The organism is Flavihumibacter sp. UBA7668 (genome assembly GCF_002483205.1).
Taxonomy (GTDB): Bacteria; Bacteroidota; Bacteroidia; order Chitinophagales; family Chitinophagaceae; genus Flavihumibacter.
In genome coordinates this window covers 342,962-458,304 of sequence record NZ_DLHM01000004.1, presented here as the reverse complement: position 1 = coordinate 458,304, position 115,343 = coordinate 342,962, and the positions used below count along the sequence as shown (strand labels likewise).

100 protein-coding genes and 1 tRNA gene (1 of these 101 cut by a window edge) are annotated in these 115,343 nt (G+C 41.7%); 43 read left to right on the top strand and 58 right to left on the bottom strand.

Features of this window, described 5'->3' with window-relative positions; all coding sequences use genetic code 11:
- The 4 genes from B2746_RS10060 to fusA form a co-directional block, all read right to left on the bottom strand.
- On the bottom strand, positions 1 to 1,508 hold the 5' portion of the coding sequence (locus B2746_RS10060) for a S9 family peptidase (RefSeq protein WP_290792960.1). The gene continues 673 nt to the left of window position 1, outside the view; only the first 1,508 of its 2,181 coding nucleotides appear in the window; its start codon is at positions 1,506 to 1,508; the stop codon falls past the left edge of the window.
- 25 nt (positions 1,509 to 1,533) lie between these two features.
- Positions 1,534 to 2,703, bottom strand: a complete 1,170-nt coding sequence (locus B2746_RS10055) for a hypothetical protein (protein ID WP_290792957.1) — start codon at positions 2,701 to 2,703, stop codon at positions 1,534 to 1,536.
- A gap of 256 nt (positions 2,704 to 2,959) precedes the next feature.
- On the bottom strand, positions 2,960 to 4,309 hold the full coding sequence (locus tag B2746_RS10050) for a T9SS type A sorting domain-containing protein (protein ID WP_290792954.1): 1,350 nt from the start codon (positions 4,307 to 4,309) through the stop codon (positions 2,960 to 2,962).
- A gap of 245 nt (positions 4,310 to 4,554) precedes the next feature.
- On the bottom strand, positions 4,555 to 6,699 hold the full coding sequence (gene fusA / locus B2746_RS10045; RefSeq protein WP_290792952.1) for an elongation factor G: 2,145 nt from the start codon (positions 6,697 to 6,699) through the stop codon (positions 4,555 to 4,557).
- Positions 6,700 to 6,959: 260 nt separating this feature from the next.
- Between fusA and B2746_RS10040 the strand changes: the two genes are divergently transcribed.
- On the top strand, positions 6,960 to 7,469 hold the full coding sequence (locus B2746_RS10040) for a hypothetical protein (RefSeq protein WP_290792947.1): 510 nt from the start codon (positions 6,960 to 6,962) through the stop codon (positions 7,467 to 7,469).
- Positions 7,470 to 7,549: 80 nt separating this feature from the next.
- On the opposite strand, the gene B2746_RS10035 is transcribed toward B2746_RS10040, so the two are convergent.
- Genes B2746_RS10035 through B2746_RS10020 form a run of 4 tightly spaced genes read right to left on the bottom strand, consistent with a single transcriptional unit; the run spans position 7,550 to position 12,015 of the window.
- Positions 7,550 to 8,119 carry a gluconate 2-dehydrogenase subunit 3 family protein gene (locus B2746_RS10035; RefSeq protein ID WP_290792944.1) on the bottom strand — a complete coding sequence of 190 codons (570 nt, stop codon included), beginning with the start codon at positions 8,117 to 8,119 and terminating at the stop codon, positions 7,550 to 7,552.
- Positions 8,120 to 8,136: 17 nt separating this feature from the next.
- Entirely contained in the window at positions 8,137 to 9,819 is a 1,683-nt protein-coding gene (locus B2746_RS10030; RefSeq protein WP_290792941.1) for a GMC oxidoreductase, read from the bottom strand.
- A 35-nt stretch (positions 9,820 to 9,854) separates the two neighbouring features.
- Positions 9,855 to 10,733, bottom strand: coding sequence for a hydroxypyruvate isomerase family protein (locus tag B2746_RS10025; protein ID WP_290792938.1), 879 nt, complete (start codon positions 10,731 to 10,733; stop codon positions 9,855 to 9,857).
- 7 nt (positions 10,734 to 10,740) lie between these two features.
- Positions 10,741 to 12,015 carry an MFS transporter gene (locus B2746_RS10020; RefSeq protein ID WP_290792935.1) on the bottom strand — a complete coding sequence of 425 codons (1,275 nt, stop codon included), beginning with the start codon at positions 12,013 to 12,015 and terminating at the stop codon, positions 10,741 to 10,743.
- Between the two features lie 234 nt (positions 12,016 to 12,249).
- On the opposite strand from B2746_RS10020, the gene B2746_RS10015 reads away from it, so the two are divergent.
- The 7 genes from B2746_RS10015 (at position 12,250) to B2746_RS09985 (ending at position 18,952) form a co-directional block, all read left to right on the top strand.
- Positions 12,250 to 13,989 carry a GMC family oxidoreductase gene (locus B2746_RS10015; RefSeq protein ID WP_290792932.1) on the top strand — a complete coding sequence of 580 codons (1,740 nt, stop codon included), beginning with the start codon at positions 12,250 to 12,252 and terminating at the stop codon, positions 13,987 to 13,989.
- 11 nt (positions 13,990 to 14,000) lie between these two features.
- Positions 14,001 to 14,663 carry a gluconate 2-dehydrogenase subunit 3 family protein gene (locus B2746_RS10010; protein ID WP_290792929.1) on the top strand — a complete coding sequence of 221 codons (663 nt, stop codon included), beginning with the start codon at positions 14,001 to 14,003 and terminating at the stop codon, positions 14,661 to 14,663.
- A 27-nt stretch (positions 14,664 to 14,690) separates the two neighbouring features.
- Complete coding sequence (locus B2746_RS10005) at positions 14,691 to 15,854, top strand: Gfo/Idh/MocA family protein (RefSeq protein ID WP_290792927.1); 1,164 nt, start codon at positions 14,691 to 14,693, stop codon at positions 15,852 to 15,854.
- 62 nt (positions 15,855 to 15,916) lie between these two features.
- Complete coding sequence (locus B2746_RS10000) at positions 15,917 to 16,972, top strand: sugar phosphate isomerase/epimerase family protein (protein WP_290792924.1); 1,056 nt, start codon at positions 15,917 to 15,919, stop codon at positions 16,970 to 16,972.
- A 10-nt stretch (positions 16,973 to 16,982) separates the two neighbouring features.
- Positions 16,983 to 17,372 carry a c-type cytochrome gene (locus B2746_RS09995; protein WP_290792921.1) on the top strand — a complete coding sequence of 130 codons (390 nt, stop codon included), beginning with the start codon at positions 16,983 to 16,985 and terminating at the stop codon, positions 17,370 to 17,372.
- Between the two features lies 1 nt (position 17,373).
- Positions 17,374 to 18,108, top strand: coding sequence for a 3-keto-disaccharide hydrolase (locus B2746_RS09990; RefSeq protein WP_290792918.1), 735 nt, complete (start codon positions 17,374 to 17,376; stop codon positions 18,106 to 18,108).
- A 76-nt stretch (positions 18,109 to 18,184) separates the two neighbouring features.
- Complete coding sequence (locus B2746_RS09985) at positions 18,185 to 18,952, top strand: ThuA domain-containing protein (RefSeq protein WP_290792915.1); 768 nt, start codon at positions 18,185 to 18,187, stop codon at positions 18,950 to 18,952.
- Positions 18,953 to 19,038: 86 nt separating this feature from the next.
- On the opposite strand, the gene B2746_RS09980 is transcribed toward B2746_RS09985, so the two are convergent.
- The 4 genes from B2746_RS09980 to B2746_RS09965 all read right to left on the bottom strand — a co-directional run bounded on the left by B2746_RS09980 (position 19,039) and on the right by B2746_RS09965 (position 22,037).
- Entirely contained in the window at positions 19,039 to 19,920 is an 882-nt protein-coding gene (locus tag B2746_RS09980; RefSeq protein ID WP_290792912.1) for a sugar phosphate isomerase/epimerase family protein, read from the bottom strand.
- Positions 19,921 to 20,037: 117 nt separating this feature from the next.
- Positions 20,038 to 20,505: a 30S ribosomal protein S7 gene (rpsG, locus tag B2746_RS09975; protein WP_290707772.1), complete on the bottom strand. Its 468-nt coding sequence runs from the start codon at positions 20,503 to 20,505 to the stop codon at positions 20,038 to 20,040.
- Between the two features lie 17 nt (positions 20,506 to 20,522).
- Entirely contained in the window at positions 20,523 to 20,909 is a 387-nt protein-coding gene (gene rpsL / locus B2746_RS09970) for a 30S ribosomal protein S12 (RefSeq protein ID WP_150846709.1), read from the bottom strand.
- A 63-nt stretch (positions 20,910 to 20,972) separates the two neighbouring features.
- Positions 20,973 to 22,037 carry a branched-chain amino acid aminotransferase gene (locus B2746_RS09965; RefSeq protein WP_290792909.1) on the bottom strand — a complete coding sequence of 355 codons (1,065 nt, stop codon included), beginning with the start codon at positions 22,035 to 22,037 and terminating at the stop codon, positions 20,973 to 20,975.
- Positions 22,038 to 22,139: 102 nt separating this feature from the next.
- Between B2746_RS09965 and B2746_RS09960 the strand changes: the two genes are divergently transcribed.
- The 5 genes from B2746_RS09960 to B2746_RS09940 are packed head-to-tail and all read left to right on the top strand — an operon-like array spanning position 22,140 to position 25,099.
- A complete protein-coding gene (locus B2746_RS09960; protein ID WP_290792906.1) occupies positions 22,140 to 22,646 on the top strand; it encodes a hypothetical protein in 507 nt (168 codons plus the stop codon).
- 2 nt (positions 22,647 to 22,648) lie between these two features.
- Positions 22,649 to 23,254 carry an RdgB/HAM1 family non-canonical purine NTP pyrophosphatase gene (gene rdgB / locus B2746_RS09955; RefSeq protein ID WP_290792903.1) on the top strand — a complete coding sequence of 202 codons (606 nt, stop codon included), beginning with the start codon at positions 22,649 to 22,651 and terminating at the stop codon, positions 23,252 to 23,254.
- Positions 23,251 to 23,802, top strand: coding sequence for an RNA polymerase sigma factor (locus tag B2746_RS09950; protein WP_290792900.1), 552 nt, complete (start codon positions 23,251 to 23,253; stop codon positions 23,800 to 23,802). The genes rdgB and B2746_RS09950 overlap by 4 nt, the downstream gene beginning before the upstream one ends.
- Positions 23,799 to 24,647 (top strand): hypothetical protein, encoded by an 849-nt coding sequence (locus B2746_RS09945; protein WP_290792897.1) that lies wholly within the window; start codon positions 23,799 to 23,801, stop codon positions 24,645 to 24,647. The genes B2746_RS09950 and B2746_RS09945 overlap by 4 nt, the downstream gene beginning before the upstream one ends.
- 11 nt (positions 24,648 to 24,658) lie before the next feature.
- Complete coding sequence (locus tag B2746_RS09940) at positions 24,659 to 25,099, top strand: acyl-CoA thioesterase (protein ID WP_290792895.1); 441 nt, start codon at positions 24,659 to 24,661, stop codon at positions 25,097 to 25,099.
- Here the strand turns inward: B2746_RS09940 and B2746_RS09935 are convergent.
- The 3 genes from B2746_RS09935 to B2746_RS09925 are packed head-to-tail and all read right to left on the bottom strand — an operon-like array spanning position 25,096 to position 28,077.
- Positions 25,096 to 25,833, bottom strand: coding sequence for a shikimate dehydrogenase family protein (locus tag B2746_RS09935; RefSeq protein WP_290792892.1), 738 nt, complete (start codon positions 25,831 to 25,833; stop codon positions 25,096 to 25,098). The genes B2746_RS09940 and B2746_RS09935 overlap by 4 nt on opposite strands.
- Positions 25,833 to 26,603 carry a phosphosulfolactate synthase gene (locus B2746_RS09930; RefSeq protein WP_290792889.1) on the bottom strand — a complete coding sequence of 257 codons (771 nt, stop codon included), beginning with the start codon at positions 26,601 to 26,603 and terminating at the stop codon, positions 25,833 to 25,835. The genes B2746_RS09935 and B2746_RS09930 overlap by 1 nt, the downstream gene beginning before the upstream one ends.
- Positions 26,604 to 26,655: 52 nt before the next feature.
- A complete protein-coding gene (locus B2746_RS09925; protein ID WP_290792886.1) occupies positions 26,656 to 28,077 on the bottom strand; it encodes a tetratricopeptide repeat protein in 1,422 nt (473 codons plus the stop codon).
- Between the two features lie 146 nt (positions 28,078 to 28,223).
- On the opposite strand from B2746_RS09925, the gene B2746_RS09920 reads away from it, so the two are divergent.
- Positions 28,224 to 28,616, top strand: a complete 393-nt coding sequence (locus B2746_RS09920; RefSeq protein ID WP_290792883.1) for a hypothetical protein — start codon at positions 28,224 to 28,226, stop codon at positions 28,614 to 28,616.
- A gap of 759 nt (positions 28,617 to 29,375) precedes the next feature.
- On the opposite strand, the gene B2746_RS09915 is transcribed toward B2746_RS09920, so the two are convergent.
- Both B2746_RS09915 and yidC read right to left on the bottom strand, forming a co-directional pair.
- Positions 29,376 to 30,035: a hypothetical protein gene (locus tag B2746_RS09915; protein WP_290792881.1), complete on the bottom strand. Its 660-nt coding sequence runs from the start codon at positions 30,033 to 30,035 to the stop codon at positions 29,376 to 29,378.
- 46 nt (positions 30,036 to 30,081) lie between these two features.
- Complete coding sequence (gene yidC / locus B2746_RS09910) at positions 30,082 to 31,929, bottom strand: membrane protein insertase YidC (protein WP_290792878.1); 1,848 nt, start codon at positions 31,927 to 31,929, stop codon at positions 30,082 to 30,084.
- Between yidC and B2746_RS09905 the strand changes: the two genes are divergently transcribed.
- Positions 31,924 to 32,082, top strand: a complete 159-nt coding sequence (locus tag B2746_RS09905; RefSeq protein ID WP_290792875.1) for a hypothetical protein — start codon at positions 31,924 to 31,926, stop codon at positions 32,080 to 32,082. The genes yidC and B2746_RS09905 overlap by 6 nt on opposite strands.
- Before the next feature lie 112 nt (positions 32,083 to 32,194).
- Here B2746_RS09905 and B2746_RS09900 read toward each other — a convergent pair whose 3' ends face one another.
- From B2746_RS09900 to purL, 6 genes are all read right to left on the bottom strand, one after another.
- Complete coding sequence (locus B2746_RS09900; RefSeq protein ID WP_290792872.1) at positions 32,195 to 33,841, bottom strand: CTP synthase; 1,647 nt, start codon at positions 33,839 to 33,841, stop codon at positions 32,195 to 32,197.
- Positions 33,842 to 34,078: 237 nt separating this feature from the next.
- Positions 34,079 to 34,258, bottom strand: coding sequence for a hypothetical protein (locus B2746_RS09895; protein WP_290792869.1), 180 nt, complete (start codon positions 34,256 to 34,258; stop codon positions 34,079 to 34,081).
- A gap of 117 nt (positions 34,259 to 34,375) precedes the next feature.
- Complete coding sequence (gene proC, locus B2746_RS09890; protein ID WP_290792867.1) at positions 34,376 to 35,179, bottom strand: pyrroline-5-carboxylate reductase; 804 nt, start codon at positions 35,177 to 35,179, stop codon at positions 34,376 to 34,378.
- Positions 35,180 to 35,197: 18 nt separating this feature from the next.
- Complete coding sequence (rfaD, locus tag B2746_RS09885) at positions 35,198 to 36,178, bottom strand: ADP-glyceromanno-heptose 6-epimerase (RefSeq protein WP_290792865.1); 981 nt, start codon at positions 36,176 to 36,178, stop codon at positions 35,198 to 35,200.
- A gap of 29 nt (positions 36,179 to 36,207) precedes the next feature.
- Entirely contained in the window at positions 36,208 to 37,221 is a 1,014-nt protein-coding gene (locus B2746_RS09880; RefSeq protein ID WP_290792863.1) for a PAS domain S-box protein, read from the bottom strand.
- Between the two features lie 15 nt (positions 37,222 to 37,236).
- On the bottom strand, positions 37,237 to 39,468 hold the full coding sequence (purL, locus tag B2746_RS09875) for a phosphoribosylformylglycinamidine synthase subunit PurL (RefSeq protein ID WP_290792860.1): 2,232 nt from the start codon (positions 39,466 to 39,468) through the stop codon (positions 37,237 to 37,239).
- 76 nt (positions 39,469 to 39,544) lie between these two features.
- Here purL and B2746_RS09870 point away from each other — a divergent pair, with 76 nt between their 5' ends.
- Complete coding sequence (locus B2746_RS09870; RefSeq protein ID WP_290792857.1) at positions 39,545 to 40,486, top strand: hypothetical protein; 942 nt, start codon at positions 39,545 to 39,547, stop codon at positions 40,484 to 40,486.
- Here the strand turns inward: B2746_RS09870 and B2746_RS09865 are convergent.
- The gene (locus B2746_RS09865; RefSeq protein WP_290792854.1) at positions 40,478 to 41,605 is read right to left on the bottom strand and encodes a glycosyltransferase family 4 protein; all 1,128 of its coding nucleotides are present in this window, start codon (positions 41,603 to 41,605) and stop codon (positions 40,478 to 40,480) included. The genes B2746_RS09870 and B2746_RS09865 overlap by 9 nt on opposite strands.
- Before the next feature lie 57 nt (positions 41,606 to 41,662).
- On the opposite strand from B2746_RS09865, the gene B2746_RS09860 reads away from it, so the two are divergent.
- Both B2746_RS09860 and B2746_RS09855 read left to right on the top strand, forming a co-directional pair.
- Positions 41,663 to 42,949, top strand: a complete 1,287-nt coding sequence (locus B2746_RS09860; RefSeq protein WP_290792851.1) for a hypothetical protein — start codon at positions 41,663 to 41,665, stop codon at positions 42,947 to 42,949.
- Between the two features lie 98 nt (positions 42,950 to 43,047).
- Positions 43,048 to 45,237 (top strand): glutamine synthetase III, encoded by a 2,190-nt coding sequence (locus B2746_RS09855; protein WP_290792848.1) that lies wholly within the window; start codon positions 43,048 to 43,050, stop codon positions 45,235 to 45,237.
- Positions 45,238 to 45,302: 65 nt separating this feature from the next.
- Here B2746_RS09855 and B2746_RS09850 read toward each other — a convergent pair whose 3' ends face one another.
- On the bottom strand, positions 45,303 to 45,764 hold the full coding sequence (locus B2746_RS09850; protein ID WP_290792846.1) for a DinB family protein: 462 nt from the start codon (positions 45,762 to 45,764) through the stop codon (positions 45,303 to 45,305).
- Between the two features lie 63 nt (positions 45,765 to 45,827).
- Complete coding sequence (locus B2746_RS09845; protein ID WP_290792843.1) at positions 45,828 to 46,385, bottom strand: sugar O-acetyltransferase; 558 nt, start codon at positions 46,383 to 46,385, stop codon at positions 45,828 to 45,830.
- A 158-nt stretch (positions 46,386 to 46,543) separates the two neighbouring features.
- On the opposite strand from B2746_RS09845, the gene B2746_RS09840 reads away from it, so the two are divergent.
- Complete coding sequence (locus B2746_RS09840) at positions 46,544 to 47,161, top strand: hypothetical protein (protein WP_290792841.1); 618 nt, start codon at positions 46,544 to 46,546, stop codon at positions 47,159 to 47,161.
- 108 nt (positions 47,162 to 47,269) lie between these two features.
- On the opposite strand, the gene B2746_RS09835 is transcribed toward B2746_RS09840, so the two are convergent.
- The 3 genes from B2746_RS09835 to B2746_RS09825 form a co-directional block, all read right to left on the bottom strand.
- Positions 47,270 to 48,502, bottom strand: coding sequence for a DUF3999 family protein (locus tag B2746_RS09835; RefSeq protein WP_290792838.1), 1,233 nt, complete (start codon positions 48,500 to 48,502; stop codon positions 47,270 to 47,272).
- The gene (locus tag B2746_RS09830; RefSeq protein ID WP_290792835.1) at positions 48,486 to 50,816 is read right to left on the bottom strand and encodes a DUF2339 domain-containing protein; all 2,331 of its coding nucleotides are present in this window, start codon (positions 50,814 to 50,816) and stop codon (positions 48,486 to 48,488) included. Before B2746_RS09830 ends, B2746_RS09835 begins: the two co-directional genes overlap by 17 nt.
- 130 nt (positions 50,817 to 50,946) lie before the next feature.
- The gene (locus tag B2746_RS09825; RefSeq protein WP_290792833.1) at positions 50,947 to 51,948 is read right to left on the bottom strand and encodes a hypothetical protein; all 1,002 of its coding nucleotides are present in this window, start codon (positions 51,946 to 51,948) and stop codon (positions 50,947 to 50,949) included.
- Positions 51,949 to 52,077: 129 nt separating this feature from the next.
- Here B2746_RS09825 and B2746_RS09820 point away from each other — a divergent pair, with 129 nt between their 5' ends.
- A complete protein-coding gene (locus B2746_RS09820) occupies positions 52,078 to 53,964 on the top strand; it encodes a tetratricopeptide repeat-containing sensor histidine kinase (protein ID WP_290792830.1) in 1,887 nt (628 codons plus the stop codon).
- Positions 53,961 to 54,617 carry a response regulator transcription factor gene (locus B2746_RS09815; protein WP_290792827.1) on the top strand — a complete coding sequence of 219 codons (657 nt, stop codon included), beginning with the start codon at positions 53,961 to 53,963 and terminating at the stop codon, positions 54,615 to 54,617. The genes B2746_RS09820 and B2746_RS09815 overlap by 4 nt, the downstream gene beginning before the upstream one ends.
- Here the strand turns inward: B2746_RS09815 and B2746_RS09810 are convergent.
- Entirely contained in the window at positions 54,614 to 55,726 is a 1,113-nt protein-coding gene (locus tag B2746_RS09810) for a hypothetical protein (RefSeq protein WP_290792825.1), read from the bottom strand. The genes B2746_RS09815 and B2746_RS09810 overlap by 4 nt on opposite strands.
- A 160-nt stretch (positions 55,727 to 55,886) precedes the next feature.
- Here B2746_RS09810 and B2746_RS09805 point away from each other — a divergent pair, with 160 nt between their 5' ends.
- The 3 genes from B2746_RS09805 (at position 55,887) to B2746_RS09795 (ending at position 59,187) form a co-directional block, all read left to right on the top strand.
- The gene (locus B2746_RS09805) at positions 55,887 to 58,067 is read left to right on the top strand and encodes a WG repeat-containing protein (protein ID WP_290792822.1); all 2,181 of its coding nucleotides are present in this window, start codon (positions 55,887 to 55,889) and stop codon (positions 58,065 to 58,067) included.
- 76 nt (positions 58,068 to 58,143) lie between these two features.
- The gene (locus B2746_RS09800) at positions 58,144 to 58,419 is read left to right on the top strand and encodes a hypothetical protein (RefSeq protein ID WP_290792819.1); all 276 of its coding nucleotides are present in this window, start codon (positions 58,144 to 58,146) and stop codon (positions 58,417 to 58,419) included.
- 6 nt (positions 58,420 to 58,425) lie between these two features.
- On the top strand, positions 58,426 to 59,187 hold the full coding sequence (locus tag B2746_RS09795; protein ID WP_290792817.1) for an endonuclease/exonuclease/phosphatase family protein: 762 nt from the start codon (positions 58,426 to 58,428) through the stop codon (positions 59,185 to 59,187).
- Here B2746_RS09795 and B2746_RS09790 read toward each other — a convergent pair.
- The 6 genes from B2746_RS09790 to B2746_RS09765 form a co-directional block, all read right to left on the bottom strand.
- Positions 59,178 to 59,639 (bottom strand): GyrI-like domain-containing protein, encoded by a 462-nt coding sequence (locus B2746_RS09790; RefSeq protein WP_290792814.1) that lies wholly within the window; start codon positions 59,637 to 59,639, stop codon positions 59,178 to 59,180. The genes B2746_RS09795 and B2746_RS09790 overlap by 10 nt on opposite strands.
- Before the next feature lie 57 nt (positions 59,640 to 59,696).
- On the bottom strand, positions 59,697 to 60,848 hold the full coding sequence (locus tag B2746_RS09785) for a PepSY-associated TM helix domain-containing protein (protein WP_290792812.1): 1,152 nt from the start codon (positions 60,846 to 60,848) through the stop codon (positions 59,697 to 59,699).
- Between the two features lie 20 nt (positions 60,849 to 60,868).
- Positions 60,869 to 63,217 (bottom strand): TonB-dependent receptor, encoded by a 2,349-nt coding sequence (locus B2746_RS09780; RefSeq protein WP_290792810.1) that lies wholly within the window; start codon positions 63,215 to 63,217, stop codon positions 60,869 to 60,871.
- A gap of 109 nt (positions 63,218 to 63,326) precedes the next feature.
- Positions 63,327 to 64,016: a (d)CMP kinase gene (gene cmk / locus B2746_RS09775; RefSeq protein WP_290792807.1), complete on the bottom strand. Its 690-nt coding sequence runs from the start codon at positions 64,014 to 64,016 to the stop codon at positions 63,327 to 63,329.
- Positions 64,017 to 64,091: 75 nt separating this feature from the next.
- Positions 64,092 to 64,541, bottom strand: a complete 450-nt coding sequence (locus B2746_RS09770; protein ID WP_290792803.1) for a DUF1648 domain-containing protein — start codon at positions 64,539 to 64,541, stop codon at positions 64,092 to 64,094.
- Between the two features lie 65 nt (positions 64,542 to 64,606).
- On the bottom strand, positions 64,607 to 67,138 hold the full coding sequence (locus tag B2746_RS09765; RefSeq protein ID WP_290792802.1) for an ATP-dependent Clp protease ATP-binding subunit: 2,532 nt from the start codon (positions 67,136 to 67,138) through the stop codon (positions 64,607 to 64,609).
- Positions 67,139 to 67,244: 106 nt separating this feature from the next.
- Here B2746_RS09765 and B2746_RS09760 point away from each other — a divergent pair, with 106 nt between their 5' ends.
- Positions 67,245 to 67,640, top strand: coding sequence for an STAS domain-containing protein (locus B2746_RS09760; protein ID WP_290792801.1), 396 nt, complete (start codon positions 67,245 to 67,247; stop codon positions 67,638 to 67,640).
- Positions 67,641 to 67,643: 3 nt separating this feature from the next.
- Positions 67,644 to 68,543 (top strand): ribonuclease Z, encoded by a 900-nt coding sequence (locus tag B2746_RS09755; RefSeq protein ID WP_290792799.1) that lies wholly within the window; start codon positions 67,644 to 67,646, stop codon positions 68,541 to 68,543.
- A 116-nt stretch (positions 68,544 to 68,659) separates the two neighbouring features.
- On the opposite strand, the gene B2746_RS09750 is transcribed toward B2746_RS09755, so the two are convergent.
- From B2746_RS09750 to B2746_RS09740, 3 genes are read right to left on the bottom strand one after another with little or no spacing between them, the layout of a single operon-like run.
- Positions 68,660 to 69,481 carry an alpha/beta hydrolase gene (locus B2746_RS09750; protein WP_290792797.1) on the bottom strand — a complete coding sequence of 274 codons (822 nt, stop codon included), beginning with the start codon at positions 69,479 to 69,481 and terminating at the stop codon, positions 68,660 to 68,662.
- A complete protein-coding gene (gene dapA / locus B2746_RS09745) occupies positions 69,481 to 70,368 on the bottom strand; it encodes a 4-hydroxy-tetrahydrodipicolinate synthase (protein ID WP_290792795.1) in 888 nt (295 codons plus the stop codon). Before dapA ends, B2746_RS09750 begins: the two co-directional genes overlap by 1 nt.
- A 36-nt stretch (positions 70,369 to 70,404) precedes the next feature.
- The gene (locus B2746_RS09740) at positions 70,405 to 71,382 is read right to left on the bottom strand and encodes an acetyl-CoA carboxylase carboxyltransferase subunit alpha (RefSeq protein ID WP_290792792.1); all 978 of its coding nucleotides are present in this window, start codon (positions 71,380 to 71,382) and stop codon (positions 70,405 to 70,407) included.
- A 137-nt stretch (positions 71,383 to 71,519) separates the two neighbouring features.
- On the opposite strand from B2746_RS09740, the gene B2746_RS09735 reads away from it, so the two are divergent.
- Positions 71,520 to 71,593 (top strand) — tRNA-Asp (locus tag B2746_RS09735).
- A 247-nt stretch (positions 71,594 to 71,840) separates the two neighbouring features.
- Here the strand turns inward: B2746_RS09735 and B2746_RS09730 are convergent.
- Complete coding sequence (locus B2746_RS09730) at positions 71,841 to 72,665, bottom strand: hypothetical protein (protein ID WP_290792790.1); 825 nt, start codon at positions 72,663 to 72,665, stop codon at positions 71,841 to 71,843.
- 384 nt (positions 72,666 to 73,049) lie between these two features.
- Here B2746_RS09730 and B2746_RS09725 point away from each other — a divergent pair, with 384 nt between their 5' ends.
- Both B2746_RS09725 and B2746_RS09720 read left to right on the top strand, forming a co-directional pair.
- On the top strand, positions 73,050 to 73,778 hold the full coding sequence (locus B2746_RS09725) for a DUF6088 family protein (protein WP_290792788.1): 729 nt from the start codon (positions 73,050 to 73,052) through the stop codon (positions 73,776 to 73,778).
- A complete protein-coding gene (locus B2746_RS09720; protein WP_290792786.1) occupies positions 73,775 to 74,425 on the top strand; it encodes a nucleotidyl transferase AbiEii/AbiGii toxin family protein in 651 nt (216 codons plus the stop codon). The genes B2746_RS09725 and B2746_RS09720 overlap by 4 nt, the downstream gene beginning before the upstream one ends.
- Before the next feature lie 114 nt (positions 74,426 to 74,539).
- Here B2746_RS09720 and B2746_RS09715 read toward each other — a convergent pair whose 3' ends face one another.
- Positions 74,540 to 75,472 carry a sterol desaturase family protein gene (locus B2746_RS09715; protein ID WP_290792784.1) on the bottom strand — a complete coding sequence of 311 codons (933 nt, stop codon included), beginning with the start codon at positions 75,470 to 75,472 and terminating at the stop codon, positions 74,540 to 74,542.
- A 670-nt stretch (positions 75,473 to 76,142) separates the two neighbouring features.
- Here B2746_RS09715 and B2746_RS09710 point away from each other — a divergent pair.
- Entirely contained in the window at positions 76,143 to 77,270 is a 1,128-nt protein-coding gene (locus B2746_RS09710) for a hypothetical protein (protein ID WP_290792781.1), read from the top strand.
- On the opposite strand, the gene B2746_RS09705 is transcribed toward B2746_RS09710, so the two are convergent.
- The 5 genes from B2746_RS09705 to B2746_RS09685 all read right to left on the bottom strand — a co-directional run bounded on the left by B2746_RS09705 (position 77,264) and on the right by B2746_RS09685 (position 82,040).
- Complete coding sequence (locus B2746_RS09705; RefSeq protein ID WP_290792779.1) at positions 77,264 to 78,073, bottom strand: hypothetical protein; 810 nt, start codon at positions 78,071 to 78,073, stop codon at positions 77,264 to 77,266. The two genes, B2746_RS09710 and B2746_RS09705, sit on opposite strands and share 7 nt — an antisense overlap.
- A gap of 12 nt (positions 78,074 to 78,085) precedes the next feature.
- Positions 78,086 to 79,372, bottom strand: coding sequence for a hypothetical protein (locus tag B2746_RS09700; protein ID WP_290792776.1), 1,287 nt, complete (start codon positions 79,370 to 79,372; stop codon positions 78,086 to 78,088).
- A 28-nt stretch (positions 79,373 to 79,400) separates the two neighbouring features.
- Complete coding sequence (locus B2746_RS09695) at positions 79,401 to 80,120, bottom strand: hypothetical protein (protein ID WP_290792774.1); 720 nt, start codon at positions 80,118 to 80,120, stop codon at positions 79,401 to 79,403.
- Positions 80,121 to 80,221: 101 nt separating this feature from the next.
- Entirely contained in the window at positions 80,222 to 80,947 is a 726-nt protein-coding gene (locus B2746_RS09690; RefSeq protein WP_290792772.1) for a LytR/AlgR family response regulator transcription factor, read from the bottom strand.
- Between the two features lie 4 nt (positions 80,948 to 80,951).
- On the bottom strand, positions 80,952 to 82,040 hold the full coding sequence (locus B2746_RS09685) for a sensor histidine kinase (RefSeq protein WP_290792770.1): 1,089 nt from the start codon (positions 82,038 to 82,040) through the stop codon (positions 80,952 to 80,954).
- Between the two features lie 121 nt (positions 82,041 to 82,161).
- Here B2746_RS09685 and B2746_RS09680 point away from each other — a divergent pair, with 121 nt between their 5' ends.
- Positions 82,162 to 83,226, top strand: coding sequence for an ATP-grasp domain-containing protein (locus tag B2746_RS09680; RefSeq protein ID WP_290792767.1), 1,065 nt, complete (start codon positions 82,162 to 82,164; stop codon positions 83,224 to 83,226).
- Here the strand turns inward: B2746_RS09680 and B2746_RS09675 are convergent.
- The 3 genes from B2746_RS09675 to B2746_RS09665 all read right to left on the bottom strand — a co-directional run bounded on the left by B2746_RS09675 (position 83,223) and on the right by B2746_RS09665 (position 85,069).
- The gene (locus tag B2746_RS09675) at positions 83,223 to 83,846 is read right to left on the bottom strand and encodes a nuclear transport factor 2 family protein (RefSeq protein ID WP_290792766.1); all 624 of its coding nucleotides are present in this window, start codon (positions 83,844 to 83,846) and stop codon (positions 83,223 to 83,225) included. The genes B2746_RS09680 and B2746_RS09675 overlap by 4 nt on opposite strands.
- Before the next feature lie 486 nt (positions 83,847 to 84,332).
- Positions 84,333 to 84,524 carry a CsbD family protein gene (locus B2746_RS09670; RefSeq protein ID WP_290792764.1) on the bottom strand — a complete coding sequence of 64 codons (192 nt, stop codon included), beginning with the start codon at positions 84,522 to 84,524 and terminating at the stop codon, positions 84,333 to 84,335.
- A gap of 110 nt (positions 84,525 to 84,634) precedes the next feature.
- A complete protein-coding gene (locus B2746_RS09665) occupies positions 84,635 to 85,069 on the bottom strand; it encodes a c-type cytochrome (RefSeq protein WP_290792762.1) in 435 nt (144 codons plus the stop codon).
- Between the two features lie 91 nt (positions 85,070 to 85,160).
- On the opposite strand from B2746_RS09665, the gene B2746_RS09660 reads away from it, so the two are divergent.
- On the top strand, positions 85,161 to 91,181 hold the full coding sequence (locus B2746_RS09660) for an MG2 domain-containing protein (protein WP_290792760.1): 6,021 nt from the start codon (positions 85,161 to 85,163) through the stop codon (positions 91,179 to 91,181).
- Here B2746_RS09660 and B2746_RS09655 read toward each other — a convergent pair.
- Genes B2746_RS09655 through B2746_RS09640 form a run of 4 tightly spaced genes read right to left on the bottom strand, consistent with a single transcriptional unit; the run spans position 91,154 to position 95,050 of the window.
- Positions 91,154 to 92,047, bottom strand: a complete 894-nt coding sequence (locus B2746_RS09655; RefSeq protein WP_290792758.1) for a glutamate--tRNA ligase family protein — start codon at positions 92,045 to 92,047, stop codon at positions 91,154 to 91,156. The genes B2746_RS09660 and B2746_RS09655 overlap by 28 nt on opposite strands.
- Complete coding sequence (gene mgrA / locus B2746_RS09650; RefSeq protein WP_290792755.1) at positions 92,037 to 93,032, bottom strand: L-glyceraldehyde 3-phosphate reductase; 996 nt, start codon at positions 93,030 to 93,032, stop codon at positions 92,037 to 92,039. Before mgrA ends, B2746_RS09655 begins: the two co-directional genes overlap by 11 nt.
- A gap of 5 nt (positions 93,033 to 93,037) precedes the next feature.
- Positions 93,038 to 94,444, bottom strand: a complete 1,407-nt coding sequence (locus tag B2746_RS09645; RefSeq protein ID WP_290792754.1) for a Gfo/Idh/MocA family oxidoreductase — start codon at positions 94,442 to 94,444, stop codon at positions 93,038 to 93,040.
- 12 nt (positions 94,445 to 94,456) lie between these two features.
- Positions 94,457 to 95,050 (bottom strand): Crp/Fnr family transcriptional regulator, encoded by a 594-nt coding sequence (locus B2746_RS09640; protein ID WP_290792753.1) that lies wholly within the window; start codon positions 95,048 to 95,050, stop codon positions 94,457 to 94,459.
- Between the two features lie 380 nt (positions 95,051 to 95,430).
- On the opposite strand from B2746_RS09640, the gene B2746_RS09635 reads away from it, so the two are divergent.
- From B2746_RS09635 to B2746_RS09600, 8 genes are all read left to right on the top strand, one after another.
- Positions 95,431 to 96,072: a Crp/Fnr family transcriptional regulator gene (locus tag B2746_RS09635; protein ID WP_290792752.1), complete on the top strand. Its 642-nt coding sequence runs from the start codon at positions 95,431 to 95,433 to the stop codon at positions 96,070 to 96,072.
- An 18-nt stretch (positions 96,073 to 96,090) separates the two neighbouring features.
- Positions 96,091 to 96,879, top strand: a complete 789-nt coding sequence (locus B2746_RS09630) for a hypothetical protein (protein ID WP_290792750.1) — start codon at positions 96,091 to 96,093, stop codon at positions 96,877 to 96,879.
- A gap of 242 nt (positions 96,880 to 97,121) precedes the next feature.
- On the top strand, positions 97,122 to 97,727 hold the full coding sequence (locus B2746_RS09625; RefSeq protein WP_290792748.1) for a hypothetical protein: 606 nt from the start codon (positions 97,122 to 97,124) through the stop codon (positions 97,725 to 97,727).
- Positions 97,728 to 97,884: 157 nt separating this feature from the next.
- On the top strand, positions 97,885 to 98,625 hold the full coding sequence (locus B2746_RS09620; RefSeq protein ID WP_290792746.1) for a murein L,D-transpeptidase catalytic domain family protein: 741 nt from the start codon (positions 97,885 to 97,887) through the stop codon (positions 98,623 to 98,625).
- Between the two features lie 51 nt (positions 98,626 to 98,676).
- Positions 98,677 to 99,651, top strand: coding sequence for a Gfo/Idh/MocA family protein (locus tag B2746_RS09615; protein ID WP_290792744.1), 975 nt, complete (start codon positions 98,677 to 98,679; stop codon positions 99,649 to 99,651).
- A complete protein-coding gene (locus tag B2746_RS09610) occupies positions 99,651 to 101,066 on the top strand; it encodes a sugar transferase (protein WP_290792742.1) in 1,416 nt (471 codons plus the stop codon). The genes B2746_RS09615 and B2746_RS09610 overlap by 1 nt, the downstream gene beginning before the upstream one ends.
- 6 nt (positions 101,067 to 101,072) lie before the next feature.
- Positions 101,073 to 103,802, top strand: a complete 2,730-nt coding sequence (locus B2746_RS09605; RefSeq protein ID WP_290792740.1) for a M1 family metallopeptidase — start codon at positions 101,073 to 101,075, stop codon at positions 103,800 to 103,802.
- 4 nt (positions 103,803 to 103,806) lie between these two features.
- Positions 103,807 to 104,718, top strand: a complete 912-nt coding sequence (locus tag B2746_RS09600) for a GNAT family N-acetyltransferase (protein WP_290792738.1) — start codon at positions 103,807 to 103,809, stop codon at positions 104,716 to 104,718.
- Here B2746_RS09600 and B2746_RS09595 read toward each other — a convergent pair.
- Positions 104,715 to 105,395 (bottom strand): 2-C-methyl-D-erythritol 4-phosphate cytidylyltransferase, encoded by a 681-nt coding sequence (locus B2746_RS09595; RefSeq protein WP_290792736.1) that lies wholly within the window; start codon positions 105,393 to 105,395, stop codon positions 104,715 to 104,717. The genes B2746_RS09600 and B2746_RS09595 overlap by 4 nt on opposite strands.
- A 33-nt stretch (positions 105,396 to 105,428) precedes the next feature.
- Here B2746_RS09595 and B2746_RS09590 point away from each other — a divergent pair, with 33 nt between their 5' ends.
- Together B2746_RS09590 and B2746_RS09585 are read left to right on the top strand one after the other, a co-directional pair.
- On the top strand, positions 105,429 to 106,001 hold the full coding sequence (locus B2746_RS09590) for a DUF4230 domain-containing protein (protein ID WP_290792734.1): 573 nt from the start codon (positions 105,429 to 105,431) through the stop codon (positions 105,999 to 106,001).
- Positions 105,998 to 106,630, top strand: a complete 633-nt coding sequence (locus B2746_RS09585; RefSeq protein ID WP_290792732.1) for a DUF4230 domain-containing protein — start codon at positions 105,998 to 106,000, stop codon at positions 106,628 to 106,630. The genes B2746_RS09590 and B2746_RS09585 overlap by 4 nt, the downstream gene beginning before the upstream one ends.
- On the opposite strand, the gene B2746_RS09580 is transcribed toward B2746_RS09585, so the two are convergent.
- The 4 genes from B2746_RS09580 to rpoC all read right to left on the bottom strand — a co-directional run bounded on the left by B2746_RS09580 (position 106,623) and on the right by rpoC (position 114,373).
- Positions 106,623 to 107,609, bottom strand: coding sequence for a bifunctional heptose 7-phosphate kinase/heptose 1-phosphate adenyltransferase (locus B2746_RS09580; RefSeq protein WP_290792730.1), 987 nt, complete (start codon positions 107,607 to 107,609; stop codon positions 106,623 to 106,625). The two genes, B2746_RS09585 and B2746_RS09580, sit on opposite strands and share 8 nt — an antisense overlap.
- 12 nt (positions 107,610 to 107,621) lie before the next feature.
- Positions 107,622 to 109,070, bottom strand: coding sequence for an APC family permease (locus B2746_RS09575; protein WP_290792727.1), 1,449 nt, complete (start codon positions 109,068 to 109,070; stop codon positions 107,622 to 107,624).
- A gap of 235 nt (positions 109,071 to 109,305) precedes the next feature.
- Positions 109,306 to 109,908 carry an OmpH family outer membrane protein gene (locus B2746_RS09570; protein WP_290792725.1) on the bottom strand — a complete coding sequence of 201 codons (603 nt, stop codon included), beginning with the start codon at positions 109,906 to 109,908 and terminating at the stop codon, positions 109,306 to 109,308.
- A gap of 172 nt (positions 109,909 to 110,080) precedes the next feature.
- Positions 110,081 to 114,373, bottom strand: coding sequence for a DNA-directed RNA polymerase subunit beta' (gene rpoC / locus B2746_RS09565; protein WP_290792723.1), 4,293 nt, complete (start codon positions 114,371 to 114,373; stop codon positions 110,081 to 110,083).
- 318 nt (positions 114,374 to 114,691) lie between these two features.
- Between rpoC and B2746_RS09560 the strand changes: the two genes are divergently transcribed.
- The gene (locus B2746_RS09560) at positions 114,692 to 115,138 is read left to right on the top strand and encodes a hypothetical protein (protein WP_290792721.1); all 447 of its coding nucleotides are present in this window, start codon (positions 114,692 to 114,694) and stop codon (positions 115,136 to 115,138) included.
- Positions 115,139 to 115,343 lie beyond the last annotated feature (205 nt).

Below are 115,343 nucleotides of genomic sequence, written 5' to 3'. Positions count from 1 at the left end.
TAAACATAAAAAACTACCGGATATTTTTTGGAGGAATCGAAATCGGAAGGTTTTGCAATCCAGCCATCCATTTCTATTCCATCACTGGTGCGTATCGTAAAAAACTCAACCGGCCCCGTCTTGGGATTTGTTTTATTTATAATCTCATTAATTGATTTGGTTCCGGCTACCGCTTCGTGATTTTTCAATTGAATAATTTCCTGAACAGGTTGAATATAATGATTGGAGAAACTGTGCTGGGCAAATCTCGCACCCGGTGAAATATCATAGTAATGTGTGCCTGTCTGATTCGCCGGACTAACCCGCTCTGCTTCCCCTTTTCCATCCAGGCGACTGCGGTAAAGATAGCGTTGGGTGGCATTGGCCGGACTTGCGATAAAATACAGATAATTGCCTTTTTCATCAATTGCTGCAATATCCATTACATCAAATGCTCCTTTTGTAATCAGCTGAATCGATTTGCCATCCCTGCTTATAGAATACAGATGACGCCATCCATCTTTTTCAGAAGCCCATAAAAAAGCCCCCCCCTTTTTTATCCAATCCCAGCCGCCATTGGTGTAGTCCTGGTCCCAGGAAGGAAGAATATCAATCCAGGCACTATCCTTTTCAACAAAAATGGGTGTTGCTGTTCCTGTTAGTGCGTTGGCAAGAAATAGTGTAGATACCTGTTGCTTCCGGTCGAGGTGTTGCATAACCAGTTCTGATGAATTGGCAGCCCATTCCATTCTTGGTAAATAAGATCCCCAGATCGGATCATCCTCCATCTTCATCCAGTTGATCTGATTATTTTCCAGTTCTATTACTCCGATTCTAAACGTTGAAGGTTTTTCACCTGCAACAGGATATTCTACAGGAATCACTTTTGGATAGATTGAATCGGTAGTATTGAGCATCAGATAGTCTCTGGTAATGCCTGCATTAATTTGCCAGAAAGCAATCTTCCTGCTATCCGGACTCCAGCGAAATCCATCTCTGCAAAAAAACTCTTCTTCATAAGCCCAGTCAAATGTTCCATTGATTCGTTTACGGTTGCCATCCTTTGTCAATGCCTGAATCTGCCCGGTTTGTAAGTCTTCTACATACAGGTTGTATGCACTGACATATGCCAGTTTTTTTCCATCCGGCGAAATTTTGGCGAATTGCTGACTGGAGGGAGGCAATCCATTACCGGTTTTTTTAAGTTGTTGCCTGCTTCGGTCATATACATAATAGTCTCCCCGGGTTTCATAGCGCCAAACTTTTTTTGCGTTGGTGAATAACAACACCTTATCCTGCAGTTCAGACAATGACCAGGATTTTAACGCGAGTGGTGCAGTTGCTCCGGCGGGAGTTAATTGAGCTGCAGAAAGAAAAACAGAGTCTTTTCCACCAGAAAGGGAATGATACCGGATCGCATCTTTCTCCCGGCTGAAATATCCGCTGCCATCAGGTGTCCAATGGATCCCACCCTGGGCAGTAACAAAATAGGAAACAAATAAAGCGGAGATAAGTAAAACTATTCGCATGGCTTTAATCTATTGGGCCCTGAAGTTAGGGAATCAGGCCCGAATAGGTTCGTCCATCAGCAGTAACTTTATACACAAGCCGTTCCGCATTTGCAGGATGCTTAACTTCAAAACGAAGGGTTTCGCCTTCCGCTAACTGGCTGTGATAATATTTTTCAATTCTGCTTCCTTTTTCGGAATATAATTCAACCAGAACCCGGGAATTTATGTTGGCAGTTATCTGTAAAAAAGTTCCATTTTTTTCCTGCAAAAGGCGGGCTCTGGTTGTATAATTTTTTTCATCTATCGGTAATTCAAGCCCGGGAGTAAGCATTTTCCAACGCATTATCCAGCTATTTGAACAGGTTATAAAATGCTGGCTCCATCCTATCATACATCTGCCTTTTTCAAATGCTTCGTTTATAATTCGCAATGCATCAACCAAATCGCTTAACTGGCTTTTTGTAACTATCTTATTACCCGCTAATACTTCTACAACAAGGTCATTCAAAGCTTGCACGGTGTTTTCCTCTCCAAGCAAATTCTTTAGTGAAACAGGAAATTTCCAGGAATAAACTACTCTTGAATCCACCCCAACACCACAGGGGGATAAAGAAGATGCAGATCCCGCCTCTGCAGGCTTCAACTGCTGTGTCACCAGCCAGTTTCCGAAATCCAGCCGAAAATCATTGAGTATAGCATTTCCTTTTATTGAACGATTTAGTTCAAGTGCCAGTAATTGCTTTACCAGAGAACGGTTCATCTCAATCATTCCGGCATCCGCAGACTCTTTCATTACCACATTGGTAAAGAAAGTCTGGTCATGAATTTTTCCTAATAATAGTGCTTGTAATGTTATCAATTGACCTGATTGCAATCGCAACAATTCAGTGCCTCTTCTGGAACGAAGAACGATCTCTTGCTGCGAATGCTGATTGCCTGCAATTGACCCTGCAGGCATGGCAGCATATTGATCAGGCAAATAAGTTTTCAATAAAATGGTTTCTCCATCACGAATTGCCAGGTCGTAGCTGTTCATGATAATTTCTGCCGTACTTCCGGTCATCGTCCAGGAAGCTTTATGACTGGAAGATCTGATACTATGAACAGAATAATCCTGATTGGTTTGGGAGAAGGTAAGATTGCCAAACAAAATGCTGGCTGAAGTCAGCAATACAAATAGAATGCTGCGTTTGGGGAATAGTTTAGGGGCCATGTCGGTACAATTGGTGTAACGGAATAAATACTCAACTGGCTTTACGGGGATCTTGGGTACGGGGATTAACCAGGAAGGTCAGATTGTAAACGTAGGAGTCTTTGAAAGGAAGATTGGAAGGATGCTGTAAAAGTAGTACTAAAGAAGGCATATTGTCAAGAGACAGGAACCTAAATATTTATGCAACTATATTGCATAAATATAAAACTGAAAAAGAAGTTGCCGGTGGCAACTTCTTTTCGCATATTGATATGCTTTAGTTCTGCCGTTTAATCAGTTTTCCGGAATAAGTAGAACCATTTGCAGTCACTTTGTAAATGATTGTTTCTGTTCCTCCCATTCTTGGCACATATACCAGGTTTTTCGTTTCTCCTTTGCGCAGGCTGCCATTATACAACATTTCCAGTCTTTGTCCGGCTACATTATATACTTCAACCAGTACCTGACCATCAGCCTTCGCTTTGATCTGGAAGTTAACACGATCAACAAACGGGTTGGGGAATGCTTTCACTTCTGTTGCTGTTATCTCAGGTAATGCTTTCGCTACAGCATCATCGGTATTGATACCTGAACCATATCCACCACCATACCACTGATAGAAGGCTGCCGTCCATTTATAGTACCAGTAATTGGCACAGTTAACATTTCTGTCTGACCAGCCAATAAAATAACGCCCCTCATGAAAGGCTTCATTTATTGCTTCAACTGCTTCTTCAATATCTTTCAGGCTAACTCCTTCTGGTATAGGACGACCAGTAAGGGTAAAACCTGCCAGGCAAAATAATCCCCATACAGTTTTGTCTTCACCCAATGCATTCACCACATTGGACGGAATACGCCAGGAATCAATGGCTTTCTTTGAATTTCCGTTCCATCCACAGTCGAGCATTCTGGGTTTGCTACAGGATGAGCGCGGGTCTCTTGCCTGTGTTACCAGATAACGTCCTGCTTCCAATGGGAAATCCTCCAAAACACGATCCGGCGTAAGGTTCATGTTAAGTGCCAGTGTAATAGTTTCAGCCAATAAGGAATTATTGATTTTACCATTTTTCACCGGTGTATTCCAATCAACACTGTAGATACCATCTACCAGCGCATTTTTTCCCTTTCCAGGTAACATCTTCTGCAGTTTGGCAGCTTCACTCTGGTAGGCATAGAAATATTTTTCTGTTTCCAGATAACCAAAAAACAGCGTCTGATAATACATGTTCCCCATACTCATATCCATGATTTCGAGTGAACTCATGTTTGAGCCATTGGGCGTACAGGAATTTTCTCTGGTATTACCATAAAACTCCTGTGTAAAACTATAATACAATTCAGGCTTACTGGGATTGTACACATTCCACTTAAACTTGTTTTTCTTTCTGTCTTTTTTGTATTTATGCCACTTCTTGTGCATACGGTCAAATCCCCACTCATAATCAGTATCCAGCTGATTACTGTTACCCTGTCCGTATTGGGCTGCAACAGGGCCAAGTCCAATAAAGAGGGCAAGCACCAGGAGAATAAAACTGCGGACTTTGTGAAGTGATAAACCGATTTTCGGTGATTGTTGACTGCCAGAATCAGCAGCCATTGACGGGCATGTAAAATTAATAGCCATATAGCCAGGTTTAGGTTAAAAAAATGCTATTCGATATGGCTTTGGAAGGATGCTTGGTACGGAACTGTTTAATAGATGCTTCTGGGATTCTTCCGGAAATGGATTCTGAGGATGATCTGGTAAGAGATCATAAAAGTAGACCAGAACTAACCACATTGTCAAGAGGGGAAGGTATGTTTATTTATGCAACTATGATGCATATTATAAAAAGATAATAAAAAAACCGGCCGAAGCCGGTTTCTGTATTAAGCGTTTACTTTTCCTTTTATCTTGGCAATCACTTCTTCTGCAATATTGTTAGGTGCAGGAGCATAGTGAGAGAATTCCATGGTTGAGGAAGCACGACCGGAAGAAAGGGAACGCAATTGCGTTACATATCCGAACATTTCACTCAATGGAACTTTTGCTTTAATTACCTGTGCATTGTTACGGCTGTCCATTCCTTCCATCATACCACGACGGCGGTTAAGGTCACCGGTAACATCCCCCATGTACTGATCAGGAGTTACCACTTCCACTTTCATGATTGGCTCCAACAATACTGGTTTCGCTTTACGGGCTGCCTCACGGAATCCCTGCTTTGCGCACAATTCAAAGGACATTGCATCCGAGTCAACTGCGTGGAAGCTACCATCGAAAATGCGCACTTTCATGCTCACAACAGGATAACCTGCCAAAACACCAGTTGACATGGCTGATTCAAAACCTTTTTGAATCGGAGTGATGAATTCTTTTGGAATTGATCCTCCAAAGATATCGTTCACAAACTGGAATCCTTTACCAGGATTAGCTGCAATGAATTCTTCATCAGCAGCACTCAGTTCAAAATAAATATCAGCGAACTTACCGCGACCACCCGTTTGTTTTTTCAGTGTTTCGCGATGCTCAACTTTACCGGAGAAGGCTTCTTTATATGCAACCTGAGGATTACCCTGATTCACTTCCACTTTAAATTCACGACGCATCCGGTCGATGATGATTTCAAGGTGTAATTCACCCATTCCACGAAGGATGGTCTGACCAGTTTCTTCATCGGTATTTACCCGCAGCGTTGGATCTTCTTCCACCAGTTTGGCAATTGCCATACCCATTTTATCAACATCAGCCTGCGTTTTAGGTTCAACTGCAACCGCAATAACCGGCTCTGGAATAAACATATTCTCCAGCGTTATCGGATGGTTTTCATCACACAGTGTATCACCGGTTTTAATTTCCTTGAAACCAACTGCTGCTCCAATATCACCTGCTTCAATAAAATCAATCGGATTCTGCTTGTTGGCAAACATTTTCATGATTCGGCTGATCCGCTCTTTCTTACCACTGCGTACGTTCAATACATAGGAACCTGCATCGAGGTGACCGGAATATGCCCGGAAGAAGGCCAGACGACCAACGAAAGGATCGGTCATGATTTTGAAAGCCAATGCAGCAAATGGTTCTTTTGCATCCGGTTTACGTGTAATGGTTTCGCCAGTTTCAGGATGAGTTCCCTGAATAGCATCGATATCAACCGGACTTGGCAGGTAACGACATACCGCATCCAGCGCCGTTTGTACCCCTTTGTTTTTGAAGGAAGAACCACACATCATCGGAACAATGCTCAGATCGATGGTTGCTTTCCGGATTGCTTCATGCATCTCCGCTTCAGTAATGGAATTGGGATCTTCAAAGAATTTTTCCATCAGCGTATCATCATATTCTGCAACCGCTTCAACCAGGCTGGCTCTCCACTCAATGGCATCCTCCATCATATCAGCAGGCACTTCAATTTCATCGAAGGTCATTCCTTCTGTTTCAGCATGCCAGATGATACCTTTCATTTTGATAAGATCCACCACGCCCTTGAAATTGTCTTCAGCTCCGATTGGAAGTTGCAGAGGAACCGCTTTGGCACCCAGCATTTCTTTAACCTGCTTAACAACATTCAGGAAGTCGGCACCGGAACGATCCATTTTATTTACAAAACCGATCCTTGGTACACGATAACGGTTCGCCTGACGCCAAACTGTTTCAGATTGTGGTTCAACACCATCAACTGCACTGAATAATGCGATCAAACCGTCCAGTACCCGCATGGAACGTTCAACTTCTACAGTAAAATCAACGTGCCCCGGAGTATCAATAATATTGAAAGAATATTTTTTGGAATCAGCAGTTTGCGTTCCTTTATCGGTCGGAAAATTCCACTGGCAGCTTACGGCAGCAGAAGTGATGGTAATACCTCTCTCCTTCTCCTGTTCCATCCAGTCGGTAGTAGCTGCACCATCGTGCACTTCACCGATTCTGTGAATCATACCTGTGTAGCGCAGAATACGCTCTGTTGTGGTGGTTTTACCGGCGTCGATGTGGGCCGCAATACCAAAGTTTCTTTGAAATCTTAAGTCTGCCATTGTTGTATGTTAAAAATGTTATGCGTCAAATGCCAAAAATCCCAATTTGGGACGCAAAGGTAAGTAATCTCCCGGAAATTCGAAACCTTGTTTAATAAGCCCTAAAAAATGTTGGATTTACCTGATTTCAACAGAAATATATCCACCTTTTAAAAAATATCCACATAAAAGTCACTGACATATTGGTAGATATGCTCAAGGGATGTAAATTTAGAAATCTTTCTTGTTAACCCATTATTCACTCAAAATTTCGAACTGATATGCCCACAAAAAAGAAGGCCGCAAAAAAATCGCCGGCCAAAAAGGCAGTAAAAAAACCGGTTGCAAAAAAAGCAGCCCCTAAAAAAGCAGCAAAAAAAGCCGCTCCTAAGAAAACAGCTAAAAAAGCGGCTCCAAAAAAAGCAGCCAAAAAAGCACTGAAAAAAGCAGTAGCCAAAAAAGCAGCCCCAAAAAAGGCAGCTAAAAAAGCAGCTAAAAAAGCCGTAAAAAAAGCAGCTCCAAAAAAAGCAGCCAAAAAGGCCGCACCTAAGAAAGCAGCAAAAAAAGCAGCTCCTAAAAAGGCAGCTAAGAAAGCCGCTCCTAAAAAGGCCGCCAAAAAAGCCGCTAAGAAAGCCGCACCAAAAAAAGCAGTAAAAAAGGCAGCTCCTAAAAAAGTAAGCCGCAAACCCCGTAAAAAGGAAGCTCCAGCTCCAGCACCGGCAGCTCCAGTAATGGAAGCACCAGCTCAAGAAAACAGTACCACCCCAATAGAAGGTGGTTCAGAAGCATAAATAAAAAAACCCGTCGGCTTTACCGACGGGTTTTTTTTCACTTCTCACCTTTCACCTTTCACCTTTCACCTTTCACTTCCCTATGTCGCCCAGGCTTTATCTCCTTTCTTATAAGGAACACATCCTTCATATTTCCCAGGCACCGCTTCATATCGTAATGCCTTTGTTGCCCCAATTTCAGACGTAAAATATCCCTGTAGGGTTAGATCTTTCATCATTTTGAAATAATGATTCGGTTCCCCCTCCTTTTTATTCTGCTGGTATTCCCGTTGTTCCTTATCCAGTTCAATCAATAACTCCTTCCTTTGTGCAGGCTCCAATGCCATAAATCCTTTTCCAAATTTTTTGTCACTGGCAGCTTCCAGACTGGCGATTCCATCCACAAATACTTTTTGAGCCGGAGCATCATAACAATCGGTTACCATAATTTTCATAAAGGCACCAATTTGTGCAGCTTTGGCACCAGGTGTATCTGTTGTAGGAATAATGGTTTCACCCACTTCATCCAGTAAAGCCAATTCCTCTGCAGTAAAATCAGTGGGACTCGCTTTTTTATCTGTCTGCTTACAACCCGTAAGAAATAACTGTGAACCAACCATGGATCCGCCAACAAGTACGGCCATCGTTGAAACGGCTTGTCTACGTTTCATATGCTTAATTTTTTCAATTATAAATTACCTTTTTTTAATTCATTTACAGCATGATCAGCCGCCCTTGCCGTCAATGCCATATAAGTAAGCGATGGATTCACACAAGCTCCGGATGTCATACAGGCACCATCCGTAACATACACATTCGGAGCATCCCAAACCTGATTCCATCCATTTAGTACGGAAGTTTTGGGATCGCGCCCCATACGTGCAGTTCCCATTTCATGAATGCCACGCCCCATGGTACCATCGCCATTTCTTTTGGAAACGTTTTTAACACCGGCTGCCTCCAGTATTTCTGCCGCATCATTGATCATGTCCTCCCTCATTTTCTTCTCGTTGTCTTTCAATTCACAATCTATTGCCAGCACATTCAATCCCCATTTATCCGTCTTCGTCTTATCCAGCGAAATCTTGTTTTCGTGATACGGCAGTATCTCACCAAAACCACCCATACCCATCGTCCAGGTTCCTGGTTCAGTTAATGCCTCTTTCAAATCCGCTCCAATATTCAGTTCGGCAATATCACGGCTCCATCCCTGCCTGCTGGCTGATCCCTGATAACCGAATCCACGCACATACCCCCTTCCTTCATCTGATTTAAGGTTTCTGTATCGGGGTATATAAAATCCATTCGGGCGACGACCATTGAAATACTTGTCATCGTATCCTTCCACAATTCCGCCAGCTCCCACTCCAAGGTGATGGTCCATCAGGTTATGTCCCAATTCTCCACTGCTGCTACCCAACCCATTGGGCCAGATATCCGTAGCGGAATTCATAAGAATCCAGGTACTGTTCAAGGCAGAGGCATTCAGGAATATGATCTTCGCAAAATATTCATAGGTCTGATTATTCTCCGCATCCAGAATCTCTACTCCCTTCGCCTTTTTTGTATCCTTATCATAAATGATTTTTGTAACAATCGACCAGGGTCTTAATGTAAGATTACCTGTTGCCATTGCAGCAGGAAGAGTTGCCGATTGTGTACTGAAATAGGCGCCAAACGGACAACCCAGCCAGCATTTATTGCGATACTGACAATTACTTCTATTATTATGAGGTGCCGTCAGATTCGCACTTCTTCCGATAATCAGACGACGTGCATCTTTATAATGCTGACGAATCCGCTCAGCAGCATCTTTTTCAACACAGTTCAATTCCATTGGTGGCAGAAAATCGCCATCCGGCAATTGCCATAGATCTTCTTTTGATCCGTTTACTCCGGCAAATTTTTCCGCATAACTATACCAGGGTGCAATGTCTTTATAACGGATGGGCCAGTCAACTCCATGTCCGTCTTTGCTATTCGCTTCAAAATCCAGATCACTGAATCGATAACTTTGACGACCCCATGTCAGGGAACGACCACCTACATGGTAACCACGAAACCAGTCGAATCGTTTTACTTCGGTATAAGGACATTCCTTTTCATTTACCCAAAAATCAAGATTGGTTTCATTCAGGGGATAATCCCTTTTTAATACAGGATAATCTTCAATCATTTGCTGTGTTCTGCCACCACGATGCGGAAATTCCCAGGGATGTTTATTTGCATTGACATAATCTTTCACATGCTTTACATCTCTTCCTCTTTCCAACATCAGGGTCTTCAGCCCTTTCTCGGTCAATTCTTTTGCGGCCCAGCCACCGCTGATTCCGGAGCCAATAACGATGGCATCGTAGGTATTTTCAGCCATAACAGTAGTTTGAAATGAGTGTAGCGTTTTGGTTATTAAATATCACAGATCGCAATCGCATTCTTTAGCGAAGCAATTTTATCGGCAGCAGCAGGAATAAATTCCTGTGCAACATATCCTTTAAATCCGGTTGCATGAATTGCTTTCATAATAGCAGGATAATAAAGCTCCTGACTTTCATCTATTTCATGCCTGCCCGGGTTTCCGCCCGTATGATAATGCCCGTAATAAGCATGATTTTTCTGGATGGAACGTATGATATCACCCTCATCAATCTGCATATGGTAAATATCAAAAAGCAATTTAAAATGCTCCGATCCCAGGCGTTTACATAATTCTATACCCCAAACAGAACGATCACACATATAATCTTTGTGATCTACACGGCTGTTCAGCAATTCCATGGTAAGCACCACTCCATGCTTCTCTGCAAGCCCGATTATCTTTTTTAAACCGATCACGGAATTCTGTAAACCCGTTTCATCATCCATACCATCCCGATTGCCACTAAAACATATCAGATTTTTATACCCTGCTTTTGCAACCAGCGGAATCATTTCTGTATAATTCTGAATCAGTTTGCTATGATAGGCTGTATTATTAAAGCCATGCACCAGATTAATTTCAGCACCATTACACATGGATGAATCCAGCCCATACTTTTTAAGCACATCCCACTCCTTAGGTCCAACGAGATCAATGGCTTTTATTCCAATTTCCTTCGCCACTTTACACAGCTCATCCAAACTTAAATGACCATAGGTCCAGCGGCATACCGCATGATTTATATTTCCTTTCATAATTGGCAACTCCTCTTTGCTTGAAGAAAATCCAGCCATTGGAGTCAGAGCTATACCAGCACCTGCTGCCAGGATATGTTTAACTGCTTTCCTTCTTGAATGTTGTTCTTTCATACCTGAATCAGGCACTTACTACCTGCACCTTTTTTCTGTTTCTCATATAAAATACCAGTCCGGCAAATGCTATAATCAATATCACCGGAATTACAGCTGTTGCCCGAAGTACATCAGGTCCTGCTGTTAATTGTGCTGCTGCATATTGCCCGGCTTCAGAACTACCTGCTGCTGCTGTACGATAAGCTTCCATAGAAGCACCCTCCGGTAATTGTTTTGCAATCAGGCGATCATAAAAACCACCCATTATCAATGTATAAATGGAAACTGCAAACATGCCTGCGCCTCCCATCAGGTTTAAGCCCAATGCCCCGGATTTCGGAATATTCTCCGCTACGAATCCAAGCATGGTAGGCCAGAAATAACAAACACCAATTCCGAATATCAGCGCAGCAAAATACAAACTGCTGCCGGTTACCGTACTCATCATATAGATACCAATGGCAGCCATAATAGCTGACATCAATAAAACACCCTGGGGCGAAAATCTATGTACGATTGGCTCCGCTAAACCACGGCCAACCACCATCACACCTGTTGTTATGGTCAAAATCAGAATCGGATTATCACTCACATTACCCAGCAATACACCAACCCACTGGCCGGTAAACAATTCTGTAATGGCAGTACCGAACATACAGATGAACATAAAAATAAACAGGGGACTAAGAACAGATTTGTACATTTCTCCGGTTGAAACGCCGGAAGCAACACGCTCCGTAACTGGAAAATCTAGCTTGGAAAAAAGATATCCATAAATAACAGTGGGAATCAGCATCATTCCTACCTGAATTTGCCAGCCAATTCCAAGTTTCTCAAATAGAAATACAATTAAAGTGCCGATAAATATTCCACCCGGAAACCACAAATGAAAATGGTTCAGCTTGGTTGTTTTATTATCCGGATAAAGGGTAGCAACCAACGGATTACAGGCTGCTTCCACAGTACCATTAGCAATACCAATTAATAAAGTGGACAAAAACAAGGTCCAGAATCCTCCGGCAAAAATGGTGAGAATAATTCCTGCCAGATGGAAAAGGAAGGCTATTACCAACAGCTTTTTCATACCGATGCTATCAACTACCATCCCACCAATCACCACTGCAAGCGGGAAACCCCAAAAGGCAGTTGCAGCGATGGAGGCCAGTTCAGAAGCACCTAAATTAAACTGTGTTCCCAATGTGCCCAATATACCGGCACGAATTCCAAATGATAAAGAGGTTACTAATAAAGAGAGACAACTGGCTACAAATAGTTTGTTTCGATTGATGTTGGCTTGCATATCATTAAGCTTATTAAATATTGAGCAGTCATAAATTTATGGCTTTCATGGATATTTCAATCAGAGAATCGCCCATTGGTTAAAAAAAAGGAAATAACAGTTGTTAGGTTAAACAAATTTATCATATCCGGCATAGTTTATTAAAGTATCCAAATCCCTCCGTATTTTCAGCCTTGCATTTGGTTTTATCCCCTAATTTTAACCCTCCTACTTAATACAAATAGCAAGCAAACTATGGGCGAATTACAGATCAAAAAACAAGCTGTCAAATATGATGTTGTTATTGTTGGTTCAGGCGCAGGTGGCGGTATGGCTGCCTATATGCTTGCCAATGCCGGACTGAAAGTTTGTTTACTGGAAGCAGGTCCTCTTTATGATCCTGCAAAAAATGTGACGCAGTTAAAGAACCCCTGGGAATCTCCCCGCCGTGGCGCTGCCACCCGTTTTCGCCCCTTCGGCGATTTCGATGCCTGCTACTGGGGCTGGGATATCGATGGTGAACCCTATACCAAAACAGCCGGAACACAATGGGATTGGTTCAGGGCAAGAATGCTCGGCGGACGAACCAATCACTGGGGTAGAATTTCACTTCGCTTTGGTCCAAAAGATTTCAAAAGAAGAAGTATTGACGGATTAGGTGATGACTGGCCAATCGGCTACGATGATATCAAACCTTACTATGATCGGGTGGACGAATTGATTGGTGTGTTTGGAACCAATGAAGGGTTAGAAAATGATCCGGATGGCAAATTCCTGCCGCCGCCAAAACCAAGATTGCATGAGCTATTTATCAAAAACGCTGCTACAAAAGCCGGTGTTCCGGTAATTCCTTCCCGCATGTCCATGCTTACCAAACCGATTAATGATAAAAGAGGCGCATGTTTTTATTGCGGTCAGTGTAGCAGAGGCTGTCAGGTATATGCTGATTTTTCTTCCTCCTCCGTACTTATAAAACCAGCACTTGAAACCGGGAATATTGATGTTATTCCAAATGCAATGGCACGTGAAGTACTTACTGATAAAGAAGGATTGGCCACAGGCATATCTTATGTAAATAAAGACGACCTGATGGAATATCAGGTAAGTGGCCGCGTTGTTGTACTGGCAGCCAGTGCCTGTGAAAGCGCCCGTCTAATGCTCAATTCCAAATCACAAAGACATCCGAACGGATTGGCAAACTCTTCCGATGTGGTTGGTCGCTACCTGCATGACTCAACAGGTGCTGATATAGGTGGTGTGCTGCCACAGCTTTTTGATCGCAAACGATACAATGAAGATGGCGTAGGTGGAATGCACGTTTATTCTCCCTGGTGGCTGGATAATAAAAAGCTTGATTTTCCAAGAGGATATCATATTGAATACTGGGGCGGACAAGGTCAGCCTGCTTATGGATTTGGTATGGGGATCCAGAGTATGAATGGAAAATTCCTGGTGAATGGAAAACAAAAAGAAGCTGGCGGATATGGCTCTTCCTTGAAAGAAGATCAACGATTCTTTTATGGAGCTTCCATTGGAATGGCCGGACGCGGTGAAGCAGTTGCTTTCCGTCATAACAACTGTGAAATTGATCCGAATGTGGTAGATAAATATGGTATTCCTGTACTGAAGTTTAATGTAAAATGGAGCGAACATGAAATCAACCAGGCCAAACACATGAAAGAAACCTTCAAGGAAATCCTGCATTCCATGGGTGCCATTGTTACCTGGGGCGGCGATGATGGTCCGGCTAATAATTACGGCCTGCATGCTCCCGGAAAAATCATTCATGAAGCAGGTACCGCAAGAATGGGGAACGATCCAAAAAATTCAGCACTCAATAAATTTAATCAGGCGCATGACTGCAAAAACCTTTTTGTAGTGGATGGCGCGCCCTTTGTATCGCAGGCTGATAAAAATATTACCTGGACGATCCTGGCCTTATCTATGCGCGCCAGTGAATATATTGTTGACCAGCTCAAAAAAAATAACCTGTAAAAATTCCCGCTATGGACAGAAGAAAATCACTCAAAGCTATTGCACTGGGAACACTCTCTACCGGACTCTTACTGGATGCCTGTAAAGAAACAGATAAAAAAGCCGACCCTGCAAAAACCGATGCATCCACTGCTGGTAAGATAGACAGGATGCCGGAAGAGACCGATCATTTCAATAAAATAAATGCGGAGAAATTTTTCAGCGAACATGAAATGGCTACCATTACCATTCTGGCTGATATTATTATTCCGAAAGATGATGTAAGCGGAAGCGCAACGGATGCAAAAGTGCCTGACTTTATTGAGTTCATTGTGAAGGATATGCCGGAGCACCAAACACCAATGCGAGGTGGATTGCGCTGGCTGGATTTACAATGCCTGCGTCAGTATGAAAAATCCTTTAAGGATTGCAATGAACAACAGCGAATAGCAATGGTGGATCAGATTGCTTACCCGGAAAAAGCAAAAGCAGAGATGAAACCCGGTGTTAATTTCTTCAACCTGATGCGTGATCTTACCTGTACTGGTTTTTATACATCTGAAATTGGCGTAAAAGATATCGGTTATGCAGGTAATAAACCCAATCAATGGAATGGAGTTCCGGATGAAGTGTTGAAACAATACAATCTGGCTTATACCGAAAAGGAAAATAAGGAATGCGTCAGCTATAAATAAGACGATTCGTTTACAAAATACTGATACATGGCGATTGCAAGAAAATTACGAATGGGCATGGTAGGCGGAAGCCTGGATGCATTTATAGGAGCCGTTCACCGGATGGCAGCCTGGCTGGATGGCGAAATTGAATTGGTTTGCGGAGCCTTCAGCAGCAGTGCGGAAAAATCAAAACAGACGGGTGCTGCCCTGCGCCTTAACCCTGAACGCAGTTATGCTTCTTATGAAGAAATGATACTGGCTGAAAAGGCATTACCAGATGGTGTACGTATGGACTTCATTTCCATTGTTACCCCCAATCACATGCATTTTGGTCCGGCTAAACTGGCTATGGAAAATGGATTTCATGTAGTATTGGATAAACCGGCCACTTTCACCTATGCAGAAGCACTTGAGTTAAAAAAGATTATCGATTCAACCGGAGCGTTGTTTTGTCTGACGCATACTTATACCGGCTATCCGATGATCAAGGAAGCCCGGCAATTACTGGCTTCCGGCAAAATTGGAAAAATCCGGAAAGTTTATGTGGAATACCCGCAGGGATGGTTAACAGAATTCCGGGAAGGAAGTAATTATAAGCAGGCGGCCTGGAGAACCGATCCCAAACGAAGTGGTATTTCAGGTTGCATGGGGGATATTGGAACCCATGCTTTCAATATGGCAGAATATGTAACCGGCTTAAAAGTGGAAGCCATTTGTGCTGATCTGCAGATTACCGTACCTGGGCGCTTGCTGGATGATGATGGGTCCGTTTTACTTCGGTTGGAAAACGGTGTTAGTGGAAATCTTTTTGCCACACAGGTTGCTGCGGGAGAAGAAAATAATCTGAAAATTCGCGTTTACGGAGAAAAAGGCGGTATTGAATGGAAACAGGAAGAAGCCATTACCCTGCTGGTAAAATGGCTGCATGAACCGACCCAGGTATATCGCGCAGGCTCTCCTTATCTCAGTAGTTTTGCACAGTTGGGCACCCGCACCCCACCCGGACATCCGGAAGGTTATCTGGAAGCATTCGCCAATATCTATCGCAATTTTGCTTTTACACTCCAGGCGCGCTTGCAGGGTACCGAAGCAAAACAGGAATGGCTCGATTTTCCCGGTATTGATGCCGGTATCCGTGGCATGCTTTTCATTGAAAAAGTTGTGGAAAGTAATACCAGCAATCTCAAATGGACCCCTTTCACCATTTAACCCATTTACCATTCACTATTCACCTCATTCACCTCATTCACCTCATTCACTAATTCACCATCATGACAACACTAAAAGGCCCCGGTATATTTCTCGCACAGTTTCTGGGCGATCAGGCACCTTTTAATAACCTGAAATCAATCTGCCTTTGGGCAGAATCTCTTGGATTTAAAGGTGTTCAGATTCCCACCTGGGATCCCAGATGCATTGACCTGCAAAAAGCGGCAGAAAGCAAAACTTATGCGGATGAAATCCGCGGAATCGTGGAAGAATGTGGATTATCCATAACAGAACTATCAACCCATTTACAGGGACAACTGGTTGCGGTACACCCTGCCTATAATGAACTCTTTGATGGTTTTGCACCGGAATCCGTTCGGGGTAATGCCACAGCCCGAACAGAATGGGCTGTTCAGCAATTAAAGTATGCAGCCAAAGCCTCACAAAACCTGGGCTTAAACGCACATGCCACCTTCAGTGGCTCATTGCTTTGGCATACTGTTTATCCCTGGCCACAACGTCCGGCCGGATTGGTGGAAACCGGATTTAAAGAACTGGCAAAACGATGGAAACCCATCCTGGATGTTTTCGATGAAAACGGAGTGGACCTATGTTATGAAATCCATCCGGGTGAGGATCTGCATGATGGCATCTCCTATGAATTATTTCTGAAAGAAGTCAATAACCACGCAAGAGCCTGCCTGTTATACGATCCATCCCATTTTGTATTGCAGTGCCTCGATTACCTCGAGTACATAGATATTTACCATGAACGAATCCGTATGTTCCATGTAAAAGATGCGGAATTCAATCCAACCGGAAGACAGGGTGTATATGGAGGATTTCAAAGTTGGATCAATCGTGCCGGACGATTCCGTTCATTGGGTGATGGCCAGGTAGATTTCAGCAGCATTTTCAGCAAGCTCGCCGCCTATGATTTTAAAGGCTGGGCTGTTATGGAATGGGAATGTTGTCTTAAACATCCGGAAGATGGAGCCAAAGAAGGTGCTATCTTTATCCAGGATCATATAATCCGGGTTACGGAGAAAGCTTTTGACGATTTTGCCGGAACCGGATCAGATGAAACATTCAATAAAAAGATTTTAGGTATTCAATAAACAAACAAACATGAAAAAGTATGTGATTTTGGCAGGCATCAGCGCCATCGCCTTTGCTTGTGGAAACCAGGCTACTGAAGAGACAAAAACTGAAACACCTGCTACAGAACAGGCAGCTCCTGCAGGTCCCTCCGCAGATGATGAAAAAGGTATTGAACTGATTGCAGGAAGTGATTGCCTTACCTGTCATAAAGTGAACGAGAAATCAATTGGTCCTTCCTATCAGGATGTGGCAAATAAATATACTGCCAATGATGCTACGATTGCAGAGCTGGCTGGGAAAATCATTAAAGGCGGAAGTGGTGTTTGGGGTGAAATTCCGATGACTCCGCACCCACAGGTTTCAGAAGATGATGCAAAAACAATGGTAAAATATATTCTTTCTTTAAAAACCAACTAATATGATTCGTACACTCCTGGTTGGTTTGGCGTTGATTGGTATTGGAGCCTGCTCCACGTCAAAAGAAATCACAGTGGATAATGCACTCTCCAAAAAAGAAAAAAAAGAAGGCTGGGTTTTACTGTTTGATGGCGCTACCACCAATGGCTGGCATACCTACGGAAAAACAGAAGTTGGTGCAGCATGGAAAGTTGCCAATGGCACGCTCTACCTGGATGCCAGCAATAAAGCAGGATGGCAAACATCCGGCGGTGGTGATATTGTGACCAATGAAACCTTTGAAAACTTTCATTTTAAAGTTGAATGGAAAATAGCTCCGAAAGGCAACAGCGGAATTATCTTTAATATTAAAGATGACCGCGCAAAATACGAGCATGTGTGGCATACCGGCATGGAAATGCAGGTGCTGGATAACGATGGTCACAATGATGGAAAAATCAAAAAGCATCGTTCTGGCGATCTTTATGATATCATCGAATCATCCGTTGAAACCGTTAAACCGGTAGGCGAATGGAACCTGGCTGAAATTATTCAAAACAATGGTCAGCTCGAACTGAAATTAAACGGAACCACAGTTGTTAAAACAACGCTGTGGGACGATAATTGGAGGAATTTACTGGCTAACAGTAAGTTCAGAAGAATGGCAGATTTCGGAACCTATCGTTCCGGAAATATCGCCCTTCAGGACCATGGCGATAATGTATGGTATAAAAACATCAAGATCCGCAAATTATAAAGTAAAGCTGCTTCGAGAGGAGCAGCTTTTTTCTTTACACTGATCTATCCAATTTGGTAACTCCAAAATTGATAAAATGAAACTTTTGCTCCTGCTATTTATGTCACCGTTGCTTGTAATTACTGCATTGCAAAACACAGATGGAAGTACAATCAACCAATCCTTAAGCTACATAAAAAACAGCACCCAGAATTCCAAAAAATCTGTCCTCGTATTTTCTGCAACTCGCGGATTTCGCCATGCTTCCATACCAGATGGAATCAAGGCACTTCAAAAAATTGCTGCACGCAATAATTGGGAACTAACTGCAACAGAAGACAGTTCAATTTTCAATAATGAAACGCTTAAAAAATTCCATGCGATTGTATTACTCAATACAACCGGCAATGTATTTGGTAAAAATGAAGAGGCTGCATTACAGCAATATATTCAACATGGAGGAGGCATTGCAGGCATCCATGCCGCGGCAGATTGTGAGTATGACTGGCCCTGGTACAATCAATTGATTGGTGGCTATTTTGAATCTCATCCTGCCATCCAATCGGCTACCATTCATATTAAGGAAAGACATCCGGCAACTGCTCATCTTGGCTCCAGCTGGATTCATAAAGATGAATGGTACAATTACAAATCATTATCACCAGCTATCAACGTTTTATTGGAACTGGATGAAAAATCCTATCAGGGAGGAAAAATGGGTCATTCACACCCGATCGCCTGGTATCAGGATTTTGACGGTGGGAAAATGTTCTATACCGGACTCGGACATACAAGTGAAGCTTATCAGGATGAGAAGTTTCTGATGCATGTGGAGAATGGAATTAGGGAAGTGATGAAGAAGTGATGAAGAAGTGAATGAGGTGAATGAGGTGAATGAGGTGAATATTCACTATTCACCTCATTCACTTTATTCACCTCATTCACTTTTCTTCAAATCAAATTGTTCTTTATGTACCTGATGCTGCTCTCCACACTCTTTAAATGATCCGGCACATAATTGTTTTCCTGCTCTACAAAGAAATGTTTCAATCCGGATGTTTTAGCGGCTTTAAAAATTCGTTTCCAGTCAATGGATCCATTTCCGATTTCGGTATTCTGTGCACGATTTGCCTTATTCATATCTTTCACATGCCACATGGGAATCCTTCCTTTTAAATTGGAGAAGATCTGAACAGGATCCAATCCTGCAAATACCACCCAATAAAGGTCCAATTCCCATTTAACCAGATCAGCATCAGTTGTGCTAGTCATCAGATCAAATCCGGTTTGTCCGCCATGATTGGCAAATTCAAAATCATGGTTGTGATATGCCAGTTGGATCCCAGCTTTTTTACAAGCTTCGCCGGCTATATTCAGTTTTGCTGCAATTTTTTTATAATCCTCCAGATTGGATCGTTTTTCAGGAGGTAACCAGGGAATGGTAAGATAACTGCTCTTCATGGTGATGGCAGCCTGAATATGCTCATCCAGTTCGGCTTTTCCAGCCTCTTCATCGGAAAAAAGAAACTTTGCAGGCATATAGTGACCACTTGGTACTGAAAGTCCCAATGAGGACATAAAAGAAGCAAACTCCGCCACCGGAATACCAAAAAACTTACCTCCGCCAAAACCATACAATTCCACTTCTTTATAACCTGCTGATGCTACCTGTTGGAGGGTGGCACGCGGATCTTTGGCTACCAGTTCTCTCAACGTATACAGCTGAATTCCAACTGAACGAATCTTCTTTTCCGCAAATAAAAAATCAGGTAAGAGCATCGCTGCAGGTGTAAGCAGGGATGCTTGTTTGATAAAGGCTCTCCTGGTAGACATATCGTTGTGTTTTGGGTATTTTTTTGACGATGAAAGTACGAAATAAGTGTATCTCCTACACACAAAAAAACCGGTCTGCCAAAAGACAGACCGGTAACGAAAAGGTATGTTAGAATGTTAGATGCGGAAATGTGAGAATGCCTTGTTGGCTTCAGCCATACGGTGCGTATCTTCTTTCTTTTTGAAAGCACCACCTTCACCCTTGCTTGCAGCAACGATTTCATTCGCCAGCTTATCAGCCATACTGCGACCGTTACGTTCCCGGCTAAAACGGATCAACCATTTGATGCTGAGAGAAATTTTTCTATCGGGACGAACTTCAGATGGAATCTGAAAAGTTGCACCACCGATACGACGGCTGCGTACTTCAACCGCTGGTGTTACGTTGGCAATCGCTCTTTTCCAGATTTCATAACCGTCTTCATTGGTGATTTTGCTCACCTTGTCAACCGCGTCATAGAAAATTTCGAAGGCTACGCTTTTTTTACCCTGCCACATGATATTGTTGACAAAACGGGTTACCAGTTTATCGTTATACCTGGCATCAGGCGCCAGAGGAAGTTTTTTGGCTTGTGCTTTACGCATCGGAGAACTATTTTAAATTATTTTTTACCAGTTTGTTTGTCTCTCTTGGTTCCGTATTTGGAACGGCTCTGCTTTCTGTCTTTCACACCGGCAGTATCCAGGCTACCACGTACAATATGGTAACGTACACCCGGCAAATCCTTCACACGACCCCCGCGGATCAATACGATGGAGTGCTCCTGCAGGTTATGCCCTTCACCCGGAATATATGCGATCACTTCTACTTTGTTTGTCAAACGAACTTTGGCTACCTTACGGAGAGCAGAGTTCGGTTTTTTCGGAGTAGTGGTGTACACACGGGTACAAACACCTCTGCGTTGAGGACAAGCATCCAGCGCTCTGGACTTGCTTTTTGCCTTGATGATTTCTCTACCTTTTCTTACTAATTGCTGAATTGTAGGCATTCTAACCTTATTTATTTGGGACGGCAAAGGTAGAACCCCTTGCCGAAAAAACAAAATTAAATTCTAAACTTTCCACATCCACTGATGCAAATCTTCCGTCTTACCCTCCCGAATAGCTGTGAGGCGGGCTTTTACTTCATTGGCAACCGGACTGTTATCTACATTGAACGTCATTTGAAACTCTTTGTATTTCAACTCCTTAACCATTGAAATTACAGCAGCCGTGCCAGTACCGAATACTTCCTGCAGTTGTCCTTTACCATAGGCAGAAAGCAATTCATCTATATTAATCCGGCGCTCTTCCACTTTCAATCCCATCTCTTTTAAAACGGTAATAACGCTGTCGCGGGTAATTCCATGAAGAATGGTACCCTCTTCAAGGGATGGTGTAACTGCCACACCATTGATGATGAAAAACACATTCATCATGCCCACTTCCTGCAACCATTTGTGCTCTACCGCATCTGTCCATAATACCTGATCATAGCCCTGTTTCTGTGCCTCTGTTACAGCCAGCATACTGCCGCCATAGTTACCGGCATTCTTCGCAAATCCAACTCCCCCGGGAGCAGCCCTGGTATAGTGCTCTTCTACCAGAATCTTCATAGGTGCAGCAAAATAGGGTCCGGTCGGACTCAGAATAATCAAAAACTTATACGTTGCAGAGGGGCGAACTCCCAGTAAGGTATCCGTTGAAAACATAAATGGTCGGATATAAAGGGAATGTTCCTTCATGGTAGGAATCCAGTTTTTATCCAGTGCAATGAGTTTACGCATCCCCTCCATGAAAATTTCTTCCGGCACTTCCGGCATATTCATCCTTGCTGCGGAGGTATTGAATCGTCTGAAATTATCATACGGACGGAAAATAAAGGCATTTCCAGCCTCATCCCGATAGGCTTTAATTCCTTCAAAAATCGCCTGCCCATAATGGAGCGCGGCCAGAGAGGGATCCAGGCTCAGCGGCTGGTAGGGCTTGATTTCAACCGACTTCCATTCTCCGTCAGCATATTCGGCCTCCAGCATATGATCCGTAAAATAGCGGCCAAAGGGAAGATTCTCCAAAGGCATGTCATTCAACCGGCTACGCTCAACTTTAGTTACCGGTATTTCAAATGCTGCAATCATATTTGGTACATTTGCTGCAAAGAAACAACGAATTTACTGGGTAACCAAACTACTCAGTCTAAATTACTAACAATTGTTAGCACTAAATTCCAACAAGTTTTCATGTCATTGAACACGATACAGCTAACCGGAGCACAGGTTGCCAATTTATATTCATCCAGCCTTGTGCTAACCGGAGAGGAAACCGCCGTATCCCCGGTTTCCACCCCCGCCCCTATTCAATTTTTGGGCAAAAACAGCCGTCGTTTTGTTGTGTTGGTGCAGTACCCTGATGCTGTGCATATTTCAGATTCTGCTTTTGAATTCCTGAGCTCTGTCCTGAAAGCCTGCCAGTTAAATGCCGCTGATATTGCGATTGTTAACCTGGCAAAACAAAACCCCGACCTGAACCAACTCTCCGATGAACTGGCTCCAGCAGTTTTATTGAACTTTACTACCATCGTTCCGGCAGGATGCCCGCTCGATCTTCAACAGCTGACTCCTACTCTTTTTAATAGGATTCATTATATGACGGCTCCTGGCCTGGATCAACTCAATCAGTCAACTGAGGCCGTTAAACCGTTGAAGCGACAATTATGGGAAGGACTGAAAACCATGCTGGGAATTTAATAATGAAACAGAAACCTACTATGGAATTGATTTTTGCTACCAATAACCGACATAAAATAGACGAAATACGCCCGCTTTTGCCTGCTGCCATAAAATTGAGGACATTAAGAGAAGCTGGCATTGAGCAGGATATTCCGGAACCCCATCCAAGCCTTGAGGAAAACGCCAGGGAGAAATCCATCGTTATCTATAACCTGGTTAAAACCAATTGCTTCAGTGAAGATACCGGTCTGGAAGTGCGCGCATTAAATGGAGCTCCGGGTGTCAAATCGGCCCGTTATGCCGGTGAAAACGCAGTACCAGAACAAAATATTCAGAAATTATTAGCGGCTCTTCAAAACGAAAAGGACCGCAGCGCCCGCTTCAGAACGGTCATTTCCTTAATTTTAAACGGAAAGGAATACCAGTTTGAAGGAATCTGCGAGGGGCGGATAAGTGAAACACCCAGTGGAATCAGCGGATTCGGTTACGACCCGGTATTTATCCCGGATGGAGCAACACAATGCTTCGCCGAAATGTCGCTGGAAGAGAAACAGGTATTCAGTCACCGGCGAAAAGCCACCGACCAATTGGTGGATTTTTTATTAGAAGAGGCAACCAAACTATGAACGATAGCGACTTAATCAGAGGTAGTATTGCAGGTGATCCTAAAATGCAGGAGGCACTTTACCAAAAGTATGCCTCCAAAATGTATGCGGTCTGCTTGCGTTATGCAGGGAATAATGATGATGCGCAGGACTTGTTACAGGAAGGATTTATCAAGGTTTTCCGAAACCTCGAAAAATTCAGGCATGAGGGATCATTTGAAGGTTGGATGAGAAGGGTGTTTGTAAATACCTCCATTGAACAGTATCGTAAGAAAGTTCATATGAACAGTATCTCGGACCAGGAAGAACGGGGCATTGAAGATGCGTCCGTTTCTGTTTTGGACCAATTGGCCGAGCGGGATATTATTCAGTTGGTGCAGGATTTATCACCTGGTTACCGGGCAGTCTTCAATCTCTATGTTATTGAAGGATATTCCCATAAAGAGATCGGTGAACTCCTGTCCATAAGCGAAGGAACAAGTAAATCGCAATTGGCGAGGGCAAAAGCCATATTGCAGAAAAAAGTTGCCGGATTTTTAGGTGAAAAACGCAAACAAGCCAACAAATGAGCGATCCACTGAGCAATCGATTAAACCAATGGGAAGCCAGTCCACCTCCGGGCGCCTGGGAATTTATTTCCCGGGAAATGAAGGAGTGGAATGCTGAAAAAAGAATGGCGAAACGAATGGATTCAGTTGAAATTGAACCACCTGCTGCTGCCTGGTCTGCTATTTCGAAAGAGCTTCCCACAGAACAGGCTTCACAGCCCTTTCAACGTGGAGATGTGCCAGTGCGTCCTCTTTATCCCTATCTTTTGCGCTATGGTGCTGCAGCTGCTATAATTGGACTTATTGCCTGGTTTGTAAGCAGCAATCCTTTTAACGGAGCCGGTGAATTAACAACTGCTGCAATCCCCATCCAAACAGAACCCCTTCTTCCTGCTGTACCTGCCCCCGGGAATCAATCACCTGGTCAAACTTCTTCCGGCAATACCGAAGTGCCTCAGGAAACGCAGGAAATCAATGGTGCATACCTTACCGGCAATAAAAATAAAAACAGAAAGGATCCGGGCCACTCTCCGGTAAAAAAAACAACGGATTATACCTACCGCCGCAGCAATAACTGGCAGCAGGAACTAAGCCGCCAGCTGAATTTTTCTGCTATGCAAAGCCTGCCGGTTCAACAAAGAGATCTCCGCTATATCCGAATTCCGGCAGAAAATGGAAACCCGGTTAGGCTATCCGCTAAATATGCTCCTGTTTACTATCAACTTACTAATAATACGGAGAAATATAACAGTGGCAACCATCCCTTTAACAGAATTGAACAACAGTTGCTTCGTGCGCAATATGTACCCGACCCGGGAAACCTGTTCGATCTGCTTCAATTAAAAGAATTACTGGAAGAACAATAAGCAGCATCTGTATGGCAAGAATTAAACTCACAATGCCTCCCCTTATCAATTTTGAAACCTCACTTCCGGTTCGGATTACAGATTTGAACTACGGAGGTCATGTGGGAAATGATACCATCCTTAGTATTATTCATGAAATCAGAATACAGTTTCTGAAGAAATCAGGCTATACAGAAATGAATCTGGAAGGTGTTGGTCTTATAATGAGCGATGTGGCCATTGAATTCAAACAGGAATTATTCTATGGCGATATCATTCTTGCAAGTGTGGCAGTCACTGAATTCAGCCGGGTGGGCTTTGAACTCTATTACCAATTAGAAAAACAAATGGCAGACAAAAAAACACCTGTTGCATTGGCTAAAACAGCCATGGTTTGCTATGATTATTCTGCAAAAAAAATTGCTGTTTTACCTGCTCCTGCAAAGGAAAAATTAAGTACTCCGCTACACTAAGCTGCATTCCATATTTTCCAGCCTTCTTCTGCCTGTATCTGAAGCATATCCTGGCCATTCTCAATGATTGCTCCTCTGTCTTTCCCCATTTTCAGAAACATCGTTTCAGCCGGATTATACACCAGATCATACAAATAATGCTGATTGGTAATGGATGAATACTCCATAGGCGGACAAGCATCTGTATTCGGATACATTCCCAATGGGGTGGTATTAATCCAGAGGGTGGCGTTTTGCTGATTGGAAAAACTGAGTTCCTCATAACTCAGTGTGCCGGTTGCCGGATCCGCTTTGCGACTTATAACAGTAAAGCCAATACCAAGTTTATCCAACACATATTGTACTGCTTTGGATGCACCGCCGGTTCCCAGTACAAGAGCTTTTTTATGATCCACCTTCAGTGATTTCAGTAAGGATTGTTCGAAACCGATCACATCCGTGTTAAATCCTTCCAACTGACCATTCCGGATGCGGATACAATTACAGGCACCCGTTTTTTTTACCACATCAGAAGAAGTATGTAAGAAGGGTATCACAACTTCCTTATACGGAATGGTAATATTGATGCCTTCAAGTGCCGGTTGTTCCGCCAGCAATTTTGGGAATTCATCAATGGATGCAATCGGATAGTTTTCATAAAAAGCATCCACTCCTTCATTTTCAAATTTCTGATTGAAATAAGCTTTTGAAAAAGAATGACTGAGTGGATACCCTATTAATCCGAATAAGCGCATCAGGCCATTTCTTTATTCAGGAAAAGATGGAAGGTATCGCCCCGTAATCCAACCCGCATTGCTTCCAGAGAAATCATTTCTGATGGTGCAATATTTCCCAGGTTTACATTACAGCCAATCAGTTCTATAAAATATAATTGCTGTGCTTTTTGAGGAGCTTCCCAAATGATTTTTTCTTCCGGAATCTGGGTAAGAATTTCCTGTACCAGACCTTCTCTTACTTCACCACTTCCGCGGTAGATCCCAACATTTCCGGCTTCTCTTGCTTCTGCAATTACATAAGTTGAACCTGCTTCCAGTTCTGCCCGCATCAGCTCAATCCACTTATAGGGGGGAATAATATGCGCGGCATCCTTGCTGCCGACTTCACTCAAAACCGTTCCGTGTTTGGTCAGTTTCTCGATATAGCCGCATTTTTCAGCATGTGGAATGGTAATGGAACCATCACTCACTTCCATATAATCGATTCCATAATCTTTACAAACAGCTATAAAATCTTCAAACTGATTGCGGATGAGGAAGGCTTCAAAGAGGGTTCCACCGAAGTACACCGGCAGGTCGTAAGATTTATAGACTTCAATTTTTTCTCGCAAATTGGGGGTAACAAAGGATGTTCCGAATCCCAACTTTACAATATCTACGTGAGGGTGGGCTACACTGAGGAAATTTTTTGCTTCTTCAATACTCAGACCCTTATCCATAACCATGGTAATTCCGCTCTTACGGGGTTTAGCCACCCGTTCCGGAATCTGCGATAAGTTAAAATTCATTTACACTATTTTTTGTAGAGAAACCGCGCAAAAATAGGAAACAGCCGCCACATTATGCTTTTCCTGATTTTCGATGACGTGCCAGCATGTCAACCACCAGTTGATTTTGAAGGATGGTGGGATGCAATGCCACAAATTCTTTTAATTGTTTGGGCGCCTTCTGCAACCCTCTTTCAAGGTATAACAGGGCTTCCTTGGATTTACCAAGGGCAAAAAGGATGGCACTTTTATAATATATGAACAAAGGCTTTCCATCGGTATGCTGCAAGGCAGCCATCACCTGTTCCATTGCTTCTTCATAAAACTTATTCAGATAAAGACAACGGATAAGCGCCTCCCAGCCCTGCACGCTTTTGGGCCGGGCTCTGACAACATTGGAAAAATAAAAGATAGCATCCCGTGTTTCCCCCAACTGAACCTTACATTCTCCCATAGCCAGATTGAATTCCGGAACCGCTTTATGGATCTGCATGGCAGTTTCCAGTTGTTTTACCGCCTGAGTCCATTGTTCTTCATTGATATAGGTACAGGCAATCTTATAATACAATTTACTGTCGTCCGGATTCAGATGAACCGCTTTCCGATAGTAAATTCTTGCCTGACCGTAGTTTTTAAGTTTGTCGTAACAATGGCCGATCGCTTCAAAAATTACATCTTCCGGCCTCGAAAGTTCCAACACCTTTTCCAGCACTTCAATGGCATCTTTAAATTTACGTAGTCGTATATATGCATCCCCCATATTCCGGTAGGCATAATCAAATTTTTCATCTATGGTGATGGCATACTTATAGGCATCAATCGCTTTTTCGTACAGCTTCAATCCCTGATAGGCGGCTGCCAGGTTGAACCATGCCAGCTCATTGTAGGGGTAATCATCCAGAATCTGCTGATGCAACCGGATACTTTCTTCATTTCTGCCGGTAAAATCTGTCCAGAAACAGATTTTATACAAGGCTTCTTCGTTTGTTGGCTCCTGTTCCAGAATTAACTTGAGACAGTCAAATATTTTTTCAAATTCTTCATAATCATCATAAACATCCGCCAACTCAAACAAAAGTTCAATCTTTTCTTCCCCTTCAAATTCATGAAGTGCTTCTTCCAGTAACCGGATGGCCTTTTCCTGCTCATCCAGTGCCAGATAAGCATCCGTCCTCAGAATATACAGGTCAATATCCCTACTGTCCAGCAATTCAGCCAAATCCAGCACATCCAGGGCATCCCGGTATTTCCGGGTGGCAATAAGTATGTCGGCTTTTCGGAAAAGAAGGGCAGATGAATAGGGGAATTGCTCCACGCCCATGTCACAGGCCTCCTGAGCCTGGGCCAAATCTTCCTTCTCATCAAAATAATTAATGATTTTCTCAAAGGATTCCTCATCGAGAAAGCTGCTGGAACGGCCGGATTTCCTGTCGTTATACAATCTCAATAATTCCTCCATGTCCTCTTTATCCTGTCGAAAGGGGTATTCTTTCATGAATGATGGGTTCTCCTAATTTACCTTAAAGAAAAAAAAGTTCCAAGTTTCTGTAACATTTTTTATTAACAAGCGTTAAATAGATATTAAAGTTTATGACAAACGGTTAGGAATTGTCCAAACTTTTTGTTTATTTTTGTACTAATATGTTGTTAAACCTCCATACACGAATCACTAAACACAGTAGAAAACTGCTGGCTGCTGCTCTTTTACTGAGCATTACCGGTTTGGCTGTGGCGAGTATGGGAGGCGAGAAAAAAGCAAAAAAAACGGCCAGTAAACCAACCGAACATTTTGTTCCAATCAAAACTACTGCCGGTTTTACCTTAAAAGCCGGACCATCCTACAAAGGCAGTCTGGGTTTTACCACTTCCAAAGTTAACCAAAATCAGTTGTCCATCAACACGCTGGTTACCTACCAAAAAGGCAATACAACTTATATTATGCCTTACAACAGCCGTATTACCATTGGTAAAACGACTGCCTGCAATGGGAATAGCACCCAGATGCTGAATTTGAAGGTGCGGATGCACAAGTAAAGTCAAAAGTTAAAAGTAGAAAGTTAAAAGTGGGCTCCAGAAAAGTGGAGCATTTTCATTTATAGCCAAATTCCAAGAGGCCTTAATTCAAAAACAAACATCCTGCTTACATTTGTTCTGCCTGTAATCTGGAGTACAATTTTTCTTTTTTTTCAATTTTCTTATACCCTAAAATCAACATTGGTTGCCTGGTGGCATCTTTACTGTTACCTATAGAAAAAGAAATTGTATAAATATTCGGTAGTATCTTATGTTCAAGCTGTAGCAATGTTTCTTAGATTTTTTAGCAAAAATCATCACTAAACTGCTAATTTGTTTTAAAAAGCAGGTTGGTTAATTGCCTCTTATACAAGGTTAAGGCCTTTATACAGAAAAGGAAGCTGGCGCGCAACTAACAGTTCTTCCTACCTCTCCAAAGGTGGGTTCCGGGAGCCCCAACATAAATTACAGACCGTATAGTTAAGGTGTTAGGCGGGTAATACATGGATGCAAACTTAAACGGCTTAAACGTCGTCCTTAGGAAGCGCTATACCTGTTTATTTTGCGCTTACGAACCCTGGAAGTCCTCCGATTTTTCTATTTTCCAGTTATTTTCTATCGTTTCTATACTGTTTCTCTATCGTTTGATTATCGATTCTCTATCGTTTCTATATTGTTTCTCCGTCGTTTCCTTATTGATTCCCAATTGTTCCTCCATCGTTTCCGGCTCTTAGGCGGCTCTTAGACGGCTCTTAGGCGGCTTTCCCCTCTCCCTTCTCCTTAATTCCCTCTTCTTCCTTTCTTACTTTCCTCATAGCTCATTTCGCGGAAACCGGACTTGGGGATATCAAATTTTGAAACCGGAACGGGATTCAGCGATACCTGAGATACGATGTATTTGATAGTTAGTTTTCCCTGTTGCAATTCATATTCGAGGGGTAATCCGCGAAGATTGGTAAACTGGGAATTATAATGGTTGTTCTCCGGCTGTAATTCTTCGGTATAGAAAACGGTAAAGGTGGAGCCATCTTTCAATGATGCTACTGCTTTTTTACAGGAATAGCCGGCTAACTGTTTGGTTTCATCCGTTGTGGTAAAGCTGATTCCTTCATAGCGACGGTTTTTATCCTTCCAGTCATCTGCTGTCATACGGATCAATACTTTTTGTCCGCCTACTTCCTGCAAAACTACTGCGGCGCCTGTCCTGGCATCGTGAATGGTTGTGAAACTTGCCAACGCACTTTGCATTTCTGAACGGCTCAATCCACCCTTCAGGTAAACGGTAGTGGTGGCTCCGTCAAATGCATCTGCCAGTTTAGGCTCTGCAGTACCGGTAGTAATTACCGCATCGTATACGATGGTAAGGTCAGATACTCTTTTTTGAGCCTGTATGCCGGTAAAGCATACCCAACTCAGGAGGGTAAGAAATGCTATTTTCATGTTGATCTTGCTGTAAATCAGACGGAAAATAACCATTTTTAGTTGGCTACTTACCTTTTTTCTGCATATCCTGTACGCGCTTCTGCGTTTCCTGCATCTGTTCCATCTTTTCCTGCCATTTCGATTTGGTCTTTGGCTTGGCTCTATTAGCGGCTAATTGCGCCACTATTTTATCGTGATCGATGATATAATTCTGAATTACCCATTGTAAGGCCAGTGTAATCAGATTCGATACGGTATAGTACCAGGTCAATGCCGAAGGCAGTCGGTTGAAGAAGAATAAAAGCAAAATTGGAAAGAAATAAGGCATGTATTTTAACATCGGATTATTCTGATCCGGTGTCATATTCATATTATAGATGGAGATCAGGAAGCTGGTTATTACTGCTGTTAGGGTAAATAAGCTGATATGATCACCAAACCAGGGAATATGAAAAGGAAGTTTTGTAATGATATCATAGGTAGAAAGATCAGCTGCCCACAGAAATGATTCGCCACGCAGATCTACGAATGAGTTAAAGAAACTATACAATGCAAAGAAAATAGGAATCTGTAACAGGGCTGGAATGCAACCTCCCAATGGATTAACACCCGCTTCGCGGAACAACTTCATCTGTTCCATACCAAATGCCTGCTGATCATCTCCAAACTTAGCTTTGAGGGCATCAATTTCAGGACGCAGGGCTTTCATTTTTGCACCACTCAGATAACTTGAATAAACCAATGGTGAAGTTATAAGGCGGATGAAAATAGTCAACAAGGCAATTACCAATCCAAATGAGGCGAAGTATTTTTTTATAAAATCAAATACCGGCATAACAATGTACTGGTTGATTGGACGTACAAATGCATAAGGTCCTTGTCCGAGGTTTACGATCTTATCCATTTTCTCCACGCCGATATTTCGCAGAATTTTGTAGTCATTCGGACCAAAATAAAACTGTAAGGGAAGGGTCGCCTGCGTTCCTGCGGGCAATTTTTTTTCGAAGCTTGCTTTTGTTGCAACAATCAAACGGGAACTATCTTCTGCAGGTGTTGTCCATTCAAATTTTGCTTTATCAAACTTATCCTTATTTATGATGGTGGCATTGAAAAAGCGCTGTTTGATACTAGCCCAATGAACGGTATTTTCAAAACTCTCCTGATCATTGGAAAAGAGATTGAAATAATCGTATTCACCATTTTCCACCAATATCAGTTGTGATTGCTCTCTTTCATATTTGGCATCGATCTCCTGTTGCTGAGCGGCAACATTCCATTGCAACTGTAAATTCTGTTGGGCAATCATGGAAGTAGTGCCATTCAAACGTAAATTAAAATCAATCAGATAGGTTCCTGGCTTGATAATATATTCCTGCTGTATAGATTCGCCGGCATTTCCATTTGCTTCGTAAACAACCACCTGGTTGCCGTTTGCATCCTGTTGTGCAGATTTCAAGTGAAAATACAGATCCGCAGACGGAGTGCTTTGATTGGGTGCAGTCAGCACGGGAAAGCTGAACTGATCACTTCCATCTTCAATGATGGAAACAAAACTGCTGTCGGCACGTGAAAATTTCTTTAATTCAACCTGAACAGGCTGTCCGCCTTTATTACTGAACCGAATTTTGAGCAAATCGGTTTCAACGGTATGAAAACTGGTAGTACCGGCCAAATACCTTGTCCATCCGGTAGCATTGGAGTCGAGCGCCTGCACAGTTGCAACGATACTATCCTTTGCCCGGGCCTGGGCCGCCTGCTGTTTAACCAATTCAATTTTTGCCAGAGAATCTTCCTGGCGGAGGCGTTGAGCTTCTAATTCCCTGCTATTTTTAGAAGAAATAAACAGATAAACAAACAAAAGTACCCCCAACAGCACAAAACCAATTATCGTGTTCCGATCCATGCTTTGCATCCAGTAGTATTTTTAAGAGCTGCGAAGATAAAGGAAAAGGGGAGAAAGAGGAGACAAAGGAGGAAAAGGGGGAAGAGGAGAAGGGAGGAGGGGAAAGAGGAGGAGGGAATTCCCGAATTAAAAAAGATAAAATCACAGGAGTTTCTCCATTAGAAAAAGCCACCCAAATCGGGTGGCTTACTGTTATTTGGAAGCTTTAAGTTGATTGACATACCATTTCCTTTCCCCTTCTCCATTTTCTCCCCTCTCCCATCCCCCTTCCTCCTTATATCATTTCACTTTGGAGTAAGGGATTTCTTACCCCGTCCTTTTTTTCAGCATATTCTTTGGCAGCTTTCACAAAATGAACAAAAATCGGCTGTGGATTTTCCACGGTGCTTTTTAGTTCAGGATGGTATTGAACTCCGAGAAAGAAGGGATGATTGGGCAATTCCACAATTTCCACCAAACCACTTTCAGGGTTTTTTCCACTGGCAACCAGTCCGGCTGCTTCAAAATCAGGAAGGTATTGGTTATTAAATTCCCAACGATGCCGATGGCGTTCTGAAATTTGCGTTGTACCATAAATCTGGTGCGCCAGGCTGCCTTCCACTATCTGGCAGGGATAAGATCCCAGCCGCATGGTTCCGCCTTTCGCCGTAACGGATTTCTGATTTTCCATCAAATCAATAACCGGACGCGGGGTATTGGGATCCATTTCTGTTGAATGTGCTTCCGGCCAGTTCAGTACATTTCTGGCAAATTCAATTACACTCATCTGCATACCCAGACAAATGCCGAAGAAGGGTAGTTTCTGCTCCCGCGCATATTTAACCGCCACAATTTTACCCTCAATTCCACGGTGACCAAAACCAGGTGCTACCAGTAAACCATCCAGATGTCCGAGTTTCTCTTCCACATTTTCTTCTGTGATAAACTCACTGTGCACATTCACAATATTTACCTTGCACTCATTCATGGCTCCTGCATGGATAAATGCTTCCAGGATTGATTTATAGGCATCCTGCAATTCAATATACTTACCAATAAGCCCGATCGTAACCTTGCTTTTTGGGTATTTTAATTTATCCAGAAACTCCTTCCATTTGGATAATTCCGGTTCAGAATACTTGGTAATATTCATCTTTTTCAAACAGATCAAATCCAGCTTTTCCCGCATCATAGCCAGGGGAACCTCATAAATCGTGGGCGCATCTGCCGCTTCAATAACTGCTTCTTTTTTCACATTACAGAAAAGCGCGATTTTCCGCTTGATTTCAGGACCCAGAGGTTCTTCAGTGCGACAAACAATCACATCCGGGTGAACACCTTCCTGACTCAACATCCGTACACTGTGCTGGGTTGGTTTGGTTTTCAGTTCCTTTGCTGCTTTTAGATAGGGAATCAGCGTAAGGTGAACCACCACACAATCCTCTTCCGGTAATTCCCACTGCAATTGACGTACTGCTTCAATAAAAGGCAGACTTTCAATATCACCAACCGTTCCGCCGATTTCCGTAATAACAATATCATAGCCGCCCTGTCCCAATAATAACATGCGACGTTTGATTTCATCGGTAATATGAGGAACCACCTGAACAGTTTTTCCCAGATAGGCACCATCTCTTTCCTTGTTTATAACGGTCTGGTAAATACGTCCGGTGGTAACATTATTGGCCTGACTGGTGAAAATACTCAGAAATCGTTCATAGTGCCCCAGATCGAGATCGGTTTCTGCTCCATCTTCCGTTACATAACACTCTCCATGTTCGTATGGATTCAGTGTACCCGGATCCACATTAATATAGGGATCAAATTTCTGAATCGTTACAGTTAACCCTCTTGCCTGCAACAATTTTCCGAGTGATGCAGCAATAATTCCTTTACCCAGGGAAGAAGTTACTCCGCCTGTAACAAAAATGTACTTGGCCATATCAATTAAGTTTCAATTTTTTCCAGTTTGGCCGGGTTCTAAAAAAATAATCACCTCTGGCCGGTTGGCCAGTTGCGACAAAAAACAAGCTAAATCAATTATTGTGAACCAGGCTGATGTGACCTTGCGGAAATTTGCAATATGTTCATCCGGGAGGTCATGCAAAGATAGGATAAAAAGACAATAGGCACCCGGAATCCCGGATGCCTATTTTTTCCTTTTGGTGATTATTGCTTATTATTTGATAGTCAGCTGAGAAACAGCGGACGGTTGGATCGGAGTTGCTTTTATAAAGGCAGAATGATTCCGCTTCATCAATATTTCCTTGATTTTTTCTGCCTGGTCTTTGTTTGCATGTATCACCACAATTGCCAAAATCTCTACAAAAAGGATCCACACACTTAAATTTCGCTTCATACAATTAGATTCTTAGTTGTTCACAGGTTTAGGAGCAGCGAAGGTAACAAAAAATTTTAATATCTAGGTGAAATCCCTTACGCCGTCTGATTTAAAAACGAACAACTGAATCAATTATTATTTGTCGGCCTGAATTTTCACATAACTCGCTGATATCCCTTTAATAAGCGAGGAACTAAAGCCCTGGTGTTCCATTTCATTTAAACCTGCAATGGTACAGCCTTTAGGAGTGGTTACCTTATCAATTTCGTACTCCGGATGGGTGCCCTTTTGCAATAGCAATTCTGCCGCTCCTTTTACTGTTTGGGCAGCAATCAGACTGGCAGTTTTGGCATCAAACCCTATTTCTATCCCTCCCTGAATATTAGCCCTGATATAACGCATGGCATAAGCAGTACCACAAGCCCCCAAAACGGTGGCAGCATCCATCAGCTTTTCATCAATAGCAACTACACGACCTACCTGATTGAACAATTCCAAAACCCAGTCCACCTGTTCCTGGCTGGCTCCGGAGTGACTGATACAGGTCATGCTTTCCCGTATGGCAACTGCGGTGTTTGGCATCGCCCTGAATATGGCAGGAGCCTGTGCAGCAGCAATCTCTGTCCTCATTTCCTGCATGCTAACACCCGTTACTACTGAGATAAGCAGCTTTCCCGCTGTTAAGGCAGGGGCAATTTCACGGATAACTTCTTTCACCTGGAAAGGCTTAACGGCTAATAATACAACTTCACTAGAAGCAGCTGCAGCAACATTATCACTGGTGATAAGCATGCCTTTTTGCTGAAGCGGCTGTAATAAGGTAGTGGTTCTTCGGGTAACGGTTATCTGGGCAGGAGATAAAAAGCCGCCTGCAGTTAATCCCTCTGCAATAGAAATACCCAGATTACCTCCGCCTATGATGGCTATGGTTTTGCTCATATAATTGTCTTGCTTGCTTTAGTAATAATGTCCTCCAACAAGGTAATTGCGAACATAGTCACCAACCCCCTGCTCCAGTGTATAAAATGACTCCTTATAACCTGCCTGCTGCAGTTTATTCATATTGGCTTCTGTAAAATACTGATACTTTTCCCGGATATCCTCCGGCATATCTATATATTCAATTACAGCTTCTTTATCGAGGCCGGCAAATGTCGCTTTCACCAGGTCTTCAAAACTTCTTGCAGTACCGGTTCCAAGATTATACAAACCCGATGCCGGCTGATTTTCCATTAGCCAGAAACAGACTTTGAGCACATCCATTACATACACAAAATCACGCAGCTGTTGCCCGTCTTTATAATCAGGCCGGTGCGACCGGAATAATTTCACCACGCCATGTTCCCGGATCTGATTAAAGGAATGCCAGATAACCGAAGCCATCCGGCCTTTGTGGTACTCATTCGGACCATATACATTGAAGAATTTCAATCCTGCCCAAAATGGCGGATGCATGGCTTCATGTAATACCCATTTATCAAATTCATTTTTTGAAACACCATATGGATTCAGCGGCTCCAAATCGAAAGGCAACTCATGCGTATCGTCGTACCCCAATTCACCATTGCCATAAGTAGCGGCTGAAGATGCATATACGAAAGGAATCGCATGTACCACACAATAATTCCATAATTTCTGGCTGTATTCCACATTCAGGCGCTGATGTATCGTATAATCAAATTCAGTGGTATCGGTTCTTGCACCAATATGAAATACAAAAGCAATATTCGGTTTATGTTGCTGCAGCCATTCAAAAAAAACTGTGCGCTCAACTTTCTCAATAAACAGTTTATTTGAAAGATTCGCCTCTTTGATACTGCTGGAAAAATCGTCTACAAGAATCAGGTTGGAATATCCCTTCAGATTTAAAAACCCTACCAGGCAGCTACCAATAAAACCTGCAGCCCCTGTTATTACGATGACCTTTTTGTTATCCATACAATAAAGGTACTAAGGGAAAATGGAACTTATTTATCAACAATGACCCGAATAATGGTAGAACCTGCCGGATCCATCTCTATTTCAGTAAGCCCATTGATATAACTTGCCCGGTCGCGGATACGATCAAGGCTTTCAGCAAACAATTCCCGGTTGATAATGACTTTGTATTCCACCTGAATGGTGAGATAGACTTTACCTCCTATGAGATCCAATGCGAGTCCAACCTGACGCACTTCCGTATTCATCATGGTAGATGTCAATACTTCCTGACTTATGCGAAGAAAATCCAACTCTACCTCACCTACGCCGGCACTATCTTCAATGCTGCTGACAAAGGTACAGGGCACACCGCATAAGAGGGAAAACTCCCTGCATTGCCAGTCCAGCGTGGCTTTGAGACCTACATGTCCCAACATGGTGGAACCTATACTGAAGGTGATTCTGCGAATGGTTGCAATCAATAATTCTGTAATACCGGCTGCATGTTCCATCCGGTTTCTGCTGGCGGGCGACAGGTTTTCTTCCCGCCTGGTTACCCAATCAATATCCATTTTGATAACGGAAGCCAATTGAGCCATCTCTTCATGTAATTCCGCAGCCAGAAATTTTCGGTCTGCTTCCATACTTGTTTTGAAATGGCCAGCCAGACTTTTAAACTTATGGTACTCTGCCTCAATATCTTTTTCTATTTTCTTCCGTTTGGTTATATCCTTGGCAATTGCAAACACCAGGTCTTTTCCCGAATGAAAAATTGAAGTCCATTCCAGCCAGACAACTCCGCCGTTTTTGGTAATATACCTGTTTTCAAAATTCAGGAGCTTCTTGCCTTCGATCAATTCAGCTCTTGTTCTCGCCGTTTCTGCCCGATCATCCGGATGAACAAAACTGGATATCAGTCGCGAAAAAAGTTCTTCTTCCGTATACCCCAATTTTTCAATAACGGCCTTATTGACTTTTCTGAAATAACCATCTCTACCCGCAATGCATACAAGGTCGGGTGTCATTTCAAACAACTGGAATAAATCACTTACAGAGGGCATTTCTGGGATTACAGATTAAAGTGCACTTAGGGCATGTTCAGATTCATGACCAGCCAGCAGTTTTTCAATTGCTGTGTCATATTGTTTTTTCCAATCTTCCACTGATCCCCAGGAAGCACCATCCAGTATCAGCTCTCCGCTGGTAACTGTACCAAGCAGCCGAAAATCACTTCCTTTCAAACCAGCTTCAAATTCGGACTTTTGGGAAGATTTTATTGAAACTACTACCCTGCTTTGTCCTTCTCCAAACAAATCAGCATCTTTCCTGATATCGGAAGCTGTTTTGATATCAAATCCCAATCCGTTTACAAAACCACTTTCCAATAAGGTGATAAATAGTCCGCCTTCACTTACATCATGCGCAGAAACAAGTTGTTTAGTCCGTATCAGTTGCAAAACAGTTGCCTGTACTGCAACCTCTTCTCCGAGTTCAAAATAAGGTGCCGGTGAAAATTCGACTCCAAGAATTTTATTCAGGTATTCTGAACTGTTGATATCGCTGGTTGCTTTACCAATCAGGTAGATCAGATCACCTGCTTCCCGGAAACCCAGTGTCATACGATCCTGGTAAGAATCCAGCAAACCCACCATACCAATAGTTGGAGTTGGATAAACCGGGCCATCCGGATTCTGGTTGTAAAAACTTACGTTGCCACCTGTAACCGGGGTATTGAACCGACGACAGGCATCGCCCATCCCTTTGATAGCATGTACAAATTGATAATACACCTGAGGATCATACGGGTTCCCAAAATTGAGGCAGTTGGTTACGCCCAGTGGTTCAGCTCCGGAACAAACAATATTGCGGGCAGCTTCCGCTACTGCAATCATTGCTCCTTTATATGGATCGGCATATACATAACGGCTATTGCAATCTGTAGTAACGGCCAACGCTTTGTCAGAAGGTTTAGCCAGTACAACCGCTGCATCACTCGGTGCATTGGTAGACGTATTACCCGCTCCTACCATACTGTCATATTGAACATACACCCAGCGTTTGGAAGCGATATTAGGAATGGTTACCAATTGTGCAGCTACTGCCTTATAATCGGCCGGTTGTGGAACAGTAGCCGGATCAAATGCTTTTATCTTTTCAAAATACACCGGGGTTTCATAGGCGCGGTCATATTGTGGTGCACCACCGCCCAGTACAAGCACTTCCGCCGGGATTGAGGCTTCCAGTTCGCCCTCCATATAAAAATTCAACAGTCCGTCATCGGTAACCTCACCAATAACAGAGCAGGGCAGATCCCATTTTTCAAAAATTGCTTCAACCAGTGCTTCCTTTCCTTTTTCCACCACCATCAACATTCTTTCCTGACTCTCACTTAAAAGAAGCTCCCAGGTTTTCATATTAGCCTGGCGGGTTGGAACTTTATCCAGGTCAATTCGCATACCCACTCCACCTTTTGCACTCATTTCAGCAGTGGAACAAATGATTCCGGCAGCGCCCATATCCTGCATTCCCACAACCGCTCCGGTGGTAATTACTTCCAGGCAGGCTTCCAGTAATTTCTTTTCCTGAAAAGGATCACCAACCTGTACGGCCGGCAGTTCCTCGGCACTTTCAGCCGTGATATCTGCCGAGGCAAAAGACGCTCCGCCAATACCATCCTTACCTGTTGCGGAACCAACAAACATAACCGGATTACCTTTCCCTTCTGCAGTTGCACTTACTGTTCCGCCTGCTTTTACAATCCCCACACTCATGGCATTCACAAGCGGGTTGGTATGATAACATTGTTCAAAATAGATTTCGCCGCCAACTGTAGGCACACCAAAACAGTTGCCGTAATGGCCTATTCCATGCACTACTCCGCCCAGCAGGTGTTGAGTTTTATTTTCCTGCAATTTTCCAAATCGCAGGGAATTCAAGGCCGCAATGGGGCGTGCGCCCATGGTAAAGATATCGCGATGAATTCCTCCAACTCCGGTTGCTGCACCCTGGAAGGGTTCAATTGCAGACGGGTGATTATGACTTTCAATTTTGAAAACCACCCCAAAACCATCGCCCATATCCATCAATCCGGCATTCTCTTCACCGGCAGCTACGAGCATTTTACCGCCTTCACGAGGCAGGGTTTTGAGCCATTTAATAGAATTCTTATAGCTGCAATGCTCACTCCACATGCCGGAGAAAGCACAGAGTTCATTAAAATTGGGAGTGCGGCCCAGCTTTTCTTTGATCAATTCAAATTCTTCAGCGGTTAAACGAAGTTGCTGGGCTGTTTTTACGGTTACTTCCATGTTTTTTTGGCAGATAATGTAAGAAAGCGCAAAGGTAAGGTACCGGACCGAGCCGGTAAAATAGGAAGGGATTTATTTGTTTGATGTAGATTTGTTTGGAATGATGACCATTGCCTTTGTTCAGAAAGCGAATGTAATCCTGCTTGAAATAGCTGCCTATCAACAGTATTTTGAACAATTAGGTTTTCAGACGCTGGTTTGCTCTCCGGCCGAACTTCGACAGATACAGCCTGATATTGAATGGCATTTTATGGGAATACATTCCCGCCGTTCCAATCCAACTGCTATACTGATACATGAATATGCTTCCCGATCTATCGGTCCATTTACCGGTTTTAAGGATCTGGTAAAAAAATGGCTCAATGTTCGTCCGAATTTCCGGGTTTTCCTGAATGAATACACCCGAAAAGGACTGAATTTCAAAGATAATGTGCCATGGGGTATCCGAACGACCATCTATTTCCCTGCTGAACAGCAATCAGTACTACCTGATAAAAAATATGATTTTGTTTATGCCGGTACAACAGAAGCCAGCCGTCATCCGGAAAAATGGCTTTCCTGGTTTGTTCCAGGCGGACCGCTGGAAGGACATTCAGTACTGGTATTGGGTCCACGCAGAAAAGAGCTGGAAAAAAAGTATGCATATTCCTGGATTCATTTCCACGATACGGTACCTGCAACGGAAGTGAATCATTTCCTTCAACTTTCAAGATTTGGGATCAATTATCAGCCGGATCGTACCCCTCTGAATCAGCAACCATCCGCCAAATTACTCGCCTATGCTGCAGCCGGACTGCCGATAATAACAACTGATTATGCCTGGATTCGGGACTTTCAGAAAAAATATGGAGGTGCTTATTTTTTTTTAGGACGATCGGGGATTTTGAACTGGGAAGAATTGAATCGCTTTACCTATTCATCCCCGGATTTATCAGAATGGACCATCGATTACCAGCTTAAAAATTCAGGTATTCCTGAATTTCTTCAGCAATTAATAAACAATAAATACTCAGAATAAGTGTGCCACAATCCTTCGGTATTCATGAATAACTTTCCCCATTCCGAATTTTGAAATGACCAATTGCCGTCCTTTTTGTCCCATTTTTTTTCTTGCAGCCTCTTCCATTAAAATCATGGCTTCCATTTTGGATGCCAGGTCAAAGGGATCTTCCATTTTGCAAAGAAACCCGTTAACCTTATCTTCCACTACATCTCTGCAGCCTTTATTCAGAGTTGTTATAATCGGAAGTTCCATACTGGCTGCTTCCAGCAAACTGCGGGGAACACCTTCATTATAAAAGGATGGAAACACAAACACGTCGGCGCCCGCCAGAGAAGGACGAACATCCTCTCTGAAACCCAGGTAGTTGATCAGTCCGTCCAACTGCCAGGATTCAACCGTGGCAGGAGCAATGGAATCGGGATGATTTTTTTCAAAAAAACCAAGTATAACAGAATCAAATTCATATCCTTTCAGCTTCAATAAGCGGGAAGCTTCCACAAAAACTTCTACTCCCTTACTTTTCAACATTCTGCAGGACATCAGGAACTGCAGTCGTTCATTTTTTTCCCTGGGTGGAAATGGGGCAAAATACGTGGTATTGATTCCTTCCCCTGGCAGCACATTAATCTTTTTTAAAGGCACAATTTTTTCGCGGGCAAACAATTGCGCATCATCGTTATTAAGAAATAATACGTCAGTTGCCCCATTTAAAGAAAAGCGATACAATAGTTTAACAATGGCATAAAGCAGGTTTTTTTTGGAAAAGGCAAATCCCAATCCGGTAATAATAGCTACTGAAGCAATTCCATTTCTTTTCGCAGCCATGGTTCCGTAAATATTAGGTTTGGCCACATAATGAAAGATCAGATCCGGGCGAAGCCGTTTGTATAATTTGTTCAGGTTAAGAAAAAATCGGATATCGACTATGGGATTGATGGATTTATTGTCGAAATCGATGCTGATATGTTCACATCCGAGTTCTGTGATTTTTTCAACATAAGAGTTGAAAGGGGTAATAATTATTATTTGATGGCCATCATTTCTAAGGGCTTTAATAACATCCAATCTGAAATTATAAATTGACCAGGCATTATTTGAAACAAAGGCAATCTTCCGGCTTTTACTAATTCTCACGAAAAAACTATGATTAATATTTCAAATGTATAGATTTGAATACAAATCGATTAAGTGATGTTGATAGTTATTCTCTTTTTAGTCGCATTTCTTTTTTTCTATTTCCTCCTGAACCGATTAACCCGTGATAGCAGAACGTTGATAAGTTCCCCCCAGATTGCATTGGTATTGCTTCTCAAAACCGCTTTTGGATGTTTTTATGGATGGTTGTTTTTGCATCTGTATGGAGGCGATGACACCTGGATTATCCATGACGATACGCTTATTGAATGGGAACAAATGAAAATTAATCCACTTCGGTTTTTCACCTATGATCTTTGGCTGGACCAATATATACGGGATTTTGGGTGGAAAGAAGGGCTTTCTTATTTCAGGATGAAACTGGAAAAAGCGTTGATTAATAAACCACTCGGGCTTTTTAATTTTTACTCACAGGGCAACTATTATATTAATGTCATAGCATTTAGCTTTATGAGCTTTTGGGGGAGTTTCTGGCTTTACCAGGTGTTGGCCAAACTACTACCTGCCTATAAAAAATGGTCATTTCTTGTTTTGTTTCTTTACCCCCCTGCCGTATTCTGGCTTAGCGGAATCCGGAGCGATGGATTGCTGTTTTTCTTTTTCAGCCTTTTTGTATCACGACTCTTTTTTGGGTTTTCAGAAGGCAGACGTTCATCCAACTGGTGGCTGGCACTGTTTGCCTGGATCGGAATGATCGTCATAAAAGCAAGTTTTGCCTTCCTTTTATTGGTACCGGTTGCCTGCTGGTGGCTGGTGGTTAAAAAAAACTGGTCCAAACAAAAAGCTTTTTTTGGCATACAGCTACTGGCCCTGCTTTTGTTTTTTTTATCCGGGTTATTACCCGGATTACTAAATTTCCCCAAAGGAGTCAGGAGGGTTCAGCAGGAGTTTTTTGCTTTGGAAGGTAATACCCGAATTGATCTGCCGGCATTAACTGATAGTCCCATCAGTTATTTGAAAAATCTTCCGGCAGCACTTGATAATATATTCCTGCGGCCCTATCCCTGGGATGCAAAAGGGATTTTACAATATGTAATGGTTGCACAAAATATTTTTATAATATGTTTGGCCCTCCTATTTTTTTTAAAACGATTTCCCGGCAGGCCGGATCTGGTTCCCCATTCATTTTTATGGGTACTTTTTTTCTTCAGCCTAAGTTTCTATCTATCAATAGGTTATACCATCCCTTTCCCCGGGGCAGTGATTCGATACAGAGTTATTGCAGAAACATTATTGGTCTGGTTTCTGAGTATAGGTGCGCTGGGCAAGCAGCTTACACATTATGAATTTTTCAATGTTTATAAAAAACGAATAATCTCCTAAAAATCTTTAGGTCCTACTTAGAATGTTATTAAATTTTTAAGCAACTTAGCGGAAATTTATTCTTTAACGGAAAAATTCACAGCTAAAAACTATTTCTCATGTCATTACGTGTTAGTGCTATCAACAACATCAGCCAGGGAAAGGAAGTGAAGGGTCCCGGTTCAGCCAAAATCACTGCTTTATTCGGCGAAAACGTTTTCACCTTACAAAAAGCCAGGGCTTTCCTGAGCGATGAGGCGTACAAAAGCCTGTTAACCTCTATTAAAGGAGGAAAAAAAATTGACCGTACGGTTGCCAATCAGATCGCTGCAGGTATTCGTCAGTGGGCTGAAACAAAAGGCGTAACACACTATACACACTGGTTCCAGCCATTAACAGGAACCACTGCAGAAAAACATGACTCCTTTTTTACCTTAAAAAGTGATGGTACTGCAATTGAAGAGTTTGACGGTGCAGCCCTGATTCAGCAGGAGCCGGATGCCTCTTCTTTCCCAAGTGGTGGTATTCGTGCAACATTTGAAGCACGCGGATACACTGCATGGGATCCATCTTCTCCTGCATTCATCATGGAGATCGGAGATGGTAAAACACTTTGCGTTCCAACCATATTTGTTTCCTATACCGGTGAAACACTGGATTATAAAGCTCCTCTGTTGAAATCTTTGGAGGCGTTGAATAAAAGTGCAGTAGAAGTTGCTAATTATTTCGATAAAAATATTAGCCGCGTAGCAGCAACACTGGGATGGGAACAGGAATATTTTGTTATTGACGAAGGCATGTTCAATGCACGTCCTGATCTGGTGTTGAGTGGCCGTACCGTATTTGGACATGCGCCTGCAAAAGGTCAGCAGTTGGAAGATCATTATTTCGGATCCATTCCTGAGCGTGTGTATGCGTTCATGCGTGATTTCGAAAACGAATCATACAAACTGGGTATTCCGTTGAGAACCCGTCACAATGAGGTAGCACCTGCTCAGTTTGAGTGTGCTCCCATTTTTGAAGAAGTGAGCGTTGCGGTAGACCATAACACCCTCCTGATGGATGTGATGAACCGCGTTGCCCGCAGACATGGTTTGCGTGTATTGTTGCATGAGAAACCATTTGCCGGCATCAACGGTAGTGGTAAACACAACAACTGGAGTATGTCAACCGATACCGGTGTTAACCTGCTGGCTCCCGGAAAAACGCCGAAGACCAACCTGATGTTTCTGACCTTCTTTGTAAACAGTATCAAAGCGGTACATGATTATGCCGATCTGCTGCGTGCCAGTATTGCATCTGCAAGTAATGATCACCGTTTGGGTGCAAACGAAGCCCCTCCTGCCATCATTTCTGTATTCATTGGCCAGTACCTGACCAAAGTACTGAATGAGATCAAAGAGCGCGTGGGTGATAAATTTGATGAGCAGGACGAAGCCATCCTAAAATTGGATCTCCACAGAAGTATTCCTGAATTATTGTTGGATAATACCGACCGTAATCGTACTTCGCCTTTTGCATTTACCGGTAATAAGTTTGAATTCCGCGCTGTAGGTTCAACCGCCAACTGTGCCAATGCAATGACTACCGTGAACACCATCATGGCCGATACGCTGAAAAAGTTCAAAAAAGACGTAGACGTTCTGATTGAAAAAGGGGAGAAAAAAGAAATCGCCATCATGCATGTTATCCGTGAATACATTGTTGCAAGCGACAAAGTATTGTTCGAAGGTGACGGATACAGCGAAGAGTGGGCTAAAGAAGCTGAAAGACGCGGATTGCCGAACCTGAAAACCACTCCGCTTGCATTGGATGCAATGGTAACTGAAAAAGCCAAGCACCTGTTCGAAAGCAATGAAGTACTTTCTCATATTGAGCTGGAAGCCCGTCATGAAATTGAGCTGGAGAAATACATCAAGAATGTTCAGATTGAAGCACGTATCATGGGTGAGCTTTGCACCAGCCATGTATTGCCGGCATCTATCAAATACCAGAATATCCTGATCAACAATATCAAGGGATTGAAAGAAATTGGCCTGAAAGAAAGCAGCTATGCCAATCAGTTCCAGATTCTGGAAAAAATCAGCGAGCACATCAATATCCTCTCCGATCTGGTGGAGAAAATGATTGAAGCGCGTAAGATCTGCAATGCAATGGACAATACCCGCACCAAAGCGATCGCCTACGAAAGTCAGGTTAAAGCACCATTCTTCGATGCTATCCGCTACCGTGTTGACAAACTCGAACTCCTGGTAGACGATGCCAACTGGCCGCTGCCTAAGTACAGAGAAATGTTGTTCATCCGTTAATCAACCAAGATCGACAGATTATAGCAAAACCCGCCGATTGGCGGGTTTTGTGTTTTAAAAAAGTATTATTGAACAAATTTCCTGATACTCATCATATAACCCAGGTGTAAGCCTTCATGGAAATTATTAAACTCCAACGCATCTTCAATGGATGCCAGATGGAAACCGGTTACCGTCTCCCGCTCTATATAGGTTTGAAAAACTCCCAGTTGAAAATCAGCTTCGGTTTTTGCAACCTGTGAAACAAGCAGTTCTTTTAGCTTATTTACTTCTTCCTGAGACACTGGTTGTTCGGGCTTTGTTCCCGGCTTGTAGGAATTTATAAGCTCCTCTGAAATTGACATGGGCAAACCGGAGCCCCGGTAAACCAGCGATTCCTGAGCCACGATAATATGGCCGATATTCCAGATAAGATTATTACTAAATCCCGGTGCTATATAATTCAATTGCTCGGTCGAATACTTATCAAAAAAAGTTAAATATAGTTTTCTGCTAGATTTCCAGGCTTTGAAAATAGTATTGCTCATCGGGCATTTTTTTTTGTAACAATACGAATTTCTTACCCAATGCATGGCTCTTTATACCTACTACTACTCATTGGATCGGATTATACGGCATGGATTCCCTGCTGCAATTACATCTGCAGGGATATCTTTTGTAACTACACTGCCGGCCCCAATAATTGCACGATCACCAATTTTGACACCCGGACAAATAACAACACTCCCGCCAATCCATACATCTTCACCAATGGTGATTGGTTTTGCAAATTCAATTCCCGAACTTCTTTCTAAATGATTCAATGGATGAGTTGCTGTATAAATTTGTACATTGGGCCCAAACATGGTTCTGCTTCCAATGGCAACTTCGGCAACATCCAGTACGATACAATTAAAGTTGAAAAAGACCTGCTCTCCCATTTTCATATTATACCCATAATCACAATAGAAAGGAGGTTGCATCCATAGCCCGGATGAAGCATTGGGAAATAATTTATTCAAAATGGCATTTCTCTGCTCAGGCTCATCTTCCCTGCTTGCATTTAATCTCTGCAAAAGCAATCTTGCCTGAATACGATCTTCAACCAACTGTTTATCCAATGGATCATACAGTTCACCGGCTATCATTTTTTCTTTTTCTGATTTCATATTTGGTAAAGTGATCCTGTTTAATAATTTTAACAGTGTATTTTTTCCTCCTTAATATGCCGGAACTATTTATTCCCTTATCATTGGTTAATTATTGTAATACAAGTTAAATGGAAAATTATTCCTGCCATAAAATTATATATAGCATAGTCGCATTGATGGCTATTCTAAGCACTGGTTATACTCAGGAAAAAGGTACTGTAGAGCATCTGGGTAATATCAACAAACTGATTACAGTAAACAGGTCAATAAGCTTAGAAACAGAGAAGGAATCTGGTTATATCAGGGTTTCAGAAGCAAAAGGAGAAGGACTGGTCTGGCTTCCAATAGAACATTTCACAACCGGCACCATCCAGGTTGAATTGAGAGGAAAGGATGTATTTCAGCAAAGTTTTATTGGAATCGCATTTAGTGGACAGAATAATGAAACCTATGAAGCTGTTTATTGCAGACCATTTAATTTTCTTGCCAAAGATTCCGTTCGAAGAATTCATGCGGTACAATATATAGCACATCCGGAGTATACCTGGAAAAGACTTCGGGAAGAAAGAAATGGAGTTTTTGAAAAGGAAATAAAAAATCCACCGAACCCATCTGACTGGTTTACTATGACACTTAAAATAACCGAAAATCAGGTGGTTGTTATAATTAATAATTCAGCTGATCCTTCGTTAACGGTAACCCGAATCCATCCCAATCAAAAAGGAAAAATCGGGCTTTATACAGGAGATAGTAGCGGCGGTGATTTCAGGAATCTTGTTTATACGCACAACTAAAGCAACCAATTTCATTGACGATACTGTTTTTGGAGGTATTCACACCCCGCTGAAGTTGAACAGGTGTAATCAGATCAGCCTGGTAGAATTTTCATTTGAACTCGACGGTTATTTTTTTTTAATCATGGTGAAGGTAAATCCAGCCAGTAATACGATGATACTCCCCATCACAATCCATAACCACCATTTGTTGGTGAAAAGAGGTTGTTCCGTAACGGGTTCTTTTTTCATTGTGCTCAGTTCTGCTCCCAAATTCAGCACCTGAGCATCCACCGGAACTTTATCTTTAAAGTGTTGTAAATCATAAATGGCCCCGGAGGCATGGCTGTTTCCATAATACAAAGCATAGGTTCCTGGTACGGTAAAACGAGTCAACAATTCATGCACATATCCTTTAAGCACAACACCACCGATTGACAAGATTTGATTATCCTGGTTGTCAATAATGATCTTAAGTTTTTGCACCAGCCTGCTTTCCCATTCCCATTGCTTATTTTCAAAAGAGTTCAGAGTGCCCGATAACAGGGTTTGGTAATTATAAATCCAGTCTTTTTCTAGTTTAACACTGTCGGTTTGATATTGAATGGTGATCGGCCGATAATAATCAAAACTGTCTTTGACTTTGATTTCCAGGGAGCTAACGGGAACAGGATACTCCAGCATCAGGTCTAAAATCGTTTGCTTTGTGTCTTTTTTCTCAATAGCAGTAAATTCCTTCAAAGGGTAACTCCTGCTATTGCCGGGTACCATTTGATGGTTAATAATACTGGCAGCAACCAATTCCGGCTGAATCGGGCTGTTAATGGAAAGCCGGAGAAATCGGTATTTTGAATCCGGGAAGTTTAGTGTCGTAAATTGAAAATCGATTGATTCATTTTTAATGGAAAGAATACGGTAATCGCGTACAATTGTAAACCAGTCCTGCTGATTCTGACTGCCTTCAAGCTTTATTCTCCAGTCAAAATTCGGTTGCTTAAATTCAAGCTGGAATTGATTTACTGATTCAGCAGTGGGGATTTCAAACGTAAAATAGAATCCGTTTTCATTGCTTGCCTGATTGATGGTTTTAAAATCAATAGTACGGTTACTGATTTGATCGGCTGCTTTGCGAACTAAATAAGGTGCTTCTACCGTGTCTTTATTTGGAGTCAGGCCATAAATCCGGATATCCGAATAGTCATTCTTCAACTTCTGAAAGATATCATCCGGAAGCTGAATTTTATGCCAATGGGAAGTAATTCCCTCCAACTCTCTTTTGTACTGAAATGTATTTATCTGGCTTATAACAGGAAGGTACCCCAGGGTGAATACCAATATCAATACTTTAATTCTCCAATTCATCCGTAATAACATGTTTGTACTTGTTGTATAAAAAAGATATTACCAATAGCAAAACTCCTAAGGACACAAATACGATGGTTTTAGAAATGGTATCCAGGTGGGCAATGTCATAGGTAAATAGTTTGATCAGTGTTATGCCAAATAAAGCGATGGCACCAATTCGCATGGGTTTGTTTTTCTTCCAAATACCCAGGGCAATCAGGAACAGTGAATACAACCCCCACAAAATACTCAACCCCAGTTTATAGGATTGCGAGGAATGGGCGATATCCATCCAGTTAATAAGTTCACTACTGGCAATCCACACAATAGAAGCATGCAGCAGGAAATCAAATGCAGGCTTCCTATTCAGTTTCATGAAATCCTGTTTGATATATTTATAACAGGTAAAGAGGGTGAATGCAACAAATACAAAAGAGATATACCGTATGCTGATATTGAAACGCCCTCTCTTATAAAACTCCGATAAGCTTTGGCTAAGGTAGGATTCCCTCAGTTCGCTCAGGTCGTACAAGCCCTGGGTCAGAAAACTAACCATCGCCAACAGGAGGAGCACCAGGTTAACATATCCGAAATTCCGGTTTCTGAAATAGCGGAAGTTAGCGAAAGCGAGTATGGAAACAAAAGCAAGTGAGTAAAGAATAATCCAGACATTTTTGTACTGTACCAGATCATAGTCCCAATAATAGTTGAGATACTCTGAATTACCAGTTTTTATTTCAAGCGATGAATCTACATAGCGTTGGGTCCAGTAATTGCTAATTTCCACCCGAATACCCAGGTACATAATCAGAATAAGGATACCCGGTATAAAATAAGCAACAATAGATGCGAGTTCTTTTTGAGATTCAAATGCGGGATTGTATGCTTTTTTATGATGAATAAAATTGATAAACCCAAATGCACTAAGAAACAGTACATAACTCAGGAAATGGATATTAAAAACAGGGAAAAACCGTTCATTCGAGTAGCTTTTGTAAAAGTCATAATTGAAAACTGTCCAGTCCTGAATAATACTGAAAAATGCGAGCAGCATCAATGCATAGGAGATTTTTTCATAGACCGGCGTCTGTCTGGTTCTTCCTATCCAAAATAACAAGGCGGCCTCTCCTGCCCAAACCAACGTAACCCAATTACCATCCAGTTGAACGGGAATAGCGATGGTGATAAAAATAAGTACCAGTCCGGATACCAGGTAAAATATGGTGCGGTCTGCCAGTTGTTTTCGGTAAATGACCACACTCACTACAAAATGAATGATTGCGTTACCAAGCGTGAAAAGCCCCAATAGGTGCTTTCCGGTGTGGTGGTTAGCCAGTATCGCATATCCCAGGCCATAAAACAGGAAGGAGTTCAAAACCAGCAACAACACATCGCTTACAACAAATTTTTGGTTTTGCAGAAGTTTATAGGCTAGGAAAGTAAGGTAAAAAAGGGTAAAATTAATTGCAAGAAAAAGAAGCGATAAAGCAAACTGCTTTTCCTGTTCGTAGAAAAATGAAAACCAGCTTGTATAAATTATCCAGGTTAATCCAAAAGCTGCGAAATAAAGCGGTTTCCAGTATTTTTTTATTGCAATGAACAGGATTCCCAGGTTAATAATAGCCATATAGGAGAAAAGTATCCCTATTTTACCCGATCCATCGCTAAGTAAAAAGGGAACGGCATAGGCTCCCACCAGACCGATAAGGGCAATTACCTGCCGATTGTAATGGATAGCCGCCACCACCGTAAAAACAGTAAACAGCAACATCAGCAGAAAAGCAAATAATTGGGGAAATAATTCATACAAACTATACGCAGTATAGGTAATGAAATACATCACCGCCATAGCACCGCTTAATAAAACAGCGCTGAAACTTTCATACCTGGCTTTAAGTTTGATAGCAAATCCAAGAAGGCCCAAACCTACCAGGTATCCCAGAATAATACGGGTAAGCGGACTAATGAGCTCATTATCGATGGCATATTTGGCACCTATCGCTACACCGATGACTGTGATAACAATGCCTATTTTATTGATCAGGTTTTCGCCTATAAACTTCTCCCAGTCTGATTTTTCTTCAGGCCTGGTGTTAGCTGGTGCGGGAGGGCGGTAAGATTCAATTACATTTTGAGCCATACTGATTGGAAGGGCGGGCTCCTTGATTTCCGGAGCAATTGGTTTTTCCTCCTGAACAATTGTCTTTTCCTGCTTTAATTGGAGTATCTGATTTCGAAGACTATAAATCTCTTTTGCAAACTCTTCATGTCTTTTTAAAAGCAATTCTAATTTGCTCAGGAGCTGATTAATTTGTTCGCTGTTACTGCTCATTTAGTAATTGGCTGAAAATGATATTAATACCAGCCAATATATATATAATCCGGTTGAGGAACAAGAGCAGACAGAAAAACAAATGCCCGGACAAATAACTTGCCCGGGGTGCCAGGAAAAACCAACTTCACTAGCGATTTGCCTTGATATAAGCTATCAGGTAATTATTGAAAGTATCCAATGCATCAAGCACTGCTTTTTTGTACAAGGCTGGATCAGCTTTTACGGTATAGGTGAACTCCCCTGTAGCGCGACCATTACCTATCAATCCGCCACTAAAAATAGCTGCCATATCACCAGCCACATTTGATTTAAAGCGCTTCATAGTTTCCGGCATGCCTTTGCCTGCCTGGGTTTCCAGGGCATACCCCAGTTCCGAATGCAGTGCCTTATCGTTCGGCATGATGGCATTGGTATAACCCCAATTGCGACCTGTAAATAATGCATAACTTCCATCTCCCCGCATCTTTGCACCCTGTGATACTCCCTCAATCCGAATTCTTGGAATCAGTGTTGATTTCGATTTTGTAGTAGTCAGTCCCTGTATATCTCTTGCAGACTGACTGATTTTCAATACAAATTCGGCAAAGTCAATGGTGATGAATACCTGTCCCACTGGCTTTTTCAAATCATTGCCCAAAGACGAATGTGCCCCCATCATACCAACCGGATATTCAATATAAGGTGCTTCATTGGCAGTAATAATCCGGCTTACACCCCAGTTTTTTTTAAAAACTTCCCGGTTTCGATCTGAACTTTTCTCTACCAGCTTTTTATAGGCATCTTTTTCCCGATACTCATCCGTTACAGATATTCCATTCTCTTTTAATTTCAGTGCCAATCTGGTGTAATACTCATTCGCAATCTCCTGCATCAGTGTCTCATCTATTCCCTCCAGAAAGGCCCAGGAGATAATATTTCCAGCTCCTCTTTTTTCCAGGGTTTCACGTGATGCCAGCTTGAATTGCAAATTAACACTGGTTAAACAGGCTTCGGTTTCACCTTTGAAGGGTGAACGGTGATTGCCTTTGGGGGCAAAAAATTTATTAGCATCTTTTTCTGTGATCTGCGCATTCAGAGATACGAAGCAAAACAATACTGCAGAACCAAGCAGGACTTGAATTTTTTTCATGGAATTGAATATTTAGCGTAAAAATGATCGTATTCTCATGGATTTGCAATACGCAAAATGTCGTATCCTGGCGTATATACCTCCCCGTTTGCCTGAATTGCTTAAATTCATGGCTGAACCCAACACCGTATGCTCAGATTAATGCTCGCCGGATGGCTACTACTGGCTTCAACAATTCTGCCCTTAACCCTGGCTGCTCAGACCAATACAGAAACTGATTCTCTAAAAAATATAATTCATACCACTTCTTCCGACAAGGAAAAAGCTACGGCATTGAGCGATCTTTGCTGGGCATATTTGTCCATATCTATAGACTCCGCTCTTCACTATGGCAATTTGGCGGTATTGGCATCTTCCCAAATTACAGACCGGAAAATAGAAGCGCAGGCACGGAATGATTATGGCACCGCACTATTATTGAAGGGAAGCCTGGATGCTGCCCTTTCTGAACTACGAAAAGCACTGGAAATCCGTACAGTAATAAAAGATTACAGTGGCTCTGCATCCATTCGTTTGAAACTGGGCAACTGTTACTACAAAGCCGGGAAATTAGATAGTGCCATGCAGCAGTTCACATCTGCTCTTTCCTATTATGAAAAAGAAAATAAAGCATTTGAAACTGCACAGGTGAAGGGGAACATTGGATCCTTGTATTTTACAATGGGGAATTATTCAAAATCAATTGAATACCAATCCCAAAGTGCAGAACTTCTTGAATCGCTAAATAAAATCTATGAACTATCTAACACGCTCGTCAATATCGGAAATACATACCTAAAAAAAAAGGACAGTTCCAACGCGGAATTACACTACCAGAAAGCAATTACCAGTGCAACCACTGCAGGTAATAAATATGCACATTCTGCTGCACTAAATAACCTAAGCAATATCCAAATCGGAAGAAAAGAATTTACTGAAGCTATTAAGCTTGCGCAGGAAAGCATTGAACTTCGAGCATCCATGGGAATGGAAGGAGAATTGGCAAGCGGCAGAACCACGCTTGCAATTGCACTCAATTCCACCGGGAACTATCAGAAAGCGCTGGAGGAGTTGAAACTGGCACAACCTTTTGCTGAATCAAATGGTTTAACCGAACAACTTATCAGTATTTACCTACAGTCTGCAATCGCTTATGGAGGTATTCATCAGGCTGATAGTATGCAACATTATCTTGGATTGTATGAAAGCACTAAAAACAGCTTCACTGAAAATGAAATGATTAAAACTTCTGCTGAATTGGAAACCCGATATCAAACTGCCCGCAAAGACTCCGTATTGGAACAAAACAAAGCTGATTTACGATTCAGAAATCTTGCTTTGGCGGGCATCAGTGTCCTGTTTGTTTTGTCGCTTGCTATTGCAGTGCTTTACTACAAACAGCAAAAATTACGAACAAATCAACAGCAAATGGCTCAACTCAATGAGCAGCGTATGCAGATTTCGAGAGAACTGCATGATAATATCGGAAGCTATCTCACCTTTATTAAATCTTCGGTTGAACAATTGGAGCCATCCGTTTCAACAGCCACAACTGCTCTCCATAATATACGACAACTAACAGATGAAACGATTTCCGAGCTTCGTAAAACAGTCTGGCTTATGAATAATCCGGAAGTAAGTGTTGCTGAATTTAACAGCAAACTGCAGGATTACTATAAAAAAATTCCCAAAATAACGGTCCATCCAACAGGCGCCCATTCTGAACTTATCCTTGGTTCAACCCTTTCCACACAGCTTTTCCGCATCATTCAGGAAGCAGTAAATAATGCAATGAAACACGCAGAAGCCGAATCAGTTTCCATTCAACTACAAAACAACATGGAAGCTATCAATCTAACGATCCGTGATAATGGGAAAGGCATGGTATCTAAAGACGGACAAATTGGTTCCGGACTTCGTAACCTGCGGGAAAGAGTTCAGGAATTCAGTGGTAAACTGGAAATTTTTAGCCGCCCGAATGAAGGAACCAGCTTACAGATTCAGCTTCCCATTAAACAACTCAAACAATCGGTATGAAAATAAGAATTGCTGTAGCAGAGGACAATGCAAGAACGATGGCAGCTATCCTTGACAAACTGGCATCTGATCAACAGCTTGAGATATGTATCCAGGCGCAAAACGGCGCTGAATTATTAGAAAAAATACCGGGACAATCCATTGATCTCATTTTGATGGATATTGAAATGCCGGAACTCAACGGCATATTAGCCACAAAAGAACTTAAACAACAAAATCCATCCTGCAAAATCATCATGCTGACAACATTTGATGATGATGAAAAAATTTTCCAATCCATTCTGGCCGGAGCAAATGGTTATCTGTTAAAAGAAGAAACAGGTCCGGAACTGGTGCAGCTAATCCGGCAAACCATGAATGGCGGGGCTGCCATGTCTGCCAGCATTGCATTGAAAGCACTACAATATATACGTGCAGCAGAATCATCCAAAAAAAACAGCCAAACCGGGCAAATGGATTGCATCCTTACACCAAGAGAAATTGAATTGCTGGAGCTTCTTAAAGATGGCTTGGGTTATAAACAGATTGGTGCAGCTCTTCAAATAAGTGAAGGCACTGTCCGTAAACACCTTGAGAATATTTACCGAAAACTACAGGTTAATAATAAGGTTAGTGCGATCAATGCCGCGACCCGAAAAAAATGGATCTTTTAAAGTCCCCTTTGTACTACTGTCAATTGCCGGTTACTCAGCACTAAACAATACATTTTACCATTCAGCTCTTCCACATCAAGCAATCTGGAACAGGGATCCAGATCGGCTGGAAGCTTGTAAGAATATTGTTTAAATGTTATTCCATCAAATACACCCAATGCACTGCAATCAGAATCACCTTTACCCAGCAGCATATACAATTTTCCGTTGACTGCACGAATACCCGAAACCTGAAATTGAAGCCCCTCACCCAATTCTACAATCGTCTTATCTGTATCAAGATTTCTTAATTCGCCATCCCTTATTCCAAACAGATTTTTTCCAATGGCTGCATAAAAGGAATAAGTAGAATTAAAGCTTCCATCCAATGCTTCCTGAAAAACATGTTCCTTTCCAGTTTGTAAAGATTGTCCGTCAAAATAAAAACCTGTCACTTTATCGGTACGATCGAAACTGCCATTCAACTGGCGGTAATTGGTAAAATTGATGAATGAATCCGAGGAAAGAACAATGGCATTTAATCCGGTATTTCCGATCTCTTTTTTCTGATCAAATCGATCGTTCGTCAGATTCCATAAAAAACTGGTTCCATTACTTTGTTGTGCCATCAGGTGAAGCTTACCTTCATTGATCCACCATCTCAAACTCTGCAGCGGTGTATTTTCCTGGTTGTTATGATCCGTAAAATTCAACTGTGCAATATTTTCAAACGCCTCACTAATCCATTTATACAGGAAATAAGAATACCGGTAGCCTGCCACCTGGCCGTTTTGAAAAGGCTCTCGATACTCCATGATACCGTAAATAGTTTTATTAAAGTTGGTCAGTAACAAAAATTCCTGATTTGGCTGTTCATAGGCTCGCCAGCCATCCTTTAACGGAAACAAAAACACACTATTAAAATTCCCGAATTCAGCACTGGTTGCACACATAAAAGGTTCATTATTGTGCATAACCAAATCAGCCCTTTCATACAACCGTGGAGTACCCGGAATTCGTTCAACCAGCATAAATGAAGCAGTACCGGATGCATCATCGTTTTCATTATTCTTACTACAGGAAAAAATAAAACAGGTGCTAAGCACCAGAAAGGCAATGGCTCTTTTCATTCTATTGGATTTTATTCGTAAAGTAAAAATCACGCATACAGGCCGGAGGTACAATACGCAATAGTTCGTATTCCTATGCTCAAAATCCATAAATACTCGAATTTGCTGCACTAAATCAAATTGTCTTCCGTTTTAACTACACAGTAATTAAACAACTCAGATGAAAAACCTTTCAATTATTATTTTGCTGTTAGTAATGCAAAATTTTCTTCAGGCGCAGCAGATGCTTCCCTTTTCAGAAAATAATAAATGGGGATTTAGAGATGCATCCGGCACTATACTGATTCAGCCAATTTATTCCTATGCCACTCCATTTGATAATGGTCTTGCAGCTGTAAAATTTAATTCAGGAAAATTTGGAGCAATTGACAAGGCGGGAAAGACAATTTTTGAACTAAGAGGAAACTATACCGGAATTTCAGCATTTCATGATGGCTTTACAGTTGCCTATACAATAAAAAAAGTATTTATAATTGACAGGTCCGGTAAAATTGTTAATGACTTTAGTGCTCCTCTTATTCAGAACGCCAAACACCTTGGAGAAGGTATAATTGGTATTGCAGGTATATCCAACTACTGGGCTTATTTTACTTTTAAGGGAGCCGCACTTACCAAATTTGCATTCAATACACCGTCTCCATTTAAACACGGAAAAACAATCGTCTACGACAGATATAATCCGGTAGGCGGATTGATGGACACTAAAGGCAGATTTACCATAAATGTCGTTAACAAAGATTTTAAGGAAAGTGTGCAACCGGGGCAATATCTCTATAAACGAAATGAATATCCGGGTAAATACAATGTAGTTGATGAAACAGGAAAACTCATGTTGCAAACAGATTATAGTATCCTGAAGCCAACTGCCGGAAGAGAATTATTTTATTCCGAAACGTCAAATCCGGAGCAAAAATTCCAACTAACCGGTTTATTGGATCAATCCTATAACAAACTTACAGCTGAAATTTTTCCAATTTGGAATACGGTTTACGAACAGGAGAAAATTATAGTAACAATCAATAAAATCCGTTATCTGTTTGATGCAACTGGTAAGCCTGAAACCATTGATGGGTCCTATGAGTATGCAGTTGCCGACCTGTTATTGCCAGTAGATACATTAAATGCCAGACCAGCTCATACCTGGGAACAAATTGATCAATTATTATTGAAATCGGCAGCAAAAGGATATGAACCGGCTAAAAAAAGAATTGAATCTATTGCTTCTATCCCTTTCTACCATCAAAAACTGACATCATTAAGAGTAAAATCCGGTTCAAAAGACCTCGATTCAATGGAAGTGCTGGCAAAAAAAGGAGATACGGCAGCAATGCTGAAAATTGCCATTGCTTACCTGTCAGGTACCGGTCGCCATAAGGACAGCGCTCTTGCAATCAGCTGGCTGGAAAAAACAATAACAAAGAAAAGTTCGCATGCAGCCAAACTTCTGTCAGCTGTTTATATCAACAGCATGAGACCGGAGCTGGCACTTAAAACAGTTGTTGCTTTCCGACATGATTCAATTTGTGCTTCTTTGTTTGCAAGACTAAGTAATGCAGGTGCAATGGACTATTTCAAAGGTTATTATTACGATAGTATTGCCATAGGATTAAAAGACCGATATGCCAAAGCGTTGGAATTCTATACGTATGCAAGTGCGGCTGGAAATAAAGATGCCGTATACGTACTTGCCCTAAAACAATTCAATGCCAATGAGGAAACCGATGCGATTAAAAAATTGACAGAAAACGCATCAGCACAACATCTTAAAAGTATTGAGTTTTTATATTACTACTATCTGGGATTAAAAGGTGGAAGCATAACCGAAAAAAACAAACAAGCCTATTCGATGAATGCAACACATTATCTTAACCAGTTAACAAATCATCCTGATGCAACAGAAAAAATGCTGGCTCTAGCAAACAGAAATGCAAAAAAAGATCAGGGAGACATGACAGGTCTGATTGTTGGTACCGTTATAGGAGTACCCAATGCAGCCGGTATTAAAAAAGTAATCACTTCCACCTCTTTAACCGGATTCTACACCAATGACGGGATTTATTATAGTGCAAAAGCAAGAAATGCCCCGGCAGCCTATAAAGGATATGTTGTATTGGCAGGAGAAAGCGACCTGGCTTTCAGAAAAACCTGTGGCAGCTGCAATGGTCATAAAACAGTTAATAAACAGGTAAAATCAGGTTCCTTTGTAACTAAAGACGTAACCTATAAAACAGGCAGCACCATCAGCGGTGACAAAAAGATCACTACTTATACAGAACACAATACTTTTAAAACCATCTCCGATCAATGTGATCGATGCAACGGAAGAGGGTATACCTATTAATAACACCTGTCTGACAAACCTATTCCAATAAATGCCTTATATTTAGTTTACAGCTATACCATATAAAAAACTAAATATGTCAACTCCCGATTTTCCAAATGGATTTGAATCCTGGCAAAAAACACATTTTGAAGTGGTGGAAGTTTTGTGTTATATCAGAAGCCTGGAAGAAGGTAAAAAGCCAAAAAGCTTTAATGAATCAGTAGATCAATCCGCTACCGAAGATCTATACCAGCTGGCGCTGAAACTGACCAATCAGTTCGAAGAACAAACCAAGGGAAAACATGAACGCTTTCTCTTCGATGAAATTGAAGATTTTGTTTGGGAAGAAGTAAAAAAAATGGAACACTAAGAAATTATGCTTCTGCTGTATCTTCTACTGTTATTTCAGCATGCTGGTTCAATTCATCCGACACAGCAAGCATTCACCATAATGACCTACAATATTCATCATGGTGCCAATAAACAGGAACAGATTACCCTTGATTCCATGGGTTTATTCATCAAAGATTCCGGTGCTGAAATCATTGGCCTGCAGGAAGTTGACAGTGTATGCGACCGATCTGGCAAAACTGATCAGATGAAGCGGCTTGCCCAGCTTACCGGCATGCAGTATGCCTTTGTGCGGCATTTTGCCTTTCAGGGAGGTGCATACGGACAGGGAATATTATCACGCTACCCAATAGAAAGCGTTGAAAATATCAGGCTCAGCATTTTGAAGAAAGACAGTCTGAGGCAATCACTTGCCTTAATTGCCGCTGTTGTGCAGGTTCCTGGAAAAGGCCGGGTAATTTTTGCCAATGCGCATTTTTCGCTGGATGCCCCTACCCGACTACAGCAGGCCAAAGAAGTGCTGGCTTATCTTAAAAAGAAAAACCTGCCTGCTATTTTTGTTGGCGATCTGAACGCAACTCCGGATCAGGAAGAAATACTGTTACTACAAAAGAAGCTGCTGCCGGTATCCGGATTGAACCAACCCAGTTTCCCGACAGAAGCTCCTGTAAAAACTATTGATTATATTTTTATCAACCGGCAAATGAAAGCAAAAACAGGACATACCCATGTCCCTTCCGTGCCGTTTTCAGATCATTTGCCCGTTATTTCAGGCATTCAATTCTGAACCCCAACAAAGATGTTTACTTCGGCATTGGACATATCTGCTGCTTTCTCATCATATACTTCAAAATCGGCCCGATAGGTTCGTTGCAATGGGCGGTCCCAGATTTCTGTCCAGGCATCATATACAATCCCCTCCAGCAAATTCCCTTTCACTGTAACCTGTTCGTAAATGCCCTCCGGAATTTCAATACCCTTCATGCCTTCCGGTATGTTTTCCAGAGATGCAACCTGGCATCCTAATAGTGTAGTATAGGGTTTTGTGAAATCCGATTCATACTCGGTATAGACACAATAAATAGTATCATTGATTCTGCCGGGGATTTGTTTCAGCAAACCCTGGCTTATGAATCGATTCCATAATTCCGGTATATCTGTTCCGGATTTCCCTGCTTCGTTGGATGTTCTTACTGTAATTCCGATTAAATACATGGATGCCTGACTGACCTGATTCATAGTTGGGTTAATTTGACGCGAAATTAGTATGGTCAGTGACAACCCTATGTCAGCAGTCTATGCTGGTTGAAAAATAACATCCTGAGCTACCCGTTGAGGTGCCGTTTTCTTTTTACGTCGCCCTCTCCATAACAAAAAGCCGGTTACAGGAAGAGAAGCGGCAATCAGACTACCAAAAAAAGCAAGGAATTTACCAGGTAATCCCAATACCGCACCTACATGGATATCATAATTCATTCGAACCAGTTTATCTGCCAGGGATGCTTCGTTAAAACTTCCTGCATAAGAGCCGGTAGCCGGAAGTTCTTCCCCACTAAAACGGTCGTAATGGTAGTAATCGACTTTATAATAGGTACCCGGACGATGATTCACTCCCATCTCAAGCGGATCCGTATCGAGGTCGGGATAAAAAACAGTAATACTTTCGGTCTCCTTCATATTTAGGAGATGCCCGGCCCAGAGATAATCCGCAATCAGGTCTGTATTTTTTCCCTCCGTATTGGGTTTTGATACCGGATGTTCATGGGGTGGTCTTTGCTTGCCTCCCGAGGTAGCATAATAAGTAGCATCAGCAAACCAATCAAATCCCCATACCAGTCCGGTTAATGCCAGAAAGATGCCGATCCAGCTCATATAAAATCCCAATACATTGTGCAGATCATAATTTACCCTTCTCCATTTCGCATTCCACTTGATGGAAAAACGTTGTTTCATGGCTGCTTTATTTTTAGGCCACCAAAGCACGATGCCACTTATCAGCATCACCAAAAAAACCAGTGTTGCAGATGCTACAATTGGACGGCCAATAGTTGGAGGTAGCCACAAATAAAAATGTCCATTCAGAACAATCCGAAAAAAATCTTTCGTCATATCCTTCACCTTCAACACCTCACCGGTATACGGATTCATTGCCACAATCGTGTAAGCAACCGTATCATAATAAGCCGCAAATGCTGCTTTATCCGGACCGGCATATTCCAATCCGCGAACCGGTCTGCCATCCAGGTGTTTTGCCGCAATCGCTTTTAATTGGGATGGCGGCAAGTAGGGTTTATCCTGTTTAGTTACAAATTGATACGGTTCGGTCAGGTTGCGGATTTCTTTTTCGAAAGCCAGCAAACATCCGGTAATTCCCAGAAAAACCACCAGTATGCCGGATGCGAGTCCGAGCCAAAGATGTGCAACTCCTATCAGTTTTTTAAACTTCATGAAACAACATATGAATTAGATCAAAACTTATATCCAACCGTGAACCGAACATTTGTTCCGGGCTCTGCCTGCCAGTAAAAATAATCGGCATAGGGAGCACCTGAATACAGGTATTTGTTCAGAATATTATTTACCACCAGATTCAACCCGATATTTTTACGCTGGTAAGAAATACTGCCATCCATTCTGAAATAATCCGGAAGACTGTTTTCTGTTCCATCAAAAACAAACCAGGGTGATCTTTTTGCCTGATATTGATAACCAACAGAAATTCCAAAACCTGCTAACCTTCCACGATCCAGGCGATAATTCAACCAGGAGTTCTGAATATGACGAGAAGAACCAGCTACCTGCGTACCAATTGCTGCTTTTTCAGGGTGATCGGTAACTTTTGCTTCTGTAAACGCATAGTTGATAATAACATCCAGCCCTTTTACAAGCTGTCCCTTTATATCAACTTCTACACCTTTGGTCTCCTGTTTGGTTTCTGTATTAAAAAATCCACCGGCGGGATTGGGTTTATTAGGATCAGCTGCCAATACATTATCCCGTTTAATCTGATAAACCGTTACTGCAGAGTTCCATTTTCCATTCAGCCAGTCTCTTTTAATACCCAATTCCATATTGGTTCCGGTTACAGGATCAAAGACACGCCCTGCCTCATCCACACCATAATTCTCCATGAATGATTGATCAAGTAATGCATAAGCTGCAGTATTGGCATCAATAGAATAACTCAAACCAACTCTCGGTGTAAACTTGCTGCGTTTGAAATCACCTGAATAAACATCTCCAGTCCGCAGTTCAGTAATTCTACCGGCCAGCGTTAATCGCAATTTATCCTCCATAAATCCAAGCTCATCCTGCAAATAGTAACCGGTATATCCGTTATAATAACGAACGCCTCTTTCCCGAATACTTTTACTGCGATCCACTTCAAGAATAGCCCCTTGTCCATATACCGGTTTGTACACATTAAATGTTGGTAAACCCAACATCGTATACTGATTCCAGTCGTGGAAGTATTCTTTATTACTCATATCCAGGCCCAGTAAAAATTTGTGACTTACTGACCCTGTCCGCTCCTGTCCATTTAAAAATAACTGTCCCATTTTGCTGGTACCTAATACATCCCAGCTACTCATGGAACGCTGCAATAAACTATCATTGTCCGGATCAAATCCGGCTGCCCATAAGGAAGCCCCTTCCTGATTATAATTAAAATAAGCAGCCTGAGCAGTCAGTTTCCAATTATCATTCAGTTTATGATCAAAAATTGCTAAGATGCTTCTGTCGAGCATTTTGGTTGCCGGCATTCTTGATTCCGCCAGCGTCATCGTTCTTGGCTGATCAGCATACCCTCTTTTAGAGAACAGGTAGTTGGAGCCAATCAGGTTTACTTCTGAATATTGATGCGTGTATTCCAATGTAACAGAGGTGCGGTCATCAATCAGGTATTTTAATACCGGTACAATAGAATACCGATTATTAAAATCAAACTGACGATGCGATCCTTTCATTTGTCCCATTACATTGATGCGATACAACAACTTTCCATTTTCCGTCAATTTTCCATCCAGATCTGCCGTTGCACGATACAAATCAAAGCTTCCCAAACTCATGGTTACTTCCCCTTTATTGCGGCCACTTGGTTTTTTAGTTACCACATTATAAAAGCCGGCAGGATCTCCATTGGATAACATAAAACCAGCCGGACCTTTAACAAACTCGATACGTTCCACCATGCTGATATCTTCCGTTAATGGTCCCCAGGTGGTGGATACATTCATGCCATTTCTGAATGCACCAACATTACTACCGCGCATGGTTATCCGAGCATAATTATCCCAGTGCTCTACTCTGGAGGCTCCACTAACGTTGCGGGTAACACCTTCCAGCATATCAAAAATCTGCTGGTCATTAATCAGTTTGGAAGTAACCACCTGAATATTCTGTGGCGTTTCAAGCAGGCTGCTGCCTAATCGAAGGGAATTGGAAACCCGGTTGGTTTTGAAACTATTTTTATTGCCAATCACCACTACTTCACTTAGTTCTCTGTTGGAAAGGTTTAATTGAAAATCAACCACACTGGTCTGGCCAGCATCCAACTGAACAGTGCGGGATACATCTTCATAACTTACCAGACTTACCAATATGGTATACTCCCCTTCAGGAAGGTTGGCGAAACTGAAATTTCCGCCGTTATCGGCAGATACCGTACGGTGAATGGGTTCCAATACAACAGTAACACCTTCGGCCGCTTTCTTGTCGGATGTGGTGATTTTTCCTTTTATTGTTCCGGTTCCGGTTTGAGCAAATATTCCTATACTACTAAAAATCAATAAAAATACCAGTGCAGTCTGTCTCATCTTCGTTCTTATGGTTTATAAGGCGCGAAGTTAACAGGCGGTAATCCGATGCGTTTACGCAATGAGGAAAAGCGCTTACGAGATCGGGAAAAAGTTGGGATTAAGAAAATTAAGCGGGTAATCTTTCCTTTACCCAACCCAGTGCAATCTGCAATTGCTCCTGCATATTCAGTTTGGAATTATCCAATACCAGCGCATCTTCCGCCTGGCGAAGCGGGCTTACTTCGCGATTGCTGTCAATATAATCGCGCATTTCGAGGTTATTCTTTACCTCCTCAATTGTTACATTAGGATTTTTTTCATAGAGCTCTCTGAATCTGCGCTGCACCCGAACCGCATTATCTGCAGTCATGAAAATTTTCAATTCTGCATTCGGGAAAACGACGGTTCCGATATCACGGCCATCCATAACGATTCCCTTTTTTTTGCCCATGGTTTGCTGTTGTTTTACAGCAAACTCCCGTACTTCGCGAATAGCAGCAATCTCACTCACTTTTTCAGCTACAACCAAATCACGGATTACATATTCCACATTTTCATCATTCAGGAACATTTCCGTTTGCTGGCTGTGTTCATTAAAGCGAAAATCAAGTTGAATATTAAGTAATGCTTCTTTCACTTCCTCTGTGGTAGTCCAGTCGATATGATTCCTCAAAAAATACAGGGTAATTGCACGGTACATGGCACCACTATCGATATATACATAGTTCAACTCCTTGGCCAATTGTTTTGCCACGGTACTTTTACCACAACTGCTCCATCCATCGATGGTGATGATGATTTTTTTTCTGCCAGACATTCGGCAAAGATAATGAAAGGAAAAAGTTAAAAGTAGAAAGTAAAAAGTGGGCAGCCTTATAAGTGAACACCCCCACTATTTTTGTCTTTTTCTATCAACTATCATTTCAATAAATGGGTAGATTACCATAATTCCTGAAAGCATGAAAACCAGATAGAAATGCTGTGGAGTATGTCCTGTTTTTGCAGCGTACAATAAAAAGACTTCAATCAATAGAAATAACAAGGCTGTCAAAAACCCGATAACCTTAAGTATTCTCGCTTCCCTCATTGGGTTTAACTGGCCAGCAACCAATAACAAAATCAGCAAGGTAAAACTTGCGACTGAAGGCAATAAAAACACCGTTACTTTATTACTGTATCCATCCACTGTTCCGATTGAATTAAAATGAGAAGGAATGACGGAAGGCAATGAAGGATATTCAATAATTGCAAGTATCCAGTTTGCCAGCAAAAGGATAATACTGGCTACTGTCAAAATGGTAAAATAAAGCGGTTTTTCAGGTTCCCGGGGTAATGCACACATAATTGTCAAGATACAAAAAAGGCTACCCATGCAGGTAGCCTTGGAATTAGAATATGCTTAGAATTTTAGGTTGCTGATTTTTCCTTTTTAGGGGAAGATTCACGGATGGTAAAAACAATTTTGTTGTTCTCCTTATCCAGGTCGGCAATCAGTATATCTCCCTGTTTGATGGTCATATTCAGAATTTCTTCTGCCAACGGATCTTCCAGGTATTTCTGAAGAGCACGATGTAATGGTCTTGCGCCAAACTGCGAATCATATCCTTTTTCAGCAATGAAGTTTTTTGCATCTTCTGTCAGTTCCAGTGTGAAACCCAGGTTGTTCAGGCGTTTCAACACACCTTTCAACAGGATATCAATGATCTGGAAGATATGCCCTTTATCCAGTGAATTAAAGATGATCACATCATCAATCCGGTTCAGGAATTCAGGTGAGAAGGTACGCTTCAGTGCCTTTTCAATAACTGCTTTATTGTTTTCGTCTGAATGAGCAGAACGGGCAGCTGTTGCAAAACCAACACCATCTCCGAAATCCTTCAACTGGCGAACACCAATATTGGAAGTCATGATGATCATACTGTTTTTGAAATCAACTTTCCGACCCAGTCCGTCTGTCAACTGACCATCATCCAATACCTGCAACAGAATATTATAGATATCCGGATGGGCTTTTTCGATTTCATCCAACAGAATCACGCTGTATGGTTTGCGACGAACTTTTTCCGTTAACTGACCACCTTCTTCATACCCAACATAACCCGGAGGCGCACCAATCAAACGACTGATGGTGAATTTCTCCATGTATTCACTCATATCAATCCGGATCAGCGCATCTTCGCTGTCAAACATATAGCGGGCCAGAGAACGTGCCAGTTCTGTTTTACCAACCCCGGTTGGACCGAGGAAGATAAAGGTACCCACCGGCTTTTTCGGATCTTTCAATCCAACCCGGTTCCGCTGAATGGCTTTCACCACTTTGGAGATGGCTTCTTCCTGTCCGATTACCATGCCACGCATATCATCCGACATTTTTTTCAGCTTCTCACTTTCCGCCTGCACCATCCGTTTCACCGGAATACCCGTCATCATACTCACCACTTCGGCGATATCCTCTTCTTCAATCGGATACCGTTTGTGTTTGCTTTCTTCTTCCCACTGTGCTTTCGCTTTTTCCAGATCTTCCTGCAAACGTTTTTCCGTATCACGCAGAGAAGCAGCTTCTTCAAACTTCTGGCTTTTTACCACGCGGTTTTTTTCATTCTTCACATCCTCAATCTTTTTTTCAAGATCAAGAATTTCATCCGGCACATTGATATTTTTCAGATGCACACGGGCACCTACTTCATCCAAAACATCGATCGCTTTATCAGGAAGCAGCCGATCTGTCATATACCGATCACTCAGTTTAACACAGGCGTCAATGGCATCATCCGAATAATTAACATTGTGGTACTCTTCGTATTTCGATTTGATATTGTTCAGAATCATAATGGTTTCGTCCACACTTGGCGGATCTACCATTACCTTTTGAAAGCGACGATCCAGGGCGCCGTCTTTCTCAATATACATACGGTACTCGTCCAGTGTAGATGCACCGATACATTGCAACTCTCCACGTGCCAGAGCCGGCTTGAAGATATTGGAGGCATCCAGTGATCCACTGGCACCACCAGCACCAACAATGGTATGAATTTCATCAATGAAGAGAATCACATCTCTGTTTTTCTCCAGCTCATTCATGATGGCTTTCATGCGCTCTTCAAACTGTCCGCGGTACTTGGTACCTGCTACCAGTGCAGCAAGATCCAGGGATATCACGCGTTTATCAAACAATACGCGGGATACTTTCCGCTGTACAATGCGAAGTGCCAGTCCCTCAACAATGGCTGTTTTACCAACACCGGGTTCACCGATGAGGATGGGGTTGTTCTTTTTACGGCGACTGAGAATTTGCGAAACGCGTTCGATTTCTTCTTCCCGACCAACGATGGGATCAAGAGAACCAGATTCAGCCAGGCGGGTAATGTCCCGACCAAAGTTGTCCAACACCGGTGTTTTACTTTTGGTAGTACCGGCCTGTTTGGCTTTCTGCTGACTATACTTTTTCTCTTCATCAAAATCGTCGTCGTTTTCGTCGGGATATTCGCTTCTCACATCATTGCTTTTCACGACTCCCAGTTCGTTCCGGAATAAATCGTAGTCCACGTCAAACTGATTTAAGATTTGTGTAGCAATATTTTCTTTGTTCTTGAGAATTGATAACATGAGGTGTTCTGTTTCAACGGTCGGACTTTTAAGTGCCTTCGCCTCCAGAACAGTTACACGAATTACCTTCTCTGCCTGTTTCGTTAACGGCAGGCTGTTGATATTGGCAATATTCTTTCCGGTTTTATCCTTCACTGCCAATTCCACTTCCTTGCGCAATTCATACAGGTCCACATTGAAACTCTTGAGAATACGGACAGCGGTGTTATCACCTTCTCTTATCAGCCCAAGCAACAGGTGCTCCGTACCGATAAAATCATTACCCAACCTCAATGCCTCCTCCCTGCTGAACGAGATGATCTCCTTTACCTGGGCTGAAAAATTGTTGTCCATTTTATAAGTAGTTGTGTGTTATACAATAATAACGAATATTTTTGAGTTTAGGTTTGCTTCGCCGCCACCCTAATAACGTTAAAATCCATACTAAATTTTAAACAATATGCAGGTCAAAATTGATACCAAGGAGAAATTTCATGTCATTACGATCCTTGAACCCAAATTGACTGCTAATATGACAGCAGAAATTCAATCTGGTTTATCAACTTACCTGCAAAATGACGTTAAAAGCGTGGTTTTGAACATGAAGCAGGTAGAAGCCATCGAATTACCGGCGATTGAAACCCTGATCAAGGTACAGCAGTCTTACTACGAAAACAACGCTTCTTTTGTAGTGTGCGAAATACAACCGGGAGTGGAGCAATACCTGGATGAACAGCAATTGCTGGAGATCCTGAGTGCCACCCCAACCGAGTCGGAAGCCTGGGATATTGTTCAGATGGAAGAGATTGAACGGGAATTACTGGACGACGACGAACCTTTATTCAACAACGATTAAACTATGATGGCTGTTACGATTTTGGGCAATAACTCCGCCCTTCCTGCATTTGACCGGCATCCCACGGCACAGATTGTGACCCTGGATGAACACCTGTTTCTGGTTGATTGCGGCGAAGGAACCCAAATGCAAATGGCCAAATACAAGATAAGACGAAGCAAAATCCAGCACATCTTTATATCTCACCTGCATGGTGATCATTATTTCGGACTAATTGGCTTACTGACCAGCATGGGCCTCCTGGGTCGTGAATTGGATTTGCATCTGTATGCTCCGTCTGATTTATTGACGATTATCAACTTACAATTGCAAGTTGCTGATACAACACTCCCTTATACCTTACATTTTCATCCATTGGCTAGTGGTAAGTTGGTAGAAACGGACAAATTCCGGGTAACGGCTTTTTCTACCAGTCACCGGATTCCCTGTTGGGGATTTCGGTTTGACCAGGTTAAAGCCCCGCGTAAAATCAACCCGGAGAATGCAGTTCGTCATGGTGTTCCGGCTGTGTTTTATGATCGGCTGAAATGGGGCGCCGATTATGAAACAAAAACCGGGCAGGTGATTTCAAACGAATGGGTTACGGATCCCGCTCCTGCGCCGCATTCCTATGCTTATTCTGCAGATACCTGCTACAATGAAGCCTTGATTGAATCGGTTCAGGGGGTTGATTTGCTCTATCATGAAACGACGTACCTGAAAGACCTGGCAGATCGTGCTGCCAAGCGTTTCCACTGCACCACACATGAAGCGGCAACCATCGCCCTAAAAGCTGGTGTTGGAAGATTACTGATTGGTCATTTCAGTTCCAAATACGAAAAACTCCATCAATTCGAAGAAGAAGCAAAAGAAGTGTTTGAGAATACGCAACTGGCGCTGGAAGGAACCACGTATAGAATTTAGAAGTGGGAAGTGGGAAGTGGGAAGTTAGAAGTATTGGTCCGATGTGCTACTTCCTACTTCCTACTTCCTACTTCTAAATTCAAACTTCTTACTTCAAACTTCAAACTTCTTACTTCCTACTTCCTACTTCTCAGGTTCCATCGCAGGTAGTTTGGAAGTTCGGATCTCCAGGAGGCTTCGTTGTGTTCGCCGATTGGGGACACTCGTTTTATGATGGATTCTTTTGGAAGGATCGGTTGAAGGGTGCTGATAATTTTTTCCATATCGCTTACCATCTGGGGTGATTCCTTTTTTCCGGCATAGAAATAATATTGCTGATTGGCATGCCGCCGTTTATGGAGGGCCTCTTTGGTGAGGTTTATTAATCCCGGTGAAATCCAGAAAGAGGGCGAGAATACGCCTATTTTGCCGAATTGTTTGGGGTACCAGAGTCCGGCATAATAGGAAATCAATCCGCCCATGGAGGAACCTGCGATACCGGTATATTTTGCCTGTTTTTTGGTGCGATAGTGTTGATCAATATAGGGCTTTAATTCGTTCACCAGGAATTCTAAGTAGGCTTTTCCCTCTCCTTTTCCAAAACGCTCATGATCTTCCGGATTGTATTCATTCATACGTTTGGCACCACCATTATCAATGCCTACAACAATCAGCGGAAGATTGGTTCGATCCAATTCTTCATCCACCCCCCATTCACCTGCAAAAGAGGTTACGGCATCAAAGAGGTTTTGTCCGTCCTGCATGTATAAAACAGGATAGCGATGTTTGCCGGTTGTATAATCAGCAGGCAGGTAGATCCAGATCCGTCTTTCCCGACCAAGTGATTTGATCGGGAAAGCGGAATCCATTATTTGTACCCTGGGGCTGGCAGTTGACAACTGCGCATTGGTGTTGATGGTTGTTACCAGACCAATTGCTCCAAGGAGTAGAGATCGCATCAGGAAAGCTGTTTGAGATAGGCTGCCACTTTTTGCTGTGATTCGGCAGTAAGGGGCACCATTGGCAAACGCAGGGTATTCTGGATCATTCCCATTTCAGCTAAAAATCCTTTTACACCAGCCGGATTATTTTCGGTAAATAACAAACTATACGCTTCCAGCAGTTCGTCGTTTAATGCTTTTGCTTTTGTAAAATCGAATGCGAGTCCGGCATTCACCATATCGGTGAATTTTTTGGGAAGGCAGTTGGCGGCTACGCTGATAACACCGTCCATTCCGCAGGCAAGCTGTGGCAGTACAAGGTCGTCATCGCCACTAACAATCAGAAAATGATCAGGGCGCCCTTTGAGCATTTGCATACACTGCACGAGGTTATTGGCGGCTTCTTTGATACCCGCAATATTGGGTACTTCGTGTGCCAGTCTCAGGGTAGTGGATGCTTCCATATTTCGTCCGGTTCTTCCCGGAACATTATAAAGAATGATGGGTTTTGGAGATGCAGCAGCCAGCACTTTATAATGCTGGAAGATGCCTTCCTGCGTTGGTTTATTATAATAGGGACAGGCACTCAATACGGCAGTTGCTTTATCAAGCGGAAGAGAAGAAAGATCGTTAACGAGTTCATGGGTATTGTTGCCACCCACGCCAACTACCACAGGAGCACGGTTGCCCACTTTTTCGTAGGTAAAAAGGATGATGTCCTTTTTTTCTTCTTTGGAAAGTGTGGGGGTTTCACCGGTTGTACCGAGTGTTACGATATAATTAACGCCATTGTTCAATTGAAAATTGATCAGGTTTTCGAGGGCTGTATAGTCGACCTCGCCGGTAGCGGTAAAAGGAGTTACGATAGCTACGCCGGTACCACGAAGAGAATGTCTGAGATCCATTTGGAAAAGTATATAAGTTGGTTGTTGAAGGTTGATTTAAACTGGCAATTCATCCCAGAAGCCCATTTTGCTGAACTTCTCGATGCGCAAACGCACCCGCTCTTCTGCGGGGACCTGTTTCAGTTCCTTCAGGGTTTCAATCAGTACAGACTTGAGGTTGGCAGCAGCCTGGTCATAATCCCAATGGGCGCCTCCTTCGGGTTCGGGTACAATTTGATCTACGAGACCGAAGCGATGCATATGATCGGGGGTCAGTTTGAGTTCTTCGGCTGCTTTTTCTTTCTGGGCCCAGGAGCGCCAGAGGATGGAGGAGCAGTTTTCGGGAGAAATAACTGTGTACCAGGAGTTTTGCAGCATGAACACGCGATCGCCCACGCCGATGCCGAGAGCACCACCAGAAGCGCCCTCTCCTATTACCACGCAGATTACGGGCACTTTGAGGCGCATCATTTCATAGATATTCCGGGCGATGGCTTCTCCCTGTCCGCGTTCTTCGGCTTCGAGACCGGGATAGGCGCCGGGGGTATCAATTAAGGTTACGATGGGTTTATTGAATTTTTCGGCCAGGCGCATGAGGCGCAGGGCTTTGCGATAGCCTTCGGGGTTGGCCATTCCGAAATTGCGGAGCTGGCGCATTTTGGTATTGATACCTTTCTGCTGACCGATGAACATAACGGTTTCTCCCTCTAGTTGAGCAAATCCGCCGACCATGGCTTTATCGTCTTTTACATTGCGATCACCATGTAATTCAATAAAGTTGGTGGTCATTTTCTGGATATACTTCAGGGTATAGGGGCGATCGGGGTGGCGACTGAGCTGTACTTTTTGCCAGCTGGTCAGGTTTTCGGTGATTTCCCGGCGTTTTTCTATGACCTGTGCTTCCAGTTTATGTATATAGTCGGTATTATCAATTTTTGTTTTTTCTGATGAAAGCTTTGTTTTTTCGATTTCATCAAACAGCTCTTTAATAGGGCGTTCGAATTCGAGGAACTGTCTGTTTTTGTTCTCTGGCATACTATCAGTTGTGGTGTAAAATTAAGGGTTGAAAAATTTTTAGGAAAAGTTTGTTTTGAAATAAATTTTCCCTTTATCTTTGCCATCCCAATTTGGTAGAACGAAGTTATAAAACGCGGAGTTTCAAGTTGTTGGAAGGATCGGTAGTTCAGTTGGTTAGAATGCCGCCCTGTCACGGCGGAGGTCGCGGGTTCGAGTCCCGTCCGGTCCGCAAAAGCCTCACAGAAATGTGGGGCTTTTTGCATGTGCGGAGTTTCATGGATTTTTCGATTCGCGGCAAGAAGGTGGAGATATCTTTCAGGTAGATGGCAAACAACTACAGCAACAATACAAGGATCACATCAGCGATTACCACAGTTGGAATCAGAAGGATCACGCCAGCCGGTGGATACTCTTTGAGCAAAATAGGAGTTCCCATTTGAGTATTGTTGAAACAGCATAAATCGGAAAACCGCTTCTTACTGCAATTTCCATTTCACAATTTTTGATACATCCTGTGCGGGTAATGGTGCAGGTGGAGGCGGGGGTGCGTTGTACTGAAGAATTTGTCCGTCTCTTACATAAAAGGCCTCTAAAATTTTTCCTGCATAATAGCGACGATTAAATATCCGATCTTTTTTATTTGAAAGAAAACCCACCCCCTTAATAAGCACTACCAATCGTTCTTCGATGTATTCCAGCGTTATGCTTAACTGACCTCCGCTGAATGTGGGCGTTTGCAGGGGAATTATTAATTCTTCCGCAATTGATTTCCTCCCGTTTTTTTCTGCCAGGTCAAATGAACAGCATTGAATGGATAATACCACATGCGTCGCATTGTCTGGTGCACTAAATGCTTCTGCCAGCTGAATGGCAGGGATTTCTAACTCAATACTTTTAAATGGATCAATGGTAATAACAGGAGAAAATTTCACCAGCTTATCAAGGCTGGTATGGCAATTAAACTCCAACTCTTTTAACATCAAAAGGTTGCCATCAACAATGGATCGTTCTCCCTTTTTCTCCTGCGGACCGGTATTAATAATTTCAATTAGCTTGCCCCTTAACCGGTTGATGAATTGTTTGTCTGCATATTGTTTAAGAAAAGACTCAACGGCTTTTTTGAATAAATTGGAAACACCATGTGCGGAAGCAAATTCTTTATTGGTTTTCCGGCTGCCTTCCGAAAGCGTATAGGTTTCCTTATTGACAGCTTTTCTTACCAGCTTTTTTCCATTTTTATAGTAAAAAACCTGGTCGCCGATTTTTCCTGAAATGTTGAAAATTCCGGTTTGTCGAGCCATATTACTAATATAGGCATATTATTAATAAAAAAACCTATATATATGATGGCTGGCTCCGGTGCAAGTCCGGTACAAGTGCGGTTCAAGTCCGGGATAAGTCCGGGGATGCTGGGGAAATCACTCGCTGTTCTCTTTATGTTCCCGGTTAGAAACTATTAAAAGGTTGCACATCCACTTAAGCCAGGCTGAGAAAGCATTTAAAACACAAAGAGAAGGTAATAGTAAAGAAATTACTGGAATCCGCTTTTTGGGGGCGTATTTGATAGGCAGAGATTGGGTGCATTCCAATAATAACTAGCAGAAATCTGCTATAAAGGTAAGTAAACGGCGCAAAATAGGTGACATTTGGTAGAAATCAATATCTTTGAATTAGATAAGTTACCAATGCAAACCACTAAAAAAATTGAAAAGCAAATAAACGGCTTTCAGGTTGGCGAGGTTTTTACCTATGGCCAGCTAAAACTGGTTCCAGACGAGTATCGTGCTGCGGTCAAGGCATTAAGCAGAATGACAAAGGCAGGGGTCATCAAAAGAGCTTCAACCGGGCGGTATTATAAACCTAAAAAGTCAGTATTTGGAGAACTCAAACCTGGCGAGGATCAACTGCTAAAATCATATCTTTTTCAAAAAGGGAAGAGAATAGCGTATGTTACCGGCATATCGCTATATAACAAAATGGGGTTGACAACGCAGGTTCCCAAAAATATAAAAATTGCCAGCCGTGATAAAAGAATAATTACCAAAGTTGGAAGCATAGCAGTGAAGGCTGTTAAAAGTTATGTGGATGTCACCAATGACAATTATTACCTACTGGAAATTCTGGATGCAATAAAAGACTTTAAAAACATCCCGGACCTTAACAGGGAAGGTGTGCTAAAACGACTGCAACAAAAGATCATTGAACTCAACCATGATGATAAGCGGAAACTGATTAATATCAGTCTGAAATATCCACCGAGGGTACGGGCCCTTACAGGAGCCTTGTTAACCAGTCTGGGTATTGATTCTGATATGGTACAACCCCTTGCTAAAAGTCTGAACCCGCTGTCGACCTATAACTTTGGTATTCAACAGGAAGAGTTACCAGCCATTAAACAGTGGAACATAGTATGAGACTGCATGAAGAAAAAGAATTATTCAGGGAAGCCGTTCAGGCGGCGTCACAGCAACTAAACATCCCGGAGATCTATATTGAAAAGGATTATTGGGTAACTGTTGCATTGTTCAAAATTTTCTCATCACCAGCTGGAAAATTTGCCATCTTCAAAGGAGGAACCGCGCTATCAAAATGCCACAGGCTGATAGAACGTTTCTCGGAAGATATTGATATAGTGGTCGTAAAGAAAGAAGGCGAAGCGGGAAACAAACTGAAAAACAAATTAAAAGCAATCACAGACGCTTTAGCTGGAATAATGCCCGAAATACAATTAGACGGAATAACCAATAAACTTGGGATGATGATCGGTAAACAGCAGGAGGATATTGTAAGGGACTATAACATGCAGCCTTTTAACGTTCTCGTACTCAGCAAGGAATGTACCTTTTGCGAGAAGATCATGAGCCTGGTACGCTTTTCTTTCACAGAAGATCCTTACACTGATCTCGCAAATAAGATCCGTCATATCTATGATCTTCATATGATGTTGAAAAACACAGAAATCAAAACCTTTTTCGATAGCCCCTATTTTGATTCAAAGGTCCGGAAGAGACCTGGGAGAAAATTCGCCAGCCATATCAAACCACATTCAAAGATCTCGTGATCGGAACCTTGCCTGATGAAAATGATGTGCAGATAACAATAAAGGCAATTGCAGAGAGGCTTAAAAAAACGGAATGGGAAATAATATGAGCCAGGCATTTAATCATTCCTAGTGTTATTTCATCTTCTCCTTATGCCGGGCAATATCGATGGGGTCACCGAATAAATAGAAGAATTTCAGTTTCCAGGATTTTGCTTTTCTGACATCTCTGATAATATCGGCCAGTTCATGAAAATTAATTTGAAGCGGATTTGCTTTGTTTTCAATATTGTGTGTAATGCCATAGATGGCCTGCTCTTCTTCCGGCTGATAGGTGTTAAAAATCCGATCCCAGATGATGAAGGTGGCCCCATAATTTTTGTTGATATATTTTTCCTGAGAACCATGATGCACGCGATGATTGGAAGGAGTGGCAAAGAGATATTCAATCACCGGATGCAAACGTCGGATATATTCCGTATGTACCCAGAACTGAAACAGGACCGCCACCTGATTTACCACAAAAAATATGACGGGATGAAATCCAAGTAAAGCAACCGGCAGGAAGAAGATCAATTTTGCATGCTGAATCCAACTCAGGCGAAATGATACACTCAGGTTGTAATGTTCACTGCTATGATGCACCACATGGGTTGCCCACCAGATCCGCTGTTCATGCGCAATGCGATGTGCCCAATAGCTGCAGAAATCAAAGATGATATAACAGGGAATGAAAGTCCACCAGTTTAAATACATTCTCCAGGGCACCAGATTATACACCCATACAATCAGAAACAACAGACTGAACTTTAGCGCAAAGGCAATTGCCACATTGCCCATACCTACCAGTACAGATCCCATCGTTTCTGCTTTCTGATACAATCCTTTGTTCTGTCGGTGAGAAATAAACCATTCCAACAACACAAAAAAGAACATAAAGGGTGCCGCCCAAATAATTAACTCAGGTGAATTGCTGGAAACATTTCCAATCTGATCATAGGCAATTTTAGGTGCACCAAATAAAAACTTCGCATTTATCGTAACTATATCTATAAAATCAAAAAACATTTAAATAAATCTCCAATTAGGTCAGCCAACCTATAATTTACAAAGAATCAACTATGCTGTAAGTGAAACTTGACGTGTAAAAAAAGCATACCATACTGATGCAGGATGCGAATCCGGTTAAAGGTAGGGGATCAGAACTTCTAAGTCTTGTAAAATTGTGGAGATCTGTTGTATATTTTACACATATTGGGAACCGCTACTTCATTTTGGGCTTTTCAGATCATGTAGAAATTCCAAGGGTATGAAGTTACGAGTGTTGTTACATAAAATTGCTGCCGAAATACAAAAATTGAAGCAATCTTCACAATGGAAATCCCTGTTCTTTTGTACCACTCATCAACACCTCCTTACCCTAATATAATTGACGAATCCCCCTTTTTGCCAATAAAAAGGCTAATCCTTGCTTTTATCGATATGTTGCCAATCCGGATAGTTGTTATTATTGGCTGTTTATGAATGCCTTTCCTGGAGGATGAAAAATAAAGGCGTTTCCAGACATGCCATCCCAGACGAAACAGGATCATTTTGACTATGGAGTTGACGCAAATCCCACAACTTATAGAAAAAACAAATGGGTGGCCACATGTTTTTTTTTTGATCTATATGCAACGGGTATGGACAAAATCCACTCATCGCATCGGGATTAAAACCCGATAATTAACCTTTTTCTATGTATTTCAAAAAATTCCGCATCCTTGCGATTCTATTTGCCGTATTGACATTGGTAGCCTGCTCCAAAGATCCTGATATTGAAAATGATAATCCGGATGAGGATACCATTGATCTGACGAATGTAAAAATCCAGCAATTCAATTTTGCAGAGCATACTAACCTGTCCATTGCCATTGAACACCCTATAGTAAGCAATGGAACTGAAATACAACCAGGAAAAATCACCATCACACTCCCATCAGACAGTGATTTATCAGGGCTGACTCCGGTTGCCAGCAATTTCCAGCAAACCGGATTTCGTATTGAACCAGCATTGGGAACCAAAACAAACTACAGCAGTGGCAGCCTGCGATACACGATTCGCTCCACTCAAAATCCATCAAAAAGAGTTCATTATGATGTAATTCTTACAAAGACTGCTCCTCCCCCTCTCGGCCTCGCAGGTTTTGTATTTCCAAAAAGTAAAAATCCACAATTACAAAATGATATTACAGCAACAGAGATTGTAGAAAATCAGGCTTCCCTGAACTATATCTATATTTTTGTTCCGGATGGAACCGATTTAAGCCGGCTTACGGCAGGCATCCAGCACACGGGATCCTCCATTTATTTCAGTCAGGACGAAAACTTACCAACTGATCAATACAGCACACAATATCCAGCCGGTGGAAAAGAAATTGATTATCGTTATCCAAAAGGATTTTTTCTTTCACTAAGAAGAGGAACCGAAATGAAGACGTATTCAGTAATTGTAGATTATATCACGCCGGTATCGATAAACCTTGCGAATGCTTCTTTACCTGATTTAAAACAGGGAATAAATCATATGGTAAAAGCCGGAGAAATTACCAATACAGGAAATCAGCCAATAGGAATGACGGCCACAAGTTATAGCGAAACCATCCCTGCCGGTATTACGGTTATCCGTGCCAATGCAAGAATCCCTTCCGGAGGATTGCTGCCTGGTGCAAAAGCGGATATTATGGCATCTATAAACGGAATAAATTTCCCTGTTGGAAATTATCAAACTACAGCAAAATTTCAACCAAACTTGTTTCGGGATCAATCTTATACCGGAACACTACAATCGGTAACCTTAAAAATTTCTGCTGATCTGATTCAGTAATAAGTAATCCTTGTATAATTGTTTAGTTCAAGTCCCAGACCGTCGCCCCGGGTAATTTTCATTTTTGACAATTTTGAAACCGGTAACTGCCCCTGGTACTCATAGGAGAATTTGATTTGCATATCCCGATTGACACCGAGAACCAGTTCTTCTGAGGGATTATTCCTTTGTAACCTGATACCAGGCAGATGCAGATAATGAATATCCCTGATTATCAGATTGGCTGTTACATTAACATTCTTATCAAAACCTGAAAATATATGGGTAGCTGTTTTTAGAAGTGTATCTGCATGGTGATAATATTCTTCATATTGGTGCATATTATTATCCATCCCATACTGAATAACCAGCTTCTTGAAAACTTTACCTGTAGCCATGTTTAACCAATCCAATTCAACAAGTCTTCCCGAGACATCATACAAAAGGTTTATTTCCTCAATTTTTCCTGAACTGACAGTTGATCGATAAATTTTCACTACCCGATCACCTTCATATTGGTATTTCAGACTATCAAAATCCAGGTTGGCCTTATTGATCATACTGATCAACTTGTGGTTTTCATACTGTAACTGGTACTGATAGAGATTGCTTTCCTGTTTTATTTCATGTATCAGACCTTCCGCATGATAAAGAAATCTCAAATAGGGAGAAGGTAATCCTTCTATTGTAATTTCCTTTATTTTATAATTCGCACTATCCTGCGGAGACTGATTTGGTGTTATTTCCTTTCCTCTCCCACATGACAGTACTACCAGGAATGAACACATTAATAGAAGAGCAGGAATAAGTCTTATTAATCGCATATTTTATATCATTTAATATTGCCTTAATCCCTGAAAAACTCCACTGAAATTATGCTTCTCCGCTTCATTCGGACAACTGGTACCTGGCGGATTTCGGCTGTACACCGTACCTGAGAAACTTCCTTTTACCAGTTCTCCAACATCTGCCCATTTAGATACAACAAAAGACCCGTCGGAGTAAAATTCATCCGATATATTACACTTGGAATACTCCGTTCCAAAACTGAATGCACCAACATTTATGGTAGCAGTAGACTTGCCGGCGTCGCTTAAAGCACCATAAGCAAAGGCACCGGCACGATTGGCATTTGCAATTAAATGAATGCCTTTCCAATTGGCATCTACCCCCTGAACGGTCAACTTTCCATTAGCCGCACCAATAACAACATTCGTATAAACATAATCCGTTCCCTTGTAAGAAAGCATTACAACACTTCCTCCTGCAATGGTAATTGGAGTCAGGATCAACAGGGTGGAGTTGGGATAAACTCTTCCTGTTACCGGATTTTTTAAAGGAATCCCGGAAATGGAAGTTTCAATAAATATCGGATTATTGGCAGGAATTTCAGTGTGTGCAGTGTAGGTAGCCTGTGCGCCATCCGAAATTAAAACACCCATGCTGGCAACATTTCTCCAATTGACTTTACCTTTTAAATCAAAGGGATCAGGATCTACCAGCGGAGCCAGTAAACTATCTTCCGTTGATGCAGTTATGCATTTATAGGCAGTTAACTGAACAGATTCGCCGGGCTGAATAATATCCTTATCTGCTTTTACATTAAAATCCTCTACTATACCCCAATCACTAAAATGATCCGACTCCACCGTAATGGTCTTATTCAATGTATTTATTTCATTTTTTTTCATCAGATTCCAATGCCCCTGCTGATTCTGAAATCCAAGATACAGGGCCTCCGGAATAGTGCCTTCCAGATCAGCCGACCCATACTTCAATGTTATCTGAACAGGATGCTGAAAGCTGCGATTCTCCGGTTCCAACCGATATGCATCGCCTGAACTCATTGGGTTGGTATTCGTTATGGGAGTGATAGAGAATAAAACATTTTCCGTAACAGCTCCGGCAGGAACCGTTACCATTAATCGTCCGTCTGCCGAGCTGATGGTGCCTCCATTTACACCTATACTTTTTTCAACTTTTTCACCTGTAACGCTACCTTTGGCATAAACAGTTGGGATGCGTTGTGGCACGGCTCCATCCTTCCCCTTGCTGCAACCAATCAGTAAGAAAATAAGCCCCAATAAAAAGGCTTGACTGATTCCAATAATTTTTTCTGACATATACTATACGTTTTTTAATTGAATGCTACTACCTGTCAGGCAGTGCCGCAATATTTTCTTTATCCTGTTCTGTTAATCCATCGCCATTGGTAATATTCCAAAGGGCGTCCTGCAATCTTTCCTGATTTTCAAACCAGGTAGGATCAGTGGATTCAAAATCACGATAATTGATCTTCTTCCCGCTCAGTTTGTCGATGAAATCCTTGATCAACGGAGAACTGGTAATTGGTCCAAGTTTATATTTTGCTGTAGCGTCTGACGGGCTCTTTCCACTGTTTAAACAAAACAACAGTAAACTTACCTGGCATTCATTACCACCTGGTCCGGGTTGTACTGGAGGAATGGTTACTACAACTCTTTCTACCAAAAGGCCATGCTGAAAACCTTCCGAAGCGGAAGTAATTATTAAACCGGGAGGAAAAACAACTTCAACCGGACCCGTAGAAATGGAATCTCTCTGAAGTGTGATTTTTACTGTTACAAAAAATCCCTGCCCGTCAAAAATGCAATCACGCGAAGAGGGTCCGTCTTCCTGCCCAACAATATCACCTTTTAAATGAACACCGGAAGGCAGAAGGAATAGAGATCCCTCCGGGCTTCCGGGCATATTGCCCAAACCTGGAATTTGACCTGGTTTTTCGCCTGCAAATTTTGCATCTTCTTTTTTACAGGCAGAAATAAGAAAAATGGAAATCAGGAGACTAAGAATGAACTGAATTTTAATCAACCGAAAACCGGTCATAGCCATAGGGTTTAATTATATGCAAACCTACTTTTAATTAAACCCTGTTCAATGATATACCCGCCGAATTACAAATAGATACGACGAGTAACTTTACATGATAATTTTCAATAGAAATATTGCTTTAATCCATCCACATATCCCCGGGATACGGTTACCAGTTTTTCATTTTTTAATTTGAGTTTAACAGCATATCCTTCCCGGTACACTTCCTGAATACAATTTAAGTTTACGATACAGGAACGATGGATCCGAAGAAACAGGTTTTTATCCATGCGTTGTTCGAGTGCACCAATTCCATAATTACTCAGGTAGGAACGATTTTCGGTAAAGATCCAGGTATAATCTTTCTCTGCCTCAAAACAACAGATATCTTCAACAGATAAACTGACCAATTTATTTCCGTTTTCCACTAAAATTCTTCGGGGAGGTTCGCCCTTGAATTCATTTGCCATCTTTTTAAACTTCATCTGATCAACGAATTGAATACTTTTTACTTTTTCCAAAGACTGATTAAACCGCTGAGCAGTAAATGGCTTAAGCAGATAATCAATCGCATTGCTATCAAATGCTTTAATGGCATATTGATCATAGGCTGTTATGAATACAATCTTGGGAAATCTGGTCAGTTGCTGCACCACCTCGAATCCCGTACAACCAGGCATCTGGATGTCAAGAAATATAAGATCCGGCGAGTGTAGATTTATCTTTTCAATGGCCTCCATCCCATTTTCGCATTCACCAATCAATTCAAAATCTTCATACCCCTGCAGATATTCCCGTATGAGTGATCTGGAAGCCGCTTCATCGTCAATGATCAATACTTTGTTCATATAATTAAGCAAATGGAATTTTAAAGAAAAACAGGAGTCCGACCGGATTACGTTCCACTGATATTTTTTGATTATACATGTATTCAAGTCGTCTTGATGCATTCTTAAGCCCCACTCCCATTGTAAATAAGCGCGATAAATCTCCTGAAAACCCATGCCCTGTATCTGCTATACTTATCTTAACGAAATCATCGGCTTTTCGAATCGTAATGCTTACTCTGCCTCCCTCAACTTTGGGACTAATACCATGTTTGATAGCATTTTCAATAAGAGGCTGAAAAATAAGGGAAGGAATTCTTGCAGACAAGGCTGCTTCATCCAGTTTATAATCAATCATCAGGCGATTACCAAACCGATGCTTTTCAAGCGAAAGCCATGTTTTAACAAATTCCATTTCTTCCCTTAATTGAACCGTTTCCTTTTCGCTCACCTGAAGTGCATAGCGAAACGTATCGGCTAATTGAGCAATCAATACGCGGGTTTCTTCCTGGCTGGGAGGAACAGATGCGCTGATAGAATTCAGTGTATTAAAAAGAAAATGCGGTTCGATTTGCGCCTTTAGTGCCAGTATTTCACTCTGAAGCGCCAGCTCTCTCAATTGCTGTTCTGTTTTTGTATGCCGCAAGGATTGCAGCCAAAAATTATAGGCATGAAATAAGGCGAAATTTGCGAAGTAAAAGAACAGGAGGTTATAAAGATCATTCAACAGCTTTATCCAATTATACTCTTTATGAATCCAACCCGTTATTATCCAATGGAAAACAAACAAACAACAGACAGAATAAAACAGGGCTCCCAATAAATGTAGTAATAGCTTTCTTCCCAGCTTCATGTTTTTGAATGGTCCAAAAAAAAGCCACCACAATGGCAACAGGAAGATTGCTTTCCCGGTACATACGACCAGCTGGATAAGAAAAAAATCCCCCATACTCATAAAGGAACTGTCCTTAAACTTCCCTGTCAGGTTATAAATGGCTGCCAACAAAAGTGGCCAGCTGATATGGAGACATAACCATGCCACCACTTCTGCAAGGCTAAAACCTATCAATAGTCTTTTGCAAAATACTGTCTGTCTTAGTTGGAGCTGCTCCATCGTATCCGAAACTAGGTTTAGAATGGTAAATTCAGCCGGGATTTCCGTCGAAATGCCTGTTCAGCAGATGAACCGCCGATTTAAGCACCTGAAAAAATTAAAAAAAAAGTTAGTTTGCCTTATGCCTACAGATAAAACAGCGATTAAGCTTGCGATTGCCTCTGATCCCATAAATATGCCTTCGGGAAAGGATCCGTTTCAGGATGATCAGGAATTAATGGAAGAACTTAGGTCAATGGGAGCCGTAGTTGAGATTATGGACTGGAAGAATACTGAAACAGATTGGAACCAATTTGATGCCATTTTTATCAGCAGTACCTGGGATATACCCTCTCATGGAGAAGCATTTATCCAATGGATACGGGATTGTAATTCAGACAGGAATCGTGTTATAAATGACGGGCAGCTAATCATTGACAATGTTATCAAATCGAGGTATTTATCCCGATTAATCAAAAAATTTGGAGTGCGTGTAAATTCGGGAATGGCTATTACACCCAGTTATTTTATCGGGATAAATGAATCAGAAGAAGATCAAACCAACCCAATTGGCAACCGAAGTCTGAAAGAGCTGTTTGAAGAATTGGATGCAGCCGATCCGGACAACTGGCAGGATAGAGATATTGTGATGAAACCGATTGTATCCGCCGATGGGAATAACACGTTTTTATATAAAAGAATGGGCAGGAATACGAATGAGAAACAAACTGATTTCATCCTTCATTCAGACGAAGAAGCTGAAAAAATATTTCATCATCTGTTAAGCAGCTCCCCCAGAGGAATTATACTCCAGCCTTATATCAAGGCGGTGGAAGAGGGTGAATACTGTCTTGTTTTTTTTAATGACAAATACAGCCATGCCATACAGAAGAGAGGGGGATTCAAAAACCATTCAATAAAAGAACGCAGGTTTATTCCGGAAGTACAACTGCCCAAAAACATGGTATCCTTTGCTACACAAATCATTCATTTCATGCAGGAGTGTTATCATCAGCATGCACTCATCCGTACAAGAATTGATTTCCTTTATAGTAATGGGCAAATTGTGTTATGCGAACTGGAATGTACAGAACCCAACACCAATCTTCAGTCATTACCGGCAGACATTAAAACAGCTGTACTCAAATCCTATGCTTCTGCTATTTACAGGGAAGCAACACGATTAAAAGCTGCTATCAATGATTAATTGGACGGTATTGAATTAAGGGTTTTTGAAAGTGACTTGGATGTCCTGTTTTCCGAACTGTTCATATACACAATTCGTCCATTTTCCAAACGCCAGTTATCACAAAACAGACTGGAATCTTTTTTACCTTGTGCAGTTTGCCATTTGTTCCAGACCCAGGCCATTACCCAATCCTGGTTCAAATCTTTATTGTGGAGGGAAATCAATGAAACCGGAATATTGGAGGTTGATTTAAAATTATTTCTCCATTTTCGTAATACCGGTTCAACTGTTTCTTTGGTAGTAATCACCCGGCTGCCATTTGGCCAGTCAAAGATGGTGCTATCTCCCAAAAATTCAATCATATCATGGGGGTGTTCCGTATCCCAGGCCTGATAAAGTTTCAGGATTGTTGCCATATGTTGCGGATCGCCCATTTCCCAGTTTTTAAGAACCACGCTGGAAGGTAGTTCTGGTAGCACAGGAGTCTTTGGTGCAGCAGCACTTACCAGTGAATCCGATTTAGATTCCATAGTGGCCTGATCTGCCTGATTGTTATTGCAGGATAAAATTAGAACTGCCAATAAAAACAACCCTACTTTACTGCGAGCAATTTTAGTAGTTGATTTATGAATGTCCATATCTCATTTTTAAATTGACGAATAAATTATTTTCTATATTCCCGGTGATAAAATCTATAGCCCAATCCGGCTTCTACCCAATCGGCCGTGGCACCATTGAATGTTTTTAATCCCAATTGAGCATAGAGACGTTTGTTGATCAGGTAACGAACAGCTGGACCTACAAAGGTATTTCCTTTGATTTCTCTGCCAACAGAATGGCATACCTATTTTTCAACTTATCCTTTAATTCTGTACCGGTATAAAAGTGCCGGCCACTATGATGTTTTAAGCTGTAAAAGCGGTAATCATTGGCTCATTTTCGAGTTTGTGTAAAAACAGGTACCGTATTCAATCCAAATATTAAACAAAATAGTATTTGAACAAATTTCATAGAAAGTCTGGTTTACAACAATTATACAATGAAAATATGAAATATTTAAACTGGTATAAACCAAAAAGCGGTTGCCCGTTTGGGCAACCGCTTTTATTTATGAAAAGGATCAATTATAATTTATCAATCCAATCCATAACTTCTTCCTTTGTTTTACCGGAGGCTTTCTGGATACGGCCTATCAATTCGTCTTCCTTGCCTTTTTCATAGGCCAGATCATCATCGGTTAATTCTCCATATTGTTGCTGAACTTTCCCTTTTAGGATTTTCCAGTTTCCTGCGATTTTTTCTTTCCACGCTTCCATATTATAAATTTTAGTCGTTAAGAAATAGCTTAAATAGCTTTTGCAGGAATAGTAAAAGAATTATGCCGCCTTTATTTAAGAGTGAGCTGTGGAAACCATACCCCATTACATCAAAACTTATCCAATTTTGACCCCTTTTTTAGCGAAAGGATATAAGAAACCATTAATTCGGCTTCTTTCGGGCTAAGGTCTGGATGTGGAGTCATTACCGGATGCCCCCAGGCTCCGGAGCCGCCCTGAATAACTCGTGCTGCAAGTAACCGGATATAAGCTTTATTAACTGGATAGCGGGCAGCTATATCTTCAAAAGCCGGGCCTTTTGATCTTTTATCTTTTGCGTGGCAGCTATAACAATCAGAATAGGCAATCAGAACTTCTCCTCTTTGAACAATCTCCTGAGGTATCGAGTCATTAAATCCATCAATTTTTTTGATATAATCTTTTGCCGGATGCTGCTCTTTTGGCTTTTTATCTCCACAGGAAAGTATACCTAAAATCAAGGCATAACCGAAAATGCTGGAATAGGAAAAAAACCTGCTTATCACCAGAGTCAATGATTAATTGCAGCAAAGCTATGAATTCTGCTGTCCAATAAGTATATTAAACCGGTCTAGCATTTAAGCAAACTCATCTATTATGAGAATTTTGATGTATCAGGTCTATTTATTGCTTTTTTTATTTGGCATTTCAAGGAAATTACATGCTCAGCAACCATCTATTTATGATCGGTTCCAGCAAATTGACCTAAATAAAAAGGATAAACCGTTGCGGGATCAACTAAAAGAAATTCAGACACAAAGGCAACATGCCATTCGTAAACAAAATGATTTTCAGCTGGTCCATACCAATTATAAAGAAATGCTGATCCGGGATCAGATTAATGAAGACAGTTCCTTTATTAACAATAGTCTTTTTATTGACAGCTTATCAGCCATTGCTCAAAATCGTCCGGCACTTGACTTATCGATACAACTTATAAAAGCGCAAAGGATTGCCTATTTAATGAAACGTGGGAGCTATAAAAAAAGAAAAATCAGCCTCACAAAAACAACAGCTATCCGGTGGCATCTGATGCCGGATGACAGCCTTCGTCAGGAAATAAAAACATCCCTGCTGCGAGCAAAAGCATTGATAGGAAAAATTAATACACCACAACTGGAAGATTATTTATGGCTTGCCAGTGATCCATTGTTTTTTTGGTTTAAACCAGACCTTTCGTCCATTGTATATGGTGAAGGAATTTACCTGTTGAATCGCCCCTATTTATCTGGAATTTATACTGCCATTCCAGATTGGCTAAAGAAGCAGAAATTTCCTTTAACTCCAGATTCAATAATGGATAGTCTCGATCATCCCATGCTGGAATGGCATCGGGTTTGGCAACAAGAAAATCTGTTCAATGATGAGCAACGTATTTTTTTTGAAATCCAGCTGACAAAGAACCTATATTCCATGTACAGTTCAACGGACAGCCTTGAAATTCTGTATAAAAATTATCTGTTAGAGCATCTGACAACCAATTTTTCCGGCACCCGTGCCTACATTGCTTTCCAACTTTTTTTACTCGAATACAAAAATGGAAATTCATTTAACAATCGTAGGGGAAATAAAGCAGACAGCAGTTTTCGGTTGGCTTACCAAAATGCGCTAGGTATTTACAGGCAACATCAACTGGCTTTAGACAGCTTTGCAATGGCAAAGGAAATAATATTGAATGCGGTAGGGAAAATCAAAAAAAAGGAGTTTACGCTTTATAAAGAAGCTGTTTTTCAGCCGGAAACAGCGCCCTATTTTAAGCTCAATTACAGAAATACTGACTCACTTTATATCCGAATTCTTCCTGTTCCGGCTCAACGGGATTATTATGATACAAATCAAAAAACATGGAATTTTTACACAACAGCTACTGCGGTACTGGATACGGTTCTCCACACTCCTTTCTCAGGTGACCTGAATTATCATTCTGGTCAATGGCAGCTGCCTATTTTAAAAACAGGAAATTATTGTTTACAGGTTTCGTATGCCCGCATTGATACGATGGGAATAATTGGTCAGCTTTCTCCCATCCGAATCAGCCAGCTGGCCTTTATCCAGCAGGATAAAGATGCTTTTGTACTTGATCGAAAAACAGGATTCCCTGTAAAAAATGTACGCATTTTAAAAGAGCAACAAAAAATTGGCCAAACTAATAACGACGGGCGCCAGAAAATCCGTTTTAGCGAGGATGAAGACCTGCTCATTATTCGTGGTTCCGACACAATTACAGCCTCTTTTAATCAGGGCAATTATCAGTATGATAATGATATCTATTCCAAAGAGGATTATTATGACCTGTTGGAATATTATGAAGAAAATGCAAGCTGTCATTTTTACACAGACCGATCCATTTACCGCCCCGGACAAACAGTACATTACAAAGGAATTATTCTGATAAAAGATAAACATACAGGCGAGCCCATGGTCCTGAACTGGAAAAATCTTCAGTATGATCCGTTTACGAAACTTTATTATCGAATTTTACAAAGGATCCAGAAAGAAAAACTTGAAATTACCATAGATGATCCATTCAGCAGAATAGCAGACAGCAGCGCGGTGATTCCAAATAAATTCGGCTCCTTCAGCGGTTCCTTTAAGATTCCCGAAGACGCTGCCACTGGCGAATACAGTTTCAACACCTATCCATTGGAAACTGATTATGACAATAACAGTTTTCAGGTAGAAGAATACAAACGCCCTACATACGAAATCAAAATTGATTATCCGGAACAACTGTATGAACTGGGAGATACCATTCCCATAAAAATAAAATTAAATTCGTTTTCCGGAGCAGTGCTCAACAATGTTCCAATTCAGGTTTCAATTGATGCTAACAGTTCCGGCAGGGAACTTACTTTACTGGAAATAGATACTGTAAGTAATGAAGCAGGTGAATACATTGTAAAGATGACCGACCCCACTATACGGCAATGGATGAAATCCCAGGAGAACGAATTCAGTGTGCACTATACCATTGAAGTTACGGCACTCTCGCCAACAGGAGAAGAGCAGGACAAAGAATTTAATATCAAGGTTTCAAGTCGCCCTATTGTGTTAAGTCATAACATCCCCAGCAAACTGGATTTGGCTAAACCGATCGACTTTCGGATTATCACCAAGTACAATCAGGCGACCCTTCCTGAGAGGCTTGTACACTATAAAATCTCCAGGATACAGGGCGATGAATTAATTGAAGTGATCAACCAGAATGACAGCACCGGCAAATGGATCAGATTGGAGACCCAGCTTCTGGATACGGGAGTTTATCAAATTGAACTATTCACTTTTAGAACAGATCAGTTAAATGGATACAAAAAAAGCATCTTTCAGACCTATGATTCAGGCAAAAAACTATTTCCAGTTACCCAGGATGATTTTGTAGAAACCCGACTGCTTACCGAAGGCAAAAATAGTATCAGGTGGTTGGAAGGATTTATTGATGACAGCAGCTATTGTATCTTTCACCTAAAGTATAAAAACAAAAAAGATAATTATTTCGACAAGTATTATTATTCCTACCAGAAAAAAGGGCTTCAAATCCTTGAATTTCCGGTTCCTATGCAGGCAACAGGGGATCTCCGAATTACCAGAATCTACATAAAAAATAACCAGCTCCATAAAAAAGAAGAACTGTATTTCTTACCAGAAACAAGTTCTTCGCTGGAAATAGTAGTGGAAAAATTCAGAACAACACTGGAGCCGGGTGATAAGGAAGAATTTACTGTTTCAGTTAAATCCGGTAATGCAAGGGCAGTAGCAGAACTGATGACTACGCTTTACGATGCAAGCCTTGATAAACTAACCAGCCATTCCTGGGATCTGCCTTCCTCCAGAAACAGGTTTTTACCCAATAACTGGTTCACCAGCATAAATACCTATAGTAATAATCAAACTGAATCCAGTTTACAACCGGTTGCCACTAACCGGCGCAAATTATGGTGGCTGCCAGACACCTATCTGGAGTCTGTTTTTTCCAGCTATTTTACAAACGAATATGGGCAGGATGGCTTCCAGGCATTAAGCGGTCGGGTAGCTGGAGTGCAGATACAAAATACACCGGGATTGGAAGAAGTAGTAGTGGTAGGTTATGGTGTATCCAAACAAAATATGACAGCAAGCGTGGTTCGTATCCGGGGAAACAGCAGTATCAGTGCCTACTCCAATAGTTTAATAATTATTGATGGTATTCCTTACACAGGAGATCTGTCAAAAATTGATCTTTCAACGATTCAAAGCGGGCTTATTCTAAAATCAGCAGAGGCCACTGCGCTGTATGGTTCAAGAGCGGTGAATGGCGTTGTTTTATTAAGTACAACTGGGCCGGTTCAACTGCCAAGTATCCCTCCGCCGCCAGTCGTGATCAGGAAAAATTTTAATGAAACCGCTTTTTTTCATCCACAACTTTATGCAGATAAAAACGGAAAGTATCAGATCAGGTTTACGCTGCCTCAAACTGCAACTGAATGGAAATGGAAATTACTTGCTCATACCAAGGACGCCCGCTTTCAATACCTGGAAAAATCTATTTTTTCCAAACTTCCATTGATGATTCTACCCGACCTTCCCAGATTTGTGTATCAGGGTGATATAATTGAAATTAGCACCCGTGTCGCCAACCTGGATAGTGTTTCCATGCAGGTCAACCTTCAATGCCAACTGGAAGACGAACAGACAGGTGAAAATATAACTCATTTATTTCTTACCGACAGTTTGAAAACCATAGAAGTTGCAGCACAACAAACCAGTTATGGTAAATTTAAACTCCGGGTTCCGGATCAGTTCCTGCATCCTGTACGCATCAAATTCATAGGACGGTCCGCACTATTTTCCGATGGTGAGGAACATGTGCTGCCTGTTTTATCAAGAAGGCAATTAATACGCCATTCCGTTGAAATAAAAGAGCAATCTGAAAAGAACTCGTTGCCTTCACCTACAATACCTTCTGACGCCATTCCTTTTGGAATTGGTCTTAGCATATTTGCACAGCCGCAGGCCGCATTGATCAATTCGCTACCTGCATTAGCCAATTACTCTTTCAATTGTGCGGAACAAACCACCAATAAGATGCTTGCTCATCTGGTTGCTGTAAACCTGGTAAGAACAGGTGTACTTAAGCCGGAAGCAGGTTCAGGCCTTCGGGAAACTCCTGGTAGCAAAATTACCAGCTTACCGGCGGGCATCCAGGCAATGGCCATGCCCTGGCTGGAGTTGGCGGAAAAACACCAGCAACAACAAAAGCAAATAAGATTGTTGACCGATACAGCCCGTTCTATAGAAAAAGCAGGTGAATACCTGAAGGAAGTAATTGACATGCAACTGGGAAATGGAGCATTGCCCTGGTTTAAAAATGGCGATCCGGATTTTTACATATCAAGCTATGTTCTTGGCTCATTCGGCAAAATGTTGAAAGAGGGATATCTTGTTTCCATACAGGAAAAGGAATCTGAACAAATCTATCGATTTTTGCAAAAGCTGATTCAGTTTTGTGACCGGATGGTATTTGACAGTACCAGAACCGTATATGATCTCAATTATTTATATGCACGGAGTTTCCATCATAAAAACTTCCCGGTTGCTGACACAGCAAAATCCAGGCTGCTATCAATTTATACGTCCCATTGGAAAAACGCAACGCGTTATTCGTACAGCAATCAGGCAAGATTAATCACTGCTACCCTGAACTATTTTACTGTTAAAGATAGTTTGCATGCAGAAGCGCTTTCTCTATTGGAATATATCCGGCAGGCTGGCATAACAGCTCCTGAAAAAGGGATTCGCTGGAGAATTGTTTCCAATGACGACGAGATAAGTTCTACGCAGGAAGAGCTGCTTGGAAATCTGCAGGAAGCTTTCCATCTTTCTGAGAAATATCCAGCTGTAAGCGAAGGCATTTTACAGTGGATTCTGCGGGACAGAAACAGTCATGAATGGGGAAGCACCAAAGCTGCAGCGGCCATGATTTATCAATTAACAACAGCCAAATACAGTGACTCTGCCAATCGTTCTGAAAAAACAATTGTATATGATCAGCAGCAAGTTTCGGTAAGCAATGCTATATTAAAGGGAATCACCATCAACTTTCTTCCGGTACGGGAAAAGGAATTTCAATCCATTCAGCTTCACCCCATTCAGGGAAAGCAAGGTCCCACACAGGTTCATTATTATTATTTCAGCGAATTCGCCGGGAATGATCAGAATAGTGAAATACAACTTAAGAAAAAACTGGAGCGATGGGATGCAGCCAGGAATTCATGGATTTCCATTGATTCAACACTAAATTGCACCGTTGGGGAACGGGTCAGAATAACCATACAGATTTCAACTTCAAAACCGTTCCAATACCTGATCCTGAATGAGCGGCATCCAGCTACCATGGCTCCTGTTGATGTATTAAGTGGGAGGCATTATTCAAACGGACTTCAATACTATAGTTCTGTACGTGATATTGGCCATCATTTTTTCATTTCCAGTTTACCAACCGGACAATCATCCATTCAGTATGAAATGAAAATTGAAAAAGCAGGCAGCTTCAACAGTGGGTTGTATTCCATACAGGCAATGTATCAACCATCCATTCAAGCAACCGGAGCTTCTTACAATTTAGAAGTCAGTTCGCAATAATTGAAATCTGACCAATGGGCAATAGTACGGTGAATGCCGAGTTGTTCTGCCAACAAGGTTAAAATTTCAGAGGAGGAAACACCTTTTTTTAACAAGTCATGCAAACTATCAGCGCCATCAGATTTTGATAATTTACTTCCATCTGCAGATGTAAGAAGTGGATGGTGAATATGTTTTATTTGTGTGTAAGCTGTATGCTTTAATGCCTTGCTCAACACCATTTGAGCAATACTGGAATCCAGTAAATCCATACCCCGAATTACCCAGCCAATCCTGAACTGCTGATCATCTATAACGGAGCATAATTGATAGGCTGGATTTCCATCCCTTCGGCGAATCACAAAATCTTTCATTTTAAATGGAAAGGGATAAACTACGCGTTCACCAGTTGCCAATACTAATTCCTGCTGTTCTTCCGGTGTTCGAAACCTCCAGTTAAACCCAGCTGCATTCAAGGAAAGTTGTGCATCACTGCAACCTTTAACGCAACCTGATTCCAGGCCAACTTTCTGCTGATCAGAACGGGTGCAGGAACTGGCATATACAAAGCCCTGTTGCCTTAATGTTTCCAATGCATGGGTATACCTTTGTAAACGATATTGTTGAGCCCATTGCCGTTCAAAATCTGCTTTATCAGATGGACCAAAATCCCAGGGAAAATCAAAATATCGAAGTACCTCAAAAATATTCTCCAGAAACTCCGGGCGATATCGATCTCTGTCCATATCATCAATGCGAAGAAAAATTTTCAATCCATTTTCCCGTGCAAGAATGGCTGTTACTATAAATGAATAAAGGTTCCCCAGGTGCAGATAACCACTAGGTGTAGGCGCATATCGGGTATTATTAAATTCTTCAGGATGCAAGTATCGAATTGATCCGGTTGAGTTCTTCGTTAGTAAATGATGGTTTATCCAGACATCCGACTGCATCTTGAACCTGTTCCGGTTTACTGGCACCAATTATAACAGAGGTTATTCTTGAATCTTTTAATACCCATGCCAATGCCATCTGTGCCAGACTTTGTCCACGCTCCTTTGCCAGCAGATCAAGTTGTTGTATACGCAAAATATTTTCAGGTGTTAACTGGTCGGCTTCCAATGCACCATTTCCCAATGGCCTGGAAGCTCTTGAACCTTCCGGAATTCCTTTCAGGTATTTATTGGTGAGTAATCCCTGTGCCAGTGAAGAGAAGGTAATACATCCCATTCCTGTTTCTTCTACCGCATCCAATAATCCGTTCTCTACCCAACGATCCAGCATGGAATATTTTGGCTGATGAATCAGACAGGGGGTTCCCAGTTCTTTTAAAATTGCAGCGGCCTTTCTGGTTTCTTCCGCAGAATAACTTGAAATCCCTACATATAATGCTTTCCCCTGCCGAACCATCAGATCAAGTGCAGACATGGTTTCTTCCATAGGTGTATTGGGATCAGGCCGATGATGATAAAAGATATCAACATAATCCAATCCCATTCTTTTCAGGCTTTGATCAAGACTGGCGACCAGGTATTTTTTTGATCCAAGATCACCATAAGGCCCCGGCCACATTGGCCAGCCGGCTTTTGAGGAAATAATTAATTCATCGCGATAGCGCCCTAAATCCTCTTTCAGAATTTTACCGAAGGTGGTTTCTGCTGCCCCTGGTGGCGGGCCATAATTATTCGCCAGGTCAAAGTGGGTGATGCCCAGATCAAAAGCGTTAAAGAGGATAGCTTTGCATTTGGCAATAGAATCTACTTCACCGAAATTATGCCATAGGCCAAAAGATATTGCAGGCAATAGCAGGCCACTGTTACCACAGCGACGATATTTCAGTTTGTTATAACGGTCAGGATTTGCCGAATACATATTGTTTATTTTCGATTGATCAATTTCATATTTACAGGATCCCAATAGATGGTTTTCTGCTGAAAATAACTTTCATTACAAGCCAGGCAGGGAGCAGCTGCCCTGAATCCAAAAACAACATCTTCCACTACCGGTTTACCGGTTCGCACAGATTCAAAAAAATTAATAAAATGATCGAGGTGATCATCATATCCTTCCGGATTCACAAAACGAACAGGATCCTTAACCGGCCTGCGTTTATCAGCTGTTGTATATTTTTGATCGTATGCTTTTAGCAATTGCTCCTGCATCGCTACCGGATAGGTTTCCAATGCATCCCACCCACCTATTCCGGGTGCTTTGGGAAGCAGGCTATACGTCATTTCCAGATCCCGCCCATTTAATTTAAGCACTCCTTCTTCCCCAATAAACCGGATAGAACTGGTGTCACCACCTCCACTGATAAAATTAACGCGGAGTGTTAATTGAAAAGCAGGATGTTCTTTAGTAGCGGGATAATCCATGATTGCCGTCATTATATCAGGAACATCTCTCCCATCTTTCCAGTAAGCCAATTGCCCGCTGGCATATATTTTTTCCGGACCTGTGGAACCGGTTATCAAATGCACCCCGGATAAAAGATGTACGAAGAGATCGCCAGCTACACCTGTACCGAATGCCCGATAATTTCTCCACCAGAAAAATTTCGTTGGATCAAATGCTGCTTTCCTGTCCGTTCTTAAAAAACCATCCCAATCAATGGTTTCGGCAGAAGCATCTGTTGGCATGGTATATTGCCAGGCTCCCAGTGCACTTTGACGATCATAGGTTGCTTCTACAATATTTAATTTTCCAATTGCACCGGATTGATATAATTCCTTCGCTTTAGCATACAGCAGACTACTAACCCGCTGGCTTCCTACCTGCATTATTTTGCCTGATTCCTTCTGTGCGGTAATAAGCGGTAAGCCCTCCGACAGCTGGTGCACAACCGGCTTCTCGCCATAAACAGCTTTCCCTTTTTTCAATGCATAGGTAGCAATTGGTGCATGCCAATGATCACTGGTTGCAATAATTACTGCATCAATATCAGACCGGTCAATCAGTTCCCTGTAGTCTTTTGTAACAAACAGGGAAGTCCCAAATAATTCCTTTGCTCTTGTCAGTCTGCCCTGATAAAGATCACATACTCCGGCAAGTGTTATTCCCGGCACTTTAAGCGCTGTGCGAAGATTCCGATTCCCCATGATTCCCATCCCAATGACACCGATCCTAATTCGGTCATTGGCACTTATTCGGTTATTCTTTTCAATTAGCAGGATACTTTTTTCATTTGCCTGGGCTTCCGACAGAGAGGGCAATACCAGACCGATGGCAGTAGAACCAATACCCTTGATAAAATTACGGCGACCGGCAGTTTTTTTAGTATGCATGCATATTCTTATTTAGCCTGATATTCTTTTTCGAACCCGACTGAGTGTTTCCAATGTAACGCCTAAAAAAGAGGCAATATATTTAATTGGAATCCGGTTGATCAGGTGCGGATAATTCTTTACAAAATGCTGGTATTTGTTTTCAGTACCTGGTATTCTCGCAATAAATGCCCGAGCCTCCGCATCCTGATAATAGCGTTGCAGGAGTTTACGTCCCACAATATTAAATTCAAGATAATCCCGATAGAGTGTTTCTAAATCGTCATGGCTGATAATCATCAGGTCAGCATGTTCGATAGCCTGGATATTTTCAATGGAGGGGGCCTTGTCATTTAAACCGGATATGGAGGTCACAACTTCATTATCAATCGAAATCCAGGTGGTAATGTCCTTTTCTTCGTCTTTTATAAAACCCCGGATCGCACCCTTTTTTATAAAATAGAGATGATGGCAAACCTCTCCACTTCTGACCAGCATTTTACCCTTACGAACCTGCCGATAACTTGTTTTATCCTGTAAAAACCCCACAATTTCCGGAGGAAGAGGATGCAACCAGTTTAATAATGCCGTGAGCGATGAAATATCCGGGTTAAGAGAATGTACCATTAGTAACAAATATCGGGCAGTGCTTTCAATTAAACTCTTGTGTAGTATAATTAAAATTTACAAGCTACTCTGTTAACCGTCAATTCTTTAAGCTTAGAAATAGACGTTTTATGGGGGTAAAAATGACCCTGAGATAAGGTATTTGATCTAGATCAAATAGATTTTGCAAAGAAAAACATTGACAATTATCAAACGTTTGCATAGTACAGGCCCTATTTTATGGACTATTCGACCCGAATTTTACATGTTTCCACTTATAAAACCAACAACCGTCTACAGTTTTTCCCATTTAATATCAAATTTTTACCCATTTACCACAGGACTCAAAACACAACATTTGAATGCAAATTGCAGTTCTAATACCACGACGATTTACTTGTATGAACACGAACCTGACTAATTCATTATCTGGCCCTAAAATCCAACAGAATGAGCTGTTGGCTTTTTTACATGCGCTTTCTCCCCTCAGTAAAGACGCAGCACGGCTTCTTTCAGCCAACTGTTTCGAACTTGAATTAAAAAAAGGGGGATTTCTTTTCAAACCAGGCATGTATTTGAATAATTACTACCTGCTGGTAAATGGGGTGGTAAGAGGGTATCGAAAATACAAAGGAGAGGAAATTACCACCTGGCTGAACGAAGAAAATGAGTTGATCACCAGTATTAGTAATCTAGGTCTGGATCAGGAATGTGAAGAATATGTACAGGCAATAACCGAGGCCCGTTTAATTGGTCTGCCTGCTCAGATCGTTGAACAATTGTATGAAACCTGTCCCGAGACTGCATTCATCGGACGTCTGTTGCTGGAAGATAATTACCGTGGTGCAGAAGAGCGGGCATTTATCAGTCGTATACCTTCTGCAGACGAAAAATATGTACGATTTGTAAATAAACATCCCGGACTAATTAACCGGATTCCTTTGAAATACTCTGCTTCCTATTTGGGCATGCGACTTGAAACACTTTGTCGGATTCGAAGCAAAATGGTTACCCATCCATTAAAATCAACTTCAGCCAATTAATTCCAACCAACCTCAGATATGATCACTCTTATTTCAACTCATGCCGAAAATGACCCAAGGAAACAATTGTTTTCGCCGGTCTCCTGTGATTTAACACAGGATGAAGATTTTACGCTTCCAGCAGAGTTAGCTGCACATATTTGCGACTGCCAGGTTGCTGCCATCAGTTTTCATTCCAAAACAAAATACTTCATAAAAAGAGGGTTGGCCGAATGGCTTGGATTTTCAGAAGCTACCCGCATTGATTTTTTATTGCAGGTGCTGAGCGAAAATGTGTTGATAATTCCTGATTTATCAATGCATAAATTACCGGGCGATAAATCAAATAATAGCGGCCTTCCTGTTCATATACAATTTCTGGCTAGTGTTCCAATACGTCTGGAAACAGGCACGCTTGCTGGTTCCTTAACCGTTTTGGGTGTTGAGAAAAAAGAAGCGCTTCCCGCCTCTCAATTGATTGCACTTGAAAAAATTGCCCAACAGCTTGGCAGATTGGCGGAATCAAAATCACATAATTCGATTCTAATCAATCAGCAAAATGAGCTTTTATTGGCCGAATCCAGAAAAGCAGAGTTAAAAACGAAAGAATTTAAGCAGGAGCTCAAATTCATCGCCTACAAAATGCATGAGGATTTTGCGCAAACGCTGGCTGCAACCAAACTCTATCTGGAGTTTGCAGAAGATGATCAACATGCTAACAAACATTTCCTCCAGATATCAAAGGATACCATCGAACAGGTAATCCAGAAAATGAGGGTGTTATGCAAAACCATTTCACCCCAACCACTGGAAACAAAAATGGTATAAAAAAAATAGAGACGTATCACTACATCTCTAGTCGCCACTGCGGTAGATAATTCAGTTGTCAGAGGCCAGATTAATCGATTTCAAAGGCATGGACTAGAAAAACGGGCCTTAAACATGGTACGCGGTACCGGTTTTTAGAATGAATTTCTTCATTCTGGAATTGGATTTGTGCATCTTAAACAAATACGAGGCCAATTTGACGATCGTTGTCGTAAGTTGTGCACCTGTTATTCACGTTATATATGGAAAAAACAATATTACTCGTAGTATTCCTATGTGGTTTTTACGATATTTCATTTTCACAGTCCTTTCAACATGGTGCAGGAACTGGTTATGCGCATCAATCAGGTAATGGTTCAGATGGTACGGAGTATGTTACCTTACTCTATTCTCCCCGAATACGATTTGCTGAAACTGACAACAGTTCTTTCACCATTGGTATTCCGGTAAGTCTGGGACTTGCAGGCGGATTCAGTTATAGTAGTTCACTCGGGAATACCAGCACGTTTCAATATCTGATTCATGCCCCCTTAATGATCAATTATAACTCAGTAGCCGGGTCATCGAAAAATACGTCTAAACGATTCGGCTATTTTGGAGGGGCCGGTTTTGGACTAAACTATGGGAATTTTCGGGTAGTTGAGCTGATTGATGACCAAACTGGTTTTCCTTATTATGACTATCGTAGTAAAACGCGCACCAGCTTCGGCCCTTCAGCTAATGCGGGCCTAAGATTTGGAGTAGGTCGACAAACCAGGTCTATTGAAGTGTTAATTTCTTATATGAAGGGACTTTCCGGTGATAATCCGCACTATTTAGGCCTTGGAGCACTCTTTAATTTTAATTGAGCCAATCCGCTACTACCCTGCCCAAAAAGGGTATAATTCCGTAGATTTAGCCATGGTTAAGGATTTTTGCATCCCTATAACAACCTTTCGGTGTGCTTATCCGTCTTGGACGAGGGTAAACCTACCCAGCAATATTGTACAATAAAGGAGTTAGTTTATGAGGTTCAAATCAGCAGGTATATTTTTTTCAATTCTGGTTATAGCACTGGTTTCACTGGTAGCGTATTCCAATACAAAGAAACCAGTTTCACCAACTATAAAAACAGGTTCAATACCTGCAGACAGCAGCTCATTAACAAGGGTAGGTATCTGGATTTCGGTTTACCATGGATTGGGGCTTGATTCACTAGGCTTATCAAGCGAAGCGTTTGAACAGGCAGTCAGGGGTTGGGAAAAACTTAAAAAACAGGGGGCTATCCCGAATGAATCAATTTTAACCATCGCAGATTTCAGTCAACCCAGCACATCCAAGCGATTATATGTAATTGATGTGGAAAAAAACCAGTTGTTGTTTAATACTTATGTTGCGCACGGAAGAAATTCCGGAAAAGAACAGGCAACCACATATTCCAACAGAGCAAAATCTCATATGAGCAGTCCGGGTTTTTACCGTACAGAGGCTGCCTATTATGGCAGCAATGGCTATTCACTAAAATTATCCGGATTGGAAAAGGGAATTAATGATAATGCATTTCGGAGAGCAATCGTAATTCATGGCGCCAATTATGTATCTGAATCGCTGATTGAAAGTCAGGGTTATCTGGGAAGAAGTTACGGTTGTCCGGCAATTCCCAACTACCTGACCAGGCCAATCATCAATACTATAAAAAATGGCAGTTGTTTATTCATACATGCTCCGGTCACATTTTATGCTCAAAGGAGCAGTTTAATTCGCTAGTTATCGTATGGCTGCTCCAGCTTGATTATCTTTGTATGATAATCCATTAATATGTTGAAAATTGGCGTTTTTGGTACCGGACATCTGGGAAAGTTTCACCTTAACAACTGGAAAGAAATAACAGGGGTAGAATTGGTCGGCTTCTATGACCCCAATGACCAGATAGCAGCAGAGGTAACCAGCCAATATGGAATTCCCCGTTTTGATGACCCGGTGGCACTGTTACAGGCAATTGATGCTGCTGATATTGTAGCACCTACCAATTTTCATTTTGAATTATGTCAGCTGGCAATCCGAAACGGGAAACATGTTTTTGTGGAGAAACCACTTGCCAATACGATGGAGGAAGCCAGAGAACTGGTGAAGCTGGTAAAAGAATCCAATATAAAAATGCAGGTGGGACATGTGGAACGATTTAATCCTGCATATCTGGCAACGAGTACGCTCGATCTCAACCCCATGTTTATTGAAGTACACAGACTTGCACAATTCAATCCAAGAGGTACAGAAGTAAGTGTTATTCTTGACCTTATGATTCATGATATTGATATCATTCTGCATATGGTTAAAAGTGAAGTGAAAAATATTTCCTCCAGTGGAGTTGCTGTTATGACCGACACTCCGGATATTGCCAATGTTCGGATTGAATTCAATAATGGCTGTGTTGCCAATCTCACGTCCAGCCGTATTTCCATGAAAAAAATGCGCAAAATGCGCCTGTTTCAAAAGGACGCCTATGTAGGCATTGACTTTCTCAATAAAAAAACTGAAGTTATCCGCCTGAAGGGCGATAAAGATGAAAATGTATTTGAATTTGATATAGAAACGCCAAAAGGCAAAAAGACGGTAGCTGTTGCCAATCCATCTGTTCCTGAAGTGAATGCAATCAAAAAAGAACTGGAAGAATTCAGAGATGCTATCCTCACAAATTCCAGAACGGTGGTATCAGAAGTAGATGGTTTCAGAGCAATGGAAGTAGCCCACCAGATTCTTCACAAAATTCGACATAATACCATCAATACCTGATGCGCCAAAACCCCAAACGTCCCTTATCACCAGGTTGGTATGCACTTAGTGATTACCTTGCTGCATTGCTGGTATGGTTCATTTTTTATCTCTACAGGAATCATTTATTGGGCTTTCCTGCATTTTTAAATGGATCTCTCCATTTAAATGACGGATTCCTTCTTGGCTGGTTAATATTGCCAATTTGCTGGGTTTTGTTCTATGCTATTATAGGATCTTATTTATCACTTTATAAAAAATCAAGACTAGGCGAATTCACTACCACTGTTGTAGCCAGTCTTATTGGATGTATTGCAATATTTTTTGTTATACTCTTAAATGACGACGATAAAACGCTCCCTTATTATTATTCCACCTTTGCATTTTTTGTTTTTTTTCAGCTTTCCATCACCTTTTCAGGCAGGTTATTTATCCTTAATATAGTAAAAAGACAACTCAAAAAAGGAAGCATCCGTTTTCCATCATTATTGGTAGGAGACTCAGGGATTGCCAATTCAATCTTTAAATCAAATGCAGAACAGCTGCGAATGGAGGGCTATCATTTTAATGGGTATGTAGGTGCTGTGGCCAATGGTTTAAGCAAATCAATTCCTTATCTGGGAACAGTTGAATACCTGGAAAAAATAATAGATGAACAAAACATCAAGCTGGTGGTGCTTGCGCTGGAATCAGGGAAAGAAAAAGAAACGGAAGAGTACCTTCGAAGACTCAGTGATAAAAATGTTGAAATTAAAATGGTTCCTTCTGCAATTTCAATTTTATCAGGTGCTATCCGTACCGACAACATCTTCGGCCCCGTTTTAACGGATATACATAATGGTTTAATTCCAATCTGGCAGCAAAATATCAAACGTATTATTGACATTTTCGCTGCGGTTATTGGTTTGATACTCTTATCACCGGTATTTTTGTATGTAGCTATACGTGTTCGGCTTTCTTCATCCGGACCAATATTGTTTCGTCAGGAAAGAATTGGATATAAGGGTATGCCGTTTATTATGCTGAAGTTTCGATCTATGTATGAGGATGCAGAAAAAAACGGACCAGCCTTATCTTCTTCTTCCGATCCCCGCATTACCCCCTGGGGAAAACATATGCGAAAATGGAGACTCGATGAATTTCCTCAATTATGGAATATTCTCCTGGGCGATATGAGTCTTGTTGGTCCGAGAGCCGAAAGAAAATATTATATTGATCAGATCATGCAGCGCAACCCCTATTATAAATATCTGTTGCATGTAAAACCCGGGCTAACATCCTGGGGAATGGTACAATATGGGTACGCAGAAAATATTGATGAAATGATGGAACGCATGAAATATGATTTACTTTATATTGAAAACATTTCATTAGCACTTGATCTGAAAATAATGCTTTATACCATCCGGATTATTTTTGCTGGTAAGGGAAAATAATATCAAATGATTGTCACCATCCGACTTATTCAATTTATTGTTCTGCTGGCTATTTGCACTTCCGGCTTTGCACAAAAAAAATGGCAGCAACGGGTGGATCATAAAATTGAAGTAACCCTGAACCCGGAAAATAAAACCCTTCTTGCAAATCAGGTTATTCAGTACATCAATAATAGTCCGGATACTTTAAACGCTATTTATTTTCATATCTGGCCAAATGCTTATAAAAATGATCATACTGCATTCAGTGAACAGTTATTGAATTTAAACAGGCTGGATTTTTATTTCAGTAAAGAAGAAGATCGCGGATATATCAACCGGATTCAATTTTCCTCTGATAACAATCCACTGGAATGGCAGGAAGATTCCGTACACCAGGATTATGGTCGGGTACTATTAAATAAATCCTTACTGCCCGGCGATTCTATTCAATTATTGAATAGTTTTCAGGTTAAACTGCCCTACCTATTTTCACGATCGGGATATAAAAATGATTTTTTTTCGATTACACAATGGTATCCCAAGCCTGCGGTTTATGATGAAGCTGGCTGGCATCCCATCCCCTATCTGGATCAGGGTGAATTTTATAATGAGTTTGGCAAGTATACGGTACTTATTTCTGCTCCTTCCGATTATACCATTGTGGCTACGGGTAAACGCGAACGGGTACTTTCCTCTGAACTTTTAAAAGAAGGTTATACAGTTAATCAATTTGAGCTGGAAAACAGTACCGATTTTGCCTGGTTTGCATCTTCCCATTTAACGCTGGTATCAGACAGTCTTCAGTTAGCTTCCGGTAAGACCATCGAATTGGAACTGGCCATTCTAAAAGGTAATGAAGCTTCCTGGAAAAACGGTATAGAATACATGAAGCGGGCAATTCGTAGCAGATCAGAATGGCTGGGCGATTATCCATATTCAAAAATGACCGTAGTAGATGGTTACCAGGGGCCAGGATCGGGGGGCATGGAATATCCGACCATTACCGTGCTGAATTCAATAAAAGATACACAGATTTTAGATATCACCATAGCACACGAAATCGGTCATAACTGGTTGTCAATTGCTGTGGCAAATAATGAACGTACAAGCCCCTGGCTTGATGAAGGAATCAATTCCTTTTACGATAGCCGCTATAAGAAAATTTATTACCCGGAAACAAGAAGGAAATTGAAGTTTCCTGCAAACCGGCTTCCCGATAATGAAGCACTTGCTTTTATAAGAGGATTAGAAAGCATTAAATCAGATCAATCTCCGGCAACACATTCAGAGCAACTGACTTCATTAAATTATGGATTGATGGTGTATGAAAAAACTGCTCTTCAATTAGAAAAACTGGAAGTGGAAATGGGGCAGAAAAGATTTGACAGTTCGATGAGTAAATATATTGCTGAAAATAAATTTACACATTCAGACAGCTTATCCTGGATAAAAGCATTTCCAGAAGCTGGTGATATAGCGAGTTCCAAACCGCTTGACCAATTGAGTTCCCGCACCTTAAAACCTGTTTTTTTATTCAGCAGCCGGCAACCTGAAACATACTATTATGTAGGAATTGGTCTGGCTGTTGGTTATAACCAGTACGATGGCTTACAATTGGGCATATTCCTTCACAACTATCAATTACCTGTAAGCAGGTTTCGATTTTTTGTTGCACCAACAATTGGCACCAAAAGTAGTCGAATTGGAGGCTTGGCACATTTGAGTCATCATTGGTTTCCATCTCAGGGCAATATGGTGAAAGACTGGTCGGTTGGTGCTGATCTGTTGCGATTTACAATGGATGAATTTAAGGCAGGCTCTTCAGATCTGCAGTTTGGTGTTGTAAAGCTGGCGCCTTATTTTCGAATCAACCTGGCCCAATCCAATCCCCTTTCAAAAAAAGAAAGTTTTCTGCAATTCAGGTCCTATTTCTTTCGTGAAGACATCCTATCGAGCAGAACACTTATAATTGGCAACGATACCAGCTATATTGATGAAAGCAAAGCGTCCACAAGGAAGCTTCAGCAACTTTGTTTCCATCATGCCAATCATCGTATACTTTATCCTTATGACCTGGATGCACGGGTTGAACTTGGGAGCGGTTTTACCCGGCTTGCAGTAACCGCACGTTATTTTCTAAATTACCCAAATCAGGAAGGAGGACTTAGCGTTCGGCTTTTTGCAGGAAAATTTATTGAACATGGTGCTAATACAATTGAAAAGCAACAACGCAATAGCCGGTATTATTTAAATTTGACCGGAGCCAATGGGTATGAAGATTATACCTACAGCAATTATTTTGCAGGAAGAAATGAGTTCAGTGGATGGAAAAGTCAGCAGATCATGTTAAGGGATGGTGGTTTCAAAGTTCGTACCGATTTGCTGAGCAGTAAAATAGGGCGATCTTCTAATTGGTTGTCTGCTGTTAATTTTACTGCGGATATACCATCTTCAATAAATCCGCTTAGCAGGCTGCCGATAAAAATTCCATTGAAGGTTTTTATGGACATTGGGACCTATGCAGAGGCGTGGGAAGAAGAACAGGATCAATCAAGGTTTCTGATGGATGCCGGTTTACAGGTAAGTGTGTTTCGAAACCTGGTGAATGTTTATATTCCGATTGTCAACAGCAAGCCGTTTCGCGACTATCACCTTTCGACGCTGGGAGAAAAAAAATTCCTGAAATCGATTTCATTCAGCATCGACATTCAACAATTATCAGCAAAAAAATGGCTGATCAGGCAGGGGTTATAACACTATGAACAATGCCATCCAATATATTAGCGGGAATGCTGTTTCATTAAAAAAATGGAACGAATGCATTAAAACAAGTACGCTTGGCACCCTATATGCTGAGCCCGCATTTATGACTGCAATTGCAGGCAATTGGGGAGCATTTGTTTTGGGGGATTATATGGCTGTTTTACCAGTTTTTCCAAGAAAAAAATGGGGTGTTACTTATTTATACCAACCGGCATTCATTCAAAAATCGGCCATCTATTCGAGGGAAATTTTATCGGATCAACTGATTTCAGATTTTCTACAGGCGTGCAGGAATGAATTTAAATTCGGAGAACTCTATCTGGCAAATTATTCCGCGTTTTTTAAAGCAATTCCTAAAAACAATTTTCTGGTATCGCTTTCCGAAGTATATGATAAAATTGAATCCGGGTATAGGACAGATCTTAACAGAAACAGGAAGATAGCGAGCCGGTACGGCTTCCGTTATTGCAAATCCGGAAACGCAAAACTTGTGCATGATCATTTTAAAAAGGCATATGCGCATGAACTTAATTATACCAGCCAGGATTATGAACATTTGCTGCTGTACTGTAATTCAATGAATGATGCCGATCGGATAATTATAAGGGAAATCTGGCTGGAAGATAAATTACAGGCAGCCTGTCTCTGTGTAGCAGATCAACAGAGGATTTATCTCCTGCTTAATTATACTTCGCCAGAGGGAAGAAAGCGCTCTGCCAACCATTTTTTATTGGATCAGCTTATTAAAGAATTTGCAGGCAGCGAAAAAACACTTGATCTGGAAGGTTCAGATCAGCCGGGAATTGCTCATTTTTATCAAAATTTCGGAGCAGTAAATGAACCTTTTTATTTTATTGGATGGAATCAGTTACCCTGGCCATTTCGTTATCTGAAACCAGCCTACTAAATTCCCATTTCTCTTTCTTCCAATACTTTTTCTGCAATCAATAAGTCCAGGGGTTTTGTAATCTTAATATTGGTGGATTCCCCTTCAATCAGGTTGATTTTTACTCCCAGTTTTTCTACTACACTGGCTTCATCTGTAAATGATTCATGAAAATCCTGTTCAAATGCCGACTTGATAATATCCGAATAAAAGGTTTGAGGGGTTTGGATAAGTTTTATTTTATCCCGATCCATCGGAACAGAACCATTCACTGTATCCAGCCGCACAGAGTCGACCGCTGTTGTTGCCGGAATAGCATTTCCCTTATCCACAGCACCATCAAAACAACGGCGGATCAGCTCTGGTGTAAGAAGGCAACGAACGCCATCATGGACAAAAACGATAGAATGCCGGCGGATATGCTGTAATCCATTCCGAACTGAATGGAAGCGGGTTTCGCCTCCTGTTGTCATCCAAATTCGGTCAGGATCGTAGGTAGATCGAAGAATATGTTGACCCCGTTCAATATGTTGTTCATTTAATACGAGAATAATTTGCAAATCAGGATAAGCATCGAGGAATGCATTCAGGGTATACCAAAGCACTGGTTTATCCCTTAGCAATAAAAACTGTTTGGGAAGGGTTGTACCCATTCTCAATCCAGATCCACCTGCCACAACAACAGCATATTTTTCCATATCATCAAATTACGAAAACCGTAATTTGCAAATATGAGTAAAATTGGGCAGTATCTGACCGGACTTTTTCTCCTTCTGCAGGCAGGCTGCAAGCCATCTCCAACACCTGCCGAGAAAGTTTTGGCAATAAGAGAAATGGGAGCATTGGCAACTACTGAGTATACTGTTACAAAAATGGTAAAGGCTGACGATAATAAAACCTGGTACAAGCTAGGTGACCGGAAGATACTGATGAGTATTGAAGCCAGAATTAAAGCCGGAATTGATCTGACTCAATTAAAGCAGGAAGATATCAGTATAAATGGCAAATCCATCCAACTAAAACTTCCTGCACCCAACATCATATCCATTCAATTACCTCCGGATAAAATAAAGCTGGAATACCAGGAAATAGGTTTATTGAGAATGGATTTTGACCAGGCTGAACGAATGCACTTATTGGAACAGGCAGAGAAACAGGTGCAGGCGGCCATTCCCGAAACGGGAATTCTTGAAACAACCCGTATTCATACCAGTAACTGGATTCAACAGTTTTGCCTCCAGTTGGGATTTGAAGAAATACACATAGAATTTACAGATCAAAACCCCAAAAGCCTATTACGATGAAAAAATTGTTTCAACTGGGAATATTGGGATTAATGCTGATAGGCATGTATTGGTTTCTTGCAAAAATGAATTGGGTGCCTTCTATTGGAAAATTACTCGGATCTGCACCAGTTTTAATTGAGGAAACACCCGTACTGGTAACAGAAATTAAACAAATGGCTGAACTGATGACCATCGAATCATCTGATGAAGTGGTGGTTAGTCGTATTAGACAGGTAAAAGCAGGATCACCAAAGAAAATACTGGAATGGATAAGTCCCGCTCCTCTTTTGCAATCAGAACGCCTTGTATTGATAATAAAAGGAAAGGTTTTCGCAGGCACTGATTTAAATCAATTAGGATCAGGTGGTATTTTTATAGCGGGGGATTCTGTATCCGTAACTATTCCGGCTGCCCGAATTCAGGATATTATTGTAAATCCATCTGGTACAGAAGTATTTATTGAGGAAGGCTCCTGGAGTCAGGAAGAAACCAATCAATTGATATTGACTGCTAAAGAAAAATTACGACAGCGGGCAACTGAAAAAGGCATACTTAAAAAAGCGGATGAGCAGGCGTTGATAATACTTCGAAATTTTCTTCAATTGCAGGGATTCAAAAGAATCAGGGTTGCTACTCAAACTACTTAAGCAGTAATTTACACTCTTGCAGCAGCTTTTCTTTATTGATAGCAGCAGTTCCAACTTCTTCGCAGACCAATCCTCCTGCTATATTGGCGATAGCTGCAAAAAGTGAGATGTCTTTCGTTACGGCATAAACCAATGAGGCTACAGCAATAACGGTATCACCGGCTCCGGATACATCTGCAACATTTCGAATATGCGAGGGGATTAACAGGGGGGTATTATTTTGCTGTACAAATACCCCTTTTTCCGAAAGTGTGATAAAGGATATGGAATGATGCAATTCATTTTGTAAACGATTATGCACTTCTTCCAATTGAGGGAGCTGAACTGTATCAAGTGTCAGATTCAAACCTTCCTTAACTTCCTTTAGATTGGGCTTAAAAATGTCAACTCCTTTATAAGCAAAAAAGTTCTTCTTCTTGGGATCAACCGTTGTGATAACACCCTGCTCTCTGCAGAGTTTAATAATATCTTCAATCAGTTTTTTTGTAAGAACACCTTTATTATAATCTTCCAGCAGCAATACATCCGGTTTTTCATTTGCAATGAAAGCAGCAATCCGATCATAGACAGCTTCTTCTTCAGTTGAATTAAGGTCTTTAATTGTTTCTGCATCGATCCGCATCATTTGCTGATTTCTGCTGATAACTCTTATTTTATTGGTTGTTTTTCGTTCGTGACTGAAAATTATATAGGAAGTGTCTATACCTGATTCGGTTAATAACTGATCCAGTTGTTTACCATCTGAATCTTCCCCTAAAACGGAGAAAATATGAACCTGCGCTCCAAGTGCGACAAGATTAAGTGCCACATTACCGGCACCGCCAATACGCAATTCACTTTTATCCAATGCCACAACAGGAACCGGGGCTTCCGGTGAAATACGATCAACATGTCCCCACCAATAGGTATCCAGCATCACATCCCCAACAACAGCAACTTTTACATTGCCAAAGGATTCAAATAGTTGGTCAAAATTCATGCCTTACTCAGTTTACTTTTTCTTTCCCGCAACTGCGATATAATAAATTGGAATACCAATTAATACAATCAATAATCCGAAGGATGCAAATTTAGGTTTTGTAAATAAGAGGGCAAAACACATGGCGGTAGCCAGCAGGATATAACAAGCGGGTAAAATTGGATATCCAAATGCTTTGTAAGGTCTTACTGCATTGGGTTGTGATCTGCGCAATTTGAAAATCCCAATGATGGTAAGCACATAAAAAATCAGCACAACAAAAACCACATAATCCAGCAGGTCGCCATACTTTCCACTGAGACAAAGTACGCTTGCCCATGCGCATTGGATCCAGAGTCCTTTTGCGGGCACGCCATTCTTATTCAAATTACCAACAGACTGGAAGAACAAACCGTCTTTAGCCATTGTGTAATAAACTCTCGCACCAGAGAGAATCAGTCCATTATTACAGCCGAAGGTTGAAACCATAATCATCAAGGCAATAACGATGGTACCAACACTGCCGAATATATTCTGGGAAGCAGCTACAGCTACCCGATCATCCTGTGCAAAAGCAATATCATTCAGTGGCAATACTGCGGTATACATAAGATTTGCACATACATAAATAACTGTTACAATCAGGGTACCAAAAAATAAGCTGAGACCAATATTTTTTTCCGGGCGTTTAATTTCTCCGGCAATAAATGTTACATTATTCCATGCATCACTACTAAAAACAGAGCCGACCATTGCTGCAGACAGCGCACCAATTATAGCAGGCCAGTTCTCATAAAACGTTTTCTGCACTGTTTCACCCACAAAAACAAGGTCATTACCTGCTTCTGTTTTAGCAAGTTTACCGAAACTCCATGCATCACTCCAGTTGGCCTCCCAAATTCCAGCCTTAGCTCCAAGAATAAATCCAAAAACGATTAATCCAAAAAGGGCCAGCAATTTAGCAAGGGTAAAGGTAGTTTGGATCAGTTTCCCTTCTTTCACTCCACGGGTGTTGATATAAGATAACAAAACAACCACCAGAATGGCAACCAACTGTGCAGACGAAATCTGTATATAACCGAAATCCAGCAGAATATTTTTCTCACTGAGGGATGGAAAGATATAAGCAGCAAACTTTGAAAAAGCAACTCCTACAGCTGCTATTGTACCTGTTTGAATTACAGCGAAGAAACTCCACCCGTATAAAAAGCCGATCAGTGGATTATAGGCTTCTTTCAGGTAAACGTATTGTCCCCCGGCTTTCGGATACATAGCACTTAATTCTCCATAACTAAGGGCAGCAATCAGTGTCATAAATCCGGTTAGCAACCATACAAAAATCAACCAGCCGGCGCTACCTACATTTCTTGCGATATCTGAGGATACAATAAAAATACCGGAACCGATCATGGAGCCGGCCACTATCATCGTGGCATCCAATAATCCAAGGGTTGGTTTAAACGAAGCTCCTTCCTGGGCCATACGCAGTTAGTTTAGAGGGAAAGATAGGAAAAAGGGGGGAAAAGGAGACAAAGGAGGAAGAGGAGACAAAGGAGGAAGAGGAGACAAAGGAGGAAAGGGGGAAAAAGGAGACAAAGGGGAAAAAGGAGACAAAGGAGGAAAGGGGGAAAAAGGGCAAAAGGGAAACCCGCGAAAATCGCGGGTTCAATTTCTTTCACCTTTCACTTCTCCTCTTTCACTTTTCACCTTTCACCTTTCACTTTTTCTCTGCGGCTTTTTTATATTCTGCATTGAGGCCCTGAATGATTTGTTCAGTAATGTTATAGGCAGTATCGCGGTAGAACATCAACTCCGGCTCATAAGAAATGATATAAGAATAGCCTTTTTCCTTATTGAATTCACGCAGATAATCTTCAATCTTGGTTTTGATGTTTTTCTTATAATCCATTTTCAGATTTTCCAACTGCTGCTCCAGGGTTAGGCGGCGTTGCTGGTAATTTTGTTGCATCTGGCCATATTCGCGCTGAACTGCTTCGGCTTCAGACTGACTCATGCTGGCTCCCTTTTGCTGCCATTCATTGATTTTTTTCTGATAGGACCTTTCAAGTGAAGACAATTCCTTATTCATGCTCTCTTCTTTCACTTTTAATTCACCCAGTGCGTCTTTAAAAAACTCGTATTTATTTTGAAGAGAATCAATATCAAAATAGGCGATTTTGAATTCACCGGATTGTCCGGTAGTGGTAACGGATGCTGTATCTGTTTTTTTACCACCGGATTTGGAACTCATGTGTTCAACCAGCAAGTAACCACTAATCAGTGTAGCAACAGCACTTAAAACCAGAGAAAGATACTTCATGAAATAGTATTTGATAACGGCAAATTAAGGGATTTGGCAGAACCTTTTACTGACCTTTTAATTTCGCCCTAATTTTAACGCTTTGTGTTAAGATCACAAAAAATTATTAACGAATTAAAAGAAAAAGTGCCTGATACCACAGGGTATCAGGCACTTTTAATAAATATTCTGTTTATTCTTCGTCGTCGAAATTCATCGCCTCGCGGGTAGTTTGGAGTAACTCATATTCCTCCTTGCTTCCAACGATCATGTTTTCAAAATCACGCAAACCGGTACCTGCCGGAATCTGGTGGCCGGTGATAACGTTCTCTTTCAAGCCCATCATATCATCGGTTTTACCATTGATTGCTGCTGTACTAAGGACCTTGGTGGTTTCCTGGAAGGACGCTGCAGAAATCCAGCTCTGAACACCCAGAGATGCTTTGGTAATTCCAAGCAATAACGGATGTGAAGTAGCAGATTGTGCATCGCGGTATTCTACCAGTTTTTTATCTGAACGACGCAGGATCGAATTCTCTTCCCGCAGATCACGCAGGTTTACAATCTGACCGGCACGCATACGGGAACTTTCGCCCGGCTCGGTAACCACTTTTTTATCGTAAATCCAATCGTTTTCTTCGATGAAATCAAATTTATCCACTGTATCATCCTCCAGGAATTTAGTATCACCCGGATCAACAATAGATACTTTTTTCATCATCTGACGTACGATAACTTCAATGTGTTTATCATTGATACGCACGCCCTGCAAACGATATACTTCCTGAATTTCATTCACTACATATTCCTGAACCGCAAATGGACCTTTAATTGACAGGATATCACTTGGCGCGATTTGTCCGTCAGACAGTGCCACACCAGCTTTTACGAAGTCACCATCCTGTGCAAGAATCTGACGTGTCAACGGCACCAGGTATTTTTTGGTAACACCATCTCGGGCTTCCACGATAATTTCGCGGTTACCCCGTTTGATTGCTCCGAATGCTACCACACCGTCAATTTCAGAAACGATGGCAGGATTACCCGGATTACGCGCTTCAAACAATTCGGTTACACGTGGCAAACCACCGGTGATATCGCGCAGTTTTCCAAGAACACGGGGGATTTTAACCAGTACATGTCCGGCTTTCACTTCCTCTCCCTCATCCATAATGATATGTGATCCAACCGGAAGGTTATAGGATTTGATTTCTTTTCCTTCCACCAAAATGGACGGAATCTTGGTCTTATCCTTGGTTTCAATTACCACTTTTTCACGGTGACCGGTTTGTTCATCGGATTCTTCGCGATAGGTAATACCTTCAATTACATGTTCAAATTTCACAGTACCAGGAATCTCAGAAATAACTACGTTGTTGTAAGGATCCCATGTACAGATCACATCACCCTTCTTCACTTTCTGACCATCCTTCACAACAAGGGTTGCACCATATGGAATGTTCACCACATTGAGTAAGCGATCATTTTCCACATCCATGTTACGGATTTCACCAGTACGTCCGATTACTACATGCACTTTTTCGCCTTCCTGATTTTCTGTTACAACGGTACGCAGACCATCGAACATCATGGTTCCGTCAAACTTGGCAAGCAGGCTGGATTCTACTGAAGCAGATCCGGCCACACCACCTACGTGGAAGGTACGGAGTGTCAACTGTGTACCAGGTTCACCGATCGACTGTGCCGCGATGATACCAACAGCATCTCCTTTCTGAGCCGTATAACCTGTTGCCAGGTTTTTACCATAACAGTTCACGCACACTCCACGTTTACTTTCGCAGGTAAGTACGGAACGGATTTCAACTGTTTCAATACCCGAATCTTCAATGCGCTGTGCTGTAAAGGCAGTAATTTCTGTACCAGCTTCAACAATCAGTTCATCTGTAATAGGGTCATAAATATTATGCAGGGAATTTCTTCCTTCGATACGATCTTTCAATGGTTCAATTACATCTTCATTGTCTTTCAACGCAGTTGTTGCAATTCCACGAAGTGTTCCACAATCCGTTTCTGTAATAACCACGTCCTGGGCAACATCCACTAAACGACGGGTCAGGTAACCGGCATCCGCTGTTTTAAGGGCGGTATCAGCCAGACCTTTACGGGCACCGTGCGTAGAGATGAAATAATCCAATACGTTCAGTCCGCCTTTGAAGTTGGAAAGGATTGGGTTTTCAATGATTTCTGAACCTGTGGAACCACTTTTTCTTGGTTTCGCCATCAGACCTCTGATACCGGCCAGCTGTTTAACCTGCTGTTTAGATCCACGGGCACCGGAATCCAGCATCATGTAAACAGAGTTGAAGCCCTGCTTGTCATTCTGCATTTCGCGGATAAGCGTCTCCGTGATACGGGTATCCACCCTTGACCAGATATCAACGATCTGGTTATATCGTTCGTTGTTGGTGATAAGACCCATGTTATAGTTATCCCACACTTCATCAACTTCCACTTTCGCATTATCCAGCAATTGTCCTTTTACCTCAGGAATAATCAAATCCTGCGGGTTGAACGACAAACCACCACGGAAGGCCATACGGAATCCGAGGGTTTTGATTTCGTCCAGGAATTTTGCCGTTTTGGGAACGTTGGTGATATTGATGATGTCACCAATGATATCTCTCAACGATTTCTTGGTAAGCAACGCATTGATATATCCTACTTCCACCGGAACAAACTGGTTGAAGAGAATTCTTCCCACAGTAGTTTCTGTGAGTTTTTTCTCCAATTTACCATCATTGCTACGAATGTTTACACGCACTTTGATGGGTGCATGCAGATCAATGCGATCTTCATTGTAAGCAATGATTACTTCTTCCGGAGAATAGAAGCTCATTCCTTCTCCACGTACTTTTTCAGTTTCCGTAGATTTTTTACCCTTGGTGATATAATACAGACCGAGTACCATGTCCTGTGAAGGAAGGGTAATAGGTGTACCATTCTGCGGGTTTAGAATGTTGTGGGCAGAAAGCATCAGCAACTGTGCTTCCAGGATGGCAGCATTACTCAACGGAACGTGTACCGCCATCTGGTCACCGTCAAAGTCGGCGTTGAAGGCAGTGGTTACCAATGGGTGCAGTTGAATCGCTTTTCCTTCAATCAGTTTTGGCTGGAAGGCCTGAATGGACAAACGGTGCAGTGTTGGGGCACGGTTTAGCATTACAGGGTGTCCTTTCAGAATATTTTCAAGAATATCCCAGATTACCGGCTCTTTTTTATCAACCAGTTTACGGGCACTCTTTACTGTTTTTACAATACCACGCTCAATGAGTTTGCGGATAATAAACGGCTTGAACAATTCAGCCGCCATATCTTTAGGCAAACCACATTCGTGCATTTTCAATTCTGGTCCAACTACGATTACGGAACGACCAGAATAATCCACCCGCTTACCAAGAAGGTTCTGACGGAAACGACCCTGTTTACCTTTCAGTACATCAGAGAGCGATTTCAATGCGCGACCACCTTCTGCTTTTACGGCATTGGATTTACGGCTGTTATCAAATAATGAATCGATTGCTTCCTGCAACATCCTTTTTTCGTTCCGAAGGATTACTTCAGGAGCTTTGATTTCCAGCAAACGTTTCAAACGGTTGTTCCGGATAATCACCCGACGATACAGATCATTCAGGTCAGAAGACGCAAATCGACCGCCATCCAAAGGAACCAATGGACGAAGTTCAGGTGGAATTACAGGAATATATTGCATAACCATCCATTCCGGACGGTTGGTGATACGGCTATTGGCATCACGGAAAGCTTCCACTACGCTCAGACGCTTCAGGGCATCTGCCTTACGTTGCTGCGAAGTTTCAGTAGCTGCTGCATTCCGCAGGTCATAACTCAACTGATCCAGGTCAATCCTTTCCAGCAGGTCATGAACGGCTTCAGCACCCATTTTGGCGATGAATTTGTTTGGATCCTCATCAGGCAGGTACTGATTGTCTTTGGGAAGTGTTTCCAGCAGATCCAGGTATTCTTCTTCTGTTAAAAGATCACCTACATTCTGTCCTTTATCCGCGCGGATACCCGGCTGGATAACCACAAATCTTTCGTAATAAACAATGCTTTCCAGTTTCTTGGAACTCATACCCAGGAGGTAACCGATTTTATTCGGCAGACTCTTGAAATACCAGATATGCACTACTGGAACTACCAGCTTGATATGCCCCATGCGCTCGCGGCGTACCTTTTTCTCCGTAACCTCCACACCGCAACGGTCGCAGACAATACCCTTGTAACGGATCCGCTTGTATTTACCGCAGGCACACTCATAGTCCTTTACAGGTCCAAAGATGCGCTCGCAGAACAGACCGTCTCTTTCAGGCTTGTACGTACGATAATTGATGGTTTCAGGCTTCAACACTTCACCGTAACTTTTCTCCAGAATGGAATCGGGTGAAGCCAGTCCAATGGTGATTTTGGAGAAACTGGACTTGGGACGATTTTCTTTTTTGATAGCCATATATATACTACAGATTGTGTTTTATGGATCCTATTCAACTGGTTCAGAAAGTTGAGCATGCAAAATTCCCGCTCGTTCTTAAGCCTTTTTTGCCTGAACGAAACAGGATGATTGTCAATACGTTATATGGAACTCACCTATCTTTCCCAAAATAAATAGTGGGCAAAGGTAAGGAATGTATCCAATAAAGTCAATTTATAAAATTAATCGATGAATGGACAGGAGCGGAATACCAAGCTTTGTATTTAAGCGTTCAAAACACAGGTTCGGTTTACCGGCCAACATAGTAAACAATATCCTAATATTAATTCCAGTTTCATGTCTGAAGTTCTGAAAATTGCCAGTTCCCACCCTGCCGCAGTAATTTACCCCTCCTCAGTAAGTTCGCCATCCCAACCACTGGATCTGAAAGCCCTGGTTCAGGAATTATTTGAACAGGATAAATTGGCAGGCTCACTGGATAAAGATATCAAAACGATTAAAGCCCGCTATCATCAGCTGATATTACGAAAATCAGATAAAACCTATACGGATGCAGAAATTCTTGCCATTAAGCAGGTGCACGATGAGTTAACTGCTTTACAGGATCGGAAGGCTGCTTTTCAGATCCGCAAGACGGAGATCAAGTCATTCCTGAAAGAACTGATCGCTCCCCTCGGAGGTGGTCGCTGGATTCATGAAACCACTGACTTTATGAATCCGCTCTGGGAATTCTGGCTGGAGGAGGAAGAATTAAAGTATGCAAGGTTGAAAAGCGAGGTGTAATTCCGGGCTTGCCTTCCCCTGAAACCTGTCATTTTTACCCCATCAAAGCAATTTAAACTAAATTCCTGCAAAGCTTCTACATACTGGCTTCGTATATTCTTCATACTAACGATACTAAAGATATAGTTATCAATCAGTTAACTTATGATTGAATCTGCTCAATTGAATCATGCTAAAAAATTGATGATAAGCTTCCATCGCGACA

What these genes read in the sequence shown, in the direction of transcription:
- B2746_RS09575 (WP_290792727.1), bottom strand. Translation starts at nt 109,070, where the DNA reads ATGGCCCAGGAAGGAGCTTCGTTTAAACCAACCCTTGGATTATTGGAT.
- B2746_RS09605 (WP_290792740.1), top strand. Translation starts at nt 101,073, where the DNA reads ATGATTGTCACCATCCGACTTATTCAATTTATTGTTCTGCTGGCTATT.
- B2746_RS09615 (WP_290792744.1), top strand. Translation starts at nt 98,677, where the DNA reads ATGTTGAAAATTGGCGTTTTTGGTACCGGACATCTGGGAAAGTTTCAC.
- B2746_RS09730 (WP_290792790.1), bottom strand. Translation starts at nt 72,665, where the DNA reads ATGGCTCGACAAACCGGAATTTTCAACATTTCAGGAAAAATCGGCGAC.
- B2746_RS09660 (WP_290792760.1), top strand. Translation starts at nt 85,161, where the DNA reads ATGAGAATTTTGATGTATCAGGTCTATTTATTGCTTTTTTTATTTGGC.
- proC (WP_290792867.1), bottom strand. Translation starts at nt 35,179, where the DNA reads ATGAGCAAAACCATAGCCATCATAGGCGGAGGTAATCTGGGTATTTCT.
- B2746_RS09980 (WP_290792912.1), bottom strand. Translation starts at nt 19,920, where the DNA reads ATGTCTACCAGGAGAGCCTTTATCAAACAAGCATCCCTGCTTACACCT.
- B2746_RS09920 (WP_290792883.1), top strand. Translation starts at nt 28,224, where the DNA reads ATGTTGTTAAACCTCCATACACGAATCACTAAACACAGTAGAAAACTG.
- B2746_RS09925 (WP_290792886.1), bottom strand. Translation starts at nt 28,077, where the DNA reads ATGAAAGAATACCCCTTTCGACAGGATAAAGAGGACATGGAGGAATTA.
- B2746_RS09840 (WP_290792841.1), top strand. Translation starts at nt 46,544, where the DNA reads ATGGCTATTCTAAGCACTGGTTATACTCAGGAAAAAGGTACTGTAGAG.
- B2746_RS09610 (WP_290792742.1), top strand. Translation starts at nt 99,651, where the DNA reads ATGCGCCAAAACCCCAAACGTCCCTTATCACCAGGTTGGTATGCACTT.
- B2746_RS09815 (WP_290792827.1), top strand. Translation starts at nt 53,961, where the DNA reads ATGAAAATAAGAATTGCTGTAGCAGAGGACAATGCAAGAACGATGGCA.
- B2746_RS10005 (WP_290792927.1), top strand. Translation starts at nt 14,691, where the DNA reads ATGGCGATTGCAAGAAAATTACGAATGGGCATGGTAGGCGGAAGCCTG.
- B2746_RS10030 (WP_290792941.1), bottom strand. Translation starts at nt 9,819, where the DNA reads ATGGCTGAAAATACCTACGATGCCATCGTTATTGGCTCCGGAATCAGC.
- B2746_RS09805 (WP_290792822.1), top strand. Translation starts at nt 55,887, where the DNA reads ATGAAAAACCTTTCAATTATTATTTTGCTGTTAGTAATGCAAAATTTT.
- B2746_RS10025 (WP_290792938.1), bottom strand. Translation starts at nt 10,733, where the DNA reads ATGAAAGAACAACATTCAAGAAGGAAAGCAGTTAAACATATCCTGGCA.
- B2746_RS09675 (WP_290792766.1), bottom strand. Translation starts at nt 83,846, where the DNA reads ATGGACATTCATAAATCAACTACTAAAATTGCTCGCAGTAAAGTAGGG.
- B2746_RS09950 (WP_290792900.1), top strand. Translation starts at nt 23,251, where the DNA reads ATGAACGATAGCGACTTAATCAGAGGTAGTATTGCAGGTGATCCTAAA.
- B2746_RS09590 (WP_290792734.1), top strand. Translation starts at nt 105,429, where the DNA reads ATGAGTAAAATTGGGCAGTATCTGACCGGACTTTTTCTCCTTCTGCAG.
- B2746_RS09755 (WP_290792799.1), top strand. Translation starts at nt 67,644, where the DNA reads ATGATGGCTGTTACGATTTTGGGCAATAACTCCGCCCTTCCTGCATTT.
- B2746_RS09795 (WP_290792817.1), top strand. Translation starts at nt 58,426, where the DNA reads ATGCTTCTGCTGTATCTTCTACTGTTATTTCAGCATGCTGGTTCAATT.
- B2746_RS09930 (WP_290792889.1), bottom strand. Translation starts at nt 26,603, where the DNA reads ATGAATTTTAACTTATCGCAGATTCCGGAACGGGTGGCTAAACCCCGT.
- B2746_RS10020 (WP_290792935.1), bottom strand. Translation starts at nt 12,015, where the DNA reads ATGCAAGCCAACATCAATCGAAACAAACTATTTGTAGCCAGTTGTCTC.
- yidC (WP_290792878.1), bottom strand. Translation starts at nt 31,929, where the DNA reads ATGCAAAGCATGGATCGGAACACGATAATTGGTTTTGTGCTGTTGGGG.
- B2746_RS09560 (WP_290792721.1), top strand. Translation starts at nt 114,692, where the DNA reads ATGTCTGAAGTTCTGAAAATTGCCAGTTCCCACCCTGCCGCAGTAATT.
- B2746_RS09570 (WP_290792725.1), bottom strand. Translation starts at nt 109,908, where the DNA reads ATGAAGTATCTTTCTCTGGTTTTAAGTGCTGTTGCTACACTGATTAGT.
- B2746_RS09820 (WP_290792830.1), top strand. Translation starts at nt 52,078, where the DNA reads ATGCTCAGATTAATGCTCGCCGGATGGCTACTACTGGCTTCAACAATT.
- B2746_RS09990 (WP_290792918.1), top strand. Translation starts at nt 17,374, where the DNA reads ATGATTCGTACACTCCTGGTTGGTTTGGCGTTGATTGGTATTGGAGCC.
- B2746_RS09830 (WP_290792835.1), bottom strand. Translation starts at nt 50,816, where the DNA reads ATGAGCAGTAACAGCGAACAAATTAATCAGCTCCTGAGCAAATTAGAA.
- B2746_RS09625 (WP_290792748.1), top strand. Translation starts at nt 97,122, where the DNA reads ATGGAAAAAACAATATTACTCGTAGTATTCCTATGTGGTTTTTACGAT.
- B2746_RS09800 (WP_290792819.1), top strand. Translation starts at nt 58,144, where the DNA reads ATGTCAACTCCCGATTTTCCAAATGGATTTGAATCCTGGCAAAAAACA.
- B2746_RS10015 (WP_290792932.1), top strand. Translation starts at nt 12,250, where the DNA reads ATGGGCGAATTACAGATCAAAAAACAAGCTGTCAAATATGATGTTGTT.
- B2746_RS09715 (WP_290792784.1), bottom strand. Translation starts at nt 75,472, where the DNA reads ATGTTTTTTGATTTTATAGATATAGTTACGATAAATGCGAAGTTTTTA.
- B2746_RS10000 (WP_290792924.1), top strand. Translation starts at nt 15,917, where the DNA reads ATGACAACACTAAAAGGCCCCGGTATATTTCTCGCACAGTTTCTGGGC.
- B2746_RS10055 (WP_290792957.1), bottom strand. Translation starts at nt 2,703, where the DNA reads ATGGCCCCTAAACTATTCCCCAAACGCAGCATTCTATTTGTATTGCTG.
- B2746_RS09600 (WP_290792738.1), top strand. Translation starts at nt 103,807, where the DNA reads ATGAACAATGCCATCCAATATATTAGCGGGAATGCTGTTTCATTAAAA.
- B2746_RS09710 (WP_290792781.1), top strand. Translation starts at nt 76,143, where the DNA reads ATGTATTTCAAAAAATTCCGCATCCTTGCGATTCTATTTGCCGTATTG.
- B2746_RS09780 (WP_290792810.1), bottom strand. Translation starts at nt 63,217, where the DNA reads ATGAGACAGACTGCACTGGTATTTTTATTGATTTTTAGTAGTATAGGA.
- B2746_RS09585 (WP_290792732.1), top strand. Translation starts at nt 105,998, where the DNA reads ATGAAAAAATTGTTTCAACTGGGAATATTGGGATTAATGCTGATAGGC.
- cmk (WP_290792807.1), bottom strand. Translation starts at nt 64,016, where the DNA reads ATGTCTGGCAGAAAAAAAATCATCATCACCATCGATGGATGGAGCAGT.
- B2746_RS09790 (WP_290792814.1), bottom strand. Translation starts at nt 59,639, where the DNA reads ATGAATCAGGTCAGTCAGGCATCCATGTATTTAATCGGAATTACAGTA.
- B2746_RS09725 (WP_290792788.1), top strand. Translation starts at nt 73,050, where the DNA reads ATGCAAACCACTAAAAAAATTGAAAAGCAAATAAACGGCTTTCAGGTT.
- B2746_RS09785 (WP_290792812.1), bottom strand. Translation starts at nt 60,848, where the DNA reads ATGAAGTTTAAAAAACTGATAGGAGTTGCACATCTTTGGCTCGGACTC.
- B2746_RS09690 (WP_290792772.1), bottom strand. Translation starts at nt 80,947, where the DNA reads ATGAACAAAGTATTGATCATTGACGATGAAGCGGCTTCCAGATCACTC.
- purL (WP_290792860.1), bottom strand. Translation starts at nt 39,468, where the DNA reads ATGGAAGTAACCGTAAAAACAGCCCAGCAACTTCGTTTAACCGCTGAA.
- B2746_RS10050 (WP_290792954.1), bottom strand. Translation starts at nt 4,309, where the DNA reads ATGGCTATTAATTTTACATGCCCGTCAATGGCTGCTGATTCTGGCAGT.
- B2746_RS09630 (WP_290792750.1), top strand. Translation starts at nt 96,091, where the DNA reads ATGATCACTCTTATTTCAACTCATGCCGAAAATGACCCAAGGAAACAA.
- B2746_RS09895 (WP_290792869.1), bottom strand. Translation starts at nt 34,258, where the DNA reads ATGAAGCGAAATTTAAGTGTGTGGATCCTTTTTGTAGAGATTTTGGCA.
- B2746_RS09640 (WP_290792753.1), bottom strand. Translation starts at nt 95,050, where the DNA reads ATGGTACATTCTCTTAACCCGGATATTTCATCGCTCACGGCATTATTA.
- rdgB (WP_290792903.1), top strand. Translation starts at nt 22,649, where the DNA reads ATGAAACAGAAACCTACTATGGAATTGATTTTTGCTACCAATAACCGA.
- B2746_RS09740 (WP_290792792.1), bottom strand. Translation starts at nt 71,382, where the DNA reads ATGCCAGAGAACAAAAACAGACAGTTCCTCGAATTCGAACGCCCTATT.
- B2746_RS09695 (WP_290792774.1), bottom strand. Translation starts at nt 80,120, where the DNA reads ATGGCTATGACCGGTTTTCGGTTGATTAAAATTCAGTTCATTCTTAGT.
- B2746_RS09645 (WP_290792754.1), bottom strand. Translation starts at nt 94,444, where the DNA reads ATGCATACTAAAAAAACTGCCGGTCGCCGTAATTTTATCAAGGGTATT.
- mgrA (WP_290792755.1), bottom strand. Translation starts at nt 93,032, where the DNA reads ATGTATTCGGCAAATCCTGACCGTTATAACAAACTGAAATATCGTCGC.
- B2746_RS09850 (WP_290792846.1), bottom strand. Translation starts at nt 45,764, where the DNA reads ATGAGCAATACTATTTTCAAAGCCTGGAAATCTAGCAGAAAACTATAT.
- B2746_RS09825 (WP_290792833.1), bottom strand. Translation starts at nt 51,948, where the DNA reads ATGAAAAAAATTCAAGTCCTGCTTGGTTCTGCAGTATTGTTTTGCTTC.
- B2746_RS09835 (WP_290792838.1), bottom strand. Translation starts at nt 48,502, where the DNA reads ATGAATTGGAGAATTAAAGTATTGATATTGGTATTCACCCTGGGGTAC.
- rpoC (WP_290792723.1), bottom strand. Translation starts at nt 114,373, where the DNA reads ATGGCTATCAAAAAAGAAAATCGTCCCAAGTCCAGTTTCTCCAAAATC.
- B2746_RS09860 (WP_290792851.1), top strand. Translation starts at nt 41,663, where the DNA reads ATGTTGATAGTTATTCTCTTTTTAGTCGCATTTCTTTTTTTCTATTTC.
- B2746_RS09700 (WP_290792776.1), bottom strand. Translation starts at nt 79,372, where the DNA reads ATGTCAGAAAAAATTATTGGAATCAGTCAAGCCTTTTTATTGGGGCTT.
- B2746_RS10035 (WP_290792944.1), bottom strand. Translation starts at nt 8,119, where the DNA reads ATGAAACGTAGACAAGCCGTTTCAACGATGGCCGTACTTGTTGGCGGA.
- B2746_RS09620 (WP_290792746.1), top strand. Translation starts at nt 97,885, where the DNA reads ATGAGGTTCAAATCAGCAGGTATATTTTTTTCAATTCTGGTTATAGCA.
- B2746_RS09770 (WP_290792803.1), bottom strand. Translation starts at nt 64,541, where the DNA reads ATGTGTGCATTACCCCGGGAACCTGAAAAACCGCTTTATTTTACCATT.
- B2746_RS09750 (WP_290792797.1), bottom strand. Translation starts at nt 69,481, where the DNA reads ATGCGATCTCTACTCCTTGGAGCAATTGGTCTGGTAACAACCATCAAC.
- B2746_RS09845 (WP_290792843.1), bottom strand. Translation starts at nt 46,385, where the DNA reads ATGAAATCAGAAAAAGAAAAAATGATAGCCGGTGAACTGTATGATCCA.
- B2746_RS09995 (WP_290792921.1), top strand. Translation starts at nt 16,983, where the DNA reads ATGAAAAAGTATGTGATTTTGGCAGGCATCAGCGCCATCGCCTTTGCT.
- B2746_RS09680 (WP_290792767.1), top strand. Translation starts at nt 82,162, where the DNA reads ATGCCTACAGATAAAACAGCGATTAAGCTTGCGATTGCCTCTGATCCC.
- B2746_RS09960 (WP_290792906.1), top strand. Translation starts at nt 22,140, where the DNA reads ATGTCATTGAACACGATACAGCTAACCGGAGCACAGGTTGCCAATTTA.
- B2746_RS09900 (WP_290792872.1), bottom strand. Translation starts at nt 33,841, where the DNA reads ATGGCCAAGTACATTTTTGTTACAGGCGGAGTAACTTCTTCCCTGGGT.
- B2746_RS09855 (WP_290792848.1), top strand. Translation starts at nt 43,048, where the DNA reads ATGTCATTACGTGTTAGTGCTATCAACAACATCAGCCAGGGAAAGGAA.
- B2746_RS09760 (WP_290792801.1), top strand. Translation starts at nt 67,245, where the DNA reads ATGCAGGTCAAAATTGATACCAAGGAGAAATTTCATGTCATTACGATC.
- B2746_RS09595 (WP_290792736.1), bottom strand. Translation starts at nt 105,395, where the DNA reads ATGGAAAAATATGCTGTTGTTGTGGCAGGTGGATCTGGATTGAGAATG.
- B2746_RS09915 (WP_290792881.1), bottom strand. Translation starts at nt 30,035, where the DNA reads ATGAAAATAGCATTTCTTACCCTCCTGAGTTGGGTATGCTTTACCGGC.
- B2746_RS09685 (WP_290792770.1), bottom strand. Translation starts at nt 82,040, where the DNA reads ATGGAGCAGCTCCAACTAAGACAGACAGTATTTTGCAAAAGACTATTG.
- fusA (WP_290792952.1), bottom strand. Translation starts at nt 6,699, where the DNA reads ATGGCAGACTTAAGATTTCAAAGAAACTTTGGTATTGCGGCCCACATC.
- rpsG (WP_290707772.1), bottom strand. Translation starts at nt 20,505, where the DNA reads ATGCGTAAAGCACAAGCCAAAAAACTTCCTCTGGCGCCTGATGCCAGG.
- B2746_RS09940 (WP_290792895.1), top strand. Translation starts at nt 24,659, where the DNA reads ATGGCAAGAATTAAACTCACAATGCCTCCCCTTATCAATTTTGAAACC.
- B2746_RS10010 (WP_290792929.1), top strand. Translation starts at nt 14,001, where the DNA reads ATGGACAGAAGAAAATCACTCAAAGCTATTGCACTGGGAACACTCTCT.
- B2746_RS09670 (WP_290792764.1), bottom strand. Translation starts at nt 84,524, where the DNA reads ATGGAAGCGTGGAAAGAAAAAATCGCAGGAAACTGGAAAATCCTAAAA.
- B2746_RS09765 (WP_290792802.1), bottom strand. Translation starts at nt 67,138, where the DNA reads ATGGACAACAATTTTTCAGCCCAGGTAAAGGAGATCATCTCGTTCAGC.
- B2746_RS09720 (WP_290792786.1), top strand. Translation starts at nt 73,775, where the DNA reads ATGAGACTGCATGAAGAAAAAGAATTATTCAGGGAAGCCGTTCAGGCG.
- B2746_RS09705 (WP_290792779.1), bottom strand. Translation starts at nt 78,073, where the DNA reads ATGCGATTAATAAGACTTATTCCTGCTCTTCTATTAATGTGTTCATTC.
- rfaD (WP_290792865.1), bottom strand. Translation starts at nt 36,178, where the DNA reads ATGGATAACAAAAAGGTCATCGTAATAACAGGGGCTGCAGGTTTTATT.
- B2746_RS09635 (WP_290792752.1), top strand. Translation starts at nt 95,431, where the DNA reads ATGAACACGAACCTGACTAATTCATTATCTGGCCCTAAAATCCAACAG.
- B2746_RS09985 (WP_290792915.1), top strand. Translation starts at nt 18,185, where the DNA reads ATGAAACTTTTGCTCCTGCTATTTATGTCACCGTTGCTTGTAATTACT.
- dapA (WP_290792795.1), bottom strand. Translation starts at nt 70,368, where the DNA reads ATGGATCTCAGACATTCTCTTCGTGGTACCGGCGTAGCTATCGTAACT.
- B2746_RS09880 (WP_290792863.1), bottom strand. Translation starts at nt 37,221, where the DNA reads ATGCCCTCTGTAAGTGATTTATTCCAGTTGTTTGAAATGACACCCGAC.
- rpsL (WP_150846709.1), bottom strand. Translation starts at nt 20,909, where the DNA reads ATGCCTACAATTCAGCAATTAGTAAGAAAAGGTAGAGAAATCATCAAG.
- B2746_RS10040 (WP_290792947.1), top strand. Translation starts at nt 6,960, where the DNA reads ATGCCCACAAAAAAGAAGGCCGCAAAAAAATCGCCGGCCAAAAAGGCA.
- B2746_RS09810 (WP_290792825.1), bottom strand. Translation starts at nt 55,726, where the DNA reads ATGAAAAGAGCCATTGCCTTTCTGGTGCTTAGCACCTGTTTTATTTTT.
- B2746_RS09580 (WP_290792730.1), bottom strand. Translation starts at nt 107,609, where the DNA reads ATGAATTTTGACCAACTATTTGAATCCTTTGGCAATGTAAAAGTTGCT.
- B2746_RS09935 (WP_290792892.1), bottom strand. Translation starts at nt 25,833, where the DNA reads ATGCGCTTATTCGGATTAATAGGGTATCCACTCAGTCATTCTTTTTCA.
- B2746_RS09945 (WP_290792897.1), top strand. Translation starts at nt 23,799, where the DNA reads ATGAGCGATCCACTGAGCAATCGATTAAACCAATGGGAAGCCAGTCCA.
- B2746_RS09965 (WP_290792909.1), bottom strand. Translation starts at nt 22,037, where the DNA reads ATGATTGCAGCATTTGAAATACCGGTAACTAAAGTTGAGCGTAGCCGG.